Annotated in this window: 76 protein-coding genes (2 of these 76 cut by a window edge); 42 read left to right on the forward strand and 34 right to left on the reverse strand. The window is 38.2% G+C overall.

Translation table 11 applies throughout. The features are described 5' to 3' along the window. The 3 genes from hisA to ACYIAR_RS12585 all read right to left on the reverse strand — a co-directional run. A protein-coding gene (gene hisA, locus ACYIAR_RS12575; protein ID WP_480329887.1) for a 1-(5-phosphoribosyl)-5-[(5-phosphoribosylamino)methylideneamino]imidazole-4-carboxamide isomerase crosses the window boundary here: on the reverse strand, nt 1-428 show its 5' portion. The gene continues 301 nt to the left of window position 1, outside the view; the window shows 428 of its 729 coding nt (coding positions 1-428); its start codon is at nt 426-428; the stop codon falls past the left edge of the window. A gap of 21 nt (nt 429-449) precedes the next feature. Then, a complete protein-coding gene (hisH, locus tag ACYIAR_RS12580; RefSeq protein WP_480329888.1) occupies nt 450-1,040 on the reverse strand; it encodes an imidazole glycerol phosphate synthase subunit HisH in 591 nt (196 codons plus the stop codon). 272 nt (nt 1,041-1,312) lie between these two features. Further along, nucleotides 1,313-2,218 (reverse strand): AraC family transcriptional regulator, encoded by a 906-nt coding sequence (locus ACYIAR_RS12585; protein WP_480329889.1) that lies wholly within the window; start codon nt 2,216-2,218, stop codon nt 1,313-1,315. A gap of 187 nt (nt 2,219-2,405) precedes the next feature. Between ACYIAR_RS12585 and ACYIAR_RS12590 the strand changes: the two genes are divergently transcribed. The 5 genes from ACYIAR_RS12590 (at nt 2,406) to ACYIAR_RS12610 (ending at nt 8,527) form a co-directional block, all read left to right on the forward strand. Further along, nucleotides 2,406-3,653 (forward strand): TolC family protein, encoded by a 1,248-nt coding sequence (locus tag ACYIAR_RS12590; RefSeq protein ID WP_480329892.1) that lies wholly within the window; start codon nt 2,406-2,408, stop codon nt 3,651-3,653. A gap of 143 nt (nt 3,654-3,796) precedes the next feature. Then, the gene (locus ACYIAR_RS12595; protein ID WP_480329894.1) at nt 3,797-4,693 is read left to right on the forward strand and encodes an HlyD family secretion protein; all 897 of its coding nucleotides are present in this window, start codon (nt 3,797-3,799) and stop codon (nt 4,691-4,693) included. 29 nt (nt 4,694-4,722) lie between these two features. Next, nucleotides 4,723-6,180, forward strand: coding sequence for an ATP-binding cassette domain-containing protein (locus ACYIAR_RS12600; protein ID WP_480329896.1), 1,458 nt, complete (start codon nt 4,723-4,725; stop codon nt 6,178-6,180). A 32-nt stretch (nt 6,181-6,212) separates the two neighbouring features. Beyond that, nucleotides 6,213-7,331 carry an ABC transporter permease gene (locus ACYIAR_RS12605; RefSeq protein ID WP_480333647.1) on the forward strand — a complete coding sequence of 373 codons (1,119 nt, stop codon included), beginning with the start codon at nt 6,213-6,215 and terminating at the stop codon, nt 7,329-7,331. 134 nt (nt 7,332-7,465) lie between these two features. Beyond that, nucleotides 7,466-8,527, forward strand: coding sequence for an ABC transporter permease (locus tag ACYIAR_RS12610; protein WP_480329898.1), 1,062 nt, complete (start codon nt 7,466-7,468; stop codon nt 8,525-8,527). Between the two features lie 148 nt (nt 8,528-8,675). On the opposite strand, the gene ACYIAR_RS12615 is transcribed toward ACYIAR_RS12610, so the two are convergent. Then, a complete protein-coding gene (locus tag ACYIAR_RS12615; protein WP_480329900.1) occupies nt 8,676-9,896 on the reverse strand; it encodes an MFS transporter in 1,221 nt (406 codons plus the stop codon). A 218-nt stretch (nt 9,897-10,114) separates the two neighbouring features. Between ACYIAR_RS12615 and ACYIAR_RS12620 the strand changes: the two genes are divergently transcribed. The 3 genes from ACYIAR_RS12620 (at nt 10,115) to ACYIAR_RS12630 (ending at nt 18,160) form a co-directional block, all read left to right on the forward strand. Continuing rightward, nucleotides 10,115-14,062, forward strand: a complete 3,948-nt coding sequence (locus tag ACYIAR_RS12620) for a two-component regulator propeller domain-containing protein (RefSeq protein ID WP_480329902.1) — start codon at nt 10,115-10,117, stop codon at nt 14,060-14,062. A gap of 137 nt (nt 14,063-14,199) precedes the next feature. Continuing rightward, nucleotides 14,200-16,722: a glycoside hydrolase family 9 protein gene (locus ACYIAR_RS12625; RefSeq protein ID WP_480329904.1), complete on the forward strand. Its 2,523-nt coding sequence runs from the start codon at nt 14,200-14,202 to the stop codon at nt 16,720-16,722. Nucleotides 16,723-16,915: 193 nt separating this feature from the next. After that, a complete protein-coding gene (locus tag ACYIAR_RS12630; RefSeq protein WP_480329906.1) occupies nt 16,916-18,160 on the forward strand; it encodes an AGE family epimerase/isomerase in 1,245 nt (414 codons plus the stop codon). Nucleotides 18,161-18,210: 50 nt separating this feature from the next. On the opposite strand, the gene ACYIAR_RS12635 is transcribed toward ACYIAR_RS12630, so the two are convergent. The 8 genes from ACYIAR_RS12635 to ACYIAR_RS12670 form a co-directional block, all read right to left on the reverse strand. Next, nucleotides 18,211-18,690, reverse strand: a complete 480-nt coding sequence (locus ACYIAR_RS12635; protein WP_480329908.1) for a hypothetical protein — start codon at nt 18,688-18,690, stop codon at nt 18,211-18,213. 41 nt (nt 18,691-18,731) lie between these two features. Beyond that, the gene (gene aroC, locus ACYIAR_RS12640) at nt 18,732-19,814 is read right to left on the reverse strand and encodes a chorismate synthase (RefSeq protein WP_480329910.1); all 1,083 of its coding nucleotides are present in this window, start codon (nt 19,812-19,814) and stop codon (nt 18,732-18,734) included. 120 nt (nt 19,815-19,934) lie between these two features. Further along, entirely contained in the window at nt 19,935-20,516 is a 582-nt protein-coding gene (locus ACYIAR_RS12645) for an FKBP-type peptidyl-prolyl cis-trans isomerase (protein ID WP_480329912.1), read from the reverse strand. A 240-nt stretch (nt 20,517-20,756) separates the two neighbouring features. Continuing rightward, the gene (locus ACYIAR_RS12650) at nt 20,757-21,932 is read right to left on the reverse strand and encodes a MalY/PatB family protein (protein ID WP_480329914.1); all 1,176 of its coding nucleotides are present in this window, start codon (nt 21,930-21,932) and stop codon (nt 20,757-20,759) included. A 119-nt stretch (nt 21,933-22,051) separates the two neighbouring features. Beyond that, nucleotides 22,052-24,385: a glycoside hydrolase family 3 N-terminal domain-containing protein gene (locus tag ACYIAR_RS12655; protein WP_480333649.1), complete on the reverse strand. Its 2,334-nt coding sequence runs from the start codon at nt 24,383-24,385 to the stop codon at nt 22,052-22,054. A gap of 939 nt (nt 24,386-25,324) precedes the next feature. Further along, a complete protein-coding gene (locus ACYIAR_RS12660; RefSeq protein WP_480329916.1) occupies nt 25,325-25,627 on the reverse strand; it encodes a hypothetical protein in 303 nt (100 codons plus the stop codon). Nucleotides 25,628-25,704: 77 nt separating this feature from the next. Continuing rightward, nucleotides 25,705-26,016, reverse strand: coding sequence for a helix-turn-helix domain-containing protein (locus ACYIAR_RS12665; RefSeq protein ID WP_480329918.1), 312 nt, complete (start codon nt 26,014-26,016; stop codon nt 25,705-25,707). A 30-nt stretch (nt 26,017-26,046) separates the two neighbouring features. Then, entirely contained in the window at nt 26,047-26,361 is a 315-nt protein-coding gene (locus ACYIAR_RS12670; RefSeq protein WP_272203532.1) for a helix-turn-helix domain-containing protein, read from the reverse strand. 746 nt (nt 26,362-27,107) lie between these two features. Between ACYIAR_RS12670 and ACYIAR_RS12675 the strand changes: the two genes are divergently transcribed. The 10 genes from ACYIAR_RS12675 (at nt 27,108) to ACYIAR_RS12720 (ending at nt 39,491) form a co-directional block, all read left to right on the forward strand. Next, complete coding sequence (locus tag ACYIAR_RS12675) at nt 27,108-27,620, forward strand: DUF3408 domain-containing protein (RefSeq protein WP_009037326.1); 513 nt, start codon at nt 27,108-27,110, stop codon at nt 27,618-27,620. A gap of 289 nt (nt 27,621-27,909) precedes the next feature. Continuing rightward, entirely contained in the window at nt 27,910-28,293 is a 384-nt protein-coding gene (locus ACYIAR_RS12680; RefSeq protein WP_009037325.1) for a plasmid mobilization protein, read from the forward strand. Next, on the forward strand, nt 28,290-29,234 hold the full coding sequence (locus ACYIAR_RS12685) for a relaxase/mobilization nuclease domain-containing protein (RefSeq protein WP_480329921.1): 945 nt from the start codon (nt 28,290-28,292) through the stop codon (nt 29,232-29,234). Before ACYIAR_RS12680 ends, ACYIAR_RS12685 begins: the two co-directional genes overlap by 4 nt. Before the next feature lie 34 nt (nt 29,235-29,268). Beyond that, nucleotides 29,269-30,081 (forward strand): hypothetical protein, encoded by an 813-nt coding sequence (locus tag ACYIAR_RS12690; protein ID WP_050756847.1) that lies wholly within the window; start codon nt 29,269-29,271, stop codon nt 30,079-30,081. Between the two features lie 7 nt (nt 30,082-30,088). After that, nucleotides 30,089-31,297 carry a site-specific integrase gene (locus ACYIAR_RS12695; protein ID WP_009037322.1) on the forward strand — a complete coding sequence of 403 codons (1,209 nt, stop codon included), beginning with the start codon at nt 30,089-30,091 and terminating at the stop codon, nt 31,295-31,297. A gap of 326 nt (nt 31,298-31,623) precedes the next feature. After that, nucleotides 31,624-33,177 carry a hypothetical protein gene (locus tag ACYIAR_RS12700; protein WP_480329924.1) on the forward strand — a complete coding sequence of 518 codons (1,554 nt, stop codon included), beginning with the start codon at nt 31,624-31,626 and terminating at the stop codon, nt 33,175-33,177. A 310-nt stretch (nt 33,178-33,487) separates the two neighbouring features. Next, nucleotides 33,488-34,756, forward strand: a complete 1,269-nt coding sequence (locus ACYIAR_RS12705) for a DUF3575 domain-containing protein (RefSeq protein ID WP_480329926.1) — start codon at nt 33,488-33,490, stop codon at nt 34,754-34,756. Further along, on the forward strand, nt 34,753-35,814 hold the full coding sequence (locus ACYIAR_RS12710) for a DUF6562 domain-containing protein (protein WP_480329928.1): 1,062 nt from the start codon (nt 34,753-34,755) through the stop codon (nt 35,812-35,814). The genes ACYIAR_RS12705 and ACYIAR_RS12710 overlap by 4 nt, the downstream gene beginning before the upstream one ends. A gap of 12 nt (nt 35,815-35,826) precedes the next feature. Then, nucleotides 35,827-36,687 carry a hypothetical protein gene (locus ACYIAR_RS12715; protein ID WP_480329930.1) on the forward strand — a complete coding sequence of 287 codons (861 nt, stop codon included), beginning with the start codon at nt 35,827-35,829 and terminating at the stop codon, nt 36,685-36,687. 263 nt (nt 36,688-36,950) lie between these two features. Next, on the forward strand, nt 36,951-39,491 hold the full coding sequence (locus tag ACYIAR_RS12720) for a DUF6562 domain-containing protein (protein WP_480329932.1): 2,541 nt from the start codon (nt 36,951-36,953) through the stop codon (nt 39,489-39,491). 148 nt (nt 39,492-39,639) lie between these two features. On the opposite strand, the gene ACYIAR_RS12725 is transcribed toward ACYIAR_RS12720, so the two are convergent. Beyond that, entirely contained in the window at nt 39,640-40,023 is a 384-nt protein-coding gene (locus tag ACYIAR_RS12725) for a virulence RhuM family protein (protein WP_480329934.1), read from the reverse strand. Nucleotides 40,024-40,025: 2 nt separating this feature from the next. Then, nucleotides 40,026-41,252, reverse strand: coding sequence for a site-specific integrase (locus ACYIAR_RS12730; protein WP_480333651.1), 1,227 nt, complete (start codon nt 41,250-41,252; stop codon nt 40,026-40,028). A gap of 293 nt (nt 41,253-41,545) precedes the next feature. Here ACYIAR_RS12730 and ACYIAR_RS12735 point away from each other — a divergent pair, with 293 nt between their 5' ends. Further along, nucleotides 41,546-42,715, forward strand: coding sequence for an efflux RND transporter periplasmic adaptor subunit (locus ACYIAR_RS12735; RefSeq protein ID WP_480329936.1), 1,170 nt, complete (start codon nt 41,546-41,548; stop codon nt 42,713-42,715). Beyond that, nucleotides 42,712-47,307 carry a multidrug efflux RND transporter permease subunit gene (locus ACYIAR_RS12740; protein WP_480329938.1) on the forward strand — a complete coding sequence of 1,532 codons (4,596 nt, stop codon included), beginning with the start codon at nt 42,712-42,714 and terminating at the stop codon, nt 47,305-47,307. Before ACYIAR_RS12735 ends, ACYIAR_RS12740 begins: the two co-directional genes overlap by 4 nt. A 106-nt stretch (nt 47,308-47,413) precedes the next feature. On the opposite strand, the gene ACYIAR_RS12745 is transcribed toward ACYIAR_RS12740, so the two are convergent. After that, complete coding sequence (locus ACYIAR_RS12745; RefSeq protein ID WP_480329940.1) at nt 47,414-48,847, reverse strand: CCA tRNA nucleotidyltransferase; 1,434 nt, start codon at nt 48,845-48,847, stop codon at nt 47,414-47,416. Between the two features lie 694 nt (nt 48,848-49,541). Here ACYIAR_RS12745 and ilvD point away from each other — a divergent pair. From ilvD to ilvC, 5 genes are all read left to right on the forward strand, one after another. Then, the gene (gene ilvD, locus ACYIAR_RS12750; protein ID WP_480333653.1) at nt 49,542-51,377 is read left to right on the forward strand and encodes a dihydroxy-acid dehydratase; all 1,836 of its coding nucleotides are present in this window, start codon (nt 49,542-49,544) and stop codon (nt 51,375-51,377) included. Nucleotides 51,378-51,406: 29 nt separating this feature from the next. Continuing rightward, nucleotides 51,407-53,101 (forward strand): biosynthetic-type acetolactate synthase large subunit, encoded by a 1,695-nt coding sequence (ilvB, locus tag ACYIAR_RS12755; RefSeq protein ID WP_480329942.1) that lies wholly within the window; start codon nt 51,407-51,409, stop codon nt 53,099-53,101. A gap of 11 nt (nt 53,102-53,112) precedes the next feature. Then, a complete protein-coding gene (gene ilvN / locus ACYIAR_RS12760; protein ID WP_480329944.1) occupies nt 53,113-53,673 on the forward strand; it encodes an acetolactate synthase small subunit in 561 nt (186 codons plus the stop codon). Between the two features lie 5 nt (nt 53,674-53,678). Next, the gene (locus ACYIAR_RS12765; RefSeq protein WP_480329946.1) at nt 53,679-54,407 is read left to right on the forward strand and encodes an acyl-[acyl-carrier-protein] thioesterase; all 729 of its coding nucleotides are present in this window, start codon (nt 53,679-53,681) and stop codon (nt 54,405-54,407) included. A gap of 67 nt (nt 54,408-54,474) precedes the next feature. Continuing rightward, the gene (ilvC, locus tag ACYIAR_RS12770; RefSeq protein WP_480329948.1) at nt 54,475-55,518 is read left to right on the forward strand and encodes a ketol-acid reductoisomerase; all 1,044 of its coding nucleotides are present in this window, start codon (nt 54,475-54,477) and stop codon (nt 55,516-55,518) included. A 71-nt stretch (nt 55,519-55,589) separates the two neighbouring features. Here the strand turns inward: ilvC and ACYIAR_RS12775 are convergent, their stop codons facing one another. After that, complete coding sequence (locus ACYIAR_RS12775) at nt 55,590-56,567, reverse strand: Gfo/Idh/MocA family protein (RefSeq protein ID WP_480329950.1); 978 nt, start codon at nt 56,565-56,567, stop codon at nt 55,590-55,592. A 179-nt stretch (nt 56,568-56,746) separates the two neighbouring features. Here ACYIAR_RS12775 and ACYIAR_RS12780 point away from each other — a divergent pair, with 179 nt between their 5' ends. Further along, nucleotides 56,747-57,277: a 30S ribosomal protein S16 gene (locus ACYIAR_RS12780; RefSeq protein ID WP_480329952.1), complete on the forward strand. Its 531-nt coding sequence runs from the start codon at nt 56,747-56,749 to the stop codon at nt 57,275-57,277. Nucleotides 57,278-57,503: 226 nt separating this feature from the next. Here the strand turns inward: ACYIAR_RS12780 and ACYIAR_RS12785 are convergent, their stop codons facing one another. From ACYIAR_RS12785 to ACYIAR_RS12800, 4 genes are all read right to left on the reverse strand, one after another. Beyond that, a complete protein-coding gene (locus ACYIAR_RS12785; protein ID WP_480329954.1) occupies nt 57,504-58,424 on the reverse strand; it encodes a hypothetical protein in 921 nt (306 codons plus the stop codon). A 3-nt stretch (nt 58,425-58,427) separates the two neighbouring features. After that, nucleotides 58,428-61,076 carry a magnesium-translocating P-type ATPase gene (mgtA, locus tag ACYIAR_RS12790; protein WP_480329956.1) on the reverse strand — a complete coding sequence of 883 codons (2,649 nt, stop codon included), beginning with the start codon at nt 61,074-61,076 and terminating at the stop codon, nt 58,428-58,430. Nucleotides 61,077-61,192: 116 nt separating this feature from the next. Then, nucleotides 61,193-62,563 carry a HAMP domain-containing sensor histidine kinase gene (locus tag ACYIAR_RS12795; protein WP_480329958.1) on the reverse strand — a complete coding sequence of 457 codons (1,371 nt, stop codon included), beginning with the start codon at nt 62,561-62,563 and terminating at the stop codon, nt 61,193-61,195. Further along, on the reverse strand, nt 62,560-63,246 hold the full coding sequence (locus ACYIAR_RS12800) for a response regulator transcription factor (RefSeq protein ID WP_480329960.1): 687 nt from the start codon (nt 63,244-63,246) through the stop codon (nt 62,560-62,562). The genes ACYIAR_RS12795 and ACYIAR_RS12800 overlap by 4 nt, the downstream gene beginning before the upstream one ends. A 230-nt stretch (nt 63,247-63,476) precedes the next feature. Here ACYIAR_RS12800 and ACYIAR_RS12805 point away from each other — a divergent pair, with 230 nt between their 5' ends. The 4 genes from ACYIAR_RS12805 to ACYIAR_RS12820 all read left to right on the forward strand — a co-directional run bounded on the left by ACYIAR_RS12805 (nt 63,477) and on the right by ACYIAR_RS12820 (nt 70,006). Continuing rightward, nucleotides 63,477-65,180, forward strand: coding sequence for a DUF6057 family protein (locus ACYIAR_RS12805; protein WP_480329962.1), 1,704 nt, complete (start codon nt 63,477-63,479; stop codon nt 65,178-65,180). 70 nt (nt 65,181-65,250) lie between these two features. Beyond that, nucleotides 65,251-66,579, forward strand: a complete 1,329-nt coding sequence (locus ACYIAR_RS12810; protein ID WP_480329964.1) for a hypothetical protein — start codon at nt 65,251-65,253, stop codon at nt 66,577-66,579. A 92-nt stretch (nt 66,580-66,671) separates the two neighbouring features. Next, complete coding sequence (locus ACYIAR_RS12815) at nt 66,672-68,432, forward strand: DUF6057 family protein (protein ID WP_480329966.1); 1,761 nt, start codon at nt 66,672-66,674, stop codon at nt 68,430-68,432. A 116-nt stretch (nt 68,433-68,548) separates the two neighbouring features. Then, nucleotides 68,549-70,006 carry a TolB family protein gene (locus tag ACYIAR_RS12820; RefSeq protein WP_480329968.1) on the forward strand — a complete coding sequence of 486 codons (1,458 nt, stop codon included), beginning with the start codon at nt 68,549-68,551 and terminating at the stop codon, nt 70,004-70,006. A 399-nt stretch (nt 70,007-70,405) separates the two neighbouring features. On the opposite strand, the gene ACYIAR_RS12825 is transcribed toward ACYIAR_RS12820, so the two are convergent. The 10 genes from ACYIAR_RS12825 to ACYIAR_RS12870 all read right to left on the reverse strand — a co-directional run bounded on the left by ACYIAR_RS12825 (nt 70,406) and on the right by ACYIAR_RS12870 (nt 87,136). Continuing rightward, the gene (locus ACYIAR_RS12825) at nt 70,406-73,642 is read right to left on the reverse strand and encodes a S41 family peptidase (RefSeq protein ID WP_480329970.1); all 3,237 of its coding nucleotides are present in this window, start codon (nt 73,640-73,642) and stop codon (nt 70,406-70,408) included. A gap of 104 nt (nt 73,643-73,746) precedes the next feature. Beyond that, nucleotides 73,747-74,478, reverse strand: coding sequence for a YebC/PmpR family DNA-binding transcriptional regulator (locus tag ACYIAR_RS12830; RefSeq protein WP_480329972.1), 732 nt, complete (start codon nt 74,476-74,478; stop codon nt 73,747-73,749). 130 nt (nt 74,479-74,608) lie between these two features. Further along, nucleotides 74,609-77,071 (reverse strand): phenylalanine--tRNA ligase subunit beta, encoded by a 2,463-nt coding sequence (pheT, locus tag ACYIAR_RS12835; RefSeq protein ID WP_480329974.1) that lies wholly within the window; start codon nt 77,069-77,071, stop codon nt 74,609-74,611. Between the two features lie 182 nt (nt 77,072-77,253). Continuing rightward, nucleotides 77,254-79,650 (reverse strand): alpha-L-rhamnosidase-related protein, encoded by a 2,397-nt coding sequence (locus tag ACYIAR_RS12840; protein ID WP_480329976.1) that lies wholly within the window; start codon nt 79,648-79,650, stop codon nt 77,254-77,256. Between the two features lie 275 nt (nt 79,651-79,925). Next, entirely contained in the window at nt 79,926-80,567 is a 642-nt protein-coding gene (locus ACYIAR_RS12845) for a hypothetical protein (protein ID WP_480329978.1), read from the reverse strand. Between the two features lie 142 nt (nt 80,568-80,709). Beyond that, entirely contained in the window at nt 80,710-81,540 is an 831-nt protein-coding gene (gene murQ, locus ACYIAR_RS12850; RefSeq protein WP_480329980.1) for an N-acetylmuramic acid 6-phosphate etherase, read from the reverse strand. Nucleotides 81,541-81,705: 165 nt separating this feature from the next. Continuing rightward, nucleotides 81,706-82,551: a BadF/BadG/BcrA/BcrD ATPase family protein gene (locus tag ACYIAR_RS12855; RefSeq protein ID WP_480329982.1), complete on the reverse strand. Its 846-nt coding sequence runs from the start codon at nt 82,549-82,551 to the stop codon at nt 81,706-81,708. 20 nt (nt 82,552-82,571) lie between these two features. Beyond that, a complete protein-coding gene (gene nhaD, locus ACYIAR_RS12860; RefSeq protein ID WP_480329984.1) occupies nt 82,572-83,999 on the reverse strand; it encodes a sodium:proton antiporter NhaD in 1,428 nt (475 codons plus the stop codon). Nucleotides 84,000-84,080: 81 nt separating this feature from the next. Continuing rightward, nucleotides 84,081-85,259: an MFS transporter gene (locus ACYIAR_RS12865; RefSeq protein ID WP_480329986.1), complete on the reverse strand. Its 1,179-nt coding sequence runs from the start codon at nt 85,257-85,259 to the stop codon at nt 84,081-84,083. Beyond that, nucleotides 85,259-87,136: an ABC-F family ATP-binding cassette domain-containing protein gene (locus ACYIAR_RS12870; RefSeq protein WP_480329988.1), complete on the reverse strand. Its 1,878-nt coding sequence runs from the start codon at nt 87,134-87,136 to the stop codon at nt 85,259-85,261. The genes ACYIAR_RS12865 and ACYIAR_RS12870 overlap by 1 nt, the downstream gene beginning before the upstream one ends. A gap of 872 nt (nt 87,137-88,008) precedes the next feature. Here ACYIAR_RS12870 and ACYIAR_RS12875 point away from each other — a divergent pair. Next, on the forward strand, nt 88,009-88,995 hold the full coding sequence (locus ACYIAR_RS12875; protein ID WP_480329990.1) for a phosphatase PAP2 family protein: 987 nt from the start codon (nt 88,009-88,011) through the stop codon (nt 88,993-88,995). Between the two features lie 4 nt (nt 88,996-88,999). Here the strand turns inward: ACYIAR_RS12875 and ACYIAR_RS12880 are convergent, their stop codons facing one another. Further along, nucleotides 89,000-89,410, reverse strand: a complete 411-nt coding sequence (locus ACYIAR_RS12880) for a secondary thiamine-phosphate synthase enzyme YjbQ (RefSeq protein ID WP_480329992.1) — start codon at nt 89,408-89,410, stop codon at nt 89,000-89,002. Nucleotides 89,411-89,619: 209 nt separating this feature from the next. Between ACYIAR_RS12880 and pruA the strand changes: the two genes are divergently transcribed. Both pruA and ACYIAR_RS12890 read left to right on the forward strand, forming a co-directional pair. After that, nucleotides 89,620-91,251 carry an L-glutamate gamma-semialdehyde dehydrogenase gene (gene pruA / locus ACYIAR_RS12885; RefSeq protein WP_480329994.1) on the forward strand — a complete coding sequence of 544 codons (1,632 nt, stop codon included), beginning with the start codon at nt 89,620-89,622 and terminating at the stop codon, nt 91,249-91,251. Nucleotides 91,252-91,368: 117 nt separating this feature from the next. After that, complete coding sequence (locus tag ACYIAR_RS12890; RefSeq protein WP_480329996.1) at nt 91,369-92,538, forward strand: proline dehydrogenase family protein; 1,170 nt, start codon at nt 91,369-91,371, stop codon at nt 92,536-92,538. Nucleotides 92,539-93,094: 556 nt separating this feature from the next. Here the strand turns inward: ACYIAR_RS12890 and ACYIAR_RS12895 are convergent. Next, nucleotides 93,095-93,733 (reverse strand): RNA polymerase sigma-70 factor, encoded by a 639-nt coding sequence (locus ACYIAR_RS12895; protein WP_480329998.1) that lies wholly within the window; start codon nt 93,731-93,733, stop codon nt 93,095-93,097. A gap of 590 nt (nt 93,734-94,323) precedes the next feature. Here ACYIAR_RS12895 and ACYIAR_RS12900 point away from each other — a divergent pair. The 6 genes from ACYIAR_RS12900 to ACYIAR_RS12925 all read left to right on the forward strand — a co-directional run bounded on the left by ACYIAR_RS12900 (nt 94,324) and on the right by ACYIAR_RS12925 (nt 107,687). Beyond that, the gene (locus ACYIAR_RS12900; RefSeq protein WP_480330000.1) at nt 94,324-95,322 is read left to right on the forward strand and encodes a FecR family protein; all 999 of its coding nucleotides are present in this window, start codon (nt 94,324-94,326) and stop codon (nt 95,320-95,322) included. A gap of 450 nt (nt 95,323-95,772) precedes the next feature. After that, on the forward strand, nt 95,773-99,033 hold the full coding sequence (locus ACYIAR_RS12905) for a TonB-dependent receptor (protein WP_480330002.1): 3,261 nt from the start codon (nt 95,773-95,775) through the stop codon (nt 99,031-99,033). An 18-nt stretch (nt 99,034-99,051) separates the two neighbouring features. Then, nucleotides 99,052-100,737: a RagB/SusD family nutrient uptake outer membrane protein gene (locus ACYIAR_RS12910; RefSeq protein ID WP_480330004.1), complete on the forward strand. Its 1,686-nt coding sequence runs from the start codon at nt 99,052-99,054 to the stop codon at nt 100,735-100,737. A gap of 72 nt (nt 100,738-100,809) precedes the next feature. Continuing rightward, nucleotides 100,810-102,792 carry an FAD-dependent oxidoreductase gene (locus ACYIAR_RS12915; protein WP_480330006.1) on the forward strand — a complete coding sequence of 661 codons (1,983 nt, stop codon included), beginning with the start codon at nt 100,810-100,812 and terminating at the stop codon, nt 102,790-102,792. Continuing rightward, the gene (locus tag ACYIAR_RS12920; RefSeq protein WP_480330008.1) at nt 102,777-105,809 is read left to right on the forward strand and encodes an FAD-dependent oxidoreductase; all 3,033 of its coding nucleotides are present in this window, start codon (nt 102,777-102,779) and stop codon (nt 105,807-105,809) included. The genes ACYIAR_RS12915 and ACYIAR_RS12920 overlap by 16 nt, the downstream gene beginning before the upstream one ends. Before the next feature lie 9 nt (nt 105,810-105,818). Beyond that, entirely contained in the window at nt 105,819-107,687 is a 1,869-nt protein-coding gene (locus tag ACYIAR_RS12925; protein ID WP_480330010.1) for an FAD-dependent oxidoreductase, read from the forward strand. Nucleotides 107,688-107,840: 153 nt separating this feature from the next. Here the strand turns inward: ACYIAR_RS12925 and ACYIAR_RS12930 are convergent, their stop codons facing one another. Beyond that, nucleotides 107,841-109,058 (reverse strand): transposase, encoded by a 1,218-nt coding sequence (locus ACYIAR_RS12930; RefSeq protein WP_480330012.1) that lies wholly within the window; start codon nt 109,056-109,058, stop codon nt 107,841-107,843. Between the two features lie 271 nt (nt 109,059-109,329). Here ACYIAR_RS12930 and ACYIAR_RS12935 point away from each other — a divergent pair, with 271 nt between their 5' ends. Continuing rightward, a complete protein-coding gene (locus ACYIAR_RS12935) occupies nt 109,330-112,308 on the forward strand; it encodes an FAD-dependent oxidoreductase (RefSeq protein WP_480330014.1) in 2,979 nt (992 codons plus the stop codon). A gap of 92 nt (nt 112,309-112,400) precedes the next feature. Here the strand turns inward: ACYIAR_RS12935 and ACYIAR_RS12940 are convergent, their stop codons facing one another. After that, nucleotides 112,401-113,564, reverse strand: coding sequence for an IS4 family transposase (locus ACYIAR_RS12940; protein WP_480330016.1), 1,164 nt, complete (start codon nt 113,562-113,564; stop codon nt 112,401-112,403). A gap of 156 nt (nt 113,565-113,720) precedes the next feature. Here ACYIAR_RS12940 and ACYIAR_RS12945 point away from each other — a divergent pair, with 156 nt between their 5' ends. Next, on the forward strand, nt 113,721-114,866 hold the full coding sequence (locus ACYIAR_RS12945) for a glycoside hydrolase family 43 protein (protein WP_480333655.1): 1,146 nt from the start codon (nt 113,721-113,723) through the stop codon (nt 114,864-114,866). 251 nt (nt 114,867-115,117) lie between these two features. Continuing rightward, nucleotides 115,118-115,343: the beginning of a metallophosphoesterase family protein gene (locus ACYIAR_RS12950; protein WP_480330018.1), read on the forward strand. It continues 800 nt past the right edge of the window; 226 of the gene's 1,026 nt are visible here — the first part of the coding sequence; it begins with the start codon at nt 115,118-115,120; its stop codon lies beyond the right edge, outside the window.

Genomic DNA, 115,343 nt, shown 5'->3' on the forward strand with positions numbered 1-115,343 from the left:
TCCCAGCCTTCAATAGCAATTTTTCTGTCTTTGGCATCTGCTCCTAGGATTATTCTGTCTGGACCGAAGCGTTCAATCCATTGAGTGAATACTTCCGGAGATTTCACGGCGATACTTCCTCCCGTAACCATTGATGCTCCGCAGTCAAAGGCTATTTCCAGGTCTTTGTCCTGTTTTAGTCCGCCGCCGAAGTCAATTGTGAGTTCTGTTTTTGTTGCTATTTTTTCCAGAACCTTGTAGTTGACAATATGGCCTGCTTTTGCACCGTCAAGGTCAACAACATGCAGGCGTTTCAAACCGTGTCCTTCAAATTCTTTTGCGACCTCAAGAGGGTCTTCATTGTATATCTTTTGTTTGCTATAATCTCCTTGAGTCAGTCTCACACATTTCCCCTCAATTATATCTATAGCTGGTATTAGCTCTATCATTTATCAATAAATTTTTATTATTTACAAATCCAGAAAGTTCTTCAGAATTCTTTCTCCTGTTTTCCCGCTTTTTTCCGGGTGGAACTGTGTTGCATAAAAATTATCTTTATGCAAAGCAGAGCTGTAAGGAAGTATATAGTTTGTTTCAGCTGCTGTGTGCTTATTAAGCGGAACATAGTAGCTGTGAACAAAATATACATATTCATCTTTGTCGAATCCTTTGAAAAGCCCACTAGATGTATTTGTTATAGTGTTCCAACCCATATGCGGAACCTTGTCTTCATGGACTTCTGGTATAAATTTTTTAACTTCCGCATCAAAAATATTGAGGCAATCCGTATTTCCTTCTTCGGAGTGCCTACACATAAGCTGCATACCAATACATATACCGAGAAGTGGCTGTTTTAAATCTTTTATCAATTTATCAAGGTTATGTTCCTTAAGATATTTCATTGTAGTTTCAGCTTCACCTTGACCGGGAAATATCACCTTGTCGGCTTTCATTATGGTTTCCTTGTCGGCAGTAATAATAGGTGTAATTCCTATTCTTTTCAGGGCATAATCCACCGAAAATATATTTCCTGCGTTATATTTGATTATAGCAACTTTCATATTTTACAAATTGGTTGATTGCAAAAGTAACAAATTATTATAATAATCGAGGGTTGAGGTGTGAAAAGATTATTGCAAAAGTTTTAAGATAATGTTTTTGTAAGGGAAATAGTATATTAAGGAGACGTTATAGTATAAAAATGTTAGTGTGAATGTGGTAAAAACTATATATTAATTAATTCTTTTTTACGGCTCACCTAGGTGAGCCAATCAATCCACCTAGGTGGTTCAATCAATTCACCTAGGTGAGCCGATTAACCCACCTAGGTGAATCAATGAATTTTCCTGTATTTTTCAGGACTTTTTCCGCATTGCCTTTTGAAAAACTTTGAGAAAAACGAAGGGTTCGGGAAATTCAGTTCGTCGGAAATCTGATATACCGGCAGATTGGAATATTTCAGCTTTATTTTAGCTTCCTGCATTATCGCGTCATTAATCCAATCCATCACAGTGCGTCCGCTTGCCTTTTTTATAAGGAAAGAAAGATGTCTGGGTGTTATGCATAATTTTTCGGCATAGAAACCTACGAATCTTTGGCTGATAGCTTTGTCATTGACAAGTTCTAGGAAAATATTGAACACTTCATCTTCACGTTTTCCCGAAGCTTTGGTTTCCGAAGGTATATTATTGCAGAATGATTCAATCTGATGGAAGAGCATGGAAATCGTACTTCTTACTGTTTCCTTAGCAAAAGGTTTGTCTCTGATTATTTCCCAAAGAAGATTCATTATGGTGCTCATGCGTTCAGAGTCTTTATCATTCAGATGCAACTGAACGAATAGCCTTTTGTGCAGATAGTCCTGCATAAAATCTTCCTTTTGCCATCCGTCCATAAAGCTGTTGTGAAAGGCAAGCATACATATATCGAAATCGTCAGAGATGTCCATTATTTCCATAACTGTCCCTGCTGATGCTACAATTAAATCTCCTTTGTGGAATGTTGTTTCTTTCAGATTTATTCGTAATGAAGCGTTTCCGGAAAGAATTCTGGCTATTCTTCCTTCCGTTAGCCGGTATGGTTGCTTCAGGATTCTTATTGTGTTGAAAAACTCACTTATACCTTTTATGGAACGAACCATACCAATATCCGGATTGAGAAAACGAAATTCATTTTCGGATGTTATGTGCAGGCTGGAGAGTTGCTTCATCGACAGCGTTGGGAGCTTTTCTGTTTTCATAATTATAGAGATATTTCCCGTAAAGATAATATTATAATGCCATTAATGTTTGAAATATGTGTTTTATCATACAAATAGAACATATAATAGTGAAAATAGAGCTGATTTTAAGATTTGATATGTCTATTTTTGTGAAAACTCACGAAGTTGGCTTTTTTAGTTGTCAATCAATTAAATATTGAATCATATGAAATACATTCTGACAATTGTTTTATTGGGATTTATGAATATGAATCTTTTGTCGCAAATAACATTGCAGCAATGTTGTTCGCTGGCAAGGGAAAATTATCCTTTGGCGAAACAGTATGACCTTATTTCTTTGTCGGTGCAATACACTTTGGCAAATATCAAATCCGGAAATTATCCGCAGTTGCAATTGTCCGGCAGCGTCTCATATCAGAGTGATGCTACAACTTTGCCTTTCGAGATTCCAAATCTGGATTTTCACGGACAGCCCAAAGACCAGTATCGTGTTATGATTGAATTGCGGCAGAATATTTGGGATGGAGGAGAGAAAGCCAACAGCAAAAGAAACGCAAGTCTGGTGGCAGAAGAAAACAAGCGCAAGCTCGACATCTCGATGCATGAACTGGAAGATAGAGTGAATAATATTTTCTTTGGAATATTACTGCTCGATGCTCAGCTCAATCAGAATAGCTTGCTCGAGGAAAACCTACGGAGTAGTCTTTTATGCGTCGAGGCTTTGAGGAATAATGGAATTGTAGGTCAGTCGGAAGTGGATGCCGTCAAGGTTGAAATTCTTGGAGTCCGGCAGAAACGTGCAGTTCTACAGTCGAGCCGCGCCTCATATATTGATATGCTCTCACTTCTCACCGGAAAGAAAATGGATGAAAAAGATAACTTTGTCCGTCCCGAAATGTTGGCTTCGGCAGAAGATGTTGACTTTCAGCGTCCGGAGCTTTTGTGGTATGATGCCCGAATGCGTACAGTTGAGAATGAAATGCAGAAACTGAAAACACTTTATATGCCACGTTTCAGTTTGTTTGCACAAGGTGGTTATGGAAATCCGGGACTTAATATGCTTGAGGATAAGTTCAGACCATATTATATTGTTGGAGCACGGCTGAACTGGAATATCAGCAGTCTCTATACTTTGAAGAATAGCCGTAAACTGCTGTCGGAAAAAGCAAAGTCGATTGATGCAGAACGTGAAACATTTGTTGTCAACAACGATTTTCGCAAACGTGAAAAAGAAGGAATGATGCAAGCTTTGGAAAAACAGCTCCGTGAAGATGATGAGATAATAAGACTGAGAGGCAATATACGAAAAGCTTCCGAAGCAAAACTTTCCAACGGAACTATTTCTGCAACTGACCATATCAGGGAGATAAATGCCGAAAGTCTGGCAAAACAGGCAAAAGATATTCACGAAATTGAATATCTGATGAGGATTTATGAATTTATGAGGCTTTGAATCTGGAGACAAGTTAACAAGGTCAAAACCTCCGTAACTTTATAATTTATTATCTAAAATTCTTGTTAACTTGTCTTCTTGTCAACTTGTTATCTGAAAATAGAACTTGCGAAACTTGAAATCACTATAATAAAATAATCATTATGAATAAAGCATTTCTATTATTTATATCAATATTAGGTTTTGTGTCATGTTCTTCCGAAAAAGAATATGACGCAACCGGAGTTTTCGAATCAACTGAAGTGACAGTTTCAGCAGAAACTGGAGGCAGAATAATCTCATTCGAAGCTAAAGAAGGTGATAAATTGGAAAAAGGAGATGAGGTTGCAATTATCGACACGGCCCAACTTTATCTCAAGAAACTGCAGCTGATGGCAAATGCCAAATCTGTTGTAAGCCAGAGACCGGACATCAATAAACAGATTGCCGTTACGCGCGAACAGATTGCAAAAGCTGAGAAGGAACGAGACCGTGTTGCCAAACTTGTTGAGGCTAATGCAGCAGGGACAAAACAGCTCGACGACTGGAATTCGCAGTTGAATATATTGAACAGACAACTTGAGGCTCAATTGTCGTCATTGTCTAATACTGAGAGCAGTCTGAATGAACAAAGTTCATCTCTTGATATACAAAGAGCTCAGATAGAGGATTTATTGGATAAGTCTTATGTTAAATCACCAATCAGCGGTCTTGTTTTGTCAAAATATGCTGAAGAAGGAGAATATGCCGTTCAGGGAAAACCTCTGTTCAAGATTGCCGATATGGATGATGTGTTTATTCGCGCTTACATAACTTCAGAACAGTTGGCAGAAGTAAATATAGGAACGAAAGCCAAAGTTTATGCCAGTTATGGAAATGAAACCAGAAAAGGATTTGATGGCGAAGTTATTTGGATTTCCGGCGAGGCAGAATTCACTCCAAAGAATATTATTACGGACGATGAACGGGCAAATCTTGTATATGCCGTAAAAATATCAGTGAACAATGATGGTTCAATAAAGCTCGGAATGTTTGGCGAAGTGAAGTTTATCAAAGACTGACAAGGAAACGAACGCTTAACAGCATCAATATGAATTTGGCTATTAATACATATAATATATGTAAGACATTCGGTAAGCTGAAAGCTTTGAATGATATTTCGTTTTCGATTGAAGAAGGAGAATTGTTCGGAGTAATCGGACCGGACGGAGCAGGCAAAACAACCTTGTTCCGTATTTTGTCAACGGTTATGGCTCCCGATTCCGGAAATGCGGAAATATTGGGCTCCGACTTGAAAAGCAATTATATGGATATACGTCGTAAAGTCGGATATATGCCTGGACGTTTTTCTCTTTATCAGGATTTGAGTGTTGAGGAAAATCTGAAATTCTATGCTTCGGTTTACGGAACAAGCATCGAAGAGAATTATGAACTGATAAAGGAAATATATGAACAGCTTCTTCCATTCCGCGGCAGAAGGGCAGGAGCTTTGTCCGGTGGAATGAAGCAGAAACTGGCTCTTTGCTGTTCGTTGATTCATTCGCCGCATATTTTGTTTTTGGATGAACCAACAACCGGAGTTGATCCAGTTTCCCGCCAGGATTTCTGGCAAATGCTCCGTAGGTTGAAGGAGCGAGGAGTCACAGTTGTCGTTTCAACTCCATTCATGGACGAAGCTTTGCGCTGTGACCGTATAGCTTTTCTTTATGAGGGCGAAATCAAGGGAATTGACAAACCGGAAATAATACTTGAGCAATTCAGTGAGATTCTTTGTCCGCCGCCTTTGCTTCGTTCGGATAAAAAAGATGATGAGGATTATATAATAGAAGTGGACAGACTTGTAAAGAAGTTTGGAGATTTCACGGCTGTGAAAGGTATTTCATTCAGGGTAAGGAAAGGAGAAATATTCGGTTTCCTTGGAGCCAACGGAGCTGGAAAAACAACTGCAATGCGAATGCTTTGCGGATTGAGTTTACCAACAGCCGGCTCGGCAAAGGTTATGGGATATGATGTGGCAACTCAAAGCGAGATGATAAAGCGGGAGATTGGTTATATGAGCCAGAAATTCTCTCTCTATGATGATTTGACTGTTTATGAGAATATCCGCCTTTTTGCTGGAATATATGGAATACCGGGAAAAGAAATAAAGCAGCGGGCTGAATCTGTACTTTTGAGTATTTCTCTTGCTGATGAGGCTGACACTCTTGTGGGGCAGCTTCCTTTAGGTTGGAAACAAAGGCTGGCTTTTTCTGTAGCTATATTGCATAAACCAAGACTCGTATTCCTTGACGAACCGACCGGCGGTGTTGATCCGTTGAGCCGAAAACAGTTTTGGGAACTGATATATAAAGCTGCTGACAGTGGAATAACCATATTTGTTACGACTCATTATATGGATGAGGCAGAATATTGCGACCGCATATCAATGATGGTGGACGGAGAAATAAAAGCTCTTGATACACCGGCAAATCTAAAGAAAACATTCGGAGCAGCAAATATGGATGAAGTGTTCAGAAAACTTGCACGTGAGGCGATTATTAAAGAATGATATTTGTTAAACAGTTAAGACAGATTATTACGATGCATCAGTTCACAGCTTTCATAAGGAAAGAATTCTATCATATTTTTCGGGACAAACGGACTATGCTTATACTGATAGTTATGCCGATTGTTCAGATTGTTTTGTTTGGTTTTGCTATTTCTTCGGAAATACGCAATATACATACGGCTGTGTTTGCTCCTTCCAATAATAGTGATACAAGGTATCTTGTAAACAAGCTTGATGCCAGCGAATATTTTTCAGTGGATTATGTTGTCAATTCGGAGGAAGAACTGGAGACATTGTTTCGGCGCAACAAGATAGAATTGGCGTTGGTTCTTTCTCCGGATTATGGAAACAAACCTTTCAGTACCGACCAATTACAGATTTTGTCTGACGCTACGGAACCGAATCAAGGCGTCACTCGTGGAAACTATGCTTTATTTGCTTTGGCAAAGATTATATCGGAAAAAAAAGAAGCAGCATCAGTTTTGCCAAACACAGGAAATGAGAACATAAATGTTATGACAAAGATGCTTTATAATCCGCAAATGAAAAGTGCGTATAATTTTGTTCCCGGAGTGATGGGTTTAATATTGATGCTAGTATGTGCTATGATGACATCGGTGTCCGTAGTTCGTGAGAAAGAATACGGAACAATGGAAGTTCTGTTGGTTTCGCCTGTTAGTCCTTTGTTTGTGGTTGTGTCAAAAGCAGTGCCTTATATTGTATTGTCACTTGTCAATCTGGCGACAATATTGTTACTCTCTGTTTTTGTTTTGGGTGTTCCGATAGCTGGTAGTTTTGTAGCCCTTGTTCTTGTTTCATTGTTGTTTATTGTCGTATCCTTAAGCTTAGGATTGTTTATCTCCACAGTGACAAACACACAGCTTACGGCACTTTTGGTTTCAGCCGTAGTTCTGATGATTCCAACACTGCTTCTGTCCGGAATAATATTTCCGGTAGAAAGTATGCCTTTGCCGCTGCAAATCATCTCATGTATTATTCCCGCACGATGGTTTGTTGAGATTGTAAGAAGAATAATGATTGAAGGAGCGCCGGTGATTTATTTGTATAAAGAAATATTGATATTATTCTTTATGGCAGTGTTCCTTATAATAGTGACAGTCAGGAAATTCAAAAGTCAGGTAGTCGGGTAGTTAAAAAATAAGAAGTCAAGTAGTTAAGAAGTCAAGTAATTAAGTAGTTAAGAAGTCAAGAAGAAATTTCTTGTTCCCTGAAGCCTTGTTGACTTCTCAACTAATAAACTCAAAAACTTAAAAACTCAAAATATATGTCTCTCATATACCTAATAGCAAAAGAATTCAAGCAGATGAGGCGCAACAGCTTTATCCCTCGTTTGATATTACTTTTTCCATGTATGATTATGTTCGTAATGCCATGGGCAGCGACACTGGATGTGGAAGACTTGCGGATAGCAGTAACAGATGCCGACAATAGTCCGGAGTCCGGCAGACTTATACGTCAGATTGATGCTTCAAGATTTTTCAATCTAGTTGATATATGCAGTAATTCTTCTGAGGCACAAATGCTGATAGACAAAGATAAAGTTGATATTATCCTTGAAATACCGGAAGGATTTGAAGAAGATAAAGAGAACGGGCAATCACCTTCTCTTTTAGTTAAGGTGAATGCTGTTGACGGAATAAAAGGAGGTTTGGGAAATTATTATTTGCAGCGGATGATAAATCCGTCACGAATGGATTTGTCAGTTCGATATTTGTTCAACAGTAATTTGGATTATAGACATTTTATGGTTCCGGCTCTTATGGCTATGCTGCTTGTCATGATTTGCGGATTTTTGCCTGCTCTTAATCTTGTAAAGGAAAAAGAGATAGGAACAATAGAGCAGATAAATGTCAGCCCTGTCAGTCGTTTTACTTTTATATTGTCAAAACTCTTTCCGTTCTGGCTGGTTGGTTTTGTCGTATTTACTATATGTATTACACTAGCATGGCTTGTATATGGAATAACACCCGAAGGAAACATATCAGTCATATATTTGTCTGTAATGATATTTGTATTTGTTATATCAGGATTGGGCTTGGTTATATCAAACTATTCATCCACAATGCAACAGGCAATGTTTGTGATGTGGTTTTGTGTCCTGGTGTTTATTCTTATGAGCGGACTGTTCACTCCAATCAGCAGTATGCCTGATTGGGCGCAGACTCTTACTTATGCCAATCCATTGAGATATTTTATTGAAATAATGAGAATGGTATATTTGAAGGGAAGTACTCTTTTGGATATAACTCCACGCCTTGCAGTACTTTCTGCTATGGCTGTAAGTTTATATATTGCGGCGATTGTGACTTATAAAAAGCAGTCGTGAAAATAGTTTAGTTGACTATGACAAAATAAATGCTCTGAAGGAGTGAAACAATTCGTTTATTGTCGTTCCTTCAGAGCTAATTTATTTTTATGCTATATGTAACCTTTGCTAAATCTAAAAAAGCTTGTAGCCTTGCAAAACTTATCGACTAGTTCTCTTTTTGTGGATTAAAGAACAATGCGAAAATCACCAGTAGTATGAAAGAAGAAACTGTTGATATGATAAATAATACTGGCCAGTCGCACATTTCTCCGTCACGGAATACGTCAATCAACCATCCGTTTGAAAGAGTTCCGATTAGGAAACCAACACCCCAAACAAGGAAGAACAAAAGGCCTTGCGCTCTTGCTTTCATTTCTTTAGGAGCAATATTGTCGGTATAAACTTGTCCACTTACATAGAATAATCCGAATATAAGTCCGTGAACGATAATTCCTATATAATAACACCATTGCATTCCGGTTTCAGCACCTACAAAAAATGCCAGATAACGAATACATAGAGCAAATAATCCTAAAATCAATGTTTTCTTGATTCCTGCTTTGACAAGGATAGAAGTAGTTATTACAAGGAAGAACATTTCTGCCAATTGACCGAAGTTCAATGTAACGGTGATATTCTGAACATGTTCGTCCGCAAGAATCATAGAACCATAGACATGGTATAAGGTAAAAGGAATTATTGACAGGAAAGTAAGAATCATAAAAGTACGGTAATTCTTATCCTTCATCAGTGAAAATGCGCTCAAACCTGTTATATCCATAAAAGATATAGTTTTAGATTTTATTGCCGGTGGCGTATTCGGAAGTCTTAAGTTAAATAAAGCAGCAATAAAGCTGACAGCAGCTCCGCAATACATAGGCAAGTTAGTATCGTCGAAAGCTGGAATATTAATAATATGTAAAGCAACTATACTGAATATACCGGAAGAAACCCAACCAACAGAACCGAACATCCTTATTCTAGGAAATTGCTCTGACGGAGTATGTTGCATTGCAATTGTACTCGTGAGGCTTTGTGTTGGCATATGACATAGCATTGCGCATACAACGCTAACCATAAGTAAAGGAAAACTTTCTTGCTGTGCAGCTATCAACAGAAATAATCCTGTCAATACATTAAGTACGGCAAGTATTTTCTCGGCAGAGAAATATCTGTCAGCAATAGCTCCAATAAAAGATGAACCCATCGCACCGATTGCCATTGAACTTAGAACTAATGAAATCTGATAAACTTCAAGTTTTAATGTGTGTGATAAATACGCTGCCAAAGGAACCCACCATACTGCGCTAAGCATATATTGCAGGAACATCATTGTACATAACTGTACTTTTGTGCTGGCTTTTGTAGTTTTACTGGTACTATTCATAATAATTAGTTTTTAAGTGCTATAAATAATAAAGGTTTTGTGCAAATGTAGATTCAAGGTCCAATAGCAAAGACAGAAATAGTTTCTTTGTTTTTATATTTATTATCAATTTTATATTTTCTATTTGTCATGAGATAAAATATGATATTTATGAGAAAATATCTAAATGTTGATTTGTTTTTTATTACTTTTAAGGCGTTAAACCTAAATTGTTTATTATGATATTTACCATATTTACAATTGTAATTTTATTTTTTGTATCATCACAATACGTCTCATCTGAAGAGATAAATTATATTTTCAGGCATTATCAGGTTGAAAATGGATTGAGTGATAATATGGTCACAAGTTGTGTTCAGGATAACAATGGTTATATATGGCTTGGAACACGCGATGGACTTAATTGTTTCGATGGTTATAACTTCAAAGTGTATAGACATGATCCCGAAATGCAGGGAACATTAGGCAGTAACTGGATTACTGGTTTAAACTGTGATAAGGATGGAAACTTGTGGGTAGGAACATTTTCCGGCTTGTTCTGTTTCAAGCAAGAAAAAGAGATGTTCAGCATTTTGCCAATAACAGCGGATAAAAGAATTGACCGTTTCCTTTTTGACAATGACAACCGCCTCTGGGTTCTTATGGAAGGAAATCTTATTAGATTTGATTTGTCCTTGGATCAATATAAAATATATTCACATCCGGAACAGTTTTCTTATACTTCATTATGTCTGACTGCAAATGGAAAACTATGGGTTGGCGACAGTAACGGTTCTCTGTCTATTATTGAAGAAGATGGAACAGTTCAGTCATATTCATTATTCGAGAATTCCGAACCAAGGAAAATACTACATTTATATCCTTCTTCATATAACAACAGCATTTTTGTAGCATATGAGCATGATGATATAAAAATATGGAATGCAGATTCTCTTAAAGTACAGGATTTGAATATACAGAGTTCAAATAATATAACATTCCTGATAAACTGCTTTCTTCAAATAGATGAAAACGAATTGTGGATAGGAACAGATTCTGGTTTGATAATATATTATTTGAATACGGGAAAATATAAAAGAGTAATGCAAGATCCTCTTGATCCTAATTCTTTGTCCAGTCAATATATTTCTGCTTTTTGCAGGGATAGAGAAAATGGTATATGGATTTGTTTCCATCAGAGTGGTGTAAATTATTGTTCACCGTTCCGACCTTTCAGAATTCATTATCCTGGTGATAGTTTCAATCTTATGCAAGGCGAAGTGGTCCGTGATATTTGCAAAGATAAATATGGAAATATATGGCTGGGAACAGAAGATGCCGGAATCAACTGTATGGACAAACAAACTGGAGCATTCTCTAATTATCGTCCTGGAGGAAACGGAGGAATAGCTCATACAAACATTCGTGGACTGGCAGTTTCTGACAATGATTTGTGGATAGGACATGTTATACATGGTATCGACCGAATGGATATAAATACCCGTAAAGTAATAAAGAGATATTCTTTACTAAAAGATTCAGCGGGAACTAAGAATAGCTCTGTTCGTTGTATCAAAGTTCTGCAGGAAGGAGATATATATGTGGGAACAGACGATGGTGTGTTCAAGTATGACTATCTCAATGATTGCTTTAAATTTATGCATCAGTTTCCAGAATATTCTGTAAGATGTATTTATGAAGACCGGTTGGGACGAGTGTGGACCGGTATGTTCAATCGCAGTTTCTATTATGACCCTATAAGTAATGCAGGCATGTATTTGCCATACGATAAGTTGAACACTCAGAGACATAACCTTGTAAATGATATTTGTGAAGATACTGATGGAAATATGTGGTTTGCGACGCTCGAAGGTGTGATTAAATATGATTTCCAGACAGGTGAATCTATTCATTATACGGTAAAGGACGGAATGCCTAGTAATGTTGTGTTCCGTATATTGCGTGATAATGACAGGTGCTTTTGGATAAGTACGGCAAATGGATTGGTAAGATTTGATTCAAAAACAGAACAAATCACTACGTTCACTGAAAACCATGGGTTAATATCAAGACAGTTCAATGAAAATTCTGCCTTCAAGGATTCTGATGAGAATTTCTATTTTGGTTCAGTAAAAGGTTTTGTACATTTCAGGCCAGAAGATATGAGAATGGATGTACGCCACGCAAAAGTTCATCTTCACACATTGGAACTTGACAATGGAAAAAAAGTCATAAATATTCCTTCTGAATCATCTGAGCATAAAATAGAATTAGGACATGAAGAATCTACATTCAGTATAAATTTCTCCACATTGGATTTTATAGCTCCGGCTTCTGTTAAATATGCATACAGATTGAGTGGAAGTAACCAAAGTTGGATTGAGATTGGTGGAAGAAATACTGTATATTTTGCCAATCTTTCGCCAGGAGATTATGTCTTTGAAGTGAAAGCCACAGATTTCTCAAATCATTGGAGCGATGAAGTTACATCTTTGAATATAGTCATTCTTCCCGCATGGTGGCAATCCACATTTGCCAGATTTTTATTTGTAATGACTGTATTCGTTATGATAATCTCCTTTATATACCGATGGAAAGCTAAGGCAAAGAAAGAGATGGCATATAATATGCAATTGTTTGAAGATAAGAAAGAAAAGGAATTATATCAGTCAAAGATAGATTTCTTTATCAATATTGCCCATGAGATACGTACTCCGCTTACGTTGATTAAGAATCCGTTGGAGAAGATTATCATGTCGAATGTAATTCAAGGAAAAGAATCTGAATCTCTTCGTTTGATGAACAGAAATGTTACCCGCCTTATGTCTCTTGTGAATCAGCTTCTGGATTTCCGAAAGACTGAAACCGACGGCTACAAGTTGAGTTTTGTGCGTACGGATATGATAGCTCTACTTAAGGAAAATGTTAAATTCTTCAGAGAATCTGCTGCCGAAAACAATCTTCTTTTGAATATAGATTGTACGATGGATGAGCTTTATGCCTATGTTGACCGTGAAGCTGTAACCAAGATTTTCAGTAATCTTCTTCTGAATGCAATAAAATATGCTCAGCATAGCATAGTTATACGTGTTTCGATGAATGAAGAATATGACAGTTTTTCTATTGATTTCATTAATGATGGAAAGCCGGTTCCTCCAGAATTAAGAGAAAAAATATTCGAACCGTTTTATAGAGTTGAGGTAAATACCGAAGGAAAAACAGGAACAGGACTGGGTCTTCCGTTTGCCCGTTCTTTGGCAGAAATGCATAACGGTTCTTTGACATTGGAAACTTTTGCGGCAAACGAAGGGTTGACAATGTTTCGTCTTGTTCTGCCTTTACATTTGCCAGAGTCTATTCATACAGAAGAAAATATTCCTTTATCTGACGAAACAGATTTGTCATTGCGTTTTGAGGAAGGTCGTCCAGCAGTTCTGGTAGTTGAGGACAATAGTGAAATGCGTAAATTCGTTGCAGAGGAAGTAAATACATTATATAATGTATATGTTGCCGAAAATGGTAAAGTGGCAACAGAAATATTAGGAAAAGAAAGTGTTCAACTGGTGATAAGTGATGTTATGATGCCTGTTATGGACGGACTGGAATTACTGCACTATATTAAGTCGAATGAAGAATATACGCATATTCCGGTGATACTTCTAACGGCCAAAACTACAACCCAGTTCCATCTTGAAGGATTGGAACATGGCGCTGATGCCTATATTGACAAACCATTTTCCATGCCTTTACTTATGGCACAGGTTTCCAATCTTATCTCAAACAGGGATAATATAAGGAAATTCTATTTCAAGTCGCCGATTGCAAATATGAAATCTATTGCCTATTCCAAAACGGACGAAAAATTCCTCGACAAACTTAATACCATCATTAATGATAATATGGGAAATCCGGACCTTGATGTTAATATGCTTGCCGAAATGATGAATATCAGCCGACCAACTTTGTACAGAAAAGTCCGTTCAATATCTGATTTGACACCGAACGATCTTATAAAGATGGCTCGTCTGAAAAAATCAGCAGAATTACTCCTTAGTGGAGAAATGAAGATATACGAAATAGCCGAAGCTGTTGGTTTCAGCTCCCAGTCTTATTTCTGGTCAGCATTCATAAAAGAATTTGGAGTTAGTCCGTCGAAGTATGTGAAGGAGAATATGGGGAAGGAGTAGAGTGACCTTTTCTATGATGTAACATAGTTATAATTCTTCGTTACATACATTTTATGATAGTAAATATTGATTTTATACATTCGAAACATGAAATAGAAAAGAACTAATAAACTCAAAAACTTAAAAACATAAAATATATGAACAAAAAAATCCTCTTAACTGCCTTTTCTCTTTTTTCCTGTGCATTAATTAACGCCCAGGATTTCAAACTAGGCGAAAAAGGCTATTTCTCGAATTATGGTGTGGACGTTATGGCTTTTGATGATATTTATCCAGAAGGTCATCAGGGCGGAGTAAGTATCATTATGCACGGACACCGAATTGCAACAAACGGAGATATCAGATTGGAGCATACTCCGGGACAGTGTCAGCCGGTTCCAAAGCAGCGTAACAGAACTGTTGATGAGAAAAATAATGAAATAGTCAGCTATATGAGTTATCCGGATTCTTCTCGTCATATGGTTGGTTTCAATCCTATGATTTATCCGGATTTGCATTTTAATTATACGGTTCGAGTGAAAGGAGAAGGAAATTCTGTCCGTGTAACAGTTGATTTGGACCGTCCGATTCCTGCAGAATATGCCGGAAAGGTTGGTTTCAATATGGAGTTGTTCCCAGGCGTCTTGTTTGGAAAATCCTGGCTTATGGATGGACAAAGCGGAATATTCCCGCGACAGCCGAACGGACCAACCCAGCAATGGGATTCAAATATAGATAAGGCTTGGGATAACAATAAGATGAAAAAAACTCCGGGCGACATTGCTGATTTCAACAAGCTTGCCAGAAAAGACGGATATAATCCTATAATTGCTGATGATATTGTTTCCGAACCTTATGCTATAGGTAAAAGTTTCACTGTTTGTCCGGAGGATGAATACAGCAGATTCACTATTGTATCGGAAAAATCTGATTTGAAACTTTATGACGGAAGAATGAATCATAACAACGGATGGTTTGTGGTTCATTGTGATATTCCTTCCGGAGCAACAACTGCTGCTGTAAGTTGGGTGATAACTCCTAATGTGGAAAAAGATTGGGTTTACAGTCCTGTGATACAGACTTCTCAAGTTGGATATCATCCTTCTCAGTCGAAAGTTGCCGTAATAGAGCTGGATAAGAGAGATATGGAAATCAAGACAGCTCAACTTTTCAGATTAGGCAAGAATGGACGTGAAAAGGTGGCAGACATCAAACCTGAACGATGGGGAAATTTCTTGAGATACAATTATCTTAAATGTGATTTCACGGGCATAAAGGATGAAGGCATGTATCAGATACAGTATGGAGATTCACAGTCCACACTGTTCCGCATTGCAAAAGATGTTTACGACCGTGGAGTATGGCAGCCGGTATTGGAATATTTCCTTCCGGTTCAGATGTGCCATATGCGTGTAAACGAGAAATATAGAGTATGGCACGATTTCTGTCATCTCGACGATGCCCGTATGGCTCCTGCTCTTAATCATATTGACGGTTATCGTCAGGATGATAATACCCGAACAAAATATAAACCGGGAGATTTTGTTCACGGTCTGAATCGTGGCGGTTGGCATGATGCCGGCGATTTTGACTTGCGTGTTGAATCTCAAAGTGGTGAATCTTACATTCTTGCCTTGGCACACGAAGCTTTCGGCGTTGATTATGATGCAACATCTATTGACCAGAATAAGCTTGTGACGGAAATACATCAGCCGGATGGAAAATCGGATTTGCTTCAGCAGGTTGAGCATGGTGCGCTTTCAGTTGTTGGCGGATACCGTGCGTTGGGCCGCCTCTACAGAGGTATTATCTGTAATGACTTGCGCCAGTATGTCCTTTTGGGAGATGCAGGTAGTATGACGGATAATGTAAAAGGAAATGATGATGACCGTTGGGTTTTCACTGAAGACAATCCACCGAGGGAGTTGACTACGGCAGCTCATTTGGCAGCAGTGTCGCGTGTATTGAAAGGCTTCAATGATACATTGAGCGTACAGTCTCTTGACGTTGCACGGGAATTATTCAAAGTAACTCGTGAAGACAATAAATCAACAAGTGCCAAGATTCATGCTGCAGTAGAACTTTATCTGACTACCGGCGAAGATGTATATAAATCTTATCTCCTTTCAAAACAGGATTATATTGTTGAGAATATCGACAGAGTTGCCTGGTTCCTGGGGCGTGCGGACAAAGCAATGGCTGATGCTAAATTCTCGAAAGCAATTAGAAAAGCATTGGTTGGATATAGCAAGAGGATAGAAGAGCAAGGTACCGAAACTCCATATGGAATTCCATATCATCCGCATATCTGGGGTGCAGGTTGGGGAATACAATCTTTTGGTTTCAACCAGTATTTCTTGAACAAGAGTTATCCGGATTTGTTCAAGTCTGATTATATTTTCAATGCTTTGAATTTTGTTTTGGGTTGTCACCCTGGTAGCAACACAGCTTCATTTGCATCTGGTGTTGGTGCAGTTTCTGCAACTGTCGGATATGGACTTAACCGTGCGGACTGGTCGTATATTCCTGGCGGTGTAATTTCAGGAACAGCTCTTATACGTCCGGATTTCCCGGAATTGCTTACATTCCCATTCTTGTGGCAACAGACAGAATATGTGCTTGGCGGTGGTTCTTCTCACTATATGTTCCTTGTCCTTGCAGCGCAACAATTACTTAAATAATCTATGAGCTAAGTATATATTCTTAAAACTAAGTCTTGGTTTTTATAAATCAAGACTTAGTTTTTATAAATTTAAATTCAGTTTTTATAAACTAAGGCTTAGTTTTAAGATCAGGATATATTGTTCAAAACATGTTTTACTTATTTATTGTCGATAAAAAGTTAATTTGACAACATATAAATATATAATTAGAATGCGACTGATTTCAATGATAATATGTCTTGCCTGTGCATTATTTTCATGCAGTGATAAGACAAAAGTTAAACCTTCAGAATTAAAGGAGGATATAACCTCTGATTTAAAAGGAAATATATTGGAATTCTGGAGTAAATATTCGCCGGATGACAAAGATGGTTTCTATGGCGAACTTTCATATGATGGAACACCAAATGCTGAAGCAAAAAGAGGACTTGTGCTTAATGCCAGAATATTATGGACTTTTTCTTCGGCTTACAGAATTTTTGGCGACGAATCTTATAAAGCATTAGCCGACAGAGCTCAGAAATATTTGTTGGCAAATTTCATAGACAGAGAAAAAGGAGGAGCTTTCTGGAGCCTGAATTCAGACGGAACACCTGCTGATACAGACAAACAGACTTATGGTATTTCGTTTGCCATATATGGTTTGTCGGAGCATTTCCGGGCTACAGGAAACCAGCTTAGTCTTGATGAGGCAATTTATCTTTACAGAACATTGGAAAAATATGCAAAAGAACCGGAATATGACGGATATATTGACTCCTTCACTTCCGACTGGCAAAAACCTGAAAGATATGGTTATGACGGAAAAGGTATCGCCCCGAAAACTATGAATACTCATATTCATGTTCTTGAAGCTTATACTTCACTCTACAGAGTTTGGAAAGACCCCGAACTGGCTTCCGGACTTGAAGCTCTTATAGGAATTGTTACGGAGAAGATGTATAATCCGCAGACCGGACACCTTGGATTGTATTTTGATATGAAATGGAATAGTATGGAAGATATTGATTCCTACGGACATGATATCGAAACTGCTTGGCTGGTGACAGAAGCTGCAGAAGTTTTGGGCAATTCGTCTCTTCTAAAGACCATAACACCAAAAGTCTTGAAAATGACAGATGCTGCGCTTAAAGAAGGACTGACTCCGGATGGTGCAATGACTTATGAAAGAAAAGGAAATGAATATCACAGGGAATTATCATGGTGGTGTCAGGCAGAAACTGTTGTTGGCTGTCTGAATGCATGGAAACTTTCTGGCGATGAGCGTTATTACGACTCTGCTATCCGTACATGGAATTGGATAAAGACTTATATGATTGACAGTGAATATGGTGAGTGGTATGGCACAGTGTCTCCGGAAAATATCCCGGTTAAAGACGGTCAAAAGTGCAGCATGTGGCGATGTCCTTACCACAACAGCCGTATGGGATATGAAGTAATCAGATTGCTTGAGTAATATAATTATGGCGAAGGTGAATTTCCCGATTTACCTTCGCCATAAAAGTATTATTTATTGAGTTCAAAAACTATAGTTTTATTCTTCTCAATCCATTCATTAACCTCATTGACTACATCAGAATATTCATTCCTCTTACCAAGAGTTTGAAAATCGGTCAAAGGATTTTTATCAATTATAGCTTCATTAAGCTCTTCAATAGAAGGAGCTTTTTTCATTTTGCTATACTCTTCGTAAGTATATTTCAGAAAAGCAACATTCTTGTTGATGCCTTTGTTGTCCAGCCAATATCCTTGTTTAAGAGGAACAGGCAGTCGCAAAGAATTACCGTATTTCAAGTCGTTAGGATGAGGATAAGATACGATCCTTTCCTTTTTATCATCCATAATAACAGGAACAAGATTTGAGTAATCTTTCTTTGTCTTGTATATGCATACAACCGGTAAGGCTGCAGATATTGAATTTATATTCTCTACTTTATTATTTGATTCAGACTTTAAACCTTTAGAAGAAGATTTACAAGACATCATTCCTATAATAAATAATAGAAATATTGGGAAAAACAGTTTTGTCATAAACAGTCGAAACGCTTACATTTATTAATAAGATAATAATCCAGTATAGTCATTGCTGCCATAGATTCAACGATAGGCACAGCTCTTGGCAAAACGCAAGGGTCGTGTCTTCCGCGAGCCTTAAGTACGGTTTCATTTCCTTCTGTATCTACAGTGTTCTGTTCCATAAGCAATGTAGCAACGGATTTGAAAGCGACACGGAAATAAATATCCTGACCGTTGGAAATTCCACCTTGAATACCTCCGGAATTGTTTGTGCGTGTACTAATCTTACCGTTATCGTTGAAGAAAGAGTCGTTTCTTTCAGAGCCTCTGTATAGAGCAGCATCGAATCCGTCGCCATATTCAAATCCTTTTACAGCATTTATACTCAGCATGGCATTGCCAAGTGCTGCATGAAGTTTTCCGAATACTGGTTCGCCCAAACCGGCAGGAACACCTTTTATAACACCAGTGATAATTCCTCCGATTGTATCGCCTGAGGCTTTTACGGAAGCGATAAGCTCTTCCATTTCCTTAGCCTTTTCCTGGTCGGGACAGCGAACAGGATTATCTTCGATAGTGTTAAGGTCATAATCCTTATATGTTCCGCTCAAACTTATCGGACCAACCTGAGATGTATAAGCAATTATCTCTATACCAAGCTGTGAAAGTATTTGTTTCGCAATCGCACCAGCTACGCAACGTGAAATGGTTTCGCGTGCAGATGAGCGACCTCCGCCTCGAGGGTCTCGGATACCATATTTTGTATAATAACCGAAATCAGCGTGCGACGGTCGGAAAACTTGTTTCATATTGTCGTAGTCTGATGAATGCTGATTCTTGTTCCATACAATAAAACCAATTGGAGTTCCGGTTGTTTTACCCTCATATATTCCGGAAAGGAACTGTACTTCATCGTCTTCCTTTCGTGGAGTTGTGATACGTGATTGTCCGGGTTTTCTTCTGTTAAGCTCTTTTTGAATAAAATCCATATCAAGAGTTATACCTGCAGGACAACCGTCGATAACTCCACCGATTCCAGGTCCGTGAGATTCTCCGAATGAAGTCAATCTGAATATATTACCAAATGTGTTCACGATAAATGAATTTAAAATGTAAGAATTGAGAAATAAAAGAAAAGTCCACAAATAACAGCAGAAAAAGTTCAATGCTGTTCATTTGCGGACTTTACTCAAATATCTGGTGCTAAATGCTTATTAATGGCAGCCACTGCAACCACCACCGCATCCAGCTTCGCTGTCACTTCCGCAACCGCCACCGCAATCACCGCATCCGCAACCACAACCGCCTGCTGGAGCTGCGAAAGCTGCAATTTCTTCAGCTGTAGCTTCATGAACATCAATTACTTCGCCGCTGAAGTGAAGAGTTTCACCTGCCAACGGATGATTGAAGTCCATAATAACAACATCTTCTTTAACTTCAAGAACAGAACCGTTCAAACGGTTTCCGTCTGCATCCATCATAGGAACAGTGTTTCCTTCTTTTATCATTTCTGAATCGAATTTGCCGTCAACTTCAAATATATTCTTTGGCAAATCCAATACATGATTTTCGTCATATTCTCCGTACGCATCAGCCGGAGCGATAGTGAAATCGAATTTTGAACCAACTTCCAATCCTGAAAGAGCTGCTTCAAAAGCTGGAATCATCATTCCTGTTCCGAATATGAATTTCAAAGGAACTTCGCGTGTTGCCTTTTCCATCAATTCACGTTCTTCACCTTCGCCTACGTTCAAATCATATGTGACTGCAACGTACATGTTTTCTGCAATTTTCATAATGAAATTGTTGTTTATGGAATTAATAAAATTTTCTCTGTCAATTTTTGACTTATTTCATTGCGTACAAATATAGTGAAAGGCGAGAGCATAGCCAAATAGAAAAACATCGTTTTACTATTTAGCTATGCCAAGCCGCATCCTATATTCGTGTCAACAAATATAGCGAAAGGCTGGCGGAGAGCAAAATAAAAAACTTGTTTTAGGTTTTGTTATTATTCAGCCGAGCCGTATTCTATATTATTTACCGTTCACTGCTTTATCTAAAGCTTTCAAAGCAGTAACAAGTGTAGCTCTTGGACAACCAATGTTCAGGCGCATATGTCCTTCGCCGCCCGGACCAAAGATGCTTCCGTCGTTCAATGCCAGACCTGCCTTGTTCTGGAACAAATCTTTAAGTTCTTCCTGAGAAAGATTCATATTGCGGCAATCCAACCAAATCAAGAAAGAAGCTTGAGGCTGGAATACTTTTATTTTCGGCATATGAGCTTTCAGATATTCATCTACAACCCTGATGTTTTCCATGATATACATACGCAACTGTTGTAACCATTCTGCACCATAAGTGTAGGCTGCGATTGTTGCTTCATATGCAAATATAGTTCCGGCATTGAATTCTCCGGACTCAAGGTATGAGTAGAATTTTTTTCTTATCTCTTCATTAGGGACAATAGAATAGGAACTTACGATTCCAGCAATGTTGAAAGTTTTGCTTGGTGCCATGAATGTTATACTGCAGTTTGCAGCATCTTCCGAAACAGAAGCAAACGGATGATGTTTTGCCTGAGGAAAGGCTAGCTCAGAATGGATTTCATCGGAAATAACAAGAATATTGTGTCTTTTGCATATTTCCGCAAGCTTTATCAATGTGTCTTTTCCCCAAACAATTCCTCCGGGATTGTGAGGATTTGACAAAATGAGGACTTTACATTTGTCGTCAATTATAGATTCTAACTGGTCGAAGTCCATTTCATATGTACCGTTTACCTCTTTCAATGGATTGAAGACGATTTCTCTCTTCATCTCAGTAGGGACAATACGGAATGGATGATATACTGGTGGCTGTATGATTACTTTATCTCCAGGTTTTGTGAAGCACTGGACAACAAATCCTATACCTTTTACAATACCAGGAATATAGCTTAGCCATTCTTTCTTTATTTTCCAGTTATGTTTGTAGTTTACCCAGTCGATTATACAATTATAATATTCGTCACTTGCCAATGTATATCCGAATATCGGATGCTCGCATCTTTTTTTCAATGCGTCAACAATAAAATCAGGAGTTGCAAAATCCATATCTGCAACCCATAGAGGAATCAGGTCTTTATTCCCGAAGTTTTCCTGCAGACCGTCATATTTAACGCAGGAAGTTCCTCTTCGTTCTATTATTTCATCAAAATTATATAGTTTCATTTTATACATGTTTGTTTTTAGGTTTGCCAAAATTACAAATTTTTCTTTATAAATGAATATCTGCGTCAAATCTCTGTATTTTAATGCAAACTTCAAGAACGAAGAGGAACTTTTACTAATTAAAGAGTAATAGTCTCTTTAAGAGGCAAAGATTCTGAAGAATTACCTGCCATAATAACAAAATCTCCAGGTTCCAATTTCCATTTGCCTTCGCCCTGATATATTTCAAGTTCTTTTTTATCAATGAATAGTTCGACGTCTTTTGTTTCGCCAGCTTTGATATTCACACGTTTGAAGGCTTTAAGTTGCTTCACAGGAGTGCTGTGTGATGCAACAACATCTTTTACATAAACCTGTACAACTTCGTCACCATCAACTTTTCCTGTGTTTTTTACTGATACGCGAACTTTGATATTTGTTTCGCTAGGAATAACTTCCATTTTATCATAAGCAAAAGTTGTATAACTCAAACCATAACCAAACGGATATAGAGGTTTTGCATCACCTTCGATATAATCACGTCGGTTAGCGCCACGCTTAGGGTTGTAGAATACTGGAAGCTGACCAACATTCTTAGGAACTGAAATAGCTAATCTTCCTGCAGGATTATAGTCTCCAAACAGAACATCAGCGATTGCATTTCCTCCTTCTTCACCCGGATACCATGCATCAAGTATAGCATCAGCTTTTTCCTCACATTCATTGATTGCAAGAGGTCTTCCTTTAATAAGAACAACAACCAAAGGTTTACCAGTTGATTTCATAAGTTCCAACAGCTCATTTTGTCTTCCGAGAAGGTCAAGTGTGCAGCGGTCGTTACCTTCGCCGCTATCCATATCGCTCAGTTCGTTTTTGCTGGCTTTTGCAGCACCTGTCGCTTCGAATTCTGCAGAGAAATCTCTCGCACTTGAACCACCAAGAACCAGTACAATAGCATCACTTTTCTTGGCAACAGCTTCAGCTTCAGCAAAACCTTCATTTGACATATCGCGGATAGCACAACCTCTTGCGTAGTTTACTTCGGTGTTTGCTGAAACAGCTTTACGAACTCCTTCCAAAACAGTGATAACCGAACCTTCAGCCTGTGGAGCAGTGTAATCACCCAACATATTATAAGGAGTGTTTGCATTCGGACCGATAACGGCAATAGATTTTATCTCCTTGTTAAGCGGCAAAACATTGTTGTCGTTTTTCAGAAGAATAACAGACTGGCGTGCAACTTCTCTTGCCAAAGCTCTGTGTTCGTTTCTTTCGTTTTCTGTCAGATAATTTTTTGTATCCAAGATTGGATTATCAAACAGATTCATATTGAATTTCAGAGTCAGGAGCTTTCTTACTGCATCATCCAGTTTGCTCTCCTGTATTTTACCTTCTTTTACAAGTGAGGTAAGTTGACGGAAAGCCTGACCGCCTAGGTCTGATTCAACACCTGCGTTGAATGCAATTTCTGCTGCTTCTTTAAGATTTGCTGCAACTCCATGTCCTGTCATACCATCGATAGAGAACAAATCCGAAACGACAAAACCTTTGAATCCCCATTCATTTTTCAAGATGTCTGTAAGAAGTTCTTTGTTGCCAGTACAAGGAACACCGTCAATTTCGTTGTATGATGTCATTATTGACAAAAGCCCAGCTTCTACAACTTTACGGAATGGAGGGAGAATAACTTCTCTCAACTCGTTTTCTCCGATGTGGGCAGCACCTCCATTATGTCCGCCTTCGGTCCATCCGTATGCAGTGAAATGTTTTACAGTTGAAATTACCGGATAATCAGGATTGTTCTGCATACCTTCAACGACAGCTTTGCCAATTTCTCCTGCAAGGTAAGTGTCTTCCCCAAAGCCTTCTTCAACTCTCGACCATCTTGGGTCGCGAGCCAGGTCTACAACCGGACCATATCCGATATGTCCACCTTGTTTTCTCACTTCTTTAGCTTGAGCTTCTCCCAGTTGTCGCATCAAATCCGGATTCCATGTTGAAGCCTGACCAATTCCTGTTGGGAAAGCAGTTGCTCCGATAGCCATATGTCCGTGAGGGCATTCTTCAGCTAAAAGCATTGGTATTCCTAATCTGGTATTTTCAATGCAATATTTTTGTAGCATATTGCTAGCTTCAATTGCGTATTGTGGATTAAGTCCGCTTTTCAGTGTCTTTTGAGTCCAAGGGTCGGCACGCATAAATCCCCAAAGGCTACCTGTGCCATGTTCCACAACAACCTTATGAGCATCCTCTGTAAGTTTAATATTCTTACCATTCCTTTCATATAAAGGCCATCCGAATTCGTTGAGTAGCTGACCAACTTTTTCTTCGAGGGTCATTTGCTGCATCAAATCGTCAACACGTTTTTCTACAGGTTGTTTAGGATCTTCATAAATATCTTTTTTATTATTCTTGTTGAAATCTATCCATCCTTTCTGATAGATTTTTGATTTAGTTGTGGCTGCGTTAGCCATAGTTGCTACTCCAAGGATAGAGCAGGCAATGATAGATGTTAATTTCATTTTTATTGTTTAATGATTTTAGGTGTTTTAGTTTATGGCTGCAAATATACATTTTTTATTGGTCGTGACAAAAAAGTTTCTTTTAAATGCGATTTATCTTGTTGTAAAATACAATTTTGTGAAATTGTTTATATGACAATAAGTGGGGATGAAAAAATAAGAAAGGAGATAATATTTGTATTTATAAAACATATCTTCAATATTAGTATTTCAAGCTTTTTCCCTCTGATGAAAAAAATTTTTCATTAGGGTGAAAATATTTTTCCACCCGGATGAAATTTTATTTTCATCCGGATGAAAAAGAAGTTTCATTCTTAATTTATTGAAAACAGATGTACTTAATTTTTGTAAACTGTTTATTGGGCTTGCGAAACTTCAATAAAGTTATATAAAAGAATGCAATGAAGGAGAAAGTATTAATAGTTATGTGGAGGCTTTTGTGTAATTTTGCATTATAATCATAGTAGTTCTACATAATTGTGGATTTTTTACTCATAGTGATAAATTCATAAGTTGAAGAGAAAAATAATGTATTGGTCGTAAATGTGTTGAAAATAAAAGTTTTGCTTCTTGCTTTGGCTGTTGCAAGATTTTTTTGGTACAATATTTTCAATACATAATTTTATAAGAAAGGGACATTGAAAATGTTCCGGTAGCACTAAAAATAATTGCTATATTTGGAATAATCTCATAATCCGCTAAGAATAAAAAGTTTATGCGGAAAGTTCAAGAACGAGGTAATGAGTTGGCAACTGTTCTGATTTCTACATACTTGCATGATTTGCATTGATGTACAACTCATCTTGGAACAAAGGTACAACTTTTTTATGAACGAGCAAAAGGACGGTGCACTTTTCATTATTGCAGGATAAAATTTGATTTGGTCTATCATCAATCTGCGATATATGAGTTTTCCGATTCCGTCAGTCGCCCCTTTCCTTTGCTCGTCTGCGAAGGTAGTACATCAGCCCTTGAAAGTTGAAAGGTCGGGCGGCAAGCCGTTTCGGTCAGAATCTTCCTCCTACGGAGAGTATTCACCCCGAAAACCTTTCCCCTTTCAATGTCTGTACTCAAAAATGCAGACGGCAACGGAAATGAGCGACTGACGAAAATGTAGATAAAGATAAACAGACAGCATACAAAAGGATTCTTACATTGATAACCCATTTGTATGCTGTTCTTGTCTCTATCCATAAGGGCACTGTTATTTTGCAACAGATGAATATAGGGCAAGCGGTAAATTTCACTCCCTCCAAAAATATAGAAGGGATTTATCCGCTGCTATTAAGTAGGTGCTTGCCGTTGTACTCCCGTTTCAATGCCTGCTCAATCTCACTTCGCTTGTATAGAACTTTGCCACCGAGAACATAGTAAGGCAATGTCCCATTGCTTCGGTATTCGCTCAATGTTCTTCGGCTCACTTTAAGCATATACGCCACCTCCTTGTCGCATAGGTACTCATCATCGTTCTGTAAGGCTGTCCCGTCCTTTGGCATACTATCAATAATCTCCGATAGTTGGTCGATACTCTCGTGAATGGACTGCATCCACGCATCATCTTTGGTTTTCATCTCTTGATACATAGTTCAAATGGTTTTATTGTTATACATCGATTAGATTTCTCGTCCCTTCCATCTGGCTTCTTTTCGTCTGTCCTCGACCTTTGTTACAATGCTCTCTACATCTTCGGGCAGGTAGTATGTGCGGTTGCCGATTTTGGTGTAGGCAAGCGTTCCGTTATCACGCAAGGTCTGCAATGTACGCTTGCTTATCTTCAATCGCTGACAAACATCATGATGGTCGAGCCAATTGTTTGTCTTTTTCTTCCCGTTCTTGACAATGGGTGAGTTTGATACTCGCAGAATGAACTGCTCAATCTTCGTGGCAAATTCCTCGAATGCCTTTCGCTCAAAAATGATTAAATCCATACGCTTTATTTTAATTTATTACACTTGTTTTCTTGTTTCGCACTGCTAAATAAGGAAGAGATTTTTATACTTCAATGGCACTAACAACAGGTGTCATTCCTTGTCATATCGTTTCATCACAGACACGATATTCAGCCATTGAAATAGGCTCTGTTCTCATACGCAGTTCCGTTTTCTGATGGCAAAGAAATAGATAAGTTATCACACCTCAATCATACGGTGAGCCTGTTGCAGTATGTGGCACAGTTCGTGGCACTTTTAGATGTATATGATGATACATTTTTAAGCATACATCACATTGTAACCAATATTATATAAGAATATCCCCAAGCGACTACCCGTCTCGGATCTTGTCCGTGGCATTGTCGTTTGTCAGACCGATGCCTATCCGTCTGACAAACTCGTGTCCCGAACAGCCGAAACGGATAGTCGTTGATTCTATGATAGCAGGATAGCGGATAGACCAACTCCCGACACTTCGGCAGTCAGTCTATCCGCTATCGTATTTAAGCCCTTAATTTCCTCAATTAAGCATTTCGTCCTAATCCATAATTACCCGTTCAACTTGGGAAGAATTATGCAGTCGGCACTGCCTACGAATCACCCCTAAATGCAATACAATTCATAATTGCCTATATAGACCTAATTAGTTGTGGTAGAATTGTATGCATATTTTCTTTGCAACAGATAATCGGTCAAAATTGTGCACAAAGACCATAGTATTAACTTTCAAAACCATTCAAAAAATGAGTAAAAAACAGACTTTAAGTAAAACAGAGTTGCAGGAAATGACAGGTTTGGATTTTTCCGAGCAGAACTCACAAGTAGAAGAGAGTCGAAAGAAGAGTATTGATGCCGCATTGGAGGATTTCTCTATTGAGAACATCAAGCCACTTCCTCTACCATCAGTAGCGGAGCAAGCACAAACGGAAGCAGTGCCTTCCGTTACAGAGGAAACTGATGAAGTTCTTCCTACCAATGTAGTAGAGCAACAGCCATCGGCTCCGACCATCCAACGCAGAGTGAGCAGCAAGCAACGCAAGCTCTCGTTGGAGGAGTATCGCAACACCTTTATGCGACCTTACAAGATTGAAGACCGAAAGCCGGTATTCATCAGTGGCAAGTTGCGAAAGACGCTCGATAAGTTCGCCTGCAAAATCGGTGAGGATAGAATGAGTATGTCGGGACTGTTGGAGAACATCGTCCGTCATCACATCGAACTCTATTCAGAAGATTTCGAGCATTGGAAAGGGATGTAATGCCTCAATGCCTACCTTACCGCCCAACGGCAGTTCGGACGGACTGCATTACGGCAACTAAATCAGAAAAAGCACTCCCAGCAATCGAAAACCGTCAATGACGGTGGAAGCAGCAAGACCTCAGTCTTGGGGTGTAGCGAGGTTATCTTTCGGGATGCCGAAAAATGTCGGACGAGCCGCCATTGCACCCGAAAAACCTCGCTCCACTCCCAAGTGGAGGCAATCCGCTCCCGATGGTCGCAGATTGTGAAAAGCAGAATTGAAAATCAATAACCAAGTAAAAATCGCAATGATGAATAATAAGAAAACACAGAAATCCAAGCCCAGAGGCAGACCACAGGTAAGCACTCTGAAACGCCTCACAAAATCGGTAACGGTGAAGTTCTCAAAGCCCGACTATGAGAAGCTACGCCATCGTAGCAAGAACGCCAATCGCACACTTGCCGAGTACATTCGAGATGCTGCTTTTGAAGCACGCATAGTAGTCAAACATTCGGCTGAGGATGCAGCCATAATCCGCAACCTTACGGGTATGGCAAACAATCTCAATCAGCTAACAAAGCTGTCGCATCAGACGGGATTCTATCGCACAAAGAATATAGTGATGGAACTGCTTGCCAAGTTGAAGGAGGTATTAAGCGACTACAAAGCCGAAGAAAGGAGGTGCAGATGATAGGCAAAATCAAGAAGGGAAAATCCTTTGGTGGATGCATACGCTATGTGATGGGAAAGGATGATGCTGAAATCATTGCATCGGACGATGTATTGCTCGGAACAAACAAGGAGATGATTGATAGTTTCAACTGTCAATGCCTCTTAAATCCGAAGATTAAGCAACTGTTAGGACATATTGCACTGAGCTTTAAGCCCGAAGATGCACCACGATTAAACGATGAGTTTATGGCTAAAATCGCATTGGAGTATATGGAATTGATGGGCATTAAGAATACCCAATTCATCTTGGTAAGGCATCATAACACCGACAATCCGCATTGTCATTTGGTATATAATCGCATAAACTACGATGGCAAAGTAATCTCCTCACAGAACGATTTTAAGCGTAATGAGATTGCCACGAAGAAACTAAAAGACAAGTACGGATTGACCTACGCAGAGGATAAGAGCAAGACCAATGTGCCGAAACTCCACGATCCTGAACGGGTGAAGTATGAGATTCATAATGCTGTTAAGGCTGCTTTGAAACGAAGCCGTACTTGGGGAGAGTTCAATGAGGAGTTGAAACGCAGAGGTATTCTCTTGGAGTTTGTATTTAGGCGAAAAGGTACTCGTGCTTTTGAGGATGTTCAAGGCATACGATTCCAAAAAGATGGTCTAACATTTAAGGCTTCTCAAATCAGCCGTCAGTTCTCTTTTGAGAAATTAAGAGCGCAATTGATATGGGATAAGCCACAAGCACAGACAGAGATTGAGCCTAAACAGAAACCGATAAGGCAAGAAATAGTGCAAAATTACAGCGTTACTGATAGTCTTATTGAAAGCAATGGATTGGGCTTGCTGAATATTCCAGATGCACCATCAGAAGATGAACAACCACCTTCTTGGCAGAAGCAAAAGAAAAAGGAGCGAAAGAAGAATCAAAGAATAAGATTCTAAGCAAACAAATTTTTCACACTTAAAACAAATTGATATGAGTAATAAAAACTTTAATAACAACGACAATGAGTCGTTTATGGAAGGCATCTACGGATGCTTGGAGAGAATCGAAACCGCAGTAATTGAATTGCAAAAGTTTCAACCGAATGAGGGTAATTCCACAGTTCCTAATGTGGACAACACCGCTTTAGTTCAGGAAATTAAGGCTCTTGTAGAAAATGCTACAGGTGCTAATTGTAAGTACACAGAACGCAAGATTCAAGAACTTACAAAGACTCTGAGTGAAAATCTCGGTGTTGTCAATGATAATGTAAAGGGTGTTTCTGGTAAGAATAAGCCCGATTTTGTAGCCATTCAAAATGAGTTTGAGAACCTTAAAAAGTTGACAGCATCACTTATACCGATGATTGAGGAGTCCAAAGTTCTCCATAGAGAGAATGACTATAATTTCAATTTAAACTTCAATTCCAAACTTGATTGGTTTATGCTTACACTCAATACTATTGTCATCGCATTCTTAGCGTCTGCATATTACTTTGAGTCGCAACGAAATAAAGATGAAGAGGATGACTCTCTCAAATATCGCTACATCAAGATGAAAGGCGATGCCTCGGCAGAGCAGATAGCCACTTTGGAGGACATCTTTGAACTCAACCGCAATACCAAAGCAATCGAGCAGATGCGTGAGGATGTAGAAACCTATGAAGAGGCTGTACGCAAACAAGCCGCCCTTGCCGAGCAAGCGAGGCTCAAGGCGCAGGCTGCCAAGGAACAAGAGAGCAAAGCCAAATCCATTAAGAACAAGCAGGATAATAGTAAGGTTAAACAAAATAAATCAAAACCCTGATTGTAATATGGCAACAGTAAAGATTAAGTTCCGACCATCAACGGTTGATGGCGGACAAGGCTCAATTTTCTATCAAGTAATCCATAATCGTGTAGCCCGTCAGCAAAAGACGGGCTACCGTCTCTACGGCTATGAGTGGAACAGTCACTCTTCGGAGGTGGTCTTACCTAAGTTCAACGAGAGCAGAAAACGCTATCTATCGGAGATTGGTGACAAAATCCGAATGGATGTCAAGCATTTCCAGAAGGTCATCGCTGATTTTGAGCATAGCGGTTGTGATTATACCGCAGATGATGTGATAGCGGAATTTGCATCGGATAACCCTGCAAATTTTCTCTTTCCATTTATGGAGGGCGTTATTTCAAATCTGAAAACATTGGGTAAGATACGCACATCGGAGACATACGCTGCGACCCTATGCAGTTTCAGACGCTTCCGAGAGGACAAAGATGTGCCCTTGGATGATATGGATTCAGATATGATGATGGCATACGAAGCATATTTGAAGAATAACGGAGTGAGTCCCAACTCTTCATCTTTCTATATGCGTAATCTCAGAGCAGTATATAATCGAGCCGTAGAAAAGGGACTTACCTCACAACGCTTTCCGTTCAAGCACGTCTATACGGGAGTGGATAAGACCGTCAAGCGAGCCGTACCATTGAAAGTTATCAAGAAAATCAAAGAGTTGGATTTTTCGATGAATCCGACATTTGACTTTGCCCGAGATATGTTCCTTATGAGTTTCTATACCCGAGGTATGTCATTCGTGGATATGGCATACCTGCGAAAAAAGGATTTGCAGGATGGTGTGCTTTCCTATCGCAGACGCAAGACGGGACAACAACTCTTCATCAAGTGGGAGAAATGTATGCAGGAGATTGTGGATAAGTACGATACTTCGCAATCCAATTACCTGTTGCCCATCATCAAGCCTTTCAACGATATTGACGAACGCAAACAATATATCTATGCAGCGCACAATATCAACCGTTGCCTGAAAATCATCGGTAAGGAGTTGGGATTATCCGTTTCGCTCACTCTGTATGTTGCCCGTCACGCTTGGGCGAGCATCGCCAAGAGTAAGAATGTCCCGCTATCGGTAATCAGTGAAGGTATGGGACACGACTCGGAAGCCACCACACGCATCTACCTTGCATCATTGGATACCGTAGCCATCGACAAGGCGAACAGTATGATATTGAAATCTCTATGAGTGAAGGAGTGTTGAGCGAACGAGAAAATCTCTTGATAAGAGAAATGATTACCGTTGCAAATTTACGAAGAATAATATAATCGGAACCAAAAAAGGAATTAAAAAAGCAGGTTGATTTTCATTTTGTTTTGCTCCACAGGTCTATTGTTGAGCAAATTCCAATGTATCAACCTGCTAATAGACTCATTCATAGAATAGACCTACAATATGAATTGCTCTTATCAAGAGAGGTTTACTCTTTTGCTTCTTTATATAGAATTAAGAACTTGTAAACCTGACGATTGCCTACCCCAATTAAGTAACCCATAAAAATTGGCAACCAAAAATTGAAAGAGCAACGAGGAATTAGACACGAAACCAGAGAAAAGTATAGCGATGCAATTACCCTCTATGTAGAGACCGGTCTTTCCATAAAACAAATATGCGAGCAGACCGGGGTCGGCTTTTCCGCGTTCAGTTCTTACCTCTCCACTCATCACCGTGACCTAATCCTCAAACGACATAATCTTACAGAATTTAAGAATGTCAAACTTAGAGGAAAGAAAGGTCAAACTACTGCCGCCCATTACAAATACAAGGATGCCATTGCCGCTTGCGACAGTATGGAGTATATTGAATACAATATATCCCAGATAGCACGTATCTTCAACGTAGATTGTTCCTCTTTGGCAAGCCAACTTCGCAGACATTACCCCGATATCGTACCACGCAGAGAACAGGAACGCAGACGGATAGGAATAACCGTCAATCTGCAATATGGAGCACGCAAGTGGAGCAAGGAAGAGTATGCTACTGCCATTGAGATGTTGCAATCATCCGATAAAACCATTGAAGAGGTTGCAGAGGCTTGTAATGTATCCTACACGGGTTTGCGAGAACACATCTTAGCCTATTACCCACAAATTACCCGTAATAGGGAGGAGAAACGTATCCGTGCAACAGGTCAAAAGGTCAGAGGTATGCGTAACGGAAATTGGACTGTCTGTGAGCCAGACCGTGAAACTCTTGAAAAATATGAGAAAGCTATAGACCTGTATCGTACAACATCGAAGGATGTAAAGGATATAGTACGTATTGTTGGGGTAACTCTCGGTGGCTTCCGCTACCACTTGAGAACTTGGCATCCCGAGCTGATGGTTCTTAGACGTGGCTTTGACGAAGGTATGGCATTGGAGCAAACCAAACGTTATAAAAAATCTTCTGCTGAGAAATATGCCAATGCAATCGAAAGATTACAGAATACCGATTTGCCAACGGCAAAGGTCGCAGCGGAATTTGGACTGAATCCCGAAACATTCAGGATGTATCTCAGGGAGCATCATCCCGAATTGGTTACAGCCCGTGGAATGATAAGGACATCTGACGGTAAGGTCGTTTCCAATCGTAGTGCAGAAAAGTATGCGGAGGCGCTACGCATCTATGCAACCACTTCCGAGTCCTTGAAATCCATTGCCAAACGGTTGGGACTTACCTATAATAGTGTAGGCGGTTTTATACGCCGTAACTATCCCGAAGCCATCGAAAAGCATAATTCGTTGCTTGCATCCAGTGAACAGATGTTTGCTGAAGGGATAGAAAAGTTGAAATCAGGGAACGCCACTATCCATGCCGTGATGGACGAGTGTGGCTACAATGAATATTTCAGAACTTACATAAAGAGCAAGTATCCCGAACTGCTTCATCGTAAGACGGAACGCAAGCAGATACTTAGGAAACAAAAGACGGCAGATAAATATGCGGCTGCTATCGAATGTCTGAAAAACGGCACAGATACGATGAAGGATATTGCTGAACGATTTGGACTTAACATCCATTCTTTCCGTAAATATCTCTATAAATATACTCCTGAAATTATAAAGTCAAGACACAATAAGCCGTAAGAGCCAAAAGAATAGGGCTGATGTTGAAGGTGCAGAGCAGAATAGATTGTTGAGCGAATGAAAGGTCTCTTTGGAAGAGAGAACTTATCTCTTTGGAAGAGAAATGATTACCGATGCAAAATTACACATTTTTCGGCAAATAGCACCAATTTACACTAAAAAATGTTATGCTCGATTCAGATTTTGTTTAGTGGCAATGTGGATTGTTGAGCAAATTATGTCGTGACTGTTCAAATAACCTACTCGTAATCAATAGCAGTATGTCGCATAAATCACTCTTCCAAAGAGAAGAGACCTATTATTCTGATTTATGCGCATTAAGAAATATTGTATAACACTGATTCTCTTGCTGTTTGGTGTAGGTATTGCGCATTCGCAAGAGAGACACACGGAAATCTGTATTGACTTCCGTGTGAACAGTACTGTCATAGACTCCGCCTATTCGGACAATGCCGCCCGTATGCAGGAGATGTTGGAGTTCCTACGAACTATACGCCAAGACAGTACAATCAACATCATTGAAGTATCCTTCTGCGGAGCAGCTTCTCCCGAAGGCAGTTATCAACTCAACCGCAAGTTGGCACAAGGTCGTCTCTCGGCACTTGAAAAGTTCATCCGCAGTGAGGTGGATATTCCCGACAGCCTTATTACCTATAATGACAGCTATATCCCGTGGGATTATCTCAAATCGCAGATTGAGGATTCGGGACTTATCCGTAAGGATGAAGTAATTGCCATCTTGGAGGAAGAAGCCCGATTGGTGGACTATCATCACCCGAATACGCATATCGACAACCGTGTCGTAAAATTGAGAGCATTGGACGGTGGCAAGGTATGGCAGCAGATGAACAAGCTTTTCTTCGAACAGATGCGAAATGCGTGTGCGGTATTCGTAACCTACAAGAAAGAGTTGCCACCCATACAAGTGCCTGTAATCGTACCTGATACCATTACGATAGAGCCAATAGTTGAAGTTGTGGAAATTGTACCCGACACAACGGCTATTGTAGAAACGGTTATTCCCGAAGTGGAGGGATGGAGCCGCAAACTCCATTTGAAGACCAATGCAATAGGCTTGGGAATGGGCATTGCCAATGTCGCAGCGGAAATCGACTTGGCAAAGCATTGGTCGTTTACGCTCCCTGTCTATTACTCTGCTTGGGACTACTTCAAATCAACCATCAAGTTCCGCATCTTCGCCGTACAGCCTGAGTTCCGCTATTGGCTGTCGGAAGAGAATGACGGATTCTTCGCAGGAGCACACTTCGGACTGGCTTATTACAATTTCGCCTTTGACGGTGATTACCGCTATCAGGACCACAATCGTGAAACACCCTCCATCGGTGGTGGTTTAAGTGTAGGCTATCGCTTGCCTATCAGCAGGAACAACCGTTGGAGGGTGGAGTTCTCACTCGGAGCAGGAGTATATTCAAATCACTACGACAAGTTCCACAATACTCCACGCACAAAAGACGGTCTGATGATAGAGAGCATCAAGAAGACCTATTGGGGTATCGACCAAGCAGCGGTATCGTTCTCCTATTCGTTTGACTTAAAGAAGAAAGGAGGCAAGCGATGAGAAAGATTCTATACCTTATTGTATGCTTGCCGATATTGCTTCTTTCGGCTTGTGATGTTCACGAATGGCCTGAAACACCGGAGTTTGTAAAAATGCATCTTCGCCTCAATTATGAAACAGATATGACCGAATGGGAACATCTGTATGATGGGACATCGGTCATTGAGCAGGGATATGGCGAGACATACGACAATCATCGTGATTATGGCAAAATACGTTACATTGTCCGCACCTATCCCGTGTCGGAGAAAATGCGTACCACATCGGACTACACACAGGAGTTCGTATTCACGAAAGATATATCAGAGGGTTATGACCACGAAGTCACGCTCGACCTCTTGCCCGGCAACTACAATGTGATGGTATGGTCGGACTTGGTGCAGACAAGCGGTGACAGCCATTTCCACAATGCAGACAACTTTGCGGAAATCAGACTGCAAGGCGACCACAAGGGTAATAATGACTATCGGGATGCCTTCCGAGGCTCAAACAACATTTCCCTTGTAGCGGATATTATGGAGCATTTGCCCGATACATTGGATATTGCGATGCAGCGTCCTCTTGCCAAATTTGAGTTCGTAACAAACGATGTGGTGGAGTTTATAGACAAGGAATCTGTACGTGTCGCTTCGAAAGCCAACGGAAACAAGGCTGCATCAACAGATGATACCCAGACAAGAGCCGTAAACATCGAGGATTACAAGGTGGTGTTCTACTATGTAGGATTTATGCCCGATACTTACAGTATGAATACCGACAAGCCTGTGGACTCCTCTACGGGAGTGATGTTTGAATCCACATTGAGAAAGCTCTCCGAATCGGAGGCAACGATGGGATTTGACTATGTGTTTGTGAACGGCAAGAAGTCGGCTGTAACCGTGCAGATAGGTATCTATGACAATGAGGGTACACAACTCTCCTTGACCGAGCCGATAGAGGTACCGCTCAAACGTAGCCACCATACCATAATGACAGGTATGTTCCTTATGTCGGAGGCTTCGGGAGGTGTAACCATCAATCCCGACTTTGACGGAGACCATAACCTTATTTTCCCATAACAGATAGACATAATGAAGAATCTACTACATAACATACAGATATTGGCGATGCTTGCCTTGACTATGATAGGCATACAATCCTGTTCGGATGAATTGCACGATGTGGGCGATGTTCAGGTGAGTTTCACAGCCACACTTCCAACTGACACCCGTACCCGTTCATTCGGTAAAGCGGAACAGGTAAATACCCTTGTGGTCGGCATATTCAAAAAGGGTGTTGCCGATGTGCATAACAACAGCGGAGGCAGTTGGAACTATTATGAAATAGACCGCCAATCGTTCCCGATAAACGATACTTCGATAGATGTGCAGCTAACATTGGCTCAGGAGCAGACATACAGTTTTGTCTTTTGGGCGTATGATGGCAATCAGAATATCTACAATATAGATGATCTGACCGCCATTGAAATGAATACTCTGCCCAATCCGATTACATTCTCTGAGGCAGAAGCCGCAGACGCATTTTTCGCCACAATGGAAGATATTACCATTACAGGGGATTGTAGTTATCCCGTTGAACTTGTCCGTCCATTGGCTCAAATCAATGTAGGTACTACAGGGACACCGATGCAAGCTACATTTACTGCAAGTGGTGCTCCCAAGACATTCCACCCATTCACCAATACCGTAAGTGGAGCAGCTGAATTTACTTGGAATATCAACGAGACCACAACTGAGACATTCTCGGCTGATGGTACGGAATATAACTACCTCGCTATGGGCTATGTATTTGCTCCGACCACAGCCACAAATATTTCTGCCAAATTGACTTTGACTGATGGCAATAACAGCAAAATGGTGGAATTTCCACAGGTAGAGATAGAGGCAAACCAAAGAAGCAACATTGCAGGAAATTTCACACCAACAGAATAAGAGATTTTCAATATAAGTATAACCCTAATAACGAGTTAAAAGCCGAACATAAAAGAACAAACAAGCTAACACCGCAAAGGTGAGGAACAGTTCCGAGACCTTTACCCTGCATCAGCAGGAAACAACAGATTGATGATAATACTCGGTTCTGCCTATGCAGAACAGCCCTCGACAATGGGTGCGACATCCACAAGGGATGTGGCAAACATTAAGAAACAAGAAAATCAAAATAACTATTTGTATAACAATTAAATTTTTCAAAGATGAACAAGAAATTATTCTTAGGTATGTTCGCAGCAGCTGGTATGTTGCTCGCAACATCGTGTTCGAATGACGAACTGGATGTAGTTCAGTCAGGAAATGAGGCTCAGGTGACGTTCTCGCTTGGCCTTGAAGGTGGTATTGCTACCCGTGCTGCCATCAGTGATGGTACAGGTGCGAAGAAGTTGGTTTATGCAGTTTACAAACTCAATGCAGATGGAACTCCTGTTTTGCAGAATGTTGTAGGCTCTAATAACGAAGGTCAGTTTGTAGATACAGAAGCATTTGACGGTGGACTTACAGAAACTGTATCTGTAACTCTTGCTAAAGGTCAGACCTATCAAGTTGCTTTCTGGGCACAGAATCCAAATTGTAATGCATATACAACAACAGACTTAACAAATGTTGAAGTCAGCTATAATCAAGCAACAAACAACAATGATGTTCGTGATGCATTCTTTAAAACAGTTGAATTTACAGTAAGTGGTAATCAGACTATTGATGTAGAATTGAAGCGTCCTTTTGCTCAAATTAATGTTGGTGTTTACAAGACCGACTGGGAAGCTGCCGTTAAATCAGGTATAGAAATTGAAAAATCTTCAGTTGTTATCAAGGATGCAGCAACTTCTATCAACCTGCTTACAGGTGAAGTTGGAGATGAGACAACTGATGTGGAAGTTTCATATTTGTCAAACACAATCCCTAATGAAGATTTGAAGGTTGATTTGAATGGAGATAAGGATTATGATGATGAAAATGAAAAATATAAATGGCTTTCTATGAGTTATATCTTAGTTGCAGACCGTAATGCTGATAGCGGAAACGGTGTATTAGGTGATGAAAGAGACGCTTTAGAAAGTCTTCAGTACACATTCTCTCCGAAGAGTGGTAATGAAATTACTTTTGGCGATGGCTTGAATAGTGTTCCTGTACAACGTAACTGGAGAACAAATATTCTTGGTCAGATTTTGACAGGAAACATCGAGTTCAATATACGAATTAATCCTATCTTTGATGGTGACATCAACGTAGATGCTCCAACTTCGGAGGTTAAATCAGATGCCCAAGCTTTGGCTGCTGCTCTTACAGCTAATGAAGAAGATATTTTGGTTGTTTTGGGTGCAGATGTTGACCTACCTATCTCTTCTCTTGGCTCTCAGACTTCTGGTAGCGGTGAATATAAGTTGGGTGGTGCAGATACAAAGAATATCACAATTGACTTGAACGGCAAGACGCTTAACTTCACCACAAGTTATATGTCAGCAATTGGTGCCAATAATCCTGATGCTACCATCACTATCAAAAATGGTACAGTGACAAGTACTGGTAATAGTGCTACTACATGGAACATCAACGATGTGACTTTTGCCAACTGTAACTATGTTATTGAAAATGTTACTTTCAATAAAGAGGTTGCATTAACTAACGCTGGTAAGTCTGTTACTATGAACTATGTAACTATCAATGGTACAGGTGACTATTATGCACTTTGGATTTCAGCAAAAGGCCAGACTGTAAAAGTTGATAACTTGAAAATAAATACTTCTGGTCGTGGTATCAAGATTGATGAGCAGTATGTAGGTGCTCCTGCAAAGGTTACTTTGGACATCAGCAACTCTACATTTAAGACTGCCAAGAAGGCTGCTATCATGGTTAAGTCTGTTGAAGGTGCTGATATTACTGTTTCAGACATCGATATCTCTAATGTTACAGCAGACAAGGTTTTTGCGGTATGGGTTGATGAAGATGCTAAAGCTAATGCTAATAAGGTAGTTGTAAATGGAGCTCTTATGAAAGTTGAAGGTGATAATGCTGTTATCGGTGCCGCTTCAACAGAGGAATTAGCAAATGCAACTATTGGAGATAATGCTACCATCTATTTGGCAGCAGGCGACTATATAATACCATCAACTGCAAAGGGTAAAACTTTAACCATTAAGGGTACAGGAAATCCAAAGGATGTAAAGGTAGCTGTTACTAAAGTTGGTACAGGTGGTGAAAACTGCGACTATGCTTTCGATGGTTCTACAGTCACTTTCGAAAGTATTACTATTACAACAAACAGCTCAACTTATATTGGCTATGCTCGTTGTAACGGCACTTACAAGAATTGTGTAATCAATGGCACATACACACTTTATGGTGACAGCGAGTTTGAGAACTGTACTTTTAATGTGTCTGGTGATGTTTACAATATTTGGACTTGGGGAGCAAAAAATATGGAATTTGACAGATGTACATTTAACTCAGATGGTAAAGCACTCCTTCTTTACCAAGAAGGAACTAACACTGTCAATTTGACTGTGAAAAGTTGCATTTTCAACGATAATGGAGGTTTGACAAGCAAGAAAGCCGCTATTGAAATAGGTGATGCTCCATATGGCGCGACTCCAACATACAATGTAACAGTCTCTGGAACAACTGTTAATGGTTATGAGATTAATAACGAGGGTTTCAATACAGGAACTACTCTTTGGGGAAATAAAAACTCAATGCCAGCAGAAAGATTGAATGTAACAATTGATGGTGAAAATGTTTATTAAAGCAATTATTATGTTCTACACCCTTTATTCGGTTGTAGAACTATAATGAAACTCTATCATCCCTTTGATAGATATATATACATAAAACATTAGCTAAGAAGCCTTGCCGTTCGTGAGAATAGCAAGGCTTCGCCTTTGTAGCTGTAATTCAACAACTCATTTTGGGAGAGATTTGCTGTCCCATACCTTGCAATGATATAAGCAGACTAATCCCATTCTCTTTTCGCTGGCATAAACACTTCAACACTGTTTGCCTAACCTTACTTGCTTCGTATGTATTCAGCCTAAATGCAAGTGCAACGACCACTTCAAGATTATAAAATGTAGCCCAACTTGCAGGAGTGGCTAAATCGCATCGCTGGGTAGTTGCAGGGTTAAATGTTCCACTCTTGTATATCGCTCTGATAGCGGCTCGTAGTGTCGGGGCTATCACCCCGAACAAATCCACCAATTCCATTTCTGACATCCATACATTACCTCTTGGGATATTTACTCTACCGTTTTCACTGATTGTTATAATTGCTCGTTCCATAGTTACATTGCTATTGAGATTTCACTAAACGACTGATTAAGTCTGTTGCCGAACATAGTCAAATCCTTGTCAATTTTCTCGGTGGTAATCTTTGCATACTTTTGTGTCGTGGTTATGTTCGTATGCCCCAATACTCGGCTGACACTTTCAATGGGAACCCCCTTGCTGAGAGCAAGCGTAGCGAACCCATGGCGACTGCAATGGAAGGAAATATCCTTCGTAATACCGCACTCTTTTATCATCTTTTTCAGTGGTTTACAGATGTTCCAATAGTTAAGATTTGGGAATACGAGTTTGTTCTCTTGAAACCTCTCATAACGCTTGATTATCTGTAATGGAATATCAAGCAACTTCACTTGGAAATTGACCTTTGTTTTGTGTCGCGTGGATAGAATCCATTTCTCTCCGTTAATCTCTACAATATCATCGGTGGTCAGTTCCTTAATATCCACAAACGATAAGGCTGTAAAACTTGCAAACACGAACAGGTCTCGGATATAAGCCAACTTCTTATCCGCAAACTCATGTGTCATTACAGCCTTGATTTCATCTTCTGTAAGATATTGTCGCTCCTTGATGTTCTGATTTACCCGATACTGAGCGAATGGATTTCGTGGTGTCAGTCCGTTGTAATGTGCTTTTGAAACAATTGTCTTCAACCACATACAATGTGACCATACACTACCATTATGCAAACCTGCATCGGTAGAGAGATAGATTTCATACTCCTTGATAAAATCGGGAGTAAGTTCAAGCATAGAAATATCACTACGCTTGTAGCATTTCTTAATGAATGCAGCCAAATGGTTTCGTGACCTTACACGCACCTTGTAGGAACTTGCTGCACGGTCTATGTCGATACGCTTCTTGAAACTCTCGTTATCTTTATCAAATGCACCGAGCAGTGTTTCATACTCTGTTCCTATTCCTTGATAGGCATTGCGTACCATTTCGGCAGTAACATAGGCTTCTCTATCCGAGATGCGTTGATAATGCTTGATGATTTGAGCCTTGATGTTATCCAAAGCCAAATTGATGTCTCTTGATTCTTTGCTCTTGCCTTTGGCTCGATTGCCTTTGGCATCCCACATTGTTTTTGCAATGGTCAGTTTGCAACTGAATTGTGCCACCGAGCCATTGATTGTAACTCGTCCCATAATAGGGACAATACCGTTTTTCTCCTTGCTTCCGTTCACGTAGAACAGCACCTTAAATGTACTTCGCATAATCTAATTCTTTTTGGTTACAAAATTAGTTATCAGCGAGTTGTACATTGTTATGCAGAATGTGGCAGAGAATAGAAATAAACTCCAATGACCTATAAACTCACCTCGTTATCGGGTAATGATTTGAAAACCGTCCGCCCTCATTACCTTTCATTTCCTTGCACTTTTGCATCGGCGAGGCTTTCATCAAAAGTTCTCATAAGTCATTGAACACCAGTGCTGCCATCATTATTTCCCCTCATTCGTTCGATTTTTCCAGAGATAATTCATAAGTTTATATATACTAAAAGTGTAGTATGGTGAATAGACGTTTTTTCTGGCTAACATTTGGAGTATTAGCCTTTTCTATCCTATTTACAGGATGTCGGCAAAAAGAAGAGCCGCAGTTGCCAATCGTTGTAGTGGATAAACCTGCCAAAGAGGATGTTCAGATTTTCGGAGAATATGTTGGACGAATCAGAGCTTCAAGTTTTGTTGAAGTTCATGCAAGAGTGGAAGGTTATCTTGAAAAAATGATGTTTGAAGAAGGAAAGAAGGTTAAGCAAGGTGATCCTTTGTTTATTATAAGTCCTGATTTTTATAAAGCAAAAGTAGCTAAGGCTAGTGCACAGCTTAAGAAAGATCAAGTTTCAGCTGCCAAGGCTCAAAGAGACGTTGAGCGCCTTACTCCGCTTTATGAACAGCATGCTGCCAGCCAGCTCGACTTGGACAATGCTATTGCTGCAAAGGAAAATGCTGAGGCAAATATTGCTATGAGCAAGGCAGACCTTGACCAGGCTTTGCTGGAACTTAGTTATACAACAGTAACATCACCGATTTCCGGTTATGTAAGTGAACGATATGTTGATATCGGTACGCTTGTCGGACCGGGTGCTAAGTCAAAGTTGGTTTCGGTTGTGAAAAGTGATACAGTAGATGTCGACTTCAAAATGACTGCCTTGGATTATCTGCGTGCCGAAAGACGTAATATTAAATTCGGCGAACAAGACACAACTCGTTCTTGGCAGCAGACAGTTTCTGTTACTTTGGCTGATAATTCTGAATATCCGGTGAAAGGTATTGTGGACTTTGCAGACCCTCAGGTTGACCCTCAGACCGGAACATTCGGTGTACGTGCTGAATTGCCTAATCCGGACCGTAAACTTTTGCCGGGACAGTTCACACGTGTTAAATTGCTTTTGGATGTGAGAGAACGTGCGATTGTTGTTCCCCGCAAATCATTGTCAATTGAAAAAGGTGGTGCTTTTATCTATGTTATCAGACGTGATGATGTAGCAGAAAAACGTTTCGTTCAGATTGGTCCGGAAATCGGAAACAACGTAGTTATTGAAAGAGGACTTGGAGAAAATGAACGCGTAGTGATAGAAGGTTATCATAAACTGGTTCCTGGAGCAAAAGTTCATGCAGTGTTTGCTGGAGATGAAAAAGCTATCCAGGCATTAAGAGAAGAGGAGGAAAATCAATGAAACCAGGATTCTTTATAGATCGTCCGGTTTTCTCAACGGTGCTTTCTTTGTTGATTGTCATTGTTGGTATAATCGGTCTGTTCCTGTTGCCTGTGGATCAGTATCCACAGATAACGCCGCCGGTGGTTAAAATCAGTGCCACATATCCGGGAGCAAGTGCGCTTACTGTTTCCCAGGCTGTAGCAACTCCTATTGAGCAGGAGCTCAACGGAACGCCTGGTATGATATATATGCAAAGTAGTAGCTCCAACTCTGGAAGCCTTAGTGTAACTGTTACTTTCGATGTTTCGGCAGATCCGGATTTGGCTGCAGTAGAAGTTCAGAACCGTATAAAATTGGCTGAAAGCCGTCTGCCTGCCGAAGTTATACAGAATGGTATAACAGTTGAAAAGCAAGCGCCGAGCCAGTTGATGACACTGACGCTGATGTCCGACGACCCAAAGTTCGATGAAATCTATCTGAGTAACTTTGCTACAATCAACGTGCTCGACGTTATCCGCCGTATTCCTGGCGTAGGTCGTGTATCAAACATTGGTGGACGTTATTATGGTATGCAGATATGGGTATATCCGGACCGCTTGGCTAATATGGGACTTACAGTACAGGATTTGCAGAATGCATTGAAAGACCAGAACCGTGAGTCTGCTGCCGGTGAATTAGGTAAGCAGCCAGTTCTTGATGTAGATATCACATTGCCTGTAACTGCTCCTGGACGTCTTTCAACTGTTGAGGAGTTCGAAGATATTGTTGTCCGTGCTAATCCTGACGGTTCAATTGTGAGAATGCGTGATGTGGCACGAGTATCGCTCGAAGCTGCTTCATATACTACAGAAAGTGGTATCAACGGAAAGAACGCAGCCGTTTTGGGTATTTATATGCTTCCAGGCGCAAATGCTATGGATGTAGCAGAAAAGGTAAAGGCTGAAATGAAGGAAATCAGCAAGAACTTCCCGGAAGGACTTGAGTATAACTTCCCGTTTGATATGACTGAATATATTTCACAGTCAATCCACGAGGTTTACAAGACTTTATTTGAGGCTCTGTTCCTTGTAGTTCTTGTTGTGTTCTTGTCATTGCAGAATTGGCGTGCAGCATTGATCCCTACTATTGCAGTTCCTATTTCTTTGATAGGTACTTTCGGATTCATGCTCGTATTCGGATTCTCGTTGAATATGTTGACATTGCTTGGTTTGATTCTTGCAATTGGTATTGTGGTGGACGATGCTATTGTGGTTGTAGAAAATGTTGAGCGAATAATGGAAGAAGAGCATCTGACTGCGCGTCAGGCAACACACAAGGCTATGAGTGAACTTTCCGGAGCATTGATTGCAACATCAATGGTGTTGGCTGCAGTGTTTGTTCCTGTAAGTTTTCTTGGTGGAATTACCGGACAGTTGTATCGTCAGTTCTCTGTGACAATTGTTGTTTCCGTATTGTTGTCAACAGTGGTTGCGCTTACGTTGAGTCCGGCGATGTGTGCTATTATACTTCGTCCGTCGAAAGGCAAGAAGAATATAGTTTTCCGAATGATAAATTACTGGCTATTTGTCGGTAACAGACGTTATGGTGGAATATTGTCGAAAGTAATGAAATGCCCTCGCCGCGTAATTGCAGGTTTCGGAATGGTTCTTGTTGCGATATTTGTACTAAACAGAGCTTTACCTACAAGTTTTATTCCGGAAGAAGACCAGGGATATTTCTTTGTTGAGCTTGAATTACCTGAAGGCGCAACTATGGAGCGTATGCGTGAGGTGACAAATAGAGCAATAGAATTTATTGATAAGCAGCCTGCTGTCGCTTACGTACAGAATGTTACAGGTAGCAGTAGCCGTGTCGGTTCGTCTCAATCAAGAGCAACACTTACTGTTATACTTAAACCTTGGGAGGAAAGAAAGTCTTCAAATATGATGGTTGAGGATGTTATGGAAGCTACACGTAAGGAATTGTATTATTATCCTGAAGTGAAGTCTTATGTAACACGTCCGCCAGTAATCCCAGGCTTAGGTGAAAGTGGTGGTTTGGAAATGCAGCTTGAAGCTCGTGGTGAAACAAGTTGGGAAAATTTGGTGAGTGCAACAGATACATTCCTGTATTATGCATCACTGGCTCCTGAACTTGAAGGCGTTTCTTCAGCTTTACAGGCAGAGATTCCTCAGTTGTATTTTGATGTTAATCGCGACAGAGCCAAACTTTTGGGCATTCCGTTGGCTGATATATTCTCAACAATGAAGGCTTATCTTGGTTCTGTATATGTAAACGACTTCAATATGTTCAACCGTATATATAGAGTATATATCCAAGCTGAAGCTCCATATCGTGCAAACAAGGACAATATCGGTTTGTTCTTTGTAAAGACAAGTACTGGTGCGATGGTTCCGCTTACAGCACTTGGAACTACTGAATATACAACTGGTCCGGGAACAATCAAGCGTTTCAACATGTTCAACACTGCATCCATAAATGCAGTTGCAGCATCAGGATATAGTACCGGTGAAGCTATGGAAGCCATGGAAAGAATAGCAAAAGAACATTTGCCGGAAAATATAGCAGTTGAATGGAGCGGATTGTCATACCAGGAAAAGAAAGCCGGAGGTCAAACTGGATTCGTGCTGGCGTTGGTATTCCTTTTCGTATTCTTGTTCCTTGCAGCACAGTATGAAAGTTGGATTGTGCCTATTGCAGTTTTGCTTTCATTGCCTATCGCAGCTTTGGGTGCTTATTTGGGAATTTGGGCAACTGGACTTGAGAACGATATATATTTCCAGATTGGTCTGGTAACTCTTATCGGTCTTGCAGCAAAGAATGCAATTCTTATCGTTGAGTTTGCCAAGGTTCAGGTAGATGCCGGAGTTGATCCGGTGAAAGCTGCAATCCATGCTGCTCAGATGCGTTTCCGTCCGATTCTTATGACATCTCTTGCGTTTGTACTTGGTATGTTGCCTATGGTTATGGCTTCAGGTCCGGGTTCTGCATCACGTCATAGTATTGGTACAGGTGTGTTCTTTGGAATGTTGGTTGCTATTACTGTTGGTATAGTTCTTGTTCCTTTCTTCTTTGTTTTCGTATGCAATTTGCATAAGAAAATAAACTTGAAGAGCAAGCTGGAAAAAATACCATTGGATAAATTGCCGCTCGACAAGATAAAGCGCGAGAAAGACAGACTTGGAAAGCTTATAAATAAGAAATCAGCCGGAACGATGATTCTGTTTGCTTTGCTTACATTGTCAATGTCTTCTTGTAAGTTGGGCCAGAAATATTCGCGTCCAGATTTGAATCTTCCAGATAAAGTTTCTGAAGAAGTACTGTCTCAAGCTAATGACAGTACTTCTGTAGCAGATATTTCTTGGGAGGAGTTATATACAGATCCAATATTGCAGGACCTTATCCGCAAGGCATTAAATAATAATAAGGATATGCAGATTGCTGCGGCAAAGATTAAGGAAATGATTGCTGCCAAGAGAATCTCATTTGCAAATATGTTTCCTGAATTTGGCCTTCAGCTTTATGGAGAGAAAGAGGTTCTGAATTATGGTGGTAATAATCCTAAACCAGACCCTGAGTTTGGTGCAAAACTAGGTGTTACATGGGAATTGGATTTGTGGGGTAAACTCCGTTGGGCTAATGAAGCAGATATTGCCGCATATATGCAATCAGTTGAGGCGCGCAGAGCTTTGCAGTTGACTATAGTTTCAAGTGTCGCTGCCGGATATTATGAACTTTGTGCATTGGATCAGGAACTGAAAATCGTGCAGCAAACATTAGCTGCACGTCGCGAAGGTGTGAGATTGGCAAAGTTGCGTTACGAAGGTGGTCTTACTTCCGAAACTGCATATAACCAGGCTCAGGTTGAGTTGGCACGTACAGAAACCCTTGTTCCTTCATTGGAAAGAAAAATAAAGAATAAGGAAAGTGATTTGTCAATGCTTTTGGGTGAATATACATCAAGTATACCTCGAGGAGAATCTCTGAGTCATCAGGATTTACCGGATTTCCTTCCTGTAGGTTTGCCGTCAACTTTGTTGCAGCGTCGTCCGGATATGAGACAGGCTGAGCAATCTTTGAAAGCAGCTAATGCTAAAGTTGGTGTTGCATATACAAGCTTGTTCCCGAAAATTGGACTTACAGCTTATGGCGGTTTTGAAAGTGCGGAACTTTCAGATTTGATAAAGAGTCCGGCGTGGAATGTGGTTGGTAATCTTTTGCAGCCAATATTTGCGATGGGAAAGAACAAAGCACGTCTGAAAGTGGCAAAAGCTCAGTATGAACAGGAAGTAGCAAGCTATCAAAAGAGTGTTCTATCTGCCTTCAAAGAAGTGAACGATGCTATTGTTGCAGTCCGTAAAACAAAGGAAATCCGTGCTTCAAGAGCCAAGCTCGAAGCTGCAGCCCGCAATTATTTGGATTTGGCTCAGTTGCAATACATAAACGGAGTTTCAAGCTATATGGATGTGCTGGACGCACAGCGTGGTCTTTTGGATGCGCAGATTGGTTTGAATTCTGCTATTTGCGATGAGTTGCTGTCTGTAGTTTATTTGTATAAGGCTCTTGGCGGTGGTTATGATCCGAACGCTGAGTATGTTCCGGAAAAATAACTATATTGACTAGATATAAATTTACGAGTTGACAAGGTTTTAAATGTCTTTTGTTCTTTGGAACAGACATTAGAATCTTGTCAACTCGTTTCTTTTTGAAGCTTTGTCAACTTTGCTTTTGCTTCAATCCCATTTTCTCTGCTTTTTCAAGCATAAAAGCACGGGCCGCTTCATATTCATTAGGAATAACTCCATCAAGAATAGCATTCTTTATACATTCTTTCAAAACACCGACCGGGCGGGAAGGAGCGAGGCCGAATGTTTCCATAATTTCTTCGCCTGATACTGGCGGTTGGAAATTTCTCACCCTGTCTTTTTCTTCTATTTCGGCAAGTTTAGAACGAACGAGGCGGAAGTTAGCAAGGAAACGCTTCACCTTTTCCGGATTCTTACTTGTTATATCAGCCTCGCATAACAACATTAAATCATCAATGTCGTCGCCGGCGTCAAACAGAAGTCTTCGTATTGCCGAATCTGTAACTTCATCGTCAGCAAGAGCGATTGGACGCATATGCAGACTGACAAGCTTCTGAACATACTTCATCTTCTCGTTCATCGGCAATTTCATTTTCCTGAAAATACCAGGAATCATTTTTTCACCAACAAAGTTGTGATTGTGGAAAGTCCAACCCAAACGGTTGTCGAAACGCTTAGTTGCAGGTTTACCAATGTCGTGGAACACTGCGCACCATCTCAGCCAAAGATTATCCGTAGTTTTGCTTAGTCTGTCCAAAACCATCAATGTGTGTGTGAAATTATCCTTGTGGCCGATTCCTTCTTTAGTCTCAACACCTTTCAGTGCACAAAGCTCAGGGAATATAAGCTCTAGAAGTCCGCTTTTGTCGAGCAATTCGAAACCAATGGAAGGTTTTGGAGAAAGAACAATCTTGTTCAGCTCATCAACAATCCTCTCTTTAGAAATAATTTCTATTCTTTTTCTATTTCTGATTATTGCATCGAAAGTATCTGGGTCGATGAAAAATCCCAACTGAGAAGCAAACCTTACTGCGCGCATCATGCGTAAAGGATCATCGCTGAAAGTAATATCCGGATCCATTGGAGTTCTGATTGTTAGGTCTTCCATATCATCCAAACCACCAAACGGGTCAACCAGCTCGCCATATCTGTCCTTGTTCAGGCAAAGAGCAAGAGCATTTATAGTGAAATCCCTTCTGTTCTGGTCATCTTCGAGAGTTCCGTCTTCAACAACAGGCTTGCGGCTGTCGTGGCTGTATGATTCTTTTCTGGCTCCGACAAACTCCAGTTCCAGACCGCCAGCCTTTACTTGCGCTGTCCCAAAGTTTTTGAACACCGATAAGTTTGCACCTCTTCCCAATTTGCGAGCCACAGCCTTTGCCAGCTCAATACCGCTACCAACGGCAACAACATCTATATCTTTTGAATGGCGGTTTAGAAATATATCTCTTACATATCCGCCAATAACATACGCTTCAAGCCCCAATTCATCTGCCGCCTCTGAGATTATCTTGAAAGGACGTGCAGAAATATGAGACATTATTTCTTCCTGAGTAATATACATGATGAATTTTTCATTCGATAATAAGAGATGCAAAGATAGTGAAAGGTGAGCGCAGAGCAAAATATTTTATTCTTTAGAAAGTCTATATTTATACTTAGAACTAAGCCTTAGTTTTTAAAAACTCAACCTTAGTTTATAAAAACTGTGACTTAATTTGTACAAACTAAGCTTTAGTTTTAAGAATATAACAGGTATTTTGAAGTATTTATTTTGTTTTAGCTGTGTTTGTTTTGTTTGTTGTTAGTTAGATATATATTAACTGGTATATAGATTTTAATATTAAGGTATTTAAAAAGTCTCTGTGTCTCTGCGTACTCTGTGTTTTAAACTCTGCTTCTCGGTATTAAAGTGTTTGTAAATTGGCATTTCAATTTACGAAATATAAGATAAAAGCATGTTTGGATTGATATTTGAAAGAAAAGATTTGAAAAAAATCTAGAAATTTCTTTGGTGGAATAAATTATTGTTCTACATTTGCAATGTCAAACAAAAATAAGAAAGAAAGTATGATGAACAATGTATTGCATATTATTAATCTCGTGGTCGTCCTTCATATTATTATGTAGGTGAGGAGAAAGGTATGTGTAATACTTGAACATTTGTTATAATATTATATAAGCCTTTCTCCTTCAATAGAGAAAGGCTTTTTGATTAATGATATACTTGTGTTTTTGAAGATATGGAGAAGAATACAATGAAAATTCCTTTGAGAAGTTCCTTTAGTACAGAAGGACGTCGTATGGCTGGCGCGCGTGCATTATGGTGTGCCAATGGTATGAAGAAAGAGCAATTTGGCCGTCCTATTATAGCGATTGTCAATTCTTTTACTCAATTTGTTCCGGGACATACTCATTTGCATGAGGTGGGACAGATTGTAAAAGCTGAGATTGAAAAGCTTGGATGTTTTGCCGCTGAATTCAATACGATAGCCATTGACGACGGTATTGCGATGGGACACGATGGAATGTTGTATTCTCTTCCTTCAAGAGATATCATTGCAGACAGCGTTGAATATATGGTAAATGCGCATAAAGCTGACGCCATGGTTTGCATAAGCAATTGCGACAAGATTACTCCGGGTATGCTGATGGCAGCAATGCGTTTGAATATTCCAACTGTATTCGTTTCCGGAGGTCCTATGGAAGCCGGAGAATGGAATGGACGTCAGCTGGATTTGATTGATGCAATGATTGAAGCTGCCGATGATTCAGTAAGCGATGAGCAGATAGCAGAAGTTGAGCGCCATGCTTGTCCGGGTTGCGGAAGTTGCTCAGGAATGTTCACTGCAAATTCAATGAACTGTTTGAATGAAGCAATAGGATTGGCTTTGCCTGGAAACGGAACTATTGTTGCTACTCATGCCAACAGATTGCAATTGTTCCGCGACGCTGCCAAACTTGTTGTTGAAAATGCATATAAATATTACCGCGACGGCGACGATTCAGTTCTCCCTCGCAAGATTGCTACCCGTCAGGCTTTCCTCAATGCAATGTCGCTTGATATAGCTATGGGTGGTTCGACTAATACCGTTCTTCATTTGTTGGCTGTTGCTCAAGAAGCAAACGCTGATTTTACCATGGATGACATTGATGCTCTTTCACGCAAGATTCCATGCTTGTGTAAAGTAGCACCAAACACACAAAAGTATCATATTCAGGATGTGAACCGTGCCGGAGGTATCATGTCTATAATGAATGAACTGCTCAAAGCCGGTTTGGTTGACGGCTCTGTCAAGCGTGTTGATGGCTTGACATTGTCTGAAGCCGTTGATAACTTCGCTATTACTTCACCAAATGTCAAAGAAGAGGCATTGGCAAAATATAAGAGTGCTCCTGGTGGAAAATTCTGTATAACAATGGGTGCACAGAATTCTTCATATAAGGAACTTGACACAGACAGAGCTAACGGATGTATCCGTGATGTTGAACATGCATATTCAAAAGATGGCGGATTGGCTGTTCTGAAAGGAAATATCGCTATTGACGGTTGCGTTGTCAAAACTGCCGGAGTGGATGAAAGCATCTGGAAATTCACCGGTCCAGCAAAAGTATTCGATTCTCAGGATTCTGCCTGTGAAGGTATTTTGGGTGGAAAGGTTGTATCTGGTGACGTTGTTGTCATTACATATGAAGGCCCGAAAGGTGGTCCAGGTATGCAGGAAATGCTTTATCCTACATCATATATCAAGAGCAGACATCTGGGAAAAGAATGTGCATTGATTACAGACGGACGTTTCAGCGGCGGAACATCCGGATTGTCAATCGGTCATATTTCGCCGGAAGCAGCAGCCGGAGGCAATATCGGTCTGGTGCGTGATGGTGATATGATAGAAATAGATATTCCAAACCGTAAGATAAATGTTCTTCTGAGCGATGATGAATTGTGTAAGAGAAGAGCCGAAGAAGAAGCACGAGGTAAAAAAGCCTTTACTCCTCCATACCGTCAGCGTGAAGTGTCAAAAGCTTTGAAAGCTTACGGTAAGATGGTGACTTCAGCAGATAAAGGTGGAGTAAGAATAATAGAAGATTAATTTATAACGCAAAACAGAATCACACATATATGAAAGAAAGAATAACAGGAGCAGAGGCTTTGATGCGTTCGCTGGAATTTGAAGGAGTGAAGACTCTCTTCGGATATCCCGGCGGCTCAATCATGCCGGTATATGACGCTTTGTATGACCACAGAGATACTCTGAATCATATATTGGTGCGCCATGAACAGGGAGCTGCACATGCAGCACAGGGATTCGCAAGAGTTTCGGGTAAAGTAGGTGTTTGTTTGGTTACCAGCGGACCTGGTGCAACCAATACGATTACCGGTATTGCCGATGCAATGATTGATAGTACGCCGTTGGTTGTTATTGCCGGTCAGGTTGGTACACAGTTTTTGGGAAGTGATGCTTTCCAGGAAGTGGACTTGGTTGGTGTAACTCAACCTATATCAAAGTGGAGCTATCAGATCCGACGTGCTGAAGATGTAGCTTGGGCTGTATCACGTGCTTTCTATATTGCAAGAAGTGGTCGTCCTGGTCCTGTTGTTCTGGATTTTGCAAAGAATGCACAGACTGATATGGTTGATTACGAACCGGCAGTTGTTGATTTCATTCGCAGTTACGAGCCTGTTCCTTCAACTGATATGGATGCTCTTGAGGAAGCTGTTCGTCTGATTGATTCTGCACAACGTCCTTTGGTTCTTGTTGGTCAGGGTGTGGAACTTGGCAGTGCTCATAAAGAGTTGCTTTCATTTGTTGAGAAAGCTGATATCCCTTGCGGGTGCACTTTGCTTGGTTTGTCTGCTATGCCAACATCCCACAGACTCAATAAGGGTATGTTAGGTATGCACGGAAATTTAGGACCGAATGTAAAGACAAATGAATGTGATGTGTTGATTGCTGTTGGTATGCGTTTTGATGACCGTGTGACAGGACGTTTGGATTCATATGCTAAACAGGCTAAAATCATTCATCTTGATATCGACCCTTCAGAAATCAACAAGAATGTTAAGGTTGATGTGGCTTTGCTGGGCAATTGTAAAGATACACTGTCAATGCTTACGTCCAGAATCCAACATAACCAACATACTATGTGGATAAAGAGTTTCGCAGAATACGAAAAAACAGAGTATGACAATGTTATCAGCCGTGAGTTGAATCCAGGTGAAGGTCCTTTGACAATGGGAGAAGTGGCAAGAGCTGTAAGTGAAGTAACAAATGACGAAGCTGTTCTTGTAACAGATGTTGGTCAGAACCAGATGATTTCTGCAAGATATTTCCGTTATTCAAAAGAACGTAGCATTGTTACTTCTGGCGGTTTGGGAACTATGGGATTTGGACTTCCTGCTGCTATTGGTGCTACATTTGGTGCTCCGGAAAGAACAATATGTGCTTTCATGGGTGATGGCGGATTGCAGATGAGCATACAGGAATTCGGCACTATCATGGAACAGCAGGCTCCAGTAAAGATTATTCTTTTGAATAATAATTATTTGGGAAATGTTCGTCAGTGGCAGGCAATGTTCTTCAACCGTCGTTATTCATTCACTCCGATGATGAATCCGGATTATATGCAAATTGCCGGAGCTTACGGAATAGCTTCACGCAGAGTAACTGAGAGAAGTGAATTGCAGGATGCTATCAAGGAAATGCTTGAGACAGACGGTCCGTTCCTGCTTGAGGTTTGTGTGATAGAAGAAGGTAAGGTTTTACCGATGACACCTCCGGGAGCACCGGTAAATGAAATGTTGTTAGATTGCTGAGGAGGAAAACAATGGAAAAGACATTATATACATTAATAATATATTCAGAGAATATCGCAGGTTTGCTTAATCAGGTGACTGCAGTTTTTACTCGTAGGCAAATCAATATTGAAAGCTTGAATGTGTCGGCTTCATCTATTGCCGGAGTTCATAAATATACAATTACTGCATGGACAGATGAAGATACTATCAAGAAAGTTGTAAAGCAGATCGAGAAAAAGATAGATGTAATTCAGGCTCATTATTTCACGGATGATGAAATCTTCCTTCAGGAAATAGCTCTGTATAAGCTTTCAACACCTGAATTGCAGAATAATCCAAACGTATCAAAGATTATCCGAAGATATAATGCACGCATTGTTGAGGTGAACAGTGTTTATTCGATAGTTGAAAAGCCTGGTATGACCGAGGAAATCATATCATTATATCGTGAGTTGCAAGATGCTGACTGTGTGTTGCAATACGTCCGTTCCGGAAGAATTGCAATCACAAAAAGTTGTGTTGAGCGTATAAGCGAATATATGTCGGACAGAGAAGAGAAATATCATAAGTGTAAATTTGATTTACAATAAATATTATGGAAAAAGTCGGAGCATATTCATTTAGTGTTGAGCCGTATCTCAGTGATTTCAGAGGTCGTGCCACACTGCCGATGCTAGGCAATTATTTGATTCATGCCGCATCAGAGCATGCTGCAGGCAGAGGTTTTGGATTTACCGATATGTCGGAAAACAATACTGCCTGGGTTTTGTCGAGGCTGGCTATCGAGATAAAAGAATATCCTATGGCAGGTGATTCTATAATTGTCTATACATGGATAAATGAAGTGGGACGGCTTTTCACTCATAGATGTTTTGAAATAGCTGATGCATCCGGAAAAGTTTACGGATATGCTCGTTCAATTTGGGCGGCGATAGATGTAAATACTCGCAAACCGACAGCATTGGATATAGATGCATTGAGCGTTTATCTTTCTGATCGTCCTTGTCCGATAGAGAAACCTGGAAAAATTCTGCCTGCGGAGTCAGAAGGACTTTCTGTAAATTATAAGGTTAAATATAGTGACCTTGATATTAACGGTCATTTGAACAGTATAAAATACATTGAGCATCTGTTGGATTTGTTTGATAAGGAAAAGTTTGAGAAGCAAAATGTTTCCCGCTTTGAAATAGCATATCAGGCAGAAGGACGATATGGAATGGATTTGTTGTTGTATAAAAAAGAAATGGCAAACCAATCTCAATATTGTATGGCTATAGCTAATGACGAAAAAGTTATTTGCCGTGCGATGGCTAAATGGGAATGACGTAATATTCCTTTTGGACTAGAATTCAATAATAATTATTATTTACAATATTAAAAGTAAAAAGAAAATGGCTATCATTAATTTTGGCGGTGTTGATGAAAATGTTGTTACCCGCGAAGAGTTTCCTTTGGAAAAAGCAAGAGAAGTGTTGAAAGATGAAGTTATTGCTGTTATTGGCTACGGTGTTCAGGGTCCAGGTCAGAGCTTGAACTTGCGTGATAATGGTTTTAATGTTATCGTAGGTCAGCGTCCTGGCAAAACATACGAAAAGGCTGTGGCTGACGGTTGGGTTCCGGGAGAAACTTTGTTCGGTATTGAAGAAGCTTGCGAAAAGGCAACTATTATTCAGGTGTTGCTTTCTGATGCAGCTCAGATTGAGTGCTGGCCAATGATTAAGAAACATTTGAAACCAGGCAAGGCTTTGTATTTCTCTCATGGCTTCGCTATTACATACAGTGACCGTACACACATCGTTCCTCCTGCTGATGTTGATGTAATCTTGATTGCACCTAAAGGTTCTGGTACATCTTTGCGCCGTATGTTCCTGCAGGGTCGTGGTTTGAACTCAAGCTATGCAATTTATCAGGATGCAACTGGTAAGGCTTGGGACCGCGTTATCGCTTTGGGTATCGGTGTTGGTTCTGGCTATTTGTTCGAAACAACATTCAAGAAAGAAGTTTATTCTGACTTGACAGGTGAACGTGGTACATTGATGGGTGCAATCCAGGGCTTGCTTCTTGCTCAGTATGAAACTTTGCGTGAACACGGACACGAACCATCTGAAGCATTCAACGAAACAGTTGAAGAATTGACTCAGTCATTGATGCCTTTGTTTGGTGAAAATGGTATGGACTGGATGTATGCTAACTGCTCAACAACAGCTCAGCGTGGTGCTTTGGACTGGATGGGCCCGTTCCACGATGCAGTTAAACCTGTATTTGAAAAACTTTATAACGAAGTTGCTTGTGGTAATGAAGCTCAGCGTTCAATCGACTCTAACTCACAGCCGGATTATCGTGATAAATTGAACGAAGAATTGCGTCAGTTGCGTGAAAGCGAAATGTGGCGTGCAGGTGCTGTGGTTCGTAAATTGAGACCAGAGAATAACTAATTCTACATATAGGAAATAATTATACAGGCAGTGTTTCTGGATTATATCTAATGAAACACTGCCTGTAAGTTTTATTCAAAAGGATATTTTATTCCCCATTCTTCTCTGAGCGCATCCATTTGTTTCATGATGCGTATTGTTTCTTCGTGAGGCATATATGGAGATTCGAGCCATCCGTTTTCCAAAGCATCGATGGATGCCTGTATCTGATATTCATATCCGGTAATTTGTTTTGGAGCATGATATTCAGCTATGACATTATAATTTTTGTCTATTACTTTAGCCGATTGTGGATTGTTGATGTTTTCTACAATTATATGTCCTTTATCACCGGAAATTATTCCCTGACGGTCAGTTGCTGCACACATTGTTGATGTAAGAACAGCCATTCTTTCACCGGAAAAATATAATGTCGTATTATTATGAGCATCAACTCCTGTATTTGTCTTCAAGCATGTTGATACAGTTTTTTCTATTTCTTTACCGAAAACCATTGCTGCAAAGTTGAGAGGATAAACACCTACATCCAGAAGAGCTCCACCGGCAAGTTCAGGAGATATAATTCTTTCTACGTGTTTGATGTCATATCCAAGATTGGCTGTCAATAGATATGGCTTGCCAATTATTCCACTGTCAACCAAATCCTTTATTTGTTTTGAGAAAGGCATATATCTTGTCCATATTGCTTCGGTGATGAAAACTCCTTTTTCTTTTGCCAAGGCTAAAAGTTCTTCTGCCTGTTTTGCATTAACAGTGAAAGATTTTTCGCATAGAACAGGTTTTCCTTTCAATATGCACATTTTGGCATTGTCGAAATGCAGAGAATGTGGAGTTGCAATATAAATAAGGTCAACATCGCAGTCGTCGGCAAATTCTTCATATGAGCCATATGCTTTGCTGAAACCGTGTTCGTTTGCAAAACTTTGTGCTTTCTCCAAACTCCTAGAACCGACAGCATAACATTCTGCATTTTCCATACCATTGATTGTATTTGCCATTTTGATGGCTATTCCACCTGTACCAATAAATCCTATTTTATACTTTTTCATATTTGGTTATGAATTAAATAATGTTTAAGGCAAATATATAAAAATGAGAGAGCTGCTACAAATGAAAAAGTTGATTTATTTTTACTTGGAAAGATTGTGGATTAAAAAAAAGTGCGTATCTTTGCACCGCTAATACAAATAGCTTAATTAATAAATAATTCAAATTTTAATTACAACAAATGGCAACAAGAATTAGATTGCAGAGACACGGTCGCAAAAGCTATGCTTTTTATCAGATCGTAGTTGCAGACAGCAGGGCTCCACGTGATGGAAAATTTATTGAAAGGGTAGGTTCTTACAATCCGAACACTAATCCTGCTACAGTAGATTTGAACTTCGAAAGAGCTTTGTATTGGTTACAGACAGGTGCTCAGCCAACTGACACAGTTCGCAACATCCTTTCTCGCGAAGGTGTTTGCTTGAAAAAACACTTATTGGAAGGTGTTAAGAAAGGTGCATTTGATGAAGCTGCTGCAGAAGCTAAATTCCAGGCTTGGAAAGATGCTAAAGTTGCTACTTTGACAGCTATCAAATCAAAAGACGTAGAAGCTGCTAAGGCTGCTGCTGCTGCTCGTTTGGCTGCTGAAAAAGAAGTAAACAAAGCTAAAGCTGAAGCTGTTGCTCAGAAGAAAGCTGAATTGGCTGCCGCTGCTGCTGAAGCTCAGGCTGAAGCTGCTACAGAAGAAGCACCGGCTGAAAGCGCTGAATAATTTTTGCGTTAGCCAAAATACGAAAAGAGGCTGTCTCAATGTTAAGTTGAGATAGCCTTTTTTGTTGTCAATTTTGTTTTCTTGAATACTAAATATTCCTGTTAAATTTTATACCCAAATCTCAACATACCGATAACGTATCTGTTTTGGTCACTTTTAATAAAGTGAAGAGTCGGTTGTATATATCCATTTTTGTAACATGGTATTTTCCATGTTAATTCACTAGCTAATTCATATTTGTCAGTAAAATCAGCATAATCTGTAAAAATTCCTCCCGTGGTATTTTTAATATGGAATAATAGACCAATGCCTGAATAACTTCTGCAACCTTTTTTTCTGTTGGGTTAACTGAATATTGTATAAGGATATTGATGTTCCGAGATAAATGTTGTTCTATATATCCCCAAAATATGGTATTTAGTTCTTTCTCTTTCGTTTTCTCCATTTTCTCTTTGTTTCCATCTTCATTATCCACAGGCAAGCCGCTATGTAGAGCAAGACCACAATAATAGCCGTTATCATTTTTCTGATAGTTTATAGATGTAATACTTAATAGACCGTCTGTCTTTGGACAGAAACGGAAAACATTTTCTCTTCCGGTGAAATTTCTGTATCCAGTACCATTATATAATGATGTTTCCAGATTCCAATGATTTAGTTCCAATTTGTAATCTATACCAACGGATGAAACAGGATAATTGGCTATTGGATAATTTGCAGATAATGTTGGAAATATTCCGCATGAACTATTAGTAAAAAGAGAAGTGCAAGGCGAAGCAAAATAATCTTCATTCAAATTCCGAATTCCTATAAAAAACGAAGATTTACTATAGCTGAATTCAAATCCTAATATAGCTAGTGCTAATGGAATATTTTCTTCTTCAATATTCGAAAAAGTTTGTAAGTCATTTACCAAGCGCTCTTCTCTTGTTTTGGCTGTACTTATTGTTGCTATATCAATTTTCAGATATTCTCTAATAGGTAGAGATAAATCCATACGGAGCAAATTTACCCAATTTGTACCTTTATTGAAGTCGGTTTGTAACTCGGAAGTATATTCTATTCCGAAATCCTGTGCGTTAAGGTGGTGGCAGTTTATTATAGCTGCCACCATTGAAATGTATACGATAATATATTTTGTAGTCATGTCTTATAACCATTTTACGAATCTTTTTATATACCAATTCTTTATGATTTGTGTCAATATGCAATATGACAGAAGAATTCCTATTAACCAAGGGAAGTAGCTTATTGGCAATTGTGTGAGACCGATTGAATTTCCAAATGATGTGAAAGGTATAATAATTCCTATAGCCATAATCAGGAATGTAAGTCCTGTAACAGGCCAAGAAGCACAACTTTGGATAAACGGAATTTTTCTTGTACGAATCATATGCACGATTAATGTTTGAGAAAGAAGACCTTCTATGAACCATCCAGATTGGAATAATGCCTGCTGGTCAATGGTATTGCAACTGAATACATACCACATAACCAGATAAGTAATTATATCGAAAATAGAACTGATCGGACCGATGAATATCATAAAACGGCTCAAATCCGAAGCATCCCATTTCCTTGGTTTACGTAGATAATCAGCATCCATGCTGTCGAATGGTATTGTTGTTTGTGATATATCATACAATAAATTCTGTATAAGAAGATGTATTGGCAACATCGGTAAAAATGGAAGAAAAGCACTGGCTGCCATAACACTGAACATATTTCCAAAGTTGGAACTCGCAGTCATTTTAATGTATTTTGTTATATTACCGAATGTTTTCCTTCCTTCTATGACACCATCTTCCAAAACCATTAAGTCCTTTTCCAGAAGAATGATATCAGCACTTTCTTTTGCTATGTCTACTGCAGAATCTACTGAAATTCCGATATCTGACTGTCGTAAGGCTGATGCATCATTGATTCCGTCTCCAAGGAAACCAACCGTATTTTCTTGTTCTTGAAGTAGTGTTATGATTTCTGTTTTCTGCAAAGGTGTTAGTTTTGAGAAGACAGTTGTTTCTATAACAGCTTTTCTTCGTTCATCATCACTCATTGATGAAAACTGAGGACCGGTCAGTGCATTATTTGTCTCTATTCCTACCTGACGTGCAATTGTTCGAACTACAGAATCATTATCTCCGGATAATATTTTCACTTCTATGCCATGTTCATGAAGTTGTCTGATAGCATTGGCTGCAGATTGTTTTGGTGGATCTAGAAATGCAAGGAATCCAATAAGAACCATGTCTTTTTCATCTTTAACGCTGAAATTACAATCTTTGTCCAGATAACTTTTGTGTGCAACTGCCAGAACACGCATACCTTGTCTGTTCATCTGTTCACTTATATATTTGGCTTTCTGTTTCAGTTCGTCTGTAAAAGGTTGAACAGTTTTATTGAATTCAGCATAAGAGCATATTTCTATCATTTCTTCTACTGCCCCTTTAGTTATTATTTGCCGCTTCCCTTGTTTGTCTTCAATTACTACGGACATTCTGCGTCGAGTAAAATCAAATGGAATTTCATCAACTTTATTATAATTATCTTTTAGGTGTTCCAGTGATAATTCCTTTACATGAGATAATATAGCCTTATCCATAAGATTTTTTAATCCTGTCTGGAAAAAACTGTTGAAATAGGCGTGACGCAGTATGCGTTTGTCTGTATCATTACTTCCATCGGCGTTGATATATTTTTCCAGTACAATCTGGTCGCATGTAAGTGTTCCTGTTTTATCCGTACAGAGAATGTTCATAGCTCCAAAGTTCTGAATAGCATTCAAGTCTTTGACTATGGTTTTCTTTTTAGACATTGCAACTGCACCTTTAGATAGATTTGCAGTAACAATCATTGGAAGCATTTCCGGAGTAAGTCCAACAGCTACGGAAACGGCGAATATGAATGCTTCTAACCAATCTCCTTTGGTCAATCCATTTACCAGAAAAACAAAAGGAATCATTACAAGCATAAAACGTATAAGTAAGAAACTTACTTTACTTATACCTTTATCGAAAGCTGTTGCAGCTCGATGACCGGATATGTTTTTTGCAATTGTTCCGAGATAAGTGTTATTACCTGTAGCAAATACAATACCTGTAGCAGAACCACTGACAACATTGGAACCCATATAGCAGATATTGTCAAGTTCCACAACACTGCCTTTGCAGTATTTTTTCTCTTTAGACTCAGGTGATTTTTCTATTGGATCAGATTCACCTGTCAGAGAAGACTGGCTTACAAAAAGATCTTTAGCTTGTATGATACGAATATCTGCCGGAATCATATCTCCAGCTGCAATCATTACTATATCTCCGGGAACAAGCTCAGTAATGCTAATTTCTTCATCATGTTTTCCGGAGCGCTTAACATAACATGTGTTTGTAACCATTTTCAGCAAAGCCTCACTGGAAATATTAGCTTTCCATTCCTGCATAAAACGCAGGATAGCGCTGAAGATAACCATTGTAGATATAATTATAATGGCTGTCCAGTCTTGTTCTCCAGGTTCAGCCAGCATAACATCAAGTATGAAAGATATTATTACCAGTCCCGTCAGAACACCAATAAAAGGATTTATGAACGCTTTAATAAAAGTAGAAACAGGATTCTTCTTCTTTTCATGTTCTATTTCATTTTTACCATAAAGCGATTGTCTTTTTTCTATTTCTTCAGGATTCAGTCCTATTTGAGTTGTCTGAAAATAGCTGAAAGCAGAATTGACAGGTTGTGCTGCCGCTAAAAAAACTTTTTCGGCATTGAATGCAAATTGAATCTTACTTTTTTTATTCTTCCACATTTTGCTTTGTTTTTACAAGTTATCACTCCTGTTTGTTTTAACGCTGCAAAATTAGAAGAGCTTCTTTCAGAAGGCTGTTAGAGATTTATTAGAACACTATTAGAAAACTATTAGAATTAAATATGTGGTAGTTCAACTATGAAAGTCGTTCCTTTTCCCTCTTCAGAATGAACTGTTATGTTTCCTTGATGTAAGCGTATGATTTTCTGAGATAAAGTCATTCCTATACCATGTCCTTCTATAATATTATCCTGTTTACCTCTATAGAAAAGGGTGAACATGTTTTGTTTGTCTATTTCAGACAAACCAATGCCGTTGTCTGAAAAACGTATTACAGCTGATTCTTTCCAGTAGGAAATTTGTATGAATGAGGAATGGTCGGCAGAATATTTACAGTTGTTTTCAATTAAATTAGAGAAAGCAATATTAAGCAGGTAAATGTTTCCCATAACTGTAATCAGACTATCATCATCAGCTTCTTCCTGTTCAAATATCAGTTCTATATGATATTCGGGATACGCTTTTAGTATGAACTCTCTCGCATCAAGGAGTAATTCATCTAGTCTGATTTCCTGCATTTTTATCTGATTTTTCTGATAATCAGCTTTTGCAAGATTTAAAAGGCCATCAATGAGTTTTGTCATTCGCCGTGCATCCTGCAAGGCGTTTTGTATTGTCGTTTTATATTGCTGTTCCGTACGTTCTTTTTGTAATGACAAGTCAAGTTCGGCCATAAGAGAGGCAAGAGGTGTACGCATTTCATGAGATACATTGCTTACAAACATCTTTTGAGAGTTAAAAGAAACTTCCAGACGTTCAAGTAAAGCATTGAATGTCATACATAACTCTCCCAGTTCGTCTTTTTCATTTTTTACAGGAAGCCTTTTATCAATATATAATGCGGTAATACTTTCGGCTTCTTTTACAATGTCTCTAATAGGTTTCAGTGATGAATAAGCAAGAAAATAGCAAACAGCAAAAAGGAGTGTAAGTCCCGTAATGAATAGAATTATTAATGTCTTTTGCAAACCTTTTAGATTATCATATCCATATCCGTCAAAGGCAGCAGCTGTTACAATATAGTCTTTTCCCTCAAATGTATAAACCATACCTATTGCCTGATAGTCATCTATATAGAATTCGATTTCCTTTTCTTTCAAAATGTAGTCTATCATTTCCCGGTTTTCTTTTACAATATCGTTTTGTATTGCATCATGATAAAGCATTTTGAAATCGGTATTATATACGGCAACTTCCACTTCGTTGATGAATTTCTTGTTATTCAGGTAAATAGATTGCATAGTTTGGGCATCTACCTGATTCTGCAGGAAAAGATGAGCTTTTGTTATTGCCTCACTTTTCAAGTCATGGAAAAAAGTTTTGCTGCGTGTCTGTTCACTTATAAGATATATCAGAGTCATGCACAACAAAAAAACAGTTGCAACAACTAAAGTATTTTGTATAGTAAGTCTGGTTTTTATTTTCATAACTTGTCAGTTAATATGAAACCTATTCCAGGTTTTGTATGTATTAGTTTCTTATCAAATTCCTTATCTATTTTCTTGCGTAAATAATTAATATATACGTCGATGAAATTTGTACCTGTATCAAAGTGTGTATTCCATACTTTTTCAGCAATTTCAACACGGCTGAAAACTCTTTCCGCATTCTCAACCATGTAAACTAATAAATTATATTCTTTAGGTGAAAGTTTAATTGAAGTATTTTGTCTTTTTACTTCTTGTAAGTTGAGATTTATTGATAAATCAGAATAAGATATTTGTTCAGGCGGTTTTCTTATATTTCCAACGTCTCTTTTTAACAGCACTTTTACTCTAGCAATCAATTCTCTAAAATCAAAAGGCTTAGTCATATAGTCATCTGCTCCGGCATCAAATCCTTCCAGTTTGTCATCTGTAGAGCCCAATGCTGTTAACATCAGTACTGGAATATGGTTGTTTGATTTACGTATTTCTTTACATAACTCAAAACCATCCAGTTTAGGAAGAATAATGTCTGAAATAACCAGTTGAAACTCGTATGATTGGAATAGACGAAGTCCCATAGCACCATCATATGCTACCATTGTTTGGTATCCGTTTTCTTCCAGACCTTTTTTCAACAATTCTGCTACTCGTGACTCGTCTTCGATTATTAGTATTTTTTGCATAAATCAGTTGTTGGATTTTACAAAGTAAGAAAAAAGTAAAATAAAAAATCGTTGTATTTTCTTTTAAAAAATGAATGAATCATGAATTGTGTCGTCTTTGAATATATTGGCAGGTATGGGAAATATATAAACTATAATAAAAATTTTTCGCTAGTAATGAATATGATAAATAGTTCTTCTTTCAAAGGATTATAAAAGTAGTATCTTTGTATAGAAAAAGATATTACATAATGACAGATAAAGATTCTTTGTTAAGATATATATCAGTTACTTTGGCTGTGTTGATGTCTCTTGTGTTTTTTGGATGCTTTTACGCCAATCATTTATCAATACGGGAGGAATTACAGCTTTTTTTGTTTACTCCGGAATATTTTGTATCATATTTGGATAAACCTTCTTGGTTATCATTGTATTCATCTGGGTTCGTAACACAGTTTTTTGTATCAGGATTTTGTAGTGCATTTCTTCTGACATTGCTTTTTTTCATTGAATGGCAAATAGCAGCAAAAATAGTAAGGAAAGTGGTGGATATTCCAAATGTGGAATTCTATGTCTTTTTTCTATTGGCTTCTGAAGTTATAAGATATTCTTCGTTACAGTTTTCATTGGATTTGACATTTTCGATAATATATTCGTTAGTGGTGGCTTTGATAGCCATGTCTATAAGGAATATTGGATTTAGGAGTTTGTTCTCTTGCATAGCTATGCCTGTTTTATATTATCTGACGGGCTTAGGAGTTTTTGTTTTTACTATAACTGTTGTAGTAGTAGATTTTGTTCGGGGAAAGCTGAATTGGCCTGTTTGTCTGTTTTTCCTGATTTTTGTTTCAGTGCTTAAATTTGTTTTTGGCGAACTTTTTGATGGTTTTGTGTTTTATGACTGGTTGCCTGTTCTGACTTGGCTTGCTATATTGGCTGTTCTTCTATTGATTCCACGATATAAGCCTTATATAGGAATGCGTGAACCGCTTACTGTTTATTTTCTTTTTATCGTCTATACTGTTGTAGGCGTTAGCGTAAGAGCAGATTTCAGAACGGAAAATATTCTGGAAGCCGACCGTGCTGTGCAGAATAAGGATTGGGAAAAGGTACAAGAATGTTATGATGATGCCGGAACGGATAAGACTGTTTTGAATTATTTCAGAAATATAGCATTACTGAATAATGAAACCTCTCCGGACTCTCTTCTTAATATGAAGATTAATCCTAAAAGTTTCTTTTTTAAGAATGTGGAATCAGAGCCTTTGTACAATATATTTTCAAATGAGATATATTGGCAACTTGGTGATTATAATATGGCAGAATTAGGTGAGATGCGTTCTTTGTCAGATTTTAAGGATAACGGTTCTGTCAGGATAATACGCCGGCTGGCTGAAATTAGTTTTGCTACATCAGACACTGTTCTGTTTGATAAATACACATCTATATTATCAAGGACAATTGTTTATCGTGGATGGGCTGAAGACTTGAAGAAAGATTTTTATTCTAAAGTTGATACGATTAAATTACATAATAAAACAGACTTGTCTTCAACAGTTTCTTCATTCAGAAATATGGATGACGGTTTAAGTTCTATTAAGTCTTTGTTGAAATATGACAGTAACAATAAAAAAGCTTTTGATTGTCTTGCCTACTCATTTTTGTATAACAGGAATCTTACTGAATTATCTTATATATGTAAAAAATATGGTAAGACTTTTTATGGTGAAACTCTTCCTGAAATATACACTGAAGCTATTGCTCTGAACGATTATCTGGATAACTACGACAACAGACAGAGTTACGGTAGAAAGAAGAAAAAAGATAGCCGTTATAATAATATATTGCGTTTTATGGAACTTTACAAAGGAAAGAATGCAGATGTAGAATTACTTTGCAAAGAATTTTCCAACAGTTATTTGGGGTATTATTTTGACATTGACTCTATGCAGTAACGAGGTGACAAGGTGTCTTTGAAGCCTTGTCTCTGAAGCCTTGTCAACTTGTCTCTTAATTCAGATTTTTATGAAAAGAAATAACGATATAAAATTTATAAGAAAACGAATGTGGAAATTTACAGGATTTCTTATTTGCTGTCTTGCAATTTTGTTTTCATGTAAGTCCGCTGATGAAGAGGAGAAAGTTAAGGATTTGCCTTCTCTTTTCCCTGATTACGTAAATGTTTCTGTTCCTTATAATATAGCTCCTTTAAATTTTTTGTTGAAGGATTTTTCCGGACAAATTGAGGTTCGCTTATCTTCAAGTTCGTCAGATTATACGTTTATAGGAAATGAAGGTAAAATCCGCTTTCCTCAAAATGAATGGGCCGAATTGCTGAATAAAGAAAAAGGAGGAGTAATTACAGTAAATGTTAAAGCACAAAAGGACGGGAAATGGATAGTGTATCCAAGCTTTAAATGGGAAATAAAAGCTGAAGCCATAGATGATTATGTTATATATTCAAAAGAAGTTCCTGGCAATGTTCCAAATTTGAACAAAAGTTTAATGAGGAGAGAAATGTCACGTTTCTCGGAAAAAGAAATACATATGGAACAGCCATTCTTCTATGCCAAATTTCCTGATAAAGTATCTTTTCGTGGAAAGGAGAGAGGAAACCTAGGTGCATATGTAATGGATTCTGCGTTTGTTTCATATATATCAGTATTTCCTGACAGAAGAAGAGAAAATATTGGTTTGCATAGTTCTGTGTTGCTTGTTGATTTTAATAATAAGCAATATAAAGTTTTGCCAGACAGTATTTCGTCAGACGGTGATATTTCCTTTGTTGATTTATCTTTTGATTCAAGGAAGCTGTTTTATTGTGTTTCGTCCGGAAGTGTTAATCCGGACAGTCTTCTTTCTTTGAAATATAATTTGATGAGTAGAGACTTCAATCCTGCAGATTTGAGTGTGTCGGAAAAATTAGACACAGTTGTTAATTTACCTGCAGTATCTGTATCATATCCTTCTTCATCTCCTGATGGAAATTATATCGCTTATTCTGTATCCGCATTTGGAGCTTCGTCCGAATGGCACGATGACAGTGATATGCGCCTGATGAATTTACATACAGGTAAGATTGACAGCTTGCAGATTGTCAATTCAGCAAACAAGGCTGATATCGTTCGTGGCTGGTCTTCCAATGGTCATTGGCTTATGTTTTCAAGCAAAAGAGAAGATGGATTTTTTGAAAGAATATATTTCTCATATATCGATAGTACAGGAATGGCTCATAAGCCATTTATGCTTCCTTTGGAGGATGCTTCGTATTATTATTATATGATGGAGATATTTGGGGAGCCGGTAATGGGGGAGAAGTCAAGTAGTCAAGGAGTTAATGAGTCAAGTAGTTAAGAATATAATTCTTATTTCCTGTAGCCTTGTCAACTCGTCAACTCGTAAAACTAAAAAACTTATAAACTAAAAAACTTATAAACTTAAAATCTATGCCTACTGCTAAAATAATAAACAGCTCAGCAAGTATATTATTCTGCCTGGCTGTATTTATGTATTTTTGTATAGTATATCCTTTTCATATATCTTATCAGGAACATTATCAGATGTTTCTGTATAACTTTTCTTATATGAAGGAAACAGTATCTTATCCCGGAGGTGTTGCCGGATATTTATCAGCATTTCTAACACAGTTTTTTCTTTTCCCGCCAGCCGGTGCATTGATTGTGGCTTTGCTGCTTGGTGCTCTTCAAGGATTGGTGTGGAATACTGCAAAAAAACTGGGTGCGTCCGGACTATATTATCCGCTAAGTTTTGTTCCCTCGCTTATTTATTGGAGTCTGATGGGTGATGAGAATTATTTGCCTGTCGGTATTGTTGCCCCTGTTTTATCTTTATTATGCTTTTATGTTTATTCGAGATTAAATAATGATAAATGCAGATTAGTATCATTTCTGATAATAACTCCATTATTGTTCCTTGCCGATGGAGTTTCATTTCTGCTATTTTCTGTAATTTCTGCTATTTTTGAATATACAAAAGCTGATAAGAATTATAAAAAGCTTTTGTTATGCCTTGCATGGACATTTATATGTTTCCTTTTTATACCTCTGATTTTAAGAAACACAGGATTGATGTATCCTAAATCATTGTTGTATTTCGGTGTTCCGTTTTATCGTTTCCCTTTACTGGGAATTTCTTATCCGGTATTTGTTTATTTGTTTTCACTTTTGTTGGTCCCAGTTCTTTCAGCTGCTGTTTCATCCAAATTTTCTACACAGAAAATATTATTACATTCAGCATTGTATTTGATAGTTGCTGTTTCCGGTGGCTGGCTTGTTCATGATATGACAAATAAGGAGAAAGAGGAAGTAATGGCTTATGACTATTACACATACAACAGAAATTGGAAGAAGGTTCTGGAAATGGCCGAGCAGAAATCTCCAGACTCACCTCTGACTGTGGCTTGTCTGAATCTTGCTTTATGCAAGCAGGGTTTGATGGCTGACAGAATGTTTAATTTCTATCAGAACGGAACCGAAGGACTTTTGCCTTCCTATACAAAAGATTTCACAGCACCTTTGGTTGCAGCAGAGATTTACTATCATATCGGATTCGTAAATACAGCCCAGCGCTTTACTTTCGAAGCTATGGAGTCAATTCCTAATTACAATAAAAGTGCTAGAGCAATCAAGCGTTTGGCTGAAACCAATATTATAAACGGGGAATATGATGTGGCAAGAAAATATTTGAATCTACTGAGCAATACTCTTTTTTATAAAGATTGGGCTGCACAGGCTTTGGCTGCCATTGAGGATGAATCTTTGATTGCACAAAACGAGGAATGGTTTTATCTGAGAAAATACAGGACTAAGAAAGACTTTCTTTTCAGTGAGCAGGAATTGGATATGATGCTCGGCTTTGTTTTCTCGCAGGACGAAACTAACCGTATGGCTTATGAATATCTTATGGCTGTATGTTTGCTGAAGAAAGATTTGCCTCCGTTTGTGAAATATTATCCGTTGGGCAAGAAAATCGGATATAATCATATACCAATAAGTTATCAGGAAGCCCTTGTCTATGCCTGGGGATTGAGCCATAAGGATATGAAAGGTATTCCTTATCCGATTTCCTCTGCAGTGATGAATAATGTGAATGCTTATGGACGTACATACACTTCGGTGCAGAATGCGGAGTCTTTGCTACGTAAACAGTTCTCGGGAACTTATTGGTATTATTTGCATTATAGATAGAGGAGTAGAGGAGTCAAGGAGTTAAGGAGTCAAGAAGATAATACTTGTTTCCTGTAGCCTTGTCAACTTGTCAACTCATCAACTTAAAAACTAATAAACTTAAAAACTAAAAAACTATGTCCAAATCAATAATAGCCGCTTTGGCAATTTTATTAGTTGGTTGTACTGAATCTTTCACACCGGACGAAAAGAAAGATTCTTTTCCATCCATATATCCGGATTATACAGAGGTTACGGTGCCATCGACAATTGCGCCGCTTAATTTCCGTTCCACAGATGATTGCAGCATGATTAATGCTGTTGTAAAAGTTGGAGGAGAAGAAAAACTCCGTGTTCAGAATGAAGGATATATCAATTTCCCCGAAACAGAATGGTCTGAATTGTTGGAAGAAAATAAAGGTGGAAATATTGAGATAACTGTTTCCGTAAAGAAAGGGGAGAAGTGGACAGAATATAAACCTTTCAACATTTATATCAGCAATGAGCCGATAGATTACGGATTGGTTTACCGCCTTGTTGCTCCCGGTTACGAGATTTACAGTAAAATGGGAATATATCAGCGCAGTCTGTCCGACTTTACCGAAACAGCTTTGTACGAAAATACTCTTCTTCCGTCAAGTTGCGTGAATTGCCATTCGTTCTGCAACCAGTCTCCGGATAAAATGAGTTTACATTTGCGTGGTCAGTCCGGCGGTACGTTTCTTTCTGTTGATGGAAAGACCGAGTTACTGAATACGGCGACAGACAATACAATTTCATCATTCGTCTATCCATATTGGCATCCGTCAGGAAAATATATTGCTTATTCAGTCAACAACACTCAGCAGGTTTTTCACAGTAATAAAGATGAAAGAATTGAGGTGTTAGATTTGGCATCTGACATTATTGTTTATGATGTCGAAAAGAACGAGGCATTTTCTTCTCCATTGTTAAAGAGTGACAGTGTGTTCGAGACTTTCCCGTCATTCTCTCCTGATGGAAAGAGTTTGTATTTCTGCTCGGCAACATTCAAAAAAATGCCTTCGGAATATAAGGAAGTCAAATATAATCTCTGTCGTATAGGCTTTGATGCTGATAATGGTGGATTTTCATCTTCCGTGGATACATTGGTTTCTGCCGAGAAAATGGGTAAAAGTGTATCTTTCCCAAGACCTTCGCCGGACGGACGTTATCTGATGTTTACATTGTCCGATTATGGAAACTTCTCAATATGGCATCGTGAGGCTGATTTGTGGCTTTTGGATTTGCAGACTGGCGAATTTTCAAATATGGAAAAGGTTAACAGTCCTAATGTTGAAAGTTATCACAGTTGGAGCAGTAACGGACGATGGTTTGTATTCAGCAGCCGTCGCGACGACGGACTTTACACGCGTCCGTATATTGCCGCTTTCAATCCGGACGGAACAACCGGAAAACCATTTATGCTTCCTCAAGAAAATCCGGAACATAATGATTTGAGAATGTATTCATATAATATTCCTGAGTTTGTAACTTCTCCAGTCTCTTTCGACAATCATTCTATGGAAAACAAATCTATCAAGAGACAGCAGAAGAAAGTCGGATATAGAAAATAGTGGAATTTCATCCGAAAGTAATTTCAAATACTTCCGGATGTAATTGGATTTTCTTCCGTAAGTAATTTACTTTTCTTTCGGAAGGAAATTACAACGCTTCCGAAAGGGAAATTATTATCAAAAAAATGTAGGCAGCTTTTTCCAGAAACACTGTTATGTTTCCGAGAAAAGCTGCCTACCTTTTTTTTGAAACACTGCAGTCTTTTGTTTTCCGAGTTTGTTTTTACAGTCTTATACAGAGAGTTTTTTGCCTCAAGTTTCACAATTTCTGCAAATATCTGTTTGTCAATTAAATGATGTGAAGGTTGAATATTATTTAACAATGCAATAAAAAATGAGTTGGCAGCATGAATTAAATTCTATCTGCCAACTCACTAAATATTTCAGCTTAATTGTTTTTTACTTCTTGATAGTCTTAAGCATTTCCTCAACAGCTTTTTCCAACTGAATGTCTTTGCCTTCAAGCTGAGATTCCGGAGAGTTATATATTTCAATATCCGGCTGAAGCTGTTGGTTTTCCAGATATTTACCGCTCATATCTTTTACGCCAACCTGAGGAATACCGAAAATAAGAGTCGGGTCAATCTGAGTTTCCCACCAAACGGCTGTCATTGTTCCTGGAACCGGAGCACCGATAAGCTTGCCGATACCAAGAGTTTTATACACAAATGGGAAACCGTGTGCATTGGAATAATTATCTTCGCAAACAAGAACGCAAGAAGGTTTCAACCATCTGTTGTATGGATCGCTTCCAATGTACTGTCCGCGAGGTTCGAATCTCTGGTATTCTTTTCCGCTAAGCAGAACTGCAAGATCTTCGTGAAGCCATCCGCCACCGTTATGACGTGTATCCACGATTACAGCTTCTTTGTTTCTGCATCTTCCAAGAAGTTCGGAATAAGTTTCTCTGAAGCTTTCGCTGTTCATTCCTTTAACGTGAACATATCCGATTTTGCCTCCGGAAAGTTTATCAACCATTTCTCTCTTCTGTTTTACCCAGCGCTTGTAGAGCAATTCGGACTGTTTACCTTGCGAGATAGGTTTTACAACTTCATTGAAACGCTTTCCGCTATTTGGATTATAAACGGAAAGAACAACATTCTTGCCTTCTTTTCCTGCAAGCATTGGGAAATAATCAGTGTCGTGCTTGATTGTATTTCCGTTTATCTTCTCGATAATACAACCTTTCTCAATCTTTGAGTCAGCTTTTGTCAGCGGACCTTGCTCAATAATTTCAGCAATTTTCAATCCGTCGCCTTTATAGCTGTTATCGAAGAAGGCACCAAGATAAGAAGTAGCCGGAACAGAAAGAGCTGGGCGATATCTTGCACCGGTGTGTGAGCCGTTCAACTCGCCAAGCAATTCAGAAAGCATTTCCTGGAAATCATAATTATTGTTGATATGAGGCAGGAATTTTGCATAAGCAGTTTTGTATCCTTCCCAGTCAATTCCATGAATGTTTTCGTCATAGAATTTGTCTTTTACCTGTCTCCAGGCATGATTGAAAATATATTCTCTTTCCTTTGCCGGCTGATAGTCAAAGTCTGCTTCAAAATCTATATTTTCAACTTTATTATCCTTTATATTTACTTTCTTCAGTTTTCCTCCGGAAACCAGGAACAAATTCTCTTCTTTTTCGTCAGTATATAATGTACCGGCGCCAACATCTTTGATGAGAAGTTTGGTTGTGTTTTCCTTGAAATTATGTTCCCACAAATCAAAACCTTTCTCAAAAGCCGAGCAATAGTAAAGTTTGTCTCCTTTCTTAGTCAGCACAGCATCGCCAAGATTAGAAGAATTGATTGTAAGACGTTTGATACGGTTGCTGCGGTTGTCGAGATCGAACTTAAGGTCTTCGACTTTCTTTTTGTCTTTCTCCTTGTCCTTGTCTTTTCCTTCGTCCTTTTTATCCTTTTCGTCTTTATCTTTCTTATCTTCCTCCTCGAATTCTTCAAGGGCTACTTCTTCTTTCGACATATTGAATTTGTCGTATGCTTCACCGTCGAAGAACATGATATATACGTCTTCTTCAGCGCCCCAGCTTCCGTGGCTGCGGTATCCGGCTCTGTCGGACGACCAAATCATAGCTTTTCCGTCGAGAACCCATTTCGGATTACCGTCGGAATATCCGCTCATCGTGAGGTTTGTCATTTCGCCACTTCCATCGGCTTTTACAAGTACGATGTCAGTGTTGTTCCATCCGCCAATATCGATATATTTTGCCACGAACCATTTGCTGTCCGGCGACCATTGATATGTTTGGTCTCCGTCGCTATATGAATAATTGTATTTACCGTCGAGAACAGTTCTTGTCTTTTTACTTGCCAGATTATAGACTCGCAGTTCTGTGCGGTTGGCAAGATAAGCAATCTCTTTTCCATCCGGTGAGAAAGCCGGTTGGAAAGAAGTTTCATCGCTGACGATCAGAGGTTCTTCCTTGATGTCAGTAGCATAAGTGAACAGTTTCTCTTCTTTGTCTGTCAGAGTGCTGGTGTAAACTCCCCATGTTTTTCCTCTTTCCGCTGCATAAACAATAGTTCTGCCGTCAGGGCTGAAACTTGGGTCGCGCTCCTGTTGCGGAGTGTTGGTAATTCTTTTTGTTGTAGAATAATCTACCGAAGTCGTATATACATCACCATGAGCTATGAAAACAACTTCCTTTCCATTAGGAGATACAGAAATATCATAAGCTCCATTTTCCAGCAATTTGCTGATTAATTCATTTTCAATATTATCAGAAACAACTTCGATATTTACTTTCTTGGCTTTTTCTCCTTCTTTTATAGTATAGATTTCACCATCGAAAGAATAGCAAAGCAAACCGTCTTTTGATGAAGAAAGAAAACGGACCGGATGCTTGCTGTGGTTGGTAATTTGCTTTTTGGAATTACCATTTATATCATATTTATATACATTGAACGAACCGTTTTCTTCGCTCAGATAATAGAATGAATTGTTATTGTTTGTCCATACAGGATTTCTGTCTTCGCCTTTGAACGAAGTTATTTTCTTGAAATCACCTGACTTGTCAGCGTTACAAACCCAAATATCTTTAGTAATAGATGAAGTGTGGTGTTTTCTCCACGGGTCTTCATAACCTTTCATATCCTGATAGAGCAATAGCTTACCGTCGTTGCTTACAGATATTTCCTGCATTGCCAGAGAAGAATACAACTGAGGACGGCCTCCATTTACGTCCACAGAATAAATCTGAGGAAACTGAGATGACGGAAATTGTGAGTCGTTTACATCCGGCATCAATGCAGAAGAGAACAGAATTGTATTGTTGTCTTTGAATACTTCCGGCGTTTCTGCTGCTGTGTTTGTTGTCAGCCTTTTAGGCTCGCCGCCATCTTTACTCATTATATAAATATCGAAACTTCCTTCACGGTCAGAAGAGAAAGCAATACTTTTTCCGTCTAGCGACCATATTGGATGAGTGTCGTGCTTCGGATGAGTTGTCAGCTGTTTTGCCAATCCGCCTTTTGTCGGTACAGAATATATATCACCTTTATATGAGAAAACAATTGTTTCTCCGTCCGGAGAAATTGCCGGATATCTCATCCATAGAGGTGTTTCTGATGCACTGAGCGAAGCTGCCAGCATCATCAATGACGGTATCAGGATTCTTTTCATGAGATTAATTGTTGTATAGTTAACAATATAAAAAAAGGGACAAGAAGCCAAGGATGGAAATCTTGTTTCCTGAAGCCTTGTCAACTTGTCCCTTCTTGAAAAAATTATTCTTCTTCAGAATCATCTTCCTTCATATTGTGGAATACGTTCTGAACGTCTTCATCTTCTTCAAGTTTTTCAATAAGTTTTTCGATAGTTTCGCGCTGTTCTGGAGTAACTTCTTTCAAGTCGTTAGGAATACGAACGAATTCACTACTTGTAATTTCGTAACCGTTTTCTTCCAAATATTTCTGGATAGATGAATTCTGAGCAAATTCACCGTAGATTACGATTTCGTCTTCATCCTCGTCTACTTCATCAACTCCGTAGTCAATCAATTCAAGCTCAAGATCATCAAGAGAAATTCCGTCTTTCTTAGCAATGTGGAAAACACATTTATGCTGGAAAAGGAATTCCAAGCTTCCTGAAGTACCTAAAGAACCACCACATTTGTTGAAATAACTGCGAACGTTTGCTACTGTACGAGTTGTATTATCTGTTGCAGTTTCCACGAAGATTGCGATACCGAAAGGACCGTATCCTTCGTAGTTCATTTCTTTATAATCTGTAAATTCTTTTGATACTGCACGTTTGATGGCACGTTCCACGTTTTCCTTAGGCATGTTTTCTTTCTTAGCAGTCTGCATAAGTACACGCAAACGAGGATTGTTTTCTGGTTCTGGGCCACCTTGTTTTGCGCAGATTGTTATTTCCTTACCTAGTTTTGTAAATACGCGGGCCATGTTTCCCCAACGTTTAAATTTTCTTGCTTTACGGAATTCAAATGCTCTTCCCATATTTTTGAGTTTTTATGTTTTTAAGTTTTTGAGTTTTTAAGTTTATAGTTGACGAGTTGACAAGGCTACAGGAAATAAGAATAATTTCCTTGTCAACTTGTTTCCTTGTCAACTTATCAACTTAAAAAATTTATCTCAGTGACGCTCCCAACTTCTGTTCCAGATTAGTCTGGATTTTCTTCATTATAGCATCAATCTGTTTGTCGTTAAGTGTCTTTGTTTCATCCTGAAGGAAGAAGCTGACAGCATAAGATTTTTTGCCCTGTGGCAAGTTCTTACCTTCGTAAACGTCGAACAACTCAACATTCTTCAACAGTTTACGTTCGCTTTCAGAAGCGATCTTCTGTATTTCAGCAAATGAAACAGACTTGTCGATAAGCAAAGCCAAGTCACGTTTAACAGCAGGGAATTTAGATATATCACTGAAAGTAACCTTGTTTTTCTTAGTTTCCTTCATCAATGCTGTCCATGACAATTCTGCAAAATAAACTTCACCTTCGATGTCCATAGCTTTGGCAATCTTACGATTCACGATACCTAGTGTTCCCAGTGAACGGCCAGAAGCTGTTGTAATGCTCAAAGCTGAAGAATAGATATCGTTGCTAAGCTGTCCGAAAACAACTTTCTGCATATTTACGCCAAGGCGAGCAAGTATATTTTCAACATAAGCTTTCAATTCGTAAACTGAAGACTTTTCAGTTGGATGTGCCCAGCTGTTTTCTACACGATTGCCATATACCCACAAACCAAGTTTGTAATCTTCGCTATATTCAGCAAGAACAGCATCCTCTTTCTTGTTTTCTTTATTGAAATCGTAGCAGTTACCGAATTCAAAGAAACGGATATTACTGTTCTTTCTCTTGATGTTATGCTCGATGCTTTCCAAACCACCAAACATCAAAGTCTGGCGCATGCAGTTCAAATCAGCACTAAGCGGATTCATAAGCATAACACAATGTGAAGCAGGATAAGTTGTCAATTCATCATAATATGCTGAACGAGTCAGAGAGTTGTTCAGAATTTCGTTGAATCCACAACCGCAAAGCTGCTCTGAAATCAGATTCTGCATAGCATAGCTATGGTCTGTCGGTGTTTTATATGAAAGATTTGATTTCAAGCTGTCGCTGAATTCAATATTGTTATATCCGTAGATACGAAGAATATCTTCGATAACGTCAACATCTCTCTGAACGTCGATACGATATACAGGAACGTCAACAGTAAGACCTTCTGCATCTTCTGAAACAATTTCCATTTCGAGGCTACCCAAGATACTTTTAACTGTCTCAACAGGAATTTCTTTTCCAATAAGAGTGTTAATCTTGTTATAAGTAACATTTACTCTATATGGAGAAACAGGATTTGGATATACATCTTGGATTTCACCAGTGATTGTACCTCCGGCAACTTCCTGAATCAATTTAGCAGCATACTTAAGTATATATAATGTAACATTCGGGTCAAGACCTCTTTCATAGCGGAATGAAGCATCAGTGTTCAAACCGAAACGGCGTGCAGTCTTACGCACCCAAGTTGGGTGGAATGTAGCAGATTCAAGGAATACGTTTGTTGTAGTTTCAACAACACCTGAATCCAAACCACCGAACACACCAGCAATACACATTGGCTCTTCAGTGTTGCATATCATAAGGTCGCGTGCAGTCAATGTACGTTCCACACCGTCCAATGTCACAAATTTTGTTCCTTCAACAGCTGATTTCACGATAACCTTGCCACCTTTGATTTTATCAGCATCAAAAGAGTGCAAAGGCTGTCCCATACCATGAAGTATATAGTTGGTAACGTCCACTACGTTGTTGATAGGACGGAGGCCAATCAGAGAAAGGCAGTTCTTCAACCAGTCCGGACTTTCCTTAACAGTTACGCCTTTGATAGTTACACCAGAATATCTCAAACAAGCTTCAGTATTTTCCACTTCAACCTGAATACCCGGAGTATTATCTTCAATACGGAATGAGTCAACTGACGGACGTTTAAGTTCTGCTTCTTTACCTGCTTGTTTCAGATAAGCAGCCAAGTCGCGTGCCACACCGAAGTGTGATGTAGCATCTACGCGGTTAGGAGTGATGTCCACTTCCAGAACGTAGTCGCTCTTTATATTATAATATTCTTTAGCCGGTGTTCCTACAACAGCATCTTGCGGAAGTACGATAATACCGTTATGGTCTGTACCGATACCGATTTCGTCTTCAGCACAAATCATACCGTTTGATTCAACACCTCTCAGTTTTGATTTCTTGATAGTGAAGCATTCATCACCATCATAAAGTTTTGTACCGATAGTAGCCACAACAACTTTCTGTCCTGCTGCTACATTAGGTGCACCGCAAACAATCTGAACAGGTTCTCCCTGTCCCAAATTAACGGTTGTTATATGCATATGGTCAGAGTTAGGATGCGGTTCGCAAGTTAGAACTTCACCGATAACTAAACCTTCCAAACCTCCTTTGATGGTTTGAACTTCTTCAACTCCGCCTGTTTCCAGACCGATTGATGTCAAGGCTGCAGCCACTTCTTCAGGCTGTAAATCAAAATCCAAATATTCTTTCAGCCAGTTATAAGAAATATTCATTGCTATATTGTATTTTATCTTTTAATCTATTGAGATTGGAGCAACTATCTGATAAATGTTTCATCACCGTTTTTACGATACGGTTTGTTGCTGACGGGCAAAGTTAAAAATAATTATCGAAATTCCTTACAGACATAATGGTTATTTTATAGTAATGCTTTCTCTTTCATATGTTGGAGATGTTATAACTTTAGAACTTGCTTGCCGCTGTTAAGCTTATATTCTTTCCCTTTCCAGATAAAAGTACCTGATGTCTGCTGTGGCAAAGAAATCACCGCTTCTCCTTTATCCAAATTATAAGAAACCGATATTTCTCCGTTTGGATGAGGAATAGAGCCGGAAACATTCCTTAGTTTGCCGAGTGCCGGTGAAATACGTACTTTCTTAAATCCAGGTGCTGCACTTTCAATACCTAATATTATTCTATAGAATTCAATATTCGGACTTGCACCCCAAGCATGACAGTCGGAACGCGAAGGTTCAGGCATTTCCGCCCATGTTGTCAGTCCAAGTGACATTTGATTTTCCCAAATCTGAAGATTGTCCAAAAGAGAATCTCCCAAACCTGACTTCTCCAGAGCAAGATTCAGATAATATCTGAAATATATTGTTGTTTGAATTAGAGACGAATCAGACAATGTTTTTTTCATTACTTCTTTAGCCTCATTCCCATTTGTCAATCCTGCAATTATTGCCAAAGCATTTACATGCTGTGAAAAACTATTCTTTGAATATGTATCGGCAAATAAAGAACGCTCTTCAACCCAATATTTATTTCGGAAAGAATCTCTGATTTTCTGAGCAATACCGGAATAATGTTCTCCCATGGCTTTTATACCAATTGCTTGTTCCATTTCAGAAACAGCATCCAATGCCATGATATACATTAAGTCCTGGAACGCTGAATTTCCCCCGTCCTTTTCTCTTATAGGTTCACCATAATCAAAACCTTTTGCCCAGTCAGCAAAGAACCAGTGAGGCACATAATCCAGACTATAGTCCGGCTTCAACCATTGCTCATACCATGCAAGTACGTTTCTGTAAGCAGGAAGCAGAGTTTTCATATAGTTCTCGTCACCACGCATCATCCAATAGTCGTGTCCCATACAAATCCACCATAGAGAGAACGACGAAATAAACTGATGTACGTAACTAGGATAGCGGCTCATGGTTATTCCTTCAGCAACCATTGACTGTTTGCCTTGTTCAATTGCATTCTTAACCATGAAACTATCTCGCGTATTGTATAGAGAAATCATGGCTTGTATTCTTGTATCTCCGAAATATTGTAACTGTTCGTAATAAGGACAGTCCATATATGTTTCATTTGCGCAAAGGCGGGCAGTTCTCCATCCGATATCTAGCATCTTTTCTAGCTTCTCAAATCCTGGAGCCGAGAATGATGTCTCATTTCGGAAAGGATAAGCCGAGAAAGTACTGTAAATATCGTTTATGCTTAGAGGTTGATCCTTTGTCGTTATGCAAAGTTCTACATATCTCCAAGTTCTCCACCATAATGGCGTAAATATTCTTTCATTTCCTCCATCCGGTATTATTTTGTCTTCATATCCGATAAACCTTTTGCCTTCAACTTCATTTCTGTTGCCTTTTGATGGAAGGCTATATGATTTTGTTGTGGATTGTTCATCATTGTTATATAGTGATTCAGCATATTTAATTATGATTTCAGCATCTTCGCCGCCACTGAAATTCATGGATAAATATCCGGTTGTAAGATTTCCCTGGTCTAAGAGTAATTTAACTGATTTGTTCTCTGGTATCGTTAATTTCCCATTACCGGAAATAATATTGTCCGAACATTCAATGCCTTCGGATTTTCTTATACTGCTGAATCTTTCTTTTTTCATTTCCATCTGAGGAATAGGACTTGGAACAAGCAATCGTTCCGGATAATCTCTGGCTCCTTTTATTGCACCTTCACGTCCTGTTACTGCCTTTTCCCATTTGGAATCATCATAATCAGTCTTTTCCCAACCATAAGGATATGCATTCATATCAATTTCTTCACCAGGACCGGCAACATAATAACCCAAGACTTGCCAGTCCGTCCAAGGAGCATAGGCTTTATTTTCCAGGCATAACCATCTGTTATCAGTATTTATGATAGTATCTCTTTCAGAGTTCCCTTGAAGAATGAATCCTGTTTTATTAAGACTCATTTGGGCAACAGGCTTTTTATCTCCGTAATTCCACACTACTGCAGCCAGAACATTTTTCCCTTTACACAGGAATTTGGAAATATCAACAGTCTCGAAATTCCAGTTATACACATCACCTCGAGCCGGACCTAACGATGCAAGATTACCGTTTACAAATAACTTGTATCTGTTATCGGCTGAAACATGTATAATCATAGAGCTGGGAATCTCTTTCAAATTGAATGATTTACGGAAATGATATATTCCGTAATCATTATTGGAAGCTCCAGGGTATGAAATCCATCGGGCAGCCCAAGGCTTTTCCAATAAATCAGGATTGATAATATTTTCATTGTAACCACTGATATGTCTTTGCGCATGGATTATATTTGCTACACACAGGCTTAAAATAAAAGCCATAACAAGTCTGCATTTTTTGAAGTATAGATTGTCGGTCATAATAATATGGTTTTTGAATTAAGATATTGCAATATACAATATTCTGCCTCGAAAGTCAATAGGAAGGATTTTATTTTTATAAAAGCGAGGTGATATTATGAATTGAGTTTTGCTGGTTGCTCAATAAAAAAAGTTGACAAGAATTCAGAGGCAAGTTAACAAGGTCAAGTACATTCTACTTCGCACTTTATTATCTAAGAACTCTTGTCAACTTGTCTCTAAATCTTTGTCAACTATTATTTCCCTTTGTTATTCTTAGCTTCTCTTTTCTGATCTTCTCTGGCAAGAAGAACTACATTATATACGAAGTCTGTAATCCACTGTTCTGAATAACCAAGAGTTGCAGCATATTTACGTACGCTCCATGCAGCTTTCTGAACGCTAACGTCGTTCCATTCTGAACGAGTAAGTATTTCATGAACTGTTTTAGCTGTCTGGTTATAAAGCAACTTCTTCAACAGAAGGGCAAGGCGGAATTTCCATTGCATCAAGTTACCAAGCAAGCTGAACAAGTCATTGTTGAATCCTTGGAACATAAAGAAGTAGCTCTTTATATCATTCTGGTTCTTACAGCATTTCTTTACAGAAGCATCAATTTCTTTAAAGAATGATTCACTCAGACCATAATCCTGCATCAGCACTTTGCGAACCTTTGATTTTTCAGCAACACCAAGTTTATTGTTCTGTGTTGGTATTTTAAGCATACGCTTGAACAAAGCCATATCTGCAAGAATGTTCAAGTTTGTAACACCAAGGTTTACTGCCATTACAGCCTGATAATATACGCGGACCAGTGATACGAATTCTTCAACAGAGCCTTTTATTTGTTCGTTATCCTGTTCCTTTTCTTTCTTGAAAAGTTTTGATATAAAATTCATTGTGTATTATAATTGTTAATTTTTTTTGCAAAGATAGTGAAAGGCGAGTGGAGAGCAAAATAAAAAACTTGTTTTTGATTTTGCTATTCCGAGCCGCATTCCTTGTCAACTCGTCTCTGAAGCCTTGTCAACTTTAAAGCACTTACTGATTGACTCTCCATTCCCTATGATATGAATCAATAGCCTCTTTTACCGAGCCATGCATAAGAAGCAATCTGTGTGCTTCTTCATAATCAAGACCCAATTCCTCCATAAGCATGCGAGTTCCTCTGTCCACAAGTTTTTGGTTACTGAGTTGCATATTTACCATTCGGTTTCCTTTCACTCTTCCAAGCTGTATCATTGTGGAAGTAGTAATCATATTCAGAACCATTTTCTGAGCCGTTCCACTTTTCATTCTCGTACTTCCGGTAACAAATTCAGGACCTACCACTGGTTCGATGGCTATATCAGCTTCGTGAGCCATTGGAGAATCAGGATTGCAAGCAATGGAAGCAGTAAGTATTCCATTCTTTCGTGCTTCTTGCAGGGCAGCAATCACATAAGGAGTGGTTCCGGATGCAGCAATACCAATCACTGTGTCATTTTTGTTAACTCCATGTGCTATTAGTTCTTTCCATGCATTTTCTCTGTTGTCTTCAGCATTTTCAACAGGATTTCGTAGAGCAATGTCGCCTCCGGCAATCAGTCCGATAACATAAGTATTCGGCATTCCGAATGTAGGAGGAACTTCAGAAGCATCCAGAACACCAAGTCTTCCACTTGTTCCGGCGCCAAGATAAAATATACGTCCGCCTCTTTTCATCCTTTCAACAATAGCTGTCACCAGTTTCTCTATTGCAGGAATAACCTCCTTGACGGCTAAAGCAACTTTCTGATCTTCGTTGTTTATACCGACAAGCAAGTCGTGGACAGACATTTTGTCCAGGTCTTTATATAATGATTCTGATTCTGTAATTCGTTTGAATGACATTTGTTTATGTTTTTAAGTTTAAAAGGAGACAAGTTGACGAGGCAACAGGAAACAAGTTGAAAAGTTGACGAGTTGACAAGGCAACAGGAAACAAGTATTATCTTCTTGACTACTTAACTCCTTGACTCCTTTATTTATAAGCACAGCTCTTTTAATTTTCAACTTTTAATTTTCAATTTTTATCACCTCCACCAATCCATCCATAGGCTCCTTATATATTTTCCCAACTTCAAGCCCTAATGAATTAGCCGCTTCTGTCAGTATATCTTTATAATAATAAGCCACAGAACCGGTAAAATGGATTTTCAGCTTGTCATAATCCGTATAGTTCATCACATTGCGTCTGAAAAAACTGCAGAAGCAATTGTAAACCATATTTTTTACAGCCGGTTCATCAATATGTTCATATATGAAAGGAGATATTGATGCAAGGAATCTGTTTGGAAAAGGCTGTCTGTAAACCCTGTCAATAATTTCGGCAGGAGAGAGGCTGTACTTCTCCATAAATGCTTTTACAAGATATTCCGGCATTTGTTTTTTCAGACAATCACCAATGAAAGTCTTGCCAAGCACAGCCCCACTACCTTCGTCTCCAAGAATAAAACCTAATGGAGAAATTTGTTCTTCTATGCTTTCTCCATTAAACAGACAGGAATTTGAACCCGTACCTAAAATACAGGCAATGCCTCGCTCATGTCCGCATAGTGCCAAAGCCGCTCCCAATAAGTCACTGTTGACAGAAATTTCAGCCGTCGGGAAAAAACTTCTCAATGCATTCTCAACAATGATGTTCTTTTCAGGGAAAGCACATCCGGCTCCATAGAAATAAATTCTTTCTACATTATGATTCTTCAACAATGGAAACAGACATCCATTGACGGTAGATTTCATATCTTCCTCTGTCTGGAAATATGGATTCATGCCTGCCGTGGAAATTCTCATTATTTCCATTCCGTTGTCGGAAAGACACCAGGTTGTTTTAGTAGAGCCACTGTCTGCTATCAGATACATTTCTGTATGTTTTTAGGCAATTAGAAAATCATAGTTTGAATAATATATACTGCAGCACCTGAAAGATAACCAAGCATTGCCAGGAATGAAATATTCTTCAGATACCAGATGAAATTGATACGTTCCAATCCCATAACAACAACACCTGCTGCAGAACCGATTATCAGCATACTGCCACCGACTCCGGCACAATAAGCAAGGAACTGCCAGAACACTCCGTCCTGAAGGAAATGTGATAAATATTCCGGATTTGCTGCTGCTTCGACCATTGCCTCCGTTGCAATCGGATACATACCAATTGCTCCAGCAACCAATGGAACATTATCTACAATAGCAGATAGTGTACCTATTATTATATTTACAGCAAATACATTTCCAATATTCTCATCAAGCCAGGTTGAGAAATTTGTTAGTATTCCACTGTAGCGTAAAACTTCAACAGCTAAAAGAATACCAAGGAAAAACATCAGTGTCGCTCCGTCGATGCGGCGGATAACATTAGCCAATCTCAACTTGATGTTCTCGTCTATATCTTGTTTCTTTTGATACATTATTTCTGTATAAACCCAAAGAGCACCAACAGCCATAAGTATTCCTACGAAAGGAGGCAGGTGCGTAATAGTCTTGAATACCGGAACGAATAACAGGCTTATTACACCAAGAACCAGTAATGCCAGTTTTTCCCTGTCTGCGAGTATTGATAATAAAGGATTATCGTTTACCTCTTTCGTTATTATTGGTGCAGTAACATTTCCATGCATTTTACGCATAATAAACAATGTAGGGACAATAGCTGATACCATACTTGGCAAAATCAGGTTTGGAATAGTTGCCTCTGTTGATATGTTTCCTTTTACCCACAACATAATAGTTGTCACATCACCGATAGGCGACCACGCACCACCACTGTTTGCCGCAATGATTATTATACTTCCGAACACCCAGCGTTCCTTGTAGTTGCCTATCAGTTTTCGGATAAGCATAATCATAACGATTGAAGTAGTTAGATTGTCAAGAACTGCCGACATGAAGAATGTCAGAGTTGCAATCAGCAGCAACAGCTTCTTTTTGCTTTTAGTCTTTATTCTGTTGGTGATAAATGTAAAACCACCGTGTGAGTCAATAAGCTCAACGGTAATCATCGCTCCAATGAGGAAGATAAGAGTTTCTGCTATCTCTCCAACACTGTCAAGCATTTGATGTTCCAGGACGAAATGAATGCACTGGTCCTTAAGAGACATTTCTTGAACACTAGGGTTGAGAGCCTTGAATATTTCAAAACTTTCGCCCGATACTGTTGGTACAAAGTCAGTGACTGAAAAGGTGTATAACACCCAAAGTATTGTTCCGGTTAACAAAGCAGTGCCAGCTTTGTTTATCTTCAGTGGATGTTCCAGTGCGATACACAAATAACCCACTAGGAAGACGATTAAAATACAAGTTAGCATATTATTACGGTTTTTTATTTACAAAAATAATTAATTAAGAGTGTATAGCAAAATAAAGAAACATAAACTATTAGCTTCAAATTATTTTACTTCTTTAATTTTTAATCTCATAGTCTCATACCTCTTTTTTGCCACCAAACAATAAACCGCCAGTGACAACACGCAGCTTAAGGCCCCGATAAGAAAAGCTACTGCAAGAGAATGAGCTGAAGCGATAGCTCCGGCTGTAATTATACCAATACCAACACCGATATCAAACGATGTCAGATACGTTGAAGTTGCCGTTCCGCGCATCGACGGTTTGGCTATATTCACAAACAGGCATTGGTATGCCGGAACACCTGTTCCAAAGCCTATTCCTATCAGCAATGCACTTAGGAAAAATACAACCTCATTATGTATTGTGGCAAACAGAGTGAACACCACAGCCAATCCGGCAATTGAAGAAATCGCTACATGATGAATATATCCTTTGTCCACCAGTCTTCCTGAAATAAGTCTTGACGAACCTACGCCTGTAGCCATAAACAGGAAGAAATATCCCGGTTCGGTAATATTGTATTCTTTTCCGTAAAGGAGGACGAATGATGTTATCATTCCGTAAGGTACAGCTACCAATATATAAGATAATGCCGAAGCCCATGCCGGAAGCAGAATAAAACGATCTAGCGAGAACGGCGGTCTTTTCACTTTCTCTCTTTCCTTGCATTTAATAAAAAATACAGACAGCAATCCGACTGCAGAACTCAATAATCCGGCAAGAACCACCGAATGGAAATTTCCGTGAGAATAAATCCATACAGCAATAAGCGGCGAGAGCGACATCGCAAGATTTATAGTCAATCCATAAAATCCCATTCCTTCACCTCGTCGGCTCGACGGGATAACGTCAATTGTTATCGTATTTCCCGAAACGGAAGTCATTCCCATCAGTCCGCCTTGAATGCAACGCACAATCATTATACTCCACATCGCTGCTGCCCAGAAATATCCGCAAAACATTAGTGTAAAGCCAGTGAAGGCAAACACGTACAAATGCTTGCGCGAGAAGCAGTCCACCAGATAACCGGACAAAGGGCGCACCATCAGCAATCCCACAGTGTAGGCAGAGAGTGCCAAACCTGCATCTTTTTCCGACAATCCCAGCTCTTCAACCAAATAGACCGGCATTGTCGGCATCAACAGATAGAATGCAAAGTTCATCCAGAAATAGGACAAACAACATTGCACAAAATTCCTGCTCCAAAGTTTATCTTTCATTATGCAAATTCACTAAGTTCAAGCCAGCGAAGAGTCTTTTCGTCAATCTCCTCGATTAACTTTGTGATACGGTCAGATTTAGCAAGAAGCTCGTCAGTGCTTAAAGTTCCGCTGCTCAAAGCTGCTTCAATTTCCGCCTTTTCTGCTTCAAGTTGAGGAATCTCAGCATCCAGAGCCTCAAATTCTTTCTTTTCCTTGAAAGTAAGTTTCTTCTTTGGCTGTTCCTGTCGGCGAGGTTTTTCAGGTTCCGGAGCGGCTTTTGCCTGCTTTGCCGCTTCCTGTTCTTTTTCCAGCTGGTCCTGATAATCCTTCCATTCACGATATTGAGTGTAGTTTCCAGGGAAATCTTTGATGTCTGCCTGACCACGGAACACCAGCAGATGGTCCACAACCTTGTCCATGAAATATCTGTCGTGCGACACAACAATTACGCATCCCTTGAACGAACGCAAATATTCCTCAAGCACATTCAGCGTTACGATGTCCAGGTCGTTTGTCGGCTCGTCCAGAACAAGGAAGTTTGGATTGCGCATCAGCACAGTGCAAAGATAAAGTCGTCTTTTCTCACCGCCGCTCAGCTTATATACATAATTATGCTGCTTTTCAGGTGTGAAAAGGAAGAAGTTCAGGAATTGCGACACACTCATTTTGCGTCCGTCGCCAAGGTCGATATATTCGGCAATTTTCTGAACCACATCAATTACCTTCATCTGCTCGTCAAACTGCAATCCTTCCTGGCTGTAATAACCGAAACGCACAGTTTCACCAATGTCGAAGCATCCGCTGTCCGGCTCCACTTCGCCCATAAGCATTTTGATGAAGGTTGATTTTCCCGTACCATTGTTGCCAACGATACCAAGTTTCTCATATCGTGCAAAAATATAATTGAAATCCTCTGTGATTTTCAAATCGTCAAATCGCTTTGAAACGTGTTTTGCCTCAAAAATCTTAGAGCCGATATACGAAGCCTTCACGTCCAGATTCACCTGTCCGGCTTCTCTCTGCTGTTTAGCTTTCTTTTCCAGCTCATAGAATGCGTCGATTCTGTATTTAGCTTTCGTGCCTCGTGCCTGTGGCTGACGGCGCATCCAGTCCAATTCTTTTCTCAGCAGATTGTTTGCCCTTTCCACTTCGGCATTCTGAGCATCCACTCGTTCGGCACGTTTTTCAAGATAATAATTATAATTGCCCTTATACTGATAAATCTGCTTGCGGTCAATTTCTATAATCTCGTTACAAACTCTGTCGAGGAAATATCTGTCGTGCGTAACCATAAGGATACTGATATTCGCACGGCTCAGATAACCTTCCAGCCATTCGGTCATTTCAAGGTCCAGGTGGTTGGTCGGCTCGTCGAGGATAATCAGTTCCGGGTCGGTAATCAGCACATTGGCAAGAGCTACTCTCTTCAGCTGTCCGCCGGAAAGGCTTTCAACTTTCTGGTCTAGATTGTGGATTTTCAGCTGCCCCAGAATCTGCTTTGCCCTTTGCTCGTAGTCCCATGCTTTCAGAGCATCCATTCTTTCAAGTATATCGTTCAGATTGCTGTGGTCGTCGCTGCTCATTGCCTGTTCATATTCGGCAATAAGTTTCACTGTTTCATTTTTTGAATAGAAACAAGCCTGAAGCACAGTCAGTCCTTCCGGATAAACGGGCGACTGCTCCAGATAACCTACTCGCAAATCATTGCGGAAAATAACCGCGCCGCTGTCATAATCCTCTTTCCCGGCTATGATATTAAGCAAAGTTGTTTTCCCGCTTCCGTTCTTTGCAATCAGACCAATTTTCTGACCTTGCTCGATACCGAAAGTTATATCTTCGAAAAGCATCAGGTCGCCGAAACTTTTCGTAAGTTTATCTATGTTGAGTTGTACCATTTCGTGTTATTTTTATTTGCAAAAATAAGCAAAGGAGAGTGCAGAGCCAAATCAAAAGCTTGTTTTCATCCGGTGTATTCATTCTAAACGTATGGCGCTGCTCTACGCTATAAAATCTAAGGTCCTCAGCCAATTTGATGCCACTAAACTAATTATATTATCAAAATGCTCAAATCCCATCATTTTTACTTACACCCCTTTCTGTGAAAACACCATGAAAATATGCAAAAAGTGAGTTTTTCGGACTGAAATGACGGTATAAAAGCCTATAAATGCCGATATATACGGACCGAAAACTGCTTATATATTACCCCACGAGTGCTTACATTCGGCCCCACGGATGCCTATGTCCGATAGTAAATACCGTATTTTACGGAAAAATAGCCTTTGTAAATTACAAAATCAGGAATTTTGGCTTACCAGAGACCTTTTTCACCATCAAAACGCTCTGATTTTTCAATCGAAATAGGATTGTCAAAATGGAAAGTATATTCATTAATAGCTTTCACTGTGGATTTATATATCCGGATAGAATATGATTTGTTTTTGCAAAATATAAGAGTAATGGATAATATCTTTACTTTTTGTAAAAGCTTAACTCCGTGAGAGTGCGATTTTTTTTGAGTTATACGTGCCTGGTATCGATTTATCCGAGTATGAAAGACTTAAATTGACATTTTGATATTTTGACAAAATGATATAGACTGATTAAAAAAGCCAAAAATACAATATTGCTAAACCGTGTGAATTTAAAATAAAGCATAAATATTTATATATAGCTTACTGTCAGATTCCTTTGTATGATTCAATTGGCTAAATTTGCAAAACTGAAATGTATGTGTTGGAATATCATTATTTGAGAGAGAGAAAAAATGGAGAAAGGGTTAGAATTTTTGTTCGGGCGCCTCGAACGCCGGAATTCTGTATTTGCGATTGAAAGCGTAGCTTTGATATATAATGCGTTGACGACGTTGATTATATTCATGCTTTTCAACCGGCTTGACAATCCCGGTCAAATGCTTTATGAGCGTTGTGGAATAGTTCTTCTTACCTTGTCTCTTATGACCGTATATAAGTTGCGTCCATGCCGTTTCACAGCGTTGATTCGCGTAATTGCGCAGATGTCTCTCCTTGCATATTGGTATCCCGAAACATATGAATTTAACAGTGTTCTGCCAAATTTGGACCATTGGTTTGCCGGAGCAGACCAGTTGCTGTTTGGCTGCCAGCCATCACTTGCATTCAGTTCACATTATCATTATAAATTTTTGAGTGAAGCTTTCAATATGGGATATTTCTTTTATTATCCTATGATATTCATGGTTGTGATATATTATTTTATCAAGCATTTTGAATATTTCGAGAAAGTGGCGTTCCTACTTACAGCTTCGTTTTTCATGTATTATATATTCTATATACTTGTTCCGGTTGCCGGTCCTCAGTTTTATTTCCCGGCAATAGGAATGGAGAATGTACTTGACGGCAATTTCTTGTCCATAGGTGATTATTTCCATCACAATCGAGATTTACTTCCCGGTCCCGGATATACTGACGGTTTTTTCTATAAGTTGGTGGAATCGTCGCAACAGGTTGGAGAAAGGCCTACGGCTGCTTTCCCCAGCTCTCATGTTGCCGTATCTACAATTGTGATGCTTCTGGCGTTTGATGCTAACCGCCGTCTGGCATTTTTGATGTTCCCATTCTATGTTTTGCTGTGCTGCGCTACGGTTTACATACAGGCGCATTATCTGATAGATTCCGTAATGGGATTCGTAACATCATTCTTTGTCCTCAGGTTTGTGATGTTCTTATACGAAAAATATTTTTCGGTAAGGCGCCTTTACGCAGTCCGGGCATAATTTATCAAGAAATAATAGTTGCAACGATTTTCCTTGCTCCGCCATAATTGCGGAATTCGCACAGATATATACCTTGCCATGTTCCGAGATTAAGCCTGTGGTTGGTTATCGGAATAGTTATGCTGTTGCCAATCATGGTTGATTTGGCATGAGCCGGCATGTCGTCATCGCCTTCGTAAGTGTGTCTGTAGAAACTTTCTCTTTCCTTTACTATATTGTTGAAAATACTTTCCAAATCAATTTGAACGTCCGGGTCGGCATTTTCGTTAATCGACAAGGCTGCAGATGTATGTTTGATAAACAGGTGCAGTAGCCCGAATTGCGGTAAATCCGGCAAATGTTTTTCCACTTCTGATGTAATTAGGTGGAAGCCGCGGCAATAGCTTGGTAGCTTGAATTCAGTTTGATTTGTCATAATTGTTGTAGTTGACAAGTTAACAAGTTGACAAGAAAACAAGGAGAAAATCTTATGAAAAATCCTTTCCCTCCTTGTCAACTTGTAAGCTTGTTAACTTGTCTCTTTTTTATTGCTATTTTAACACTTAAAGAATAAATAATTGAAAACTTTTTTCTAAGTTTACCGCAACAAAAATAAGATTTAACCTTTAATAATTACGAATTATCATGGATAATGCATTATTTAGATTTCCGAAGCCCATTAATGAGCCGGTAAAGAGCTATGCTCCCGGTAGTGTTGAAAAAGCAGCCTTGAAACAGGCTCTTGCGCAGTTGTCTTCAGAAGAATGGGATATACCTTTGGTGATTGGAGGTAAGGAAATCCGCACAGGCAATACTGGTAAAGTAGTTATGCCTCACGACCACAAACACGTATTGGCCACTTATCATCAGGCAGGAGAAAAAGAAGTTCAGATGGCTATTGATGCCGCTATGAAAGCTCATAAGGAATGGTCAGAACTTCCTTGGGTAGAAAGAGCTTCTGTAATGCTTAAGGCTGCCGAATTGTTTGCGACTAAATATCGTTATTTATTGAATGCCTCTGTAATGTTGGGACAGAGTAAGAATCCTTTCCAGGCTGAAATTGATGCTCCTTGCGAATTGATTGACTTCCTTCGCTTCAGCACATTCTATGCTAGCCAGGTTTATGCAGACCAGCCTTATTCTGAAACTGGTACTCTCAACAGAATGGAATACCGTGCATTGGAAGGTTTCGTATTCTCATTGACTCCGTTCAACTTCACATCTATTGCTTCAAACTTGAATATGGCTCCGGCAATGATGGGTAACGTTGCTGTTTGGAAACCTTCAACTACAGCTATATATTCAAACTATTTGTTGATGAAAGTATTCAAGGAAGCAGGTTTGCCTGATGGTGTTATCAACTTTATCCCTGGTAAGGGTAGCACAATCGGTAAAGTTATCACAGCAAGCTCTGACTTGGCTGGATTCCACTTCACTGGTTCTACATCAACATTCAATACTTTGTGGAGACAGATGGGCGAAAACCTTGGTCACTACAAATCATATCCAAAGATTGTTGGTGAAACAGGTGGTAAGAACTTCATCTTTGCTCATCCGTCTGCATCTCCTCTTGAAGTTGCAACAGCTATCGTTCGCGGTGCATTTGAATATCAGGGACAGAAATGTTCTGCTGGTTCTCGTGCTTATTTGCCTAAATCTTTGTGGAAAGACATCAAGGATTATGTTGGCGATATGCTGAAAGAAATCAAGATGGGTGATGTTCAGGACTTCACAAACTTCATCAACGCAGTTATCGATGAGGCTTCATTCGATAATATCATGAGTTATATCAACTATGCAAAACAGTCTCCGGATGCTGAAATTGTATTCGGTGGTAATGGCGACAAGTCTGTAGGTTATTTTGTTGAACCAACTGTAATCCTTACAACAGACCCAATGTTCAAGAGCATGGTTGAAGAAATCTTCGGTCCGGTTATCACAATCTTCTTGTATGATGACGACAAATATGAAGAAACTCTTGAATTGTGCGACCGCACTTCACCTTATGGTTTGACAGGTTCAATCTTCTCACGCGACAGATATGCTATTGATATGGCATTTAATAAATTGCGTTATGCAGCCGGAAACTTCTATATCAACGATAAACCGACAGGTGCTGTAATTGCTCAGCAGCCATTCGGCGGTTCTCGTGCTTCCGGAACTAACGATAAGGCTGGTGGTCCATTGAACTTGATCCGTTGGACAAATCCTCGTTGTATCAAAGAGGCTTTGGTTCCGCCAACAAGCTACGGATATCCTTTCTTAGGTGAGAAATAAAGAATAGAGACAAGGTAACGAGTTGACAAGTTGACAAGGGAAATAAGCCTTGTCAACTTGTTCCCTTGTCAACTTGTATCTAAATTGTTAACCTAATATTCCCCCCAATTAATCATTATGCTAGACTTTAATAATACCGAAATTGCCTTTTCTGCTAAATCAAATGCAGAGTTACAGAATGCTTATGTGTTGTTCAATACTTTGAAGCATCCGTCTATTGTAAAGATGGCAAGTGTTGCAAGTAATGTTGCCATAAAGATACATTTCCCATTGTCATGGGCTGTGAAGCCTACTTTATACAAGCAGTTTGTGGGTGGTGAGACTTTGCAGGACTGTCAGAAAATCATAGACCATCTCCGTAAATTTAACGTACGCTCAACTTTGGATTTCTCTGCAGAAGGAGAGCAGACTCCTGAAGGAATCAAGGCAACATTTGAAGAAACCATCCGTTCTATTGATTTTGCCAAAGGAAATGACAACTTGGCTTATGCTGTGTTCAAACCATCAACAATTGTTACAGATGAACTTTTGGCTAAAGCTTCAGAAAAACGTGAGGAGTTGACTATTGAAGAGATTAAAGAATTCCGTGAATTCAAGGAAAGATTTATGGCTTTCTGCCAGCGAGCTTATGATAATGACGTTCGTTTGATTGTTGACGCTGAGGATTATTGTTTCCAGGATGCTTTGGATGAGCTTACTGATGAAGCTATGCGCAAGTATAACAAGAAACGTGCTATTGTTTTTGCAACACTGCAGATGTATCGTCATGACCGTATGCCTTATCTTCGCCGCATATTGGAAGATGCGAAGGAAAAAGGATATATTGCTGGTGTCAAGTTCGTACGCGGCGCATATATGGAAGCAGAGAGAGCAAGAGCTGCAGAAATGGGTTATCCTGATCCGATTTGCAAGGATAAACCTACAACTGATGCAAATTTCAACGAAGCCGTACGTTTCACAATTGACAATCTTGAGCATTTCGAAATGTTTATGGGAACGCATAATGAGGAAAGTAACTATCTGCTAGCCAAACTTATTGACGAAAAAGGCTTGGCAAGGAATGATTCCCGCATATTCTTTGCTCAATTGTTGGGAATGAGTGATAATATTTCTTTCAACCTGGCTCACGAAGGTTATAACGTAACAAAATATGTTCCTTATGCAAAGGTCAAGGATGTTTTGCCTTATCTGATTCGAAGAGCTGAGGAGAACACTTCTGTGGCAGGACAAACCGGTCGAGAGCTGAGAATGCTTGAGATGGAAATAAAGAGAAGAAAGCAGAAGTAATGTTTCAGGTTACGAGTTGACAAGGCATATTAAACACAGAGCTCACGGAGGCACAGAGATTTTTTGTTGTTAGTTAAAGTTGAGTATTTGTGTCATTTTGTTATGAATTTATTGTTTTGGATAACTCGTATATTTGTGGTTTTACTAAAAAAACAATGAAATAAAGGAGTGTTTTTGTTGTTTCCGGAAAATGATTGCAATGGTTTCGGAAAATGATTGCAATGTCTCAGTCAAGTCTTCTAAATGATTTCGACGTGTCATTGCAATCTTTTTCTGAAGTTATTGCAATCATTTTTTTAACAAATGCTTTTCCCTCATATTTTTGCTTTAAAATCATGGAAAAATAGGCTTTAATATGCCTTTTTTGTCTTGGAAATTGAATTTTTAGAGAGATTTTCCTGATTTTGTATTACAGGAGTAATAGTTTGATAAACTGAAGAATATGCTGAAAAAATATGATTTAAACTTCACGAGAGTGCCAACAGAAATCAAGAAAAATAATTTAGCCTGAAAAATTGAATTCTCAGCATAGCAGAAATGACAAATTGTCAAAATGTCAAAACGTAATATTTCCGCCCATAATCATTTGAATAAGCAGACCAATAGCTTGTGTTTTATCTTCCAGGTGATATTGCTGCAATGTGGTTTTTAAATCTTCACGAAGAAGTTTGAGAGACTGCTGTATGCGATAATCAACAGTTTTGCTTGAAACACCAAGTTTTTCAGCAATTTCCTTATAAGTCATCTCCTCAAAACGATGCATTATAAAAGCTTGCCTGTAACTTTCCGGAAGTCTGGCTATTGCCTCACGAACTTTATCTTTAAGATCGTCAGTCTGATAATAAGATTTGTCTTGCAGAGTTTCCTGCATATACTCAAAGTATAAAGTATTAGCCTTGTTTCGGCAGTCTTTACTTGCAATTTTGTTTAATGCCCTGTTATAAACACTTCTGAATAAATATGACGAAAGACTTTTCTCAACAGTAATTTCTTTCCTGTTTTCCCATAACCACAATAATGTGTCCTGAACAATCTCTTCGCTGTCCTCCAATGAAACAAATTTATGGCAATAGGCGCAAAGTATCGGATAGAATTGACTGAACAATTTATCAAAAGCCTTTTTATCAGAATTCTTTAGTGAAGTAAGAAGATGGCTTTCTTTATCATCATTAATATGTATAGTCTGTTTATCCATCCGGTATTGAATTGTGTAGGCTAAAAGAGAAAACGCAGAGCATATCGATTATCACTGCATTGAGGCTCTGGACTGCCCACCTTATCGTAATTAATCAATAGCTCTGCGTCTTATGTGTTTATATCGTTTTAAAATAAAAAGCGGATATAACAACACAAACGCAGAAACTTTTACTGACAATTATTATCCCGATAAGGCTTGAAATTGTCCAGATTTCAATGCCGGGTTTATCAGTAAAGCCTTGCGCTTTTTCAAATATAAAGCAAATGTATGTATTTTTTTTGAAAAAAAACAAGAGGAGTTTAGGAACTTTCCTTTTTAGAAATGTCATAATAATAAAGACAAAAAATGTTGCATAGGTCTTTTGTGGTTAAAGATTTGTTTTTTATTCATTACATTGAGGCTCTGGCATAATGAATGAGTAAGGATTAATTTAAGGTTAATGAGTTCAACCTTTATGTGAGGTTTTATATTACTAAAGGTTGGGTTTCGAATGAAACATCAAAAGTTAATTTAAGGTTTTTAGAACCAGGGTGGCAAGATTCTCTGTGACAGAGAGTCTTGTTGGCTGGTTTTATTTTTTATGTTTTATGAATAGAATAAAAGAAAATATAGAAGATTTACTTTTCAGTTATTGCGAAGGAAAACTGAACGATGACGAAAGAAAGTATGTTGAAGAATGGATTTCTGTAAGTAAGGAAAATGAGGAACTTGCGAAAACTGTTCATGAACTTTATTGGGCTGCAGATACATTGTCTGTAATGGACAAGGTGGATGCCGGCAAAGCTTTGAAAAAAGCTAAAGGAAAATTGGTGAGAAGAAAGTTTAAAACAGTTTTCTTATGGGCTGAAAGAGCTGCCGCCATTATGTTTATCCCTTTACTTTCTGCATATCTTCTTCAAATTAAGAACTCAGATGTTGCGGAAGCCAGGATGATGGAGATTCGTACTAATCCAGGTATGACGACAGCTTTTGTATTACCTGATGGAACAAATGTTTCTCTGAATTCCGGTTCAGTTTTGAGATACCCGGAGTTTTTCAGCGAAGATAAACGTGAAGTAGAACTGATAGGAGAAGCTTTTTTCGATGTTACCAAAGATCCCAATAAACGTTTTGTTGTAAAAACTACGGGCGATGAACGGGTGGAAGTGTTGGGTACATCATTTAATATGGAAGCTTTCCCAGGAGATTCAATATTATCTACAACTTTATTGGAAGGAAAGGTCAGATTTGTTTCCGATGCAGGAAGTGTACAGATGAATCCGGGTGAGAAACTTGTTTATAATAATAAAACATCCAAGGCGAAACTTACGAAAACAAATGGAGAAGCTGAAACAGCATGGAAATATGGCAAAATAATTTTTGATAACACTCCATTTAATGAAGTTCTCCGTATGTTGTCAAAAAGATTTAATGTGGATTTCGTAGTGAAAAATGAGAAATACAGAAAGGATTCATTTACCGGAACATTCTCAACACAGCGATTGGAGCAAGTATTGGATGTATTCAGTATTTCTTCGAATATAAAATGGCGTTATGTTCCAACCGATAAAACAGAGGAAAAAAGAAGTAAAATTGAAGTTTATTGAAAATTTTTTATTCTTTGTTTAGGAGTTTTGTGTTTGGAAAATGTCATAAATATAAAACAATCATAAATCTAATAACTAATTCTTGTTTCTCGGTCTTAACAGTATTTGACGTGGGTGTAAATTGATAAATGAATAATGTTTAATTTACAAGTGCATTTTTATTATTGTCAATTTATTAAAAAAACTATGTTAACCTGAATTTATAGGATTGAGAAACTTAAAAAAATTGTCAGCATGAAGAAAAACGGAGATTAAAAAAACAAACAGAGAAATATTGGCGTATTTCTCTGCTTGAAATGAGTTAACCTGAAAAGATTTGTTTGGCGACAAATCATATTAAATCATTTTTTACCTAAAAAGCACAACAAAATTATGAGAAAAAAATGTATTACCCCATTAATATGGGATAAAAAAACGTGTGGACTTACGTTGCCTAAGGTCCCTATTGTTATGAAATCACTATTTTATGCATGCCTGCTTAGTTATGCAGGTCTGACATATGCTTCAAATAGCTATGCTCAGACTACAATGGTCAGCATTAATGTGGAAAATCAAACTGTAAAGGAAGTATTGGATGAAATAGAAAGTACAACGGAATATTCATTCTTCTATAATACACGTCATGTTGACCTAGATAGAAAAGTTTCTGTAAATATCAATAATGCAGATATTTTTGAAGTTCTGGATGATGTATTCAGTGGAACAAATGTCGTTTATTCTGTTAAGGATAGAAGTATTGTTCTTACTGTGAAAGATGCGTCTCCGGTAATAGCTCAAAATGATAATAAAATAACCGGTACTATTGTTGATGCTTCCGGTATTCCGGTTATTGGTGCTAATGTTATGGTGAAAGGTACAACAAATGGTACTATTACGGATATGAATGGTAATTTTACTTTGGATGTTCCGAATGATGCGGTTTTAGAAATATCTTATATAGGTTATTTAACTCAGCTAGTAAAAGTTGGAAGTCAGAAAAATATAGCTATTACATTAAGAGAGGATACTCAGAAATTGGATGAAGTTGTTGTGGTTGGATATGGAACTCAGAAGAAAGCAAATCTAACAGGTGCTGTTACTACTGTATCTATTGATGATATGACAAAACGACAAGTTGGTCAAACCTCAATGGCATTGCAAGGCTTGATACCTGGAGTTGCTATTACTCAGAGTAGCGGACAACCAGGTGCTGATGGTGGTACTATAAGCATTCGAGGAAAAACGACATTAAACAATAATGATGCATTGATATTGGTAGATGGAGTTGAGATGGGTATAAATGATATAGATCCATCTTTGATAGAGTCTATTTCTGTATTAAAAGATGCTGCTTCATCTGCTATTTATGGTTCAAGAGCTGCGAATGGCGTTATTTTGATTACTACAAAACGTGCTGATGCAGATAAGTTCTCTGTTTCTTATAATGGATATGTAGGTTGGCAAAGTCCAACAGATTTACCTGATAAAGTAGGAGCTATAGATCATATGTTAATGATGAATACAGCATATACAAATATAGGTAAGTCTCCATTATATTCGGATGAATATATAGAGGAATATCGTAAAGGAATGCTTACGGATCCAGATAAGTATCCTGATACAGATTGGTATAAAGAGTCTTTAACGAATAGTGGTTTGATGCAAAGTCATTTTGTATCAATAAGTGGTGGCTCAAAGAGAATAAGAACCAGTGCAAGTTTTGGATACCTTGATCAAGAAGGTATTACTGAAAATACAAATTATAGCAGATATACTGTACGACTTAATACAGATATGGATATTGCTAAAAATCTATCTGCAAGAATTGATGCTCACTTAGCTATGGTTGATCAAAATGCTCCAGCTAGAATTGGAGAGGCTTTTCATTGGATGAGTAGAATTCCTGCAAATCAGGCAGGTGTTTTGACTTCAGGACAGTGGGGTGAAGGATGGAATGGTGATAATCCTATAGCATTTACTAATGATGGAGGTTTGAAAAAACAGAAGAAACCTACAGCAGTAGTTAATGCAACTTTAAATTATAAACCATTTGAATGGCTGACTTTACAGGGAAATTATGCAGCTAATTATTGGGAGAATCATATTTCTAATTTTAATAAAATGGTTCAGACTTATAAATATGATGGAACTCCATATTACAGATCTCCTCAAAAATCTACATTGACAGATGAGACTCAAAGAAACTTTAGAAATTTATTGACTTTGTCTGCAACTTTTGAGAAACAGTTCAATGATCATGGTTTAAAGGTATTATTTGGTTATCAGCAAGAAGATTATCGTTATGATAATCATCGAGGATATCGTGAAAATTATGCATTTCCTGATTATCCTGTATTGGATGCTGGAGGTGAAGAAAATCAAAAGGCCTATGGTAATTCTTCAGAATGGGCTTTACGTTCATATTTTGGTAGGATTAATTATGATTACAAAGGTAAATATTTGTTAGAGGCTAATATTCGTTATGATGGCTCTTCAAGATTTGCCTCGGGAAATAAATGGGGTGCTTTCCCATCATTTTCTGCAGGTTGGAGAATATCTGAAGAATCTTTCTTTGAACCAATAAAAGATGTTGTAAACAATTTGAAAATAAGAGCCTCATGGGGACAGCTTGGTAATCAGAATATCGGGGACTATTATCCATACTTTTCAATGGTGAATCTTGATAATAAGTATGTTTTTGATAAAACTATTTCTTCAGGAGCTGCAATTGTAAATATGGCAAATAAAAATATAACTTGGGAAACAACAACTTCTACAGATATAGGTCTTGATGTTACATTATTTAATAAATTAAATATTACAGCAGATTATTTCTATAAAGTAACAGATGATATTCTAATGAAACTGAATATTCCATTGATTATAGGTATGAATGCTCCTCAGCAGAATGCCGGAAAAATGGAGAATAGAGGTTGGGAAATAGCTTTAAGTTATGCTGATCACGTTGGAGATTTCAATTATAGAGCATCTTTTAATTTATCGGATGTCCGTAATAAAATCTTGGATATGAGAGGTGTGAATGAAACAGGGTTGACTGTAAACCGTGAAGGAGAAGAAATGTATTCTTTATATGGTTTGGAAGCTATAGGATATATTCAGCCAGAAGATTATGATGCTAATGGTAATTATATGGGAGCTACACAGTATGGAAACTTCGGACCCGGTGATATCAAATATAAAGACCAAAATGGAGATGGTGTTATAAATACTTCTGATTATGTGATAATAGGAGGTACTATTCCTAGGTATACATTTGGATTATCTCTTTATGGAGAATATAAAGGAATAGATTTGAATTTGTTATTACAAGGTGTAGGTAAAGCTAATGGTTATATTTATGGTCAGGGTATACAAACCTTTATTGAAGGAGGTACAGTACAAGAACAGCATAAAGACTACTGGACTCCAGAGAATAGGGATGCAGCTTTCCCTAGATTGGCTTTTAATGAGGTAAATAATATGCAGAATTCGTCATTTTGGATGAAAAATGCAGCTTATATGCGTTTGAAAAATATCCAACTAGGATACACTTTACCTAAGAAAGTTTTACAGAAAACACCCCTTTCATATGTCAGATTCTACGTTAGTGGAGATAATTTATTGACAATAGATAAGTTTTGGAAAGGATTTGATGTTGAAGCTCCTGTAGGTAATGGTGGTTATTACCCACAGATGAAGACTATGAGTATTGGTGTTAATCTTAGATTTTAATATAAAAATATAATAGAGATGAAAAAGTTATTATTATATATAGCAGCTACATGTTCTGCATTAAGTTTGGAGTCTTGTAGTGATTTTCTTGATAAAAGTCCTATAAGTTCACCTTCAGATCAAAGTTTCTTACAGACAGAAACAGAAATGCAAATGGCATTGACTGGATGTTATTCTTCTTTATGGACTAACTGGGAAACAATGACATTCTTTTTATCATTGGACGAAGCTTCAGATATAGGCTATGAGAGAAATACAAATGCTTTACAGGTAATGGCACAAGGTGCAGCTGATGCTAAAAACGATATTGCATTGAATTATTGGAAAGCTTTTTACCAGGGAATTTCAAGATGTAATTATCTGATTGAAAATATGCATAGAGGAGAATCTGTGGTTGACCCAGATGTGTTTAATCAAATAAAAGCAGAAGCAAAGTTTTTAAGAGCATTATATTATTCATATTTAATTGAATTATATGGAGATGTTCCTTTGATAACAGAGACATTAACATTGGAAACAGCTCAACAGCCTAGAACACCTAAAAGCGAGGTTGTAGATTTTATTTTGAAAGAATATACTGAGGCTGCAGAGTTTTTACCTGTGACTAATAATCCAACTTCAGGTCATGCGACAAAAGGAGCTGCTTTAGCTTTGAAAGCTAGGACTGCTTTATATAATGAACGTTGGCAAGATGCTATATCTGCATCTAAATCTGTGATGGAAATGGAAGGTTCTGAATATATTATTGAAGATGATTATTCTAAACTTTTCAAGTATGAAGGACAAACATCTAAGGAGGTTGTATTCTCTGTTCAATATCTTTTGGGTACTCAGGTTCATGCACTTTATCGTTTGTTTGGATCTAGAAATGCTTTAGCACATACAAATAAAAAACCAGCATATCAACTTGCAGATTCTTGGGAATGTATAGATGGTAAACAGATTGATAAATCTCCGTTGTATAATCCACAAAAACCTTATGATAATAGAGATCCAAGGTTGGGATATACATTGGCTGTTCCTGGTTCAGAATTCTTAGGATTCCAGTTTGAAACTCATGGAGATAGTTTGAAATGTTGGAATTATATGACTAATCAACGTGTTGATAATTTGGAGGCGACTCATGCTTATGCAACTTTTACTGGAATATGTTGGAGAAAATATGCGAATATAGAAGACAAGGATGCTCTTAATGATTGTGATATGAATACTATATTGATTAGATATCCAGAAGTTCTTCTTACTTATGCTGAAGCAAAAATAAAAGCTGGAGAAATTGATCAATCAGTTTTGGATGCAATTAATAAAGTTCGTCAACGTCCGTCAGTTAATATGCCTCCTATTACTACAACAGATCCTACAGAATTATTCTATGCAGTAGCTCGTGAAAGAAAATATGAATTTGCAGGTGAAGGTTTACGTTTGTTTGATATAAGACGCTGGAAAATTGCAGAGATTGTAATGAATCAACCTTTACTTGGAAGGATGAAGAAGGCTTATCCAGATAAGGCCCCAAGAATTGATGAATGGGGTACTGCTTTTTATGATGATATACCTATTGCGTCAAGTGGAGAATCTTCTGATTATAAGATGCGTTTGGTTGATATTCGTAAATTTGATAAAAATAGAGATTATTTGTGGCCTATACCTTATATTGAAAGACAGACAAATCCGAACTTGACTCAGAATCCAAATTACGAATAAGTAATATAAAAACCTTAGATATAGATTTTCAAAGATTCATATCTAAGGTTTTTTGATAAAATAATTGTTACCATGAATTTAAAATATTGTATATTATCAATAGCTTTCCTTTTTTCTTGTAATATTGAGAAAAATGAAATGATGGTTAAAGAAGTTGATGTATGTGTATATGGTGGTACATCAGCTGGGGTAGTAGCAGCTTATTCTGCAAAAAAAATGGGTAAGTCTGTAGTTTTAATCGAACCGGGTAAATATATAGGAGGAATGACTACCGGTGGACTTGGAGCAACTGATATTGGAAATAAATATGCTGTAACAGGTTTGGCGAGGTTATTTTATAGACGAATTGGTGAACATTATAATAAATTTGAACAATGGATGTTTCCTCCCAGTGTTGCTACAAAAGTAATGCAACGTTTTGTGGATGATGCTGATATAGATGTTTTGTATAATAGAAGATTGGTAACGTCTAATGTTGAACAGAATGCTATAAAATCAATAATTTTAGAGAGTTCAAACAAAATTCTTGATGAAAAATTGTTGAAAGTTAAAGCTAAACAGTTCATAGATTGTACTTACGAAGGTGATTTAATGGCAAAATCAGGGGTTTCGTATACTTTGGGACGTGAAGATAATAGCGTTTATGGAGAAACTTTGAATGGTGTTCAGATGTCAATTTATCATCAGTTCCCAGATGGTGTAAATCCATATAAAATAGAAGGTGATTCAACAAGTGGTTACTGTTGGGGTATTAGTAATAATGAATTGAAAGCGACTGGAAGTGGTGATAAATTAATACAAGCTTATAATTTCAGATTATGTTTAACTGATAATCCAGATAATAAGAGAGCATTTGAAAAACCTGAAAATTATAATCCTGAAATGTATGAGTTGTTAGCCCGCGCGATAAGAAAGATGGATACTGATATTAATAAATACCTATTAATGCCATCTGGGATACCTGAACAAAAATATGATGCAAATAATAAAGGCCCTTTATCTACAGATATGATAGGCATGAATTATGATTATCCTGAAGCCGATTATGATACACGTCAAAAAATTTGGGATGCACATGTTGATTATACAAAAGGATTGCTTTATTTTCTTTCGCACGATGAAAGAGTTCCTGAGGATTTAAGGAATAAAGTAAATCATTTTGGGTGGGCTAAAGATGAATTTGTGGATAATGATAATTTCCCTACACAACTTTATGTTAGAGAGGCTCGTCGAATGATTGGTGAATATGTTATGACTCAGAAAAACTGTCAGGGAGTTGAAATTGTTGATGATGCTGTTGGTATGGCTGCATATACAATGGATTCTCATAATTGCCAGAGAATAGTTGTAAATGGGATGGTGAAAAATGAAGGAGACGTAGAAGTTGGTGGATTTCCTCCTTATCCTATATCCTATAGAAGTTTAGTCCCTAAAAGAAATGAATGTACAAATTTATTGGTTCCTGTATGTTTATCTGCAAGCCATATCGCTTACGGTTCAATAAGAATGGAGCCTGTATTTATGGTTTTAGGACAATCTGCAGGGGTTGCTTCGGTATTGGCCATTGATAATAACAATATTATTCAGGATGTAGATGTTGCTCAGTTACAGAATATCTTGGTGGAAGATCCATATTTGGATGGTTCAACCCCTGAAATTTTGGTAGACGATAGTGATTCCTTATATGTGGAGTTTTCTGGTAAATGGGAAAATAAAAATGGGTATGGTAGCTATAAATCAGGTTATAGATATATATGTAATTTCGATAATTCAGTTGTTCTGTTTAAACCTCAAATAAAAAAGAGTGGTAAATATGAGATTTATTTCTTTTGTCCAGATTTATCCGATACAGAAATGCCTGACTACTTAATTCTGAATATAAATTCCAAAGATGGATTGATACAAAAAAAGATTTATCCTAAAGATAATAGAAATTCTTGGATATCGTTGGGCATATTTGAATGTGAAAACGGGACAACATCTTATGTAAGTATAAAGGGTAGTAATTCGAACAGTAGAGTATTTGCAGATGCAATACTTTGGGTTCCACAATAATTATCTATATTATGATAACACGTCGAGATTTTTTTAAATTCACTGTTGCAGGAAGTGCATTAGCGGCTATGAGTAATGTTCAGGAAGCTAAAGCTGTTATAAATAAGGTATTGCCAGACTCTGGATTTTGTTATGAATCAGAAAGAAAAATACCAATATATTCAGAAACAGATGTTGTGGTTGTTGGAGGAAACTCTAGAGCCGTAGCAGCAGCCGTAGCAGCAGCAAAACAAGGCTGTAAAGTATTTCTTATAGCACCTCTTACTTATTTAGGAGATGATATATGTGGCTCTTTTATGTATGATTTAAAAGAAGGAGAAAAGCCTCAGACAGCCTTGGCTAGGAAAATATTTGAGGGAGAAAAGACATTTAGACCTTTGTATTGTAAGACTGTTCTAGAAAATGAACTTATAGATAATGGGGTTTATTTTCTTTATAGTAGTTATATTACAGAATTATTGGTCGATTCTTCGGGGAATATTTCTGGAGTTGTTATGGTTAGTCGTTCCGGTCGTCAGGCTATAAAGTGTAAGTCAATAATAGATGCTACTCAAGAGGCTAATATTGCTAAATTAGCCGGTTTGAAAAGAAACCGTACAAATATGCCTGTAGATTATATCTTTACTGCTGTTGGAAATAATTTGAAAACCGGAGATTCTGAAATAAAGGTAGAATCTGTCCCTGTGCCTGTAGTTTCTAATGGGAAAGAATATTCTGTTTTTCGTTATATCTGTAAAAGCTCAAGAAAAATTGAGTCATATGCTGATCTTATGGATATTGAGCATAAACTAAGAGACTATGCTTGGGATCCGGATCAGGTTGATAGTTCTGATATAATATGGTACATTCCTAATGAGCAACTTGAGTGTAAAGTATCTTATAAGGGAGAGATTTCTACTTTGCGAGAATATCCAATAGATTCTTTTCAACCAAATGGTGTAAATAATTTATGGGTTATAGGTCCTTGTGCTGATATATCAAGAGAAGCAGCAGAGTATTCTATGCGGCCTGTTAATGCATTGTGGTTAGCAGAACTGTTAGGAGAGCAAATTGGTAACAAAACAAAAGCATTCTCTTTATCGGCAAATATAGAAGTTCAAAGTAACAATTCTGTAAAATCTATTGATCTGGGTTATGTTGGTGAAGTATTAAAACCTGTTAGACCATTTTTACAGAAGGAATATGTTTATTCTAAGAGTAGTTCTTTGCCAATATTGGGAGAATTTGATGTTGTTATTTTAGGAGGAGGTACTGCTGGTGCATCAGCTGGAATATCATCGGCAAAGCAGGGGGTTAAAACTCTTGTCCTTGAATATCTTCACGGTTTGGGAGGACTTGGAACTTTAGGACTCATTGGTTGTTATTGGGATGGTTATAGAGAAGGATTCACATCTTATATAGATGAGAGTGTACATAATATGGCTCCAGAGGAACATCCACGTCAAGAAAAAGACTGGAGACATAGAAGTGTTTCTGACTGGAAAATGGAATGGTATAGACGTGAGCTTCATAAGTATGGTGGAAAATTATGGTTTGGAGTTTTAGGATGTGGTGCATTGGTTAAAGATAGTATAGTTAAAGGAGTTGTTGTTGCTACACCTTATGGTCGTGGTGTAATATTGTCAAAAATATTAATAGATAGTACAGGTAGTGCAGATATTGCTATATCGGCAGGAGCTGAATATGAATATACTGGAATAAAGACTTTGGCAATACAGGGGGCAGGAGCTGGTAAACGAAATCTTGGAGACTCATATAATAATAACGACTGGCTTTTTATTGATGATTCTGACGTACTTGATGTTTCCAGAACATTTGTTCAGGCTAAACATAAAATGGCAGGAAATTACGATATTGTTAAAATACCTCAGACAAGAGAAAGAAGGAGAGTAATAGGGGAACATGTAATATCTGTATATGATGTCTTGAACCATAGAAGATATTATGATACGATATCTTTCCATCAAAGTTCGTTTGATACTCACGGAATGATAGTAGATCCTTATTTTATACTTTCTCCTCCAATGAAGAGACATGTTATATATAATGCAGATGTCCCATTACGCAGTCTTTTGCCTAAAGGTCTGGATGGTATTTTAACAACGGGTCTTGGAGCAAGTGCTAGTAGGGATGCAATGCCTGTTATAAGAATGCAACCGTGTTTACAAAATCAGGGTTATGCGGTAGGATATCTTTCAGCACAATGTATAAAAGAAGGTAAAACTTTAAGGAAAATAGACATTAAGAAAATACAGAAACATTTGGTTTCTATAGGTAATCTCCCAGAGCGAGTTTTAAAGGATAAGGATTTCAAGGGTTTTGCTAGGTCAGATATGAATAGGGCTGTTGAGACTGTAACAGACAATTATAAAGGCTTAGAAATACTACTGACAGATCCGATTCAATGTAAGTCTTTTTTATTGAAACGTATTTCTAAGGAAAATAATGTTGAAGCTAAGACTATTTTGGCAAGTATTTTGTGTATGCTTGGAGATGATTCTGTATCAAATGTTCTTGTTGAAGCAATAAAATCTTATGATAAGTGGGATGAAGGATGGCATTATACAGGAATGCACCAGTTTGGAATGAGTCTTAGCCGATTAGATGCATTGATTATGTCGCTGGGTAAGAGTGGAAACAAAGGTTCTTTGAATGTTATAACAGATAAGGCAAGAATACTTAATCCCGAGGATTGTTTTTCTCATTTTAGAGCAATTTCAATGGCTTATGAGAATATAGGAAGTCACGATGCTGTTTCTCAACTCTCAGAAATGTTGTTAAAGCCAGGGGTGACAGGGCACTCCATATTAAATTATAATGAAGCAAGGGCTAGTGTCGTTCCTGATGATATAGATGTCTCAACTAGAAATTTATCATTGAAGGAACTTCATTTAGCTAGAGCATTATATTTATGTGGTGATAAAGATAATATAGGAAAAACTGTTTTGGAGAAATATGCATCTGGCTTGGAAGGTCATTATGCACGTTATGCATTTGAAGTTTTACAAAGTAAATAAAAAATTGGTATGAAATATTTAAGTTTATTGGTTACACTTATAATAAGTGTTTCTAATGTATTGGCAAACAATATATATGATTTAGTAATCGTAGGAGCAACACCCGGAGGAATTATGACTGCTATATCAGCAGCTCGCTTAGGTAAAAAATCTGTAATATTAGAGCGTAGTAATAGTATTGGAGGGCTACCTGCAAATGGATTGGGTGCTACTGATATAGCTACTAGGTCTGCAACTACAGGTTTGTTTTATGAGTTTGTTAGTCGTGTAAAGAAGCATTATGTTGATACCTATGGTGAAAGTTCGGAACAGGTGAAGCTTTGTAGTGATGGTTATCATTTTGAACCATCAGTTGGAGCAAAGGTATTTAACGATATGTTATTGGAGTATGAAGATAAGATAACTGTTTTTACTATGCGTCAGTTTGATGCAGAGAATTATAATATAGTATTATCTGATGATAAAATAGAACAGATAACGGTTTTAAATAGAAACTCCGGAGAGAAAGAAATATATAAAGGGAGAATATTTATTGACGCTACTTATGAAGGTGATTTGGGAGCTGCGGCAGGTGTTCCATATAGAGTCGGAAGAGAGGGCAAGGATGAGTTTAATGAACCAGGAGCAGGTAGAGTTTATAAATATTGGGGTGGTCCGGAAGGTGAAGGTAGCACTTTCCAAGGAGATAATGCCGTGCAAGCTTATAATTATAGGCTTTGTTTAACTAATGATCCTAATAATCGTGTATTGTTTAAAAAACCGGAAAATTATAATAGAGAAGAATATGCTTCTATTGTTGAAGATGTTTATAGTGGAATAAATACAGATCGTTTGATGATTGGAGTGACAGAGTCTGATATAAAAAGAAATATCGAGATTGTTAGTTCTGGTCAAAAATCAGAATTGCCTGGTGATAAATGGGGTATAGCAAAAGTTACTAATATTGTTAATGTGCCTAATTCTAAAACAGATGCAAATAATCAGCATGGTGTTTTTTTGTCCACGGATTTGCCTGAAGAAAATTGGCCATGGCCAACATCTTCCTGGGAATGGAGAGATAAGTTTGCAAAACGTTTGAGGGAATATACAGAAGGTTTGTTTTATTTTGTTCAGAATGATAAATCATTACCTGAGCATTTTAGATTAGCATGTAGAGAATGGGGCTTGGCAAAAGATGAATATACTGATAATGGAAATTTCCCTCGTCAAGTGTATGTTAGAGAAGGTCGCCGTTTTGAGGGAGTATATTTCTTTACAGCACAAGATGCCATACCAATAAGTATAGGAAGTCGTCCCCCTGTTAATCAATATAGTATAACTGCAAGCCATTATGCTTTAGATTCTCATGCTGTTAGGAAAAGAGAAAAAGGAAGAGTTCATTTAGATGGATTTTTAAGTTATCCTACAGCTGTTTATACAGTTCCTTATGGAGTTATGCTTCCCAAAAAAGTAGATAATTTATTGTTCCCTGTTCCCGTATCTGGTTCACATATAGGTTTTTCAACATTACGAATGGAGCCTTGTTGGATGGCTATAGGTCAGGCTGCAGGAGCAGCAGCAGCTATATCAATAGATGACGATGTTAAGGTTCAGAATGTTAATATAGAAAAATTGCAGGAAATATTGGTTAATCAGGGAGCTACTCTGATTTATTATAAGGATGTTGCTCCTTCTTCTTCTGATTTCAAAATGGTTCAGTATTTAGGTTTGAGAGGTTTTCTTCCTGAATGGAATGCGAGGTTAAATGATATTGCTTCAGCAGAAGAACTTAAAGACTGGTACTATAAATCTGGTATAGATGTTAGGGGAAATAAAGATGAAAAAAGAAGAGATGTTCTGTTGAGGATATATAATGCAATAATGAATGTAGGTAAATAGGTAATTTATGTTTTTATAGATTTTGTAATCCTATTTTTGTGTTTTTATAAAAACTGTCCTAGATCATTATTCTTTAATATTGAACTAGGACAGTTTTTTAATTTTTATTTTGTAGTAATTTCTATGCAATAGTTCGTTAAAAAATAGCCAAGCCTAAGCGGCTCTGGCGGTAAATAAAATGAGTTCTTTGAAAAGTTTGTCAATAACTTGCGTGTCTGGGCTAATCCCAAACACGCAAATAAATCGTTCAAGCATATAAGCATTGTGTATGAAAGACTTGCAGGATGATATGGAATAGGTTATTCCGAGTCTCTTACATGCCGCTTTGGCCAAGTTGATAGCTGCAAGCGACGCATTGAAGTGAAAATCCAACTTCCTGAAGTCGGTTGACTGACTGTTGGTGATTCCTGCATGCTGCTTTCCATCTCTAAAGCAAAACTCCAGCTGGAATCTGGTTCTGTAATAATCCAGAACCTCGCGTCCATCCATGGAATCGTCTGTAGAGAAGTAAAGCTGCCACTTGTCTGTCCTCCCGTCCATCGGATACCAGATGGCTAAGGAAACATACCTTTTGAGAGCTTTTGCATATACCCTCAATCCGTATAGTTTTCCCTTGTTCACCTCGTATTCCTTGCACCTGGTCAGATCCAGATTGGCAAAGTCGATTCTTCCGTCAAACCACTTGGGATGACCTCGTTTCCCTGTTTTCTTTTCCAATGTCGGATAGTACAGGATTACATCATTCCGAAAGCGGCTGATGACATGGAAATCGTTCTCGCACATAGGCGTTATGAAAGTTTCCTTGGAAAAGAATGCGTCTGCAACCACCGTTCTTGATATGCTCTGTATCTTGTCTTTTCTACTGATAAGATAGCTGCTGTACCAGTCAACGAGGTTCTTGTCCATATTATCCAAGGTCTTGCAATCCGGTGTCTGAATGGAACCTAAAGTCATGCATTCATGGTTGTCGATGTCAATGACACCGATGCCCATGATTTCCAGTCCACGCTTGTACTCTCCTGCACAACCAGACCAGAAGTAACCTATCCAAGGTGTCTTCTTTCCTGATTTGGGGATATAGGAAGGATCGATGGCGATGGCTTTTCTTTTGCCTGTGAGATGCTTGCTGATGATAGAGCCGTTGAACGCAAACCAGTCGAAAGTTTCATGCTCAAAAAGGTTACGATAAGTCTGTTCTGAGAAACAGCCATATCTGCCCAATTGGAGGAAGTTTATACGATCTGGGATAGCCATGAATAATTTCATGGTGTCCATGAACGTTTTTTCAAAAGGTTTTTGTATATTCACGACTGATTTGAGAGCCGACAGGCACTCAGATTGGTATTGCATAAGGAGTGTTTCTTTAGTCATAATCAGAAGAGTTAGGGAACTTCTAATTTACTAAAAACTAACGAATTATGCAATACTTTTTACCCTTATTGTCAGCAAGCTAGCACACTTTTTTTCAGCACATTTCTTCATGCTTAACCATTCGTCTTGACAACACTTCAATGACCTCTTTAGTGTTTTCGAACCAGCTTTTACTGGTTCTATTGTTTAACTTTTAATTTTTCGGTAAAAATTTACCGAAGTATTGTTCTATGTTTAAGATTTAAAAATAACGACTAAATTAAATGAATTTATGATGACACGTAGAAATTTTGTTAAGGCTTTAACATCAGGCTCTTTGTTGGCTTTAAATAGTAATTTGATTTTTTCTAATGATAGGAGAAGTGAATATTTAAATGTTATTCAGGATTCAGTTTATCACAAACCATATAATAAGCATATTTGGAAGGAAGTTGATTTGGTTGTAATTGGTGGAACAACAGGTGGTATATCTACTGCAATATCTGCTGCAAAAAAAGGATTAAAAGTTTTTGTTGTTACATCATATCCATATTTGGGAGAAGATATTTGTGCTTTTTTCAGATTTTGGCCTAAATCTTATGAAAAGTCTTCTGATTTATTTAAAAAGATATTTATAAGTAAAATACCACCAACGCCTCTTCATGTAAAAACAGTTCTTGAGTCTGAACTTATAAATAATGATATTGAGTTTGTTTACTGTAGTTTCATTTCAAATATATTGATTGACTCAAGTGGAAATTTATCAGGAATCTGTATTAATAATCGTTCTGGACAACAAGTTATAAAATCTAAATGTATAGTGGATACGACACAGGAGGCAATAGTTGCCAAGTTGTCTAATGCTACTTTTCATGATTTTTCTCCTCAAAGATGTAAATTTAATTTTGTAGTTGTTGGAAATAAAGAGAAAAAACATACTTCTATAATAAATACTAATGTAATATATCCTGCTTTTAACGTAAATGGAAAAAGCTTTCAGGCTATAGAGTATACTTATGAAATTTTTTTGGAAAATTATGATTATGATTCAATAATGAAAATTGAACATGATATAAGAACAATAACTTGGGATATTGAACAAGTTGATAGTTCTGATTCATTATTTTTTGTTCCGTGTTCTTATCTTAAAAGTAAAGATAGGTTTCAAACAGATGAATATTATAATTTGTTTGTCTTTGGGTTGAATTCTTCTATACCAAGGAATAAGATAATGGATTTTATGGAACCAAATAAGTATATAGAGGAAGGAGAAATATTAGGAAATAGGATTTTTGAATTAGTAAAAAATATAAGAGTCGGTAAAGGTTGTATAATTAAGCCTATATTACCATTAGGTGATATAGTTGGTGAAATATTATTAGTTAATAATTCTAGATTTTTACCTCCTTTAGATTTAGCTGAATTTAGAGGGGGGGGGATTCCTGTACTGGGAAGCTATGATGTAGTTGTTGTAGGTGGTGGAACAGCGGGAGCTCCTGCTGCAATAAGTGTTGCAAGAAAAGGTGTGAAAGTTTTATTATTGGAGTATTTACATGGTTTAGGGGGTATTGGAACATTTGGTTTGATAGGTAGATATACTGCAGGATATTGTAAGGGGTTTACAGAAGAGATAGATTTAGCTATGCAAAATATAGCTCCTAAAGGTCATTCTCGAAAAATTAGAGAGGACAGTAGGGAGTGGCCAATTGATTGGAAAGCAGAATGGTACAGAAAAGAAATTCTTAAATCAGGTGGAGTTATATGGAATCAGGTTCTTGTTAATGGAGTTATAAAAGATGGAGATAAAATAAATGGTGTCGTTGTACATACTCCTATGGGTGAAGGTATTATTTATTGTAAATGTGTGATTGACTCAACAGGAAGTGCTGATGTGGCAATTGCTGCAGGATGCGATTATGAATATACTAGTTCAGAAAGCTTAGCTGTTCAAGGAGCTGGATTAGGTCATTATAATTTAGGTGATCATTATAATAATACTGATTGGACATTTGTCGATGATACAGATGTTATTGATGTTACAAGATTGTTTATTCAAGCAAAATTAAAAAACATAGGAAGTTATGACATTGGAAAACTACCTCAGACAAGGGAGAGACGGAGAATTATTGCTGAATATAATATTTCAGTAACTGATATGATTAATGAAAAAACTTTTTATGATACAATTTCTTATCATAGAAGTAATTTTGACACTCATGGATTTACTGAAGATGTTTTTTTTACAATTAATCCACCAGAAGGAGGACATAGGACTTATGATGTGAGACTACCATTACGGTCGTTATTACCTCATAGATTAGAGAATATATTAGTTACAGGTTTAGGGTGTGGCGCAAATAGGGATGCTATGCCAGTAATTAGGATGCAACCTGATTTACAAAATCAAGGGTACGCAGTTGGAATTGTAGCTGCGGAGTCTATTCTTCAAAGCAAAAGTATTTGTAAACTTGATATAAAATCTATTCAACGTCAATTGGTTGATAAAGGAAATTTACCAATAGAAGTATTGAAAGAAAATGACTCTCCCCTAATTACTAAACAGGAAATAGAATGTTTGAAAGATGTTGTTATAGATAACTATAAAGGTTTAGAAAAAATATTATCAGTACCAGATATTTCTATTCCTATACTAAAACAATGGTACAGAAATGGATCTTTTACGGATAAATTATATTATGCAAATATTTTATGTATGATGAGGGAACCTATAGGATTTGAAAGAATTTTAGAAGAAGTTAAGTTATATGTAAATTGGGATAAAGGTTGGAATTATAGAGGTATGCATCAATTTGGTTATAGTTCAAGTAGGTTGGATAACTATGTAATAGCTTTAGGTTATAGTAATAATAGTATTGTTATACCAGAAATACTTCGTCTATTAAAGTTGTTAACTCCAGAATCAGAATTCTCACATTTTAGAGCTATTTCCATTGCAATAGAAAATTGTATTTCAAAAGAATTTCAACATATTTTGTATAATTTACTTATTAGTGGTATGAAAGGAAACTATATTAGAACACAAAAAGAATCAACAATAAAGATAAAGCCCAATATAATAGATAGAGTATATATATTGGAAGATACTATGCGTAATAAAGCTCTTAAAGAGTTATATTTATCTAAAGCCTTATATTTGTGTGGCGATAAGGATGGTCTTGGAAAGAAAGTGCTGGAGAATTATGCATTAGGCCAAGAAGGCCATTATGCTAGATTTGCATCAGAAGTTTTACAAAAAGTTGTTAAACATTAAACAAATAGTATTTGTAAATCACAATTTTAAGTTGTATGACATATATGTATTCCACATCATTAGTGTCCCGTTAAAATCGGGACAAATTAATATTAATCGAACAATCCCGAAATAAGGGAAGAATTGAGTTCTTTGATATCGTTGAAATTAGTCTTCTCAAACAGTTCTCTAATACATGTTTTGTCCGTAAGAGAAATGCTTAGAATTTGTAAAACTTCATATGTTGACCGTTCCAGTTTCATGTCATGTTGAACTATAGCAACAAGGCAATAGCTAATAATGGCAGTACTGATTTGGATTCGGACAGCGTTTTCCGTAGTACCCCAAAACTTCTTAATTCTGAGGTGCTGCTTTAGCCATTTGAAGAACAGCTCAACCTGCCAACGGTTTTTATACAGTTCGGCGATTTCAAGTGAAGTAAGATGAAAAGCATTGGTTAGAAAGACGAACTCTCTATCCTGATCTTCGTCTCTGTACTTCACTAATCGCAAGCGCTTCGGATACTTCAACTGAGTGATTATGTCAGTAAGTTCTATTATTGAATCGGTAAGTACATTATTTGGCAATCTGCGTCTCCATCGGATACATTTAAACTGTAGATTCTTTTTGGCTCTCACCACAAAGAAAGACTCGTGCAAATGTATTTTGTAGAGTTCTTTGAAGGCATTGTAACCGCGATCAAATACATAGTAAGAGCCTGATTCATAAGGAATATACTTCATAACTTTTGAATCGTGTACAGATGCTGTAGAGATGTGGAAGTATGCTGGAACTTTTGCTTCCAAGTCATACAACACATGAGCTTTTACACCACCTTTCTTCTTACGAAATTTGGCCCACCAGAAGATTGACAGACATAAAGGTATTGTCGTAGAATCGAAGGCATATACATGCCCTTTCAACTTAAAAATATCTGCTACCTGCTTCTTCCGAGCCTGATCCATCATAAAGAATGCAAAGTCTTCAAATATGCGATAATCCCGCTTTTGGTTGGCTGAAGCAAATGTCGTTTTAGTAATAGGATTTCTCCCCATTCCAAGATGATAACATTTGCTATGATGCGCTTCCAGTGCAACGACTACATCGCGTAAACTTTCACGATTGCTAAGCTGACCAAACATCAATGCAAGAAGTTGATTCCAGCACGTGAATGATTTAACATACCGATTGCCATTATATTTGTCAACCAAGTGACGAAACTTATCTTTATCGAGAAATTCAATCAACTGGGCGAAGACATATTTGTTTTTGTTCATATGCAGTCAATCTTAATAGACTACAAAGTAGCAAATTCAAATCGTCGCACCATAAAAATGCTTGTAAAAGACTTTATTTCAACTATTTCAAAGACCGATTCCCATTTTTAACGGGACAGTAGTGATAGTTAATAACTTTATAATAATATATCTATGATGTTAAATAAAAAACCATTAATTAACGGAATGATGTTGCTAATATCATTTTTGTTAGTAACTGCTTTTTCTTCATGTAGAAAAGATAATGTTTATAAATCTTTTAAGCCAGGAGAGCTTTGGCTTGATAACAAAGGTGTTCATATTAATGCTCATGGTGGTGGAATTTTGTTTTCAAATGGTGTTTATTACTGGTTTGGAGAACATAAGACGGAAGGTAGAAATGGAAATGTTGCGAATGTTGGTGTCCATTGTTATTCTTCAAAAGATTTATATAATTGGAAAGATGAAGGTATTGTATTGCATGTAGAGCCGGAAGGATCTGGAAGTCCAATAGAAAAAGGTTGTATATTGGAACGTCCTAAAGTGATATACAATAAGAAAACAAATAAATATGTAATGTGGTTTCATTTAGAGCCTAAAGGTTTGGGATATAAAGGTGCACAAAGTGGTGTGGCTGTAAGTGATAATGTGTCAGGTCCGTATAAATTTGTTCATGCCGGAAGAATTAATGCTTGTAAATGGGCAATAAATACTCCGACAAGAATGAAGGAAATGCCTTTGCAGGAATTGGTGACAAACTATTCCGGAGGAAGTTTACCTCAACATCCGGATTCAATGAATATTCATAAACGAGATTTTGATAAGGGGCAAATGGCTAGAGATATGAACCTTTTTGTTGATGATGATGGAAAGGCATATCATATTTATGCTTCGGAAGAAAACAGCACATTGCATATAGCCCAGCTTTCTGATGATTATCTGTCTCATAATGGACAGTATATTAGATGTTTTGCAGGACGTTTTATGGAGGCTCCTGCTATGTTCAAATATAAAGGAGATTATTATTTGATGATGTCGGGATGCACAGGCTGGACGCCAAATGCTGCTCGCTCTGCAAAAGCTGATTCAATATTTGGAGAATGGAAAGAGTTGGGAAATCCATGTATTGATAACGATTCGTCTTTGACATATCATTCGCAAAGTACATATATTTTGCCGGTACAAGGAACAAACGATAAATTTATATATATGGGTGATAGATGGACTCCGGATAATGCTATTGATGGTCGTTATATTTGGTTACCTTTAGAGTTTGATGGAGAGAGATTTATAATTCCATGGAAGGAGGAATGGAAGCTGTAGGATATAAGTATCATTTTCTATTCCGATTTTTCAAATACAGGTTTATATGAAGAAAACATCAGCTTGTCTGTCAGTATACTGGGAGAAGCCTGAATAATATTAATAACTCAAGTTTCGCAAGCTAAACTTACATATAACAAGTTGACAAGAAGACAAGTTAACAAGGTTGACCTTGTCAACTCGTATCTGAAGCCTCGTTAACTTCTAAGTTGAGCAACTTGCGAAACTTAAATTAAAAAAATATATCTTCTATGAAATTATCCAGAAGAACATTTTTCAAACAAAGCCTTGTTGCAGCCATGGCTATAGGTGCAATTCCTAAATCAAAAGCTGTGGAATATGATACAGAAAATGTTTCTGCATCAGTGCAGGGTGGTGATTCATCGAGCAAATTTATTTCTTTCTCTGAGAAAGGGAATAATGCTGATATTATGCTCGAAGGAGTTGAATCGGATTTTAAGGTGATGCACATAACAG

The organism is Parabacteroides sp. KHUB-01 (genome assembly GCF_056640935.1).

Excerpts from the sequence above, each read along its gene's own strand:
- ACYIAR_RS12605 (WP_480333647.1), top strand. The coding sequence starts at position 6,213 with ATGCATCAGTTCACAGCTTTCATAAGGAAAGAATTCTATCATATTTTT.
- ACYIAR_RS12845 (WP_480329978.1), bottom strand. The coding sequence starts at position 80,567 with ATGAATTTTATATCAAAACTTTTCAAGAAAGAAAAGGAACAGGATAAC.
- ACYIAR_RS12595 (WP_480329894.1), top strand. The coding sequence starts at position 3,797 with ATGAATAAAGCATTTCTATTATTTATATCAATATTAGGTTTTGTGTCA.
- ilvB (WP_480329942.1), top strand. The coding sequence starts at position 51,407 with ATGAAAGAAAGAATAACAGGAGCAGAGGCTTTGATGCGTTCGCTGGAA.
- ACYIAR_RS12625 (WP_480329904.1), top strand. The coding sequence starts at position 14,200 with ATGAACAAAAAAATCCTCTTAACTGCCTTTTCTCTTTTTTCCTGTGCA.
- hisH (WP_480329888.1), bottom strand. The coding sequence starts at position 1,040 with ATGAAAGTTGCTATAATCAAATATAACGCAGGAAATATATTTTCGGTG.
- ACYIAR_RS12905 (WP_480330002.1), top strand. The coding sequence starts at position 95,773 with ATGAAATCACTATTTTATGCATGCCTGCTTAGTTATGCAGGTCTGACA.
- ACYIAR_RS12615 (WP_480329900.1), bottom strand. The coding sequence starts at position 9,896 with ATGAATAGTACCAGTAAAACTACAAAAGCCAGCACAAAAGTACAGTTA.
- ACYIAR_RS12720 (WP_480329932.1), top strand. The coding sequence starts at position 36,951 with ATGAACAAGAAATTATTCTTAGGTATGTTCGCAGCAGCTGGTATGTTG.
- ACYIAR_RS12915 (WP_480330006.1), top strand. The coding sequence starts at position 100,810 with ATGAATTTAAAATATTGTATATTATCAATAGCTTTCCTTTTTTCTTGT.
- ACYIAR_RS12815 (WP_480329966.1), top strand. The coding sequence starts at position 66,672 with ATGCCTACTGCTAAAATAATAAACAGCTCAGCAAGTATATTATTCTGC.
- ACYIAR_RS12775 (WP_480329950.1), bottom strand. The coding sequence starts at position 56,567 with ATGAAAAAGTATAAAATAGGATTTATTGGTACAGGTGGAATAGCCATC.
- ACYIAR_RS12630 (WP_480329906.1), top strand. The coding sequence starts at position 16,916 with ATGCGACTGATTTCAATGATAATATGTCTTGCCTGTGCATTATTTTCA.
- ACYIAR_RS12855 (WP_480329982.1), bottom strand. The coding sequence starts at position 82,551 with ATGTATCTGATAGCAGACAGTGGCTCTACTAAAACAACCTGGTGTCTT.
- ACYIAR_RS12820 (WP_480329968.1), top strand. The coding sequence starts at position 68,549 with ATGTCCAAATCAATAATAGCCGCTTTGGCAATTTTATTAGTTGGTTGT.
- ACYIAR_RS12610 (WP_480329898.1), top strand. The coding sequence starts at position 7,466 with ATGTCTCTCATATACCTAATAGCAAAAGAATTCAAGCAGATGAGGCGC.
- mgtA (WP_480329956.1), bottom strand. The coding sequence starts at position 61,076 with ATGTGGAAGAATAAAAAAAGTAAGATTCAATTTGCATTCAATGCCGAA.
- ilvC (WP_480329948.1), top strand. The coding sequence starts at position 54,475 with ATGGCTATCATTAATTTTGGCGGTGTTGATGAAAATGTTGTTACCCGC.
- ACYIAR_RS12725 (WP_480329934.1), bottom strand. The coding sequence starts at position 40,023 with ATGGAACGAGCAATTATAACAATCAGTGAAAACGGTAGAGTAAATATC.
- ACYIAR_RS12830 (WP_480329972.1), bottom strand. The coding sequence starts at position 74,478 with ATGGGAAGAGCATTTGAATTCCGTAAAGCAAGAAAATTTAAACGTTGG.
- ACYIAR_RS12620 (WP_480329902.1), top strand. The coding sequence starts at position 10,115 with ATGATATTTACCATATTTACAATTGTAATTTTATTTTTTGTATCATCA.
- ACYIAR_RS12695 (WP_009037322.1), top strand. The coding sequence starts at position 30,089 with ATGGCAACAGTAAAGATTAAGTTCCGACCATCAACGGTTGATGGCGGA.
- ilvN (WP_480329944.1), top strand. The coding sequence starts at position 53,113 with ATGGAAAAGACATTATATACATTAATAATATATTCAGAGAATATCGCA.
- ACYIAR_RS12900 (WP_480330000.1), top strand. The coding sequence starts at position 94,324 with ATGAATAGAATAAAAGAAAATATAGAAGATTTACTTTTCAGTTATTGC.
- ACYIAR_RS12890 (WP_480329996.1), top strand. The coding sequence starts at position 91,369 with ATGCTAGACTTTAATAATACCGAAATTGCCTTTTCTGCTAAATCAAAT.
- ilvD (WP_480333653.1), top strand. The coding sequence starts at position 49,542 with ATGAAAATTCCTTTGAGAAGTTCCTTTAGTACAGAAGGACGTCGTATG.
- ACYIAR_RS12635 (WP_480329908.1), bottom strand. The coding sequence starts at position 18,690 with ATGATGTCTTGTAAATCTTCTTCTAAAGGTTTAAAGTCTGAATCAAAT.
- ACYIAR_RS12645 (WP_480329912.1), bottom strand. The coding sequence starts at position 20,516 with ATGAAAATTGCAGAAAACATGTACGTTGCAGTCACATATGATTTGAAC.
- ACYIAR_RS12870 (WP_480329988.1), bottom strand. The coding sequence starts at position 87,136 with ATGGTACAACTCAACATAGATAAACTTACGAAAAGTTTCGGCGACCTG.
- ACYIAR_RS12660 (WP_480329916.1), bottom strand. The coding sequence starts at position 25,627 with ATGGATAGAGACAAGAACAGCATACAAATGGGTTATCAATGTAAGAAT.
- ACYIAR_RS12875 (WP_480329990.1), top strand. The coding sequence starts at position 88,009 with ATGGAGAAAGGGTTAGAATTTTTGTTCGGGCGCCTCGAACGCCGGAAT.
- ACYIAR_RS12690 (WP_050756847.1), top strand. The coding sequence starts at position 29,269 with ATGAGTAATAAAAACTTTAATAACAACGACAATGAGTCGTTTATGGAA.
- ACYIAR_RS12785 (WP_480329954.1), bottom strand. The coding sequence starts at position 58,424 with ATGACTACAAAATATATTATCGTATACATTTCAATGGTGGCAGCTATA.
- ACYIAR_RS12945 (WP_480333655.1), top strand. The coding sequence starts at position 113,721 with ATGTTAAATAAAAAACCATTAATTAACGGAATGATGTTGCTAATATCA.
- ACYIAR_RS12735 (WP_480329936.1), top strand. The coding sequence starts at position 41,546 with ATGGTGAATAGACGTTTTTTCTGGCTAACATTTGGAGTATTAGCCTTT.
- ACYIAR_RS12810 (WP_480329964.1), top strand. The coding sequence starts at position 65,251 with ATGAAAAGAAATAACGATATAAAATTTATAAGAAAACGAATGTGGAAA.
- ACYIAR_RS12825 (WP_480329970.1), bottom strand. The coding sequence starts at position 73,642 with ATGAAAAGAATCCTGATACCGTCATTGATGATGCTGGCAGCTTCGCTC.
- ACYIAR_RS12910 (WP_480330004.1), top strand. The coding sequence starts at position 99,052 with ATGAAAAAGTTATTATTATATATAGCAGCTACATGTTCTGCATTAAGT.
- ACYIAR_RS12805 (WP_480329962.1), top strand. The coding sequence starts at position 63,477 with ATGACAGATAAAGATTCTTTGTTAAGATATATATCAGTTACTTTGGCT.
- ACYIAR_RS12710 (WP_480329928.1), top strand. The coding sequence starts at position 34,753 with ATGAGAAAGATTCTATACCTTATTGTATGCTTGCCGATATTGCTTCTT.
- ACYIAR_RS12685 (WP_480329921.1), top strand. The coding sequence starts at position 28,290 with ATGATAGGCAAAATCAAGAAGGGAAAATCCTTTGGTGGATGCATACGC.
- ACYIAR_RS12680 (WP_009037325.1), top strand. The coding sequence starts at position 27,910 with ATGATGAATAATAAGAAAACACAGAAATCCAAGCCCAGAGGCAGACCA.
- ACYIAR_RS12715 (WP_480329930.1), top strand. The coding sequence starts at position 35,827 with ATGAAGAATCTACTACATAACATACAGATATTGGCGATGCTTGCCTTG.
- ACYIAR_RS12795 (WP_480329958.1), bottom strand. The coding sequence starts at position 62,563 with ATGAAAATAAAAACCAGACTTACTATACAAAATACTTTAGTTGTTGCA.
- ACYIAR_RS12705 (WP_480329926.1), top strand. The coding sequence starts at position 33,488 with ATGCGCATTAAGAAATATTGTATAACACTGATTCTCTTGCTGTTTGGT.
- ACYIAR_RS12665 (WP_480329918.1), bottom strand. The coding sequence starts at position 26,016 with ATGTATCAAGAGATGAAAACCAAAGATGATGCGTGGATGCAGTCCATT.
- ACYIAR_RS12780 (WP_480329952.1), top strand. The coding sequence starts at position 56,747 with ATGGCAACAAGAATTAGATTGCAGAGACACGGTCGCAAAAGCTATGCT.
- ACYIAR_RS12655 (WP_480333649.1), bottom strand. The coding sequence starts at position 24,385 with ATGGCTAACGCAGCCACAACTAAATCAAAAATCTATCAGAAAGGATGG.
- ACYIAR_RS12940 (WP_480330016.1), bottom strand. The coding sequence starts at position 113,564 with ATGAACAAAAACAAATATGTCTTCGCCCAGTTGATTGAATTTCTCGAT.
- ACYIAR_RS12895 (WP_480329998.1), bottom strand. The coding sequence starts at position 93,733 with ATGGATAAACAGACTATACATATTAATGATGATAAAGAAAGCCATCTT.
- ACYIAR_RS12880 (WP_480329992.1), bottom strand. The coding sequence starts at position 89,410 with ATGACAAATCAAACTGAATTCAAGCTACCAAGCTATTGCCGCGGCTTC.
- ACYIAR_RS12935 (WP_480330014.1), top strand. The coding sequence starts at position 109,330 with ATGATGACACGTAGAAATTTTGTTAAGGCTTTAACATCAGGCTCTTTG.
- pruA (WP_480329994.1), top strand. The coding sequence starts at position 89,620 with ATGGATAATGCATTATTTAGATTTCCGAAGCCCATTAATGAGCCGGTA.
- ACYIAR_RS12675 (WP_009037326.1), top strand. The coding sequence starts at position 27,108 with ATGAGTAAAAAACAGACTTTAAGTAAAACAGAGTTGCAGGAAATGACA.
- ACYIAR_RS12740 (WP_480329938.1), top strand. The coding sequence starts at position 42,712 with ATGAAACCAGGATTCTTTATAGATCGTCCGGTTTTCTCAACGGTGCTT.
- ACYIAR_RS12930 (WP_480330012.1), bottom strand. The coding sequence starts at position 109,058 with ATGACTAAAGAAACACTCCTTATGCAATACCAATCTGAGTGCCTGTCG.
- ACYIAR_RS12585 (WP_480329889.1), bottom strand. The coding sequence starts at position 2,218 with ATGAAAACAGAAAAGCTCCCAACGCTGTCGATGAAGCAACTCTCCAGC.
- ACYIAR_RS12865 (WP_480329986.1), bottom strand. The coding sequence starts at position 85,259 with ATGAAAGATAAACTTTGGAGCAGGAATTTTGTGCAATGTTGTTTGTCC.
- ACYIAR_RS12670 (WP_272203532.1), bottom strand. The coding sequence starts at position 26,361 with ATGGATTTAATCATTTTTGAGCGAAAGGCATTCGAGGAATTTGCCACG.
- ACYIAR_RS12745 (WP_480329940.1), bottom strand. The coding sequence starts at position 48,847 with ATGTATATTACTCAGGAAGAAATAATGTCTCATATTTCTGCACGTCCT.
- nhaD (WP_480329984.1), bottom strand. The coding sequence starts at position 83,999 with ATGCTAACTTGTATTTTAATCGTCTTCCTAGTGGGTTATTTGTGTATC.
- pheT (WP_480329974.1), bottom strand. The coding sequence starts at position 77,071 with ATGAATATTTCTTATAACTGGCTGAAAGAATATTTGGATTTTGATTTA.
- ACYIAR_RS12800 (WP_480329960.1), bottom strand. The coding sequence starts at position 63,246 with ATGCAAAAAATACTAATAATCGAAGACGAGTCACGAGTAGCAGAATTG.
- ACYIAR_RS12840 (WP_480329976.1), bottom strand. The coding sequence starts at position 79,650 with ATGGCTTTTATTTTAAGCCTGTGTGTAGCAAATATAATCCATGCGCAA.
- ACYIAR_RS12600 (WP_480329896.1), top strand. The coding sequence starts at position 4,723 with ATGAATTTGGCTATTAATACATATAATATATGTAAGACATTCGGTAAG.
- ACYIAR_RS12590 (WP_480329892.1), top strand. The coding sequence starts at position 2,406 with ATGAAATACATTCTGACAATTGTTTTATTGGGATTTATGAATATGAAT.
- ACYIAR_RS12765 (WP_480329946.1), top strand. The coding sequence starts at position 53,679 with ATGGAAAAAGTCGGAGCATATTCATTTAGTGTTGAGCCGTATCTCAGT.
- murQ (WP_480329980.1), bottom strand. The coding sequence starts at position 81,540 with ATGTCATTCAAACGAATTACAGAATCAGAATCATTATATAAAGACCTG.
- ACYIAR_RS12925 (WP_480330010.1), top strand. The coding sequence starts at position 105,819 with ATGAAATATTTAAGTTTATTGGTTACACTTATAATAAGTGTTTCTAAT.
- ACYIAR_RS12650 (WP_480329914.1), bottom strand. The coding sequence starts at position 21,932 with ATGAAACTATATAATTTTGATGAAATAATAGAACGAAGAGGAACTTCC.